Below are 115,343 nucleotides of genomic sequence, written 5' to 3'. Positions count from 1 at the left end.
AGTCCATCTGAAACGGTTTATAAATATACAGGCGCTTATGGCGTAAGTGAGCCAGCTGCATTATTATACAGTGGAGCCGAATCATTGGAGCTAGTTAAGAAAAAATCCGGAAATGTAACGATTTCGGTAGCAGTAATACCGTATTAACTAAATTGTGGAGGGAGGAAAAAAGATGTCAAGCCGCAGACTAGTTATTGCAGGTACGGGAAGCGGTGTCGGGAAAACGACACTCACAATCGGAATTATGTCGGCATTGCAAAAAAAGGGATATACTGTGCAAGGATTTAAATGTGGACCAGATTATATTGATCCCACTTATCATACTGCTGTTACAGGAAGAACGTCACGAAATTTGGATAGCTGGATGTTAAACCATGATATGGTCAAAGAAATTGCATGTTTAGGCAGTAAAGGAGCTGATATTTCTATTATTGAAGGGGTTATGGGGTTTTTTGACGGGAAAAATCCAACCAATAATGATGGGACAACAGCAGAAATTAGCATCATTACAAAGAGCCCTGTTGTGCTTGTCGTAAATTGTGCCAGCATGGCCCGCAGTGCCGCTGCAATTGTAAAGGGATTTCAAGCTTTTCTAGAGGAAGCGAATATAGTTGGTGTCATTGCGAATCGTATTGGCAGCGAAGGTCATTTTAAGATTGTAAAAACAGCGATAGAACAGGAGTGCAACATCCCTGTTATCGGTTATTTGAAACGAAATCAAGATGTTGCTATTCCAGAGCGTCATTTAGGATTAGTTCCATCAGTAGAACGTGGTGAACTCGATTCATTTTTTGATCAGCTTGGCGAATTGGTTCTTGAAACGATAGACGTAGAGCAATTATATGAGCTGGCACAAGCTCCAGAACTTGAAATAGTAGAATCACAGTTTAAGAATAAAGAAAACCAAACTGTTCGTATCGCTGTTGCTAGAGATGCAGCTTTTAACTTTTATTATCAAGAGAATCTTGACCTGCTAAAGGCACACGGAGCAGAGTTAGTGGAGTTTTCTCCATTGAAAGGTGAAATCCTTCCAAATGATGTTGCTGGATTATACATTGGCGGCGGCTTCCCTGAGGAATTCGCGAAGGAATTGTCTCAGCAAATTGCAGTCAAACAATCGATTCAAACAGCAATTGAAAATGGTCTGCCGACTTTAGCGGAATGCGGTGGATTTATGTTTTTAACAGATGCAATTGAAACGACAGACGGAGAAAAGTATGAAATGGTCGGTGTCATTCCTGGAGAAGTGAAAATGCAAACGAAGCTCGCTGCATTGGGGTATCGTGAGGTAACAGGGGAAGAAGGAAACTTTTTGTTTCATGGAAATGTAAAAGCGAAAGGACATGAATTCCACTATTCTACCTTCCATCCAAAAGGTGAGGTTCCCTATGCATATCAAACAAAAGGGATGCGTGGCATCAAGCAAGAGGGGTATATGAAAGGAAATCTTGTAGCTGGATATACTCATTTCCATTTTGGTTCCTGTCAAGAGATGGTGAAGAATTGGATGAATCAATGTAAGGAGATTAAAGCATATGGCTAAAGCTCTTCCTATTATGTTTCAAGGGACGCACTCTGACGCAGGTAAAAGTGTGATTGTTACGGCATTTTGCCGTATGTTTACTCAAGATGGATTCAAAACAGTTCCATTCAAATCACAAAACATGGCGTTAAATTCCTATATCACAGTCGACGGGAAGGAAATTGGAAGAGCACAGGGGGTTCAAGCGGAGGCAGCTGGCATTAGTGCAACAACAAATATGAATCCTATTTTAATCAAACCAACCCGTCACAATGAATCACAAATTGTCGTGCATGGAAAACCGTACAAAAATATGGAAGCAAGTGCATATAGAAAGGAATTTTTCGATACAGGCCTGCAATTAATTGAAGAGTCCTTAGCGTTTCTTTCTAATACAAGTGAACGTATTGTCATTGAAGGAGCTGGCAGTCCAGCAGAAATTAATTTAAATGACCGTGAACTAGTGAATATGCGTGTTGCTAGGATGGCAGACGCTCCCGTTGTTCTTATTGGTGATATTGAAAAGGGAGGCGTATTTGCCAGCTTAGTAGGAACCCTTCAGCTGCTGGATCCTGAGGACAGGGACCGCGTCATTGGTGTCATCATAAATAAGTTTCGCGGTGATGTAGGTTTGCTGGAACCAGGATTAAAGTGGTTTGAGGAGTATACAGGAAAACCTGTACTAGGAGTCATTCCATATATGCCACATTTAAATATTGATGCAGAAGACTCCGTCATATTAAATCAATATACAGCTGTGAAAAATAGTGAAAAAGAATTAGATATTGCAGTTATTCAATATCCTAAGATTTCTAATTTTACAGATGTGGATCCTTTTTTTGTAGAACCTGATTGTCATGTCCGTTTTATTACGAGAGCGGATCAATTACAAGAGCCAGATCTTGTTATTTTGCCTGGAAGTAAAAATACGATAGAGGATTTAATGTTTGTAAAGGAAAGTGGCATTGGGGAGAAGCTGCAGAAATTACATGATAATAATCAGTCGCTTATTTTTGGAATTTGCGGTGGATATCAAATGCTTGGGTGTGATATTAGCGATCCATTTTCTATCGAATCTCCTCTTGAACATATGAAAGGACTACGTTTTCTCCCGCTGCATACGACTATTACGAAAGAGAAAACAACAGAATTGTCAGAAGGCCAATTAACGTTTCACGGGCAAACATTTGATGTGAAAGGTTATGAGATTCATATGGGGGAAACCCATTTGGATGGAGAGTATGATGCGCTTATTGAAGCAGCCAATCGGAAAGATGGATGTAAAAGTAAGGATGAGCAAGTAATTGGGACGTATTTTCATGGGATTTTTCATAACGATGTTTTCCGGGAAACAATATTGAATGCTATTCGAGAAAAGAAAGGGTTAAATCCGATAAACAATCGTGTTTCCTTTAATCAATTGCGTGAAGGCGCATTCGACCGCTTAGCTGATCATGTGAGACAGCATGTCAAAATGGATTTCATCGAGCAAAAAATGGAAGAATTTCAGAAAAAGGGGATTAAACCGTGATTCGTATATTAGAGCAGATTCAGCCTGTTGATAAAGAGATGGGAAAGCAAGTACAACGATATATTGATACATTAACAAAGCCTCCTGGAAGTCTTGGAAGGCTGGAGGAAATGGCCGTTCAGCTTGCTGAAATAACGTCTGAGGCGTTTCCAGTTGTTACACCGCCTGGGGTTATCGTGTTTGCAGCCGACCATGGTGTTGTGAAGGAAGGTGTATCCGCTTTTCCACAGGAAGTAACGGCGCAAATGGTGCTGAACTTTTTACAAGGGGGTGCCGCAATTAATGTATTCAGCAAGCAAATAGGTGCTGCGTTTGAAATCGTTGATGTAGGGGTTGCAGCAAACATTGATGCTGATGGTGTGATCCAGCGTAAAGTACGTTATGGTACAGAAAACTTTTGTGAGCAGGATGCCATGACAAGAGAAGAAGCAGAGAAAGCGATAGCAGTCGGATGCGAACGCGCTGAAGCGATGATTAAACAAGGTGTAAAATGCTTAATTCTTGGTGAAATGGGCATTGGAAATACAACGGCAAGCAGCGCCATTTTAGCTGTTCTAAGCGGTAAAAATATAGATAAACTAGTTGGTCAAGGAACAGGAATAGCAGCTGAGAAAGTGCAGCATAAACAAACGGTTATTTCTCGTGCAATAGCAGCGCGAATGCCTGATCGCAATGATCCAATTGATGTATTGGCGAAGGTTGGCGGATTAGAGATTGCAGCGATGACTGGTGCGATGTTGGCAGGAGCTGCACACCGCATTCCCATTCTCGTTGACGGATTTATTTGTACAGTTGCAGCATTGCTTACAAAAGAGATTTGCAGCTTAGCAAGTGAATATATGATTGTCGGGCATCGTTCTGTTGAAATGGGGCATAATATCGCAATTGAGCTATTAGGAAAGAAGCCTATTCTCGATTTAGGGCTGCGTTTAGGAGAAGGAAGCGGAGCAGCCATTGCTTTTCCAATTGTACAGTCAGCAGCTTTAATGGTACGGGAAATGGCAACTTTTCATTCAGCAGGCATCTCAAATAATGAGTGAACTCGTTTCAGCAAGCTGAAATAACAGGAAATCAGGTGGATTGTGACCCAAAAGCTATCAATCTAATGAAAAAATGGATAATTCCGCGATAGTGAGAAAGAATCCTGCGATAATTTTGATAATTCCGTGGTAGGGAGAAGGAATCCCGTGATAATTTTGATAATTCCGCGGTACGAAGAAGAATCCCGCGATAAATTTGATAATTCCGCGGTAGGGAGAAGGAATCCCGCGATAATTTTAATAATTCCGCGGTAAGAAGAGGGAATCCCGCGATAAATTTGATAATTCCGTGATATGGAGAAGGAATCCCGCAAATATAATAAAATGCTTAACTTGATGGATTGAAGGTTTTACCTATTAAAAAATAATTGTATAAACATAAAGAAAGAAGTGGGTTGGTTGTGGCAAAAGGAAAAGTATATTTAGTTGGCGCGGGACCTGGAGATCCTAAACTTATTACAGTGCATGGGATGGAGTGTATCCAAAAGGCTGACGTTATTTTATATGATCGCTTAGCTAATGAAGCTCTCTTACAGTATGCAAAGGCTGAAGTCGAGCTTATTTTTTGTGGGAAACTTCCAGGGAAGCATCAATTAATTCAAGAACAGATTCATGAGCTTTTAGTTGAAAAAGCATCTGAAGGAAAGACAGTAGTCCGTCTAAAAGGCGGGGACCCTTGTGTGTTCGGTCGTGTCGGCGAAGAAGCGGAAGTATTAGCAGAGCATGGTATTCCGTATGAAATCGTACCAGGCATCACATCAGGAATTGCGGCACCTGCTTATGCTGGTATTCCGGTGACACATCGCGATTACGCTTCTTCCTTCGCGATTGTAACGGGTCATGGCCGTGCTGAAAAAGATGAAGATCATATTAACTGGTCTGCGCTTGCGCAAGGCATCGATACGATTGCTTTTTACATGGGTGTTGGCAATTTAAGCAATATATGCAGTCGATTGATTGAGCATGGAAAGAATCCTCATACTCCAGTTGCGCTTATTCAGTGGGGGACAACAGAAAAACAGAAGACGGTAACTGGTGATTTAACTACTATTGAAAAGGTGGCAGCAGATGCACAAATTACACATCCTGCGATCGTTCTTGTCGGTGAAGTCGTTCAATTACGTAATAAAATTAAATGGTTTGAAGAATTGGAAGCACAATCATTATAGGGAGTGATCAATATGTCAATTATAACAGAGCTAAAAAAAAGAAGAGCTATTCGTGATTATACTGCCTGCGAGGTAGAGGACGAAAAAATTAAAGTACTTCTGGAAGCTGCTACATGGGCGCCGAACGATCGAATGAGAGAACCGTGGAGCTTTTATGTCATAAAGGGTGAGGCAAAAAAGCGTTACGAAGAGATAGCAACTGTTTACTTACAGGAGCGATTTCCAACGAAGCCAAATTTAGTGGAGAGCTCTTTAAAAGTGATGAGAAATACGCCTGCTCACATTGTAGTAACAGCGGATATAGTCCCAGGAGATAAAGAAGCTTCTCAGGATAATGAATACGCAGTATGTTGTGCTATTCACTCTATGTGGCTTGCTGCTGAAGAATTAGGGTTAGGATTCGTATGGCGTACAAGAGGTGTTGGACTCGTTCACGATGAACGTATGTATGAGTTTATCGGTTCACCTGAAAATAAAAAAATTATCGGAACTGTATTTATCGGCTATCCGAATGACGAGTCATTAAAAAAGATGAAGACACCAGCAAGAACATCTTTTGAAGAAAAAACAGTCTGGATGTAAACGAGGGCTAATAGTATGGAAACAGCAGCAGAAAAAAGAAAAAAGCGCGGACTAATGCTATTGTATACAGGTGATGGAAAAGGGAAAACGACAGCAGCCCTCGGTCTTGCAGTGCGTGCAGCTGGACGTGGAAAACGAGTATTAATGATTCAATTCATTAAATCGCCGCAAAGAACATATGGAGAAAAAATTACGTTTGAGAAACTAGGCATAGAAATCCATCAAAAAGGAATTGGTTTTACTTGGACGAAGACTCCAGAAGAGCATCGGGAGGCGTTGAAGGCTGCATGGGCGTTTACAAAGGCAAAAGTATTGTCCAATCAATATGATGTTGTGATTCTAGATGAGCTTAACAATGCGCTGGCAATTACAAAATTCCCGATTGAGGATGTCCTTCCTTTAGAAGAGGTATTACATTTAATTCATAATCGTCCAGAACACATGCATTTGATTGTAACAGGGCGTTCAGCAAAAGAAGAATTAATTGATTGTGCTGATTTAGTAACGGAAATGAAGGCAGTAAAGCATTATTATGATGAAGGAATTCCAGCTGTGTTAGGGATTGAATTTTAATGAAGGAGATGGCTGACAGCGAAGCAGCAAGTCAGAGTAGCTTTTACTTTTTAGTGCAAATATTAATCCACTCGTTCCTCCGATATGATTCTAATTGAATGTATATTCGAAAAAAACCACTAAAGTGATTAATATTTTAGCAAAAAAAACCAACTGTAGAGAGAAGGAACTCTTATAGTTGGTTTTTTTTGCTAATTCATATATAGTAGAAATAGTAGAAAAGAAGGAAAATAAAAATTTTTTCTTCAAACTGTATTAACTTAAGAAAGTTTTTTCATATAATAATGATAAAGAAATAAAACGTTTTCAAATCGTGTGTTGTAATTTACTAACTTACAAGGGTGGTAGTTTCATGGATGCGTATTTATTGATTGTTACGTTTATTTCCATTGTTATTGTTATATTAGGTGTTTCATGGTTTAAGTGGCATGCATTTATTAGTTTAACAGTAGCAAGTATGTTTTTAGCTATCTTATCCGGTTTATCTTGGGATAAAATTGTAGGCGCTTATGAAACAGGAGTAGGTGGTGTTTTAGGCCATTTAGTTGGAATTCTTGCACTTGGTACCATTCTTGGAAAACTGCTTTCAGAATCGGGAGCCGGGTTGCAGATTGCTCATTATTTTGTAAGGGTTTTCGGAGAAAAAAAACTGCCTTGGGCTATGTTTTTTTCAGGATTTATTATCGGTATACCCGTTTTTTTTGAAGTAGGAATATTAATTTTATTGCCATTAGTTATCTCGATTCATAAAGCGACAAAGAAAAATATATTATTAATTGCGCTTCCTGCAATTGCCGGATTATCAATCGTTCATGGACTTGTACCTCCACACCCTGGTGCAATTGCTGCAATTGGTATTTATGGAGCTAATTTAGGAACTGTACTATTGTATTCCTTAATAATAGCGCTTCCGGCTGGAATCATCGGAGGTCCATTGTTTGCTAAATGGATGAATAAACGTATTGTTCCAAAAGGAGAACCAAGTTTAATTCGTATGGAAGAAAAGGATAAATCGGCTTTACCGAGTGTCGGAATTTCTTTCTTATCGATTTTGCTGCCGGTTATTTTAATGGTAATAGGAACTGCTGCACCTTATTTAGATTTTTTGCCGATATCATTTAAAGGCGCGTTAGCTTTTATAGGCAGTCCGCTTATTTCTTTATTGATTGCTTGTTTTTCAGCCTATTATTTCCTTGGTTTCCGTCAAGGGATGGATAAAGATAAACTGAAAAAATTTACCGAAGAATGTATTTTGCCTGTTGGTTCTATAGTATTAATTATTGGAGCTGGAGGAGCATTTAAGCAAGTGTTGATTGATAGTGGTGTGGGAACAACGATTGGCCATATGTCGGAAAGTTTATCATTATCTCCAATATTACTTGCGTTTTTAATTGCAGGGTTAATCCGGATAGCGACAGGTTCTGCAACGGTTGCTCTCACAACAGCTGCCGGAATTGTTTCACCAATTATTGCAAATATGGCTGGCGTTAATCTGGAATTGCTGGTAATCGCAACAGGTGCAGGATCCCTTATGTTCTCCCATGTCAACGATGCTGGTTTCTGGATGGTGAAAGAATATTTAGGATTGACGGTAGAAGAAACCTTCAAAACATGGACTGTTTTAGAAACAATCTTATCATTTATTGCTTTTGGTGGCGCGTTGTTAATTGATTTGTTTTTATAGAAAAAGAAGGTGTGCCATTTAATGGTACACCTACATTCTTGTATCCGAAATAGCCGTTCTTATTTTATCAAGAGATTTATTGGCAGTCTCTTTATTTAATATCATCATATTTACATATAAAGCATCAATTAAACTTAACTGAGCAATTCTGGAAGAAAGCGCCTCCGAACGATATTCCGTTTCCTCTGAGCTTGTAAAGAGGGCAACATCCGCATTTTGAGCAATTGGTGATTTCGGATACCCTGTGATGCTAATGGTGGTTGCGCCATTCTTTTTTGCGGTTTTTAATATATTTAATGTATCTTTGTTCGTTCCTGAGTGTGAAATAATCACAGCAATATCATTTTTTGATAATTGAGAAGCGGACATTAACTGAAAGTGTGAATCTATAAATGAAAACGCTTTAATACCTGTTCGTACAAATTTATGAAAAGCATCCATCGCAATTACTGCAGAACCGCCAGTTCCATAAAATTCTACTCGCTTCGCCTTGCTTAGAAGATCCACCGCTTGTTGAATAGAACGCTCGTTTAATATTTGCAGCGTATTTTCTAACGTACGAATATTTGATTGAAAAACTTTTTCGGTCACCGTTTTCACATTGTCTTGTTCAGTTATTTCTTCATGGATTTGTTGAATAGGTTCAATTACTTCTGATGCTAGCGCAATTTTCATTGCTTGAAATCCTTTAAATCCGATCCGCTTGCAAAAACGGAAAACAGTAGCATCTGCAACATTCAAATCTTCCGCTAATTCATTGATCGTACAATGAATAATTTGTTCAGGATTTTGCAAAATATAGTCGGCAATTTTTTTCTCTTTTTCACTTAATCTTGCATAATAAGATCGTATTTTTCCAATACAATTCTGTGCCATCATGTTCGTTCCTTTCCGATTGAATGTAAGAGTAGTATAGCATATATTAATATGAAAAAATATTTTTTATAAAAGTTTCATATATGAAAAAAAATTCGTATAATATTAGTAAGGAGTGAAATTATTTTTCAAAAGGAGTGAATGAATCGATGCATATTGGTTTAATTGGCCTTGGAAAAATGGGATATAACTTAGGAATGAATTTAGTAGCACATAAGTATATTTTAACAGCTTTTGATGTGAATAAAAGCGTTGTAGATGAAATAAAAAAAGAAGATGTCGGTGGTGCATACTCGATAGTGGAACTTGTAGATGCGCTGCCAAGTCCAAAAGTTGTTTGGGTAATGGTTCCAGCAGGAGAAATTACCGAATCGGTTATCAATGAATTGAAAGATTTGCTGTCAGCAGGAGACATTATTATTGATGGCGGAAATTCACACTATAAAGATTCGAAACGAAGAGCGCAGGAATTAGGAGAAGCAGGCATTCACTTTTTAGACGTTGGCACAAGTGGAGGAACAAGCGGAGCAAGAAATGGTGCTTGTATGATGGTTGGAGGTAACAGAGAAATCTTTTTATCGATGGAAATGCTTTTTAACGATTTATGTGTAGATAAAGGATATATGTATGCAGGGGAAAGCGGAAGCGGACACTTTTTAAAAATGGTTCATAACGGCGTAGAGTATGGAATGATGCAAGCGATCGCAGAGGGGTTTGAATTATTGGAAAAGAGCGAGTATGAATATGATAATGAGGGTGTGGCGAAAGTTTGGAATAATGGTTCTGTGATACGTTCTTGGCTAATGGAATTAACAGAAAATGCCTTTTCAAAGGATCCAAAATTAGAAGGGATAAAAGGGGTCATGCATTCATCTGGCGAGGGGAAATGGACAGTGGAGACAGCATTAGACTTGCAAGCATGCATGCCGGTAACTGCATTATCTTTAATGATGCGCTATCGTTCCTTAGAGCAGGATACATTTGCCGGCAAAGTCGTCGCCTCATTAAGAAATGAGTTTGGCGGTCATGGGGTGGAAAGTAAGTAATCAAAAATTTTGTACTTTCTTACCTTAAAAATCCAAGATAGAATCGTATTCTTCTTGGATTTTTCTTTTGGCTGTTTTCGTATAGATTGTTGCTTTTAAACGCACAGCCTGAATACACTTCGCTTTCCGTGGGCGAGCGTCGAGCCTCCTCGTCGCATACGCTCCTGTGGGGTCTCGTCTTTCTCGCATTCCCACAGGAGTCTACGTGTATTCAGTCTGCTGAGTACTGCTTCTCCCATTTTTTCACGTGAAAAACAACTAACTTTGAGAAAACAGCCTTTGTTTTTATAGTATAAATAAGTAACTTTGCAAATATTTTTGCGATTTCAAAAAGTTTATTTTACGAAAAAAATCCCCAAAAAAGATGCAGTTAAATCAAGCAGCAAGCTCCTGTGAAAGGCGCCTGCGCTTTTCTTTATTCTACCCATTTTCTTTGAAAATCAGCTATATGATCATATTCTTTTTCGAGAAGGCGCGATACTCGTATGTAAATCGAAGTTAAGTCTTGATAAATCTCGACATTTTCTTTTATTGGTTTATGAGAATGCGTACTGCCTACTAAATCTTTCATGATAGAGAAATCTTTAATGTCGCCTAAAGCATACATACCTAACACAATGGCTCCTAAGCATGAGCTTTCAAAGCTTTCAGGAACGGTAACTTCTTGATTAAAAATATCTGCCATCATTTGTCGCCATAATTCAGAGCGGGCGAAACCACCTGTTGCCTGAATTTGTTTTGGCTCCCCAATTACTTCTTGTAATGCAAGCATCACGGTATATAGGTTTAAAATAACCCCTTCTAGAACGGCGCGAATCATATGTTCTTTTTTATGATGCAGCCCAAGTCCAAAAAAAGATCCTCTAGCATTCGCATTCCATAATGGCGCTCTTTCACCAGCTAAATAGGGATGAAAGATAAGTCCATTTGCTCCAGGAGAAACACGTGAAGCAATTTTTGTCAACACTTGATAAGGATCTATGCCAAGACGTTTTGCTGTTTCTACTTCTGAAGAAGCGAGCTCATCACGCACCCATCTGAATGTCATGCCTCCATTGTTAACAGGTCCGCCAACTACCCAATGTTTTTCTGTTAAGGCGTAACAGAAAATTCTTCCTTTTGGATCGGTAACCGGTTTGTCTGTTACTGTTCGAATTGCTCCGCTAGTGCCAATGGTGACAGCAACTACACCTGGATCAATCGCATTAACTCCAAGATTGGAAAGTACACCATCACTGGCACCAACAATAAAGGGAGTTTTATTAGATATCCCTAATTCTTCTGCATAATTTGTTTGTAAGCCTTTAAGATAATATGTAGTTGATACTGGTTCAGAAAGCTGATTTTCAGAAATACCAGCGATTTCAAGAGCTTCCTTATCCCATGCAAGCTCTGATAGATTAAACATTCCCGTTGCAGATGCAATTGAATGGTCCACAATATATTTGCCAAATAATTTATAGAAAACGTACTCTTTAATGCCGATAAATTTTGCAGCTTTTGCGAAAATATCAGGAAAATCGGTTCGAAGCCATGCTATTTTTGAAAGTGGTGCCATCGGGTGAATCGGTGTACCCGATCTACGATAAATTTCCATGCCGCTTAATTCTTTTTTTATTTTATTTGCCCACTCAGCCGAACGGCTGTCTGCCCATGTAATGCAGCGAGTTAACGGGATTCCTTTTGAATCTAAAGCAATGACGCTATGCATGGCAGAGCTAAAGGAAACAAGCTTTAGTTCTTCTGTATTGAGGTTGCTTTTAATTAAGGCAGTCTTTATTGTTTCACGAACCGCCTGAAAGATTTCCTCTGGATCTTGTTCGGCAATGCTTGGGGCAGGACTATATAATGGATATTCCACATGATGCATACTAATTACTTTACCAGCATCGCCAAAAAGGACAGCTTTTGTACTAGTTGTTCCGATATCAACGCCTAAGTAGAAGGAATTATTTGACATAGATAAGTCTCCTTTGTATGGACTATAAAAAGAAAAGTTTTCCTGTTTCTTATCATTTTAAAGGAAAAAATATGGTATTGGAATTGTTTTCAAAAAAAACTTACATAGATAATGAATTGGTCTTATTTTTATATATAATGTAATGGTAAAAGAAAAATCAAATAATCAGTGAAAGGAAGGAGAAACGATGGCCGTTCACTTTGATGAGAAGAACAAGATATTTCACTTAAATGCGAAGAATACAAGTTATGTGATGCAAGTCATAAAAGACAATTATTTAGCTCATCTATATTGGGGTAGAAAAATACAGAATTTTTCAAATAGTAAACCACTTCCATTTATTGGTCGTGCATTTTCAGGCAACCCTGATAAGCAGGACAAAAATTTTTCATTAGATACATTCCCACAAGAATATCCACAATACGGAAATACAGATTTTCGAAAACCAGCATACCAAATTCAGCTGGAAAATGGCTCTACAGTTACGGACCTACGCTATAAATCACATATAATAAAAGCCGGAAAAGAAAAATTGGATGGATTACCTGCCACATATGTAGAGGAAAAACAAGAAGCAGAAACATTGGAAATTACCTTAGAAGACAAAGTTGCAGGATTAGAAGTACTGCTAAGTTATACGGTTTTTACTGATTATAATGTTATTACTCGATCAGTAAAAATAAGAAATGTTGGTACAAAAAACTTAAAACTGTTGCGAGCTTTAAGTATTTGTGTTGACTTTCAAGAAGATAAGTATGATTTCCTTCATTTACATGGTGCATGGGGCAAGGAACGTCATATAAAAAGACAGCCTTTGCGCCCGGGAATTCAAGGGATTGAAAGTGCAAGGGGGGCAAGCAGTCATCAGCACAATCCATTTATTGCATTAGTAGGGAAGGATGCAACAGAAGATGTTGGAGAAGTATTTGCATTTAATCTCGTGTATAGCGGAAACTTCCTTGCACAAGCAGAAGTAGATCAATTTCAGACAACAAGAGTTACGATGGGAATGAATCCATTTGATTTTAGTTGGAAACTTCGCCCAAAGGAAACGTTCCAAACTCCAGAAGTCGTTATGGTCTATTCATACCAGGGACTAGGGGATATGTCGAGAACGTTTCATGATTTATACAGAAATTGTTTATGCAGAGGTGCTTACCGTGACAAAGAACGTCCAATTTTAATCAATAACTGGGAAGCGACTTATTTTGATTTTGATGCAGAAAAAATCGAAGAAATCGCAAATGTAGGCCAAGAATTAGGAATGGAGCTATTTGTACTTGATGACGGCTGGTTTGGCAATCGCAATGATGATACGACTTCACTTGGGGACTGGTTTGTTAATACAAAAAAATTGCCGAATGGACTAAAAGATTTAGCTTCTCGAGTGGAAAGCCGTCAAATGAAGTTTGGGCTTTGGTTTGAACCGGAAATGGTGTCCGTTGATAGTGATTTATATAGAGCACATCCTGACTGGTGTTTACATGTGCCAAATCGGTCAAGATCGGAAAGCAGAAACCAATTAGTGCTTGATTTTTCTAGAGAAGATGTTTGCGAAGAGATTACGAAAAGAATATATGTGATTTTATCGAGTGTGCCAATTTCTTATGTAAAATGGGATATGAATCGTCATATGACCGAAATAGGCTCAGCAGCATTGCCGGAGGATCAGCAAAGAGAAACGGCACACCGCTATATGCTTGGCCTTTATAAAGTAATGGAGGAGCTTACATCTAGCTTCCCTCATATTTTATTTGAAAGCTGTTCAGGCGGAGGCGGAAGATTTGATCCAGGCATCCTTTATTATATGCCGCAAACATGGACCAGCGATAATACAGATGCCGTTTCTAGATTAAAAATACAGTACGGAACAAGTCTCGTTTACCCAATTATTTCGATGGGATCTCATGTGTCAGCAGTCCCAAATCATCAAGTGCATCGCTATACATCTCTTGAAATGAGAGGAGATGTAGCTATGTCTGGCAATCTAGGATATGAAATGGATTTAACGAAATTGATAGATAAAGAGAAAGCGGTTGTTAAACGGCAAATAGCTGCATATAAAAAACATCGCCATCTAATCCAATTTGGAGACTTTTACCGTTTATTAAGTCCATTTGAAGGAAATGAAACAGCATGGCTATTTGTTAATAAAGAAAAAACAGAAGCAATAGTCTTTTATTTCCGCGTATTAGCCGAACCCGCTGCGCCAGTTCGATCGATTAAACTAAAAGGTTTAAATGAGGAGAAACAATACTTAGTAGATACAACTGGCAATATACATGGCGGCGATGAATTATCCTTTAACGGTCTTGGCATTCCTTTTGATATAAAAGGTGATTTTCAAAGCTTTGTTTGGCATTTGAAGGAGGTTTAAATTATATATTAGGCTGAAGCTATAGGTTATTCCTATAGCTTCAGCCGCCTTTCAAATGTTCGTTTTCTTCGTTATTTGCCTGGCTAGTATGCTCATTACCAGGTAAAAGAGGATGAACTTTGTGGATTTAAAACAAAGTTTGATAATTTTTAAGAACTAAATCATAGAATGTCATAAAAAATAACGGGACTTTTCAGACAGCCCCTTTTTGTATTAATATAATCAAAATCCCCAGCATTTTAACATCAATTGGATTGCCCCTTTTAATTCATCTTCACGAATTCCGGCGAAGCCAAGAATAATTTTGGGAGGTTTTTCAGATTTTTTTTCAATCGAGTAAGTGGACAATGGATAAATCTTTATATTCGCCTCAGCTGCTTTTTGAACCAGCTCTCCCTCATCCATGCCATTATTAACAACAAGAACGATATGAAGTCCAGAGTGTTCTCCAATGATAAAGAGCTTATCTTGATATGGTTTTAACAATTCTACAACTTTTTCGAGCTTGCGACGATAAATCTTTCGCATTCTGTTTAAATGTCTTTCGAAATCCCCTTCCTTCAAGAATTGAGCCAGAATATGCTGGTCAATTCTTGAGACAGAAGAGGAATGATAGAACGACAATTTTTCTTTATATTGCTGCAAGAGAAGCTTTGGCAGCACCATATAGCTAATCCTAATTGATGGCATTAATGATTTTGAAAATGTACCTAAATAAATCACTTTTTCAACAAGGTCCATGCTTTGCAAGGAAGGAATTGTTTTTCCACTATAGCGAAATTCACTATCATAGTCATCTTCAATAATATAGCGGTTCTTCTCCGTTGACGCCCATTTTAACAGCTTAGTTCGACGGTTTACCGATAGTACGGTTCCATATGGAAATTGATGGGAAGGTGCTACATAAACGACATTGATATTTTTATGATTAATGGCTTCTACCTTTACCCCTTCTTCATCTACTTCAAGATGATGCACTTCATTTGGAAAATTCTTGAGAATCCGTAAAATCAAATGGTATCCTGGGTCTTCTACACCATAAACCGTTTTTTTATCAAATAATAGCAAGAGCTGTTGTAATAAAATTTCAATTCCGGCCCCAACAATAATTTGATCAGGTGAACATTGTACCCCCCTGGCATGATACAAATAATGGGCGATTTCTTGCCGCAATTCTATCTCCCCTTGTGAATCTCCGAGCAGTAACAAGGAATGATTCTCTTTATCGATCGTATTTTTGGCATATTTACGCCACCTGGAAAATGGAAAATTCGCAGTGTCAATTGCGCTTGGATGGAAATTGTATTTTATGTCTTCCTGAGTTATTTTTGTATTTTCCTGTAAGTGATGGTTTGTTTGCACATATTCTAAATCTTCATATGCCATGACAAAATATCCCCTACGCGGGTAAGCCTCGACATATCCTTCTGCGGTCAATTGCTCATAGGCTGTTTCAACCGTGTTTTGACTGATTTTTAGAAAATCAGCTAATTTCCGCTTAGATGGCAGCTTTGATCCGTATTGTATACGCCCTTCTGTTATTTCTTTTTTAATATATAAATATAATTGTTCATATAATGGTATATCACTTGTTCTATTTAAATGACATGATAACATTTCCATTTTTTATAATCTCCTTATAACTGACCCTATTATTTTTAAAAAAACTGACACTTTCAATGCAGTCAATTGCTTTTTATACTAATCAATAGATTCGTAAAAATACAATAGTTAAAGAAGCGGAGTGTATAAAGTGGAAAAATTATTAGGAACTGAAACTGTAAAAAGAGGAATGGCTCAAATGCAAAAAGGCGGCGTCATTATGGATGTTATCAATGCAGAGCAAGCAAGAGTAGCGGAAGCAGCAGGTGCTGTTGCCGTAATGGCATTAGAAAGAGTTCCTTCTGATATCCGTGCTGCCGGCGGGGTTGCAAGAATGGCAGACCCTCGTATTGTTGAAGAGGTAATGAATGCAGTATCCATCCCAGTAATGGCTAAAGCCCGTATTGGTCATATTGTGGAAGCAAGAGTATTGGAAGCAATGGGTGTTGACTACATTGACGAAAGTGAAGTGTTAACACCTGCTGATGAAGAGTTCCATTTATTGAAGAGCGATTTCACTGTACCGTTTGTATGTGGCTGTCGTGATCTTGGAGAAGCTGCACGCCGTATCGGCGAAGGTGCTGCAATGCTGCGTACCAAAGGTGAGCCTGGTACAGGTAACATTGTGGAAGCAGTCCGCCATATGCGTAAAGTAAATGCACAAGTTCGCAAAGTTTCTATGATGTCAGATGATGAATTAATGACTGAAGCAAAAGTTCTTGGTGCACCTTTTGAAGTTTTAAAGCAAATCAAAGAACTAGGCAAGCTTCCAGTTGTCAACTTTGCTGCCGGCGGTATTGCTACACCTGCTGATGCTGCATTAATGATGGAGCTTGGTGCTGATGGAGTGTTTGTTGGTTCAGGTATCTTTAAATCCGAAAATCCTGAAAAATTTGCAAGTGCGATTGTTCAAGCTACAACTTATTACACTGATTACGATTTAATTAGCAAGCTTTCTAAAGAGCTTGGCGCTGCTATGAAAGGAATCGACATTTCCAAATTGTCTCTTGAAGAAAGAATGCAGGAGCGTGGCTGGTAAGATGACAACAATTGGAGTTTTAGGACTGCAAGGTGCCGTTTTTGAGCACGTAAAACAAATTGAAGCCATGGGATTAGAGGCTATTGTCGTCAAGAAACCGGAGCAGCTCGAACAAATTGATGGTTTAATTCTCCCTGGCGGTGAGAGCACAGCGATGAGAAACCTCATCGACCGTTACGATTTCTTCGGCCCATTAAAAGAATTTTACACGGCTGAAAAACCCATTTTTGGAACTTGTGCTGGCATGGTGTTAGTCGCTAAGGGGCTTGTTGGTTCAGAGGATTCTCATCTACAAATTATAGATGTTACCGTAAAACGAAATGCGTTTGGCCGGCAAATTGCCAGCTTTGAAGCAGATCTTGATATAGCTGGACTTGATGATCCTTTTAAAGCTGTTTTTATCCGGGCACCTTATATTGAAAGTGCCGGTGAAAATGTAGAGGTGTTAGCAAAATATGATGGGAAAATTGTTGCAGCGAGAGAAGGAAATGTTCTTGCTTGTGCTTTTCATCCAGAGTTAACCGCTGATACCCGTTTTCTTCAGTTATTTGTTGAAATGGTTGAGGAACAAAAGCAAAAAGAAGGGCAAGTTGGTTAAATTATGGAGGCAATCACCTGTGGGTGGTTGCTTTTTTTGCATTTTGTACACTGCTTGGCTATTTAATTTGGTTCTATAATAAATGCTGGGGTTAAAACACAATTCTAAGAAATAAAAAATGCACGATATCATCCATTCTATTATACTTGAGTTGACTAGAAACAAGTATAGCGGTTTATGAAAAGTATTTTACTGAAAAATCGGCAAGAACTTGTTTGGCCGTGAAATCCTTTCCTCTTGGCATATTGTGTGAGGTAGAAGCTGATGCCTATTTAGGAGAATGATAGAAATAATATGTTGGGAAAATAAAAATCTCTAAACGAATAGAAAGGGTGGATAACAAATGAAACAATATGTAGTAGATGCGTTTACAGATAAAGTGTTTGGAGGCAATCCAGCCGCGGTATGTGTTATGGATGAATGGCTTCCAGACGAGTTGATGCTGAATATCACTGCTGAAAATAATCTTTCCGAAACAGCTTTTACAGTGAAAGAAGGAGATAGTTACCGACTCAGATGGTTTACACCGGGTGGGGAAATTGACCTTTGTGGCCATGCAACATTGGCAACAGCTTATGTTATTGCTAACTATTATGAAGAAAATGTAGAGAGAATCACGTTTCAGACAATGAGCGGGGAGCTTGTTGTGTTAAAAAAAGATGATCTATTTGAAATGAACTTTCCATCATATGATTTGAAAAAGGTAGAAGTTACCGATGAAATGGCAGAGGCCATTGGTATACGACCGCTAGAGGCATATATGGGCAGAGACCTAGTCTGTATTCTGGAAACAGAAGAACAAGTCCGCAACGTAAATCCTGACCAAGATAAGGTGAATAAACTGGATGGACTTTTATTGCATGTTACAGCTGAAGGAAAAGATTATAACTGTGTATCAAGGTCATTTGCACCAAAATGCAATGTACCTGAAGATCCTGTATGCGGCAGTGGACACTGTCATATCATTCCGTTCTGGGCAGACCGGTTAAATAAAAAATCACTTGTTGCTTATCAGGCATCACCTCGTGGAGGAGTCCTAAATTGTGATTATGAAGGACCACGTACAAAATTAAGCGGAAAGGCTGCTTTATATTCTATAGCAGAACTATATGTTTAAATTTTAAGAATGCTGTTTTCTGTTTTGAAAACGTTTGTCTATCGAGTCATGATCTTTTTGCGGGCAGCCTGGAGCTATAGATTATTCCTATAGCTTTTTTAAAGATATCTAATATAGAAATTTTAAAAATTAAATTACGATTGAATATTAATGACTCAAACTTCGCAGTTATAAATTCCTCTTCATGTATTGCCATAACTTGGTTTAGAGCAATTAGAAAAGAGTGATTGAATAGTCTTTTAGGGTGTTTTTTTTGCAAACATTATTCCTTACAAATAGGGGCTTGCTTTCCGTTTCAGGATGCTCGCTTTCCGTGGGGCGTGCGATGAGCCTCCTCGGCGCTTGCGCCTGCGGGGTCTCATCTAACCCGCTAATCCCACAGGAGTCTCGCACCTTCCACTTCAATCAAGCCGTTTTATCAATTAGTTGCTGTCGCTGAACTGGTAAAAACACCCACCTTATAGAAATAGACTCAAGCGACACTTTTTGGTAGAACACCGTTGAATAATAACATGAAAAAAATCAACGCTACTATTGTTTAGCAATAATACCCTGTAATGAAATTCGAAAACAAGAACTTATTTTAAAACAAGTTGCTTGTAACGGAGGGTGCGAAGACTCCTGCGGGAAATGTGGGAAGGCTGAGACCCGCAAGGCAAAGCCGAGGAGGCTCAGCTCCCACCCCGCGGAAAGCGAAGCAACCCGTAGTGGAAAGCAACCTCAACAATAAAAAACAAGCCTTCCTTTTTATTGTTCTAAACCAAGTCCTATCAAGATTTGCAAACGAATTTGAAGGTGCGAAGTTTGAGTTAATGATAATAAAAAATTATCAAATAGTTAAGATAGAGGTTATTGCGACTTTTGATAAATAAAATATAAAAATATCTAATAAGGGACTGATAAGATGAAAAAGGTTGGAATTATTGGAGGTACGGGACCAGAATCAACAGTAGAGTATTATCAATCAATCATTTCTAAATTTCAAGAAAAGGTTGGAAGCAAAGAAGACTTGCCAGAACTTTTTATAAACAGCATTAATATGTACAAGATGTTTCATTTGCTTATGAATGGACAGACACAAGAGTTAATTAATTACTTAACAGATGATGTTCAAAAATTAGAAAGTGTTGGGGCTGATTTTGTGGTGTTTACTGGAAACACACCACATATTGTTTTTGAACAAATTCAACAAAAAGTCCAAGTTCCTATGATAAGCATGGTAGAAGAAACATATTTAAAAGCACAAGAATTGAGCTTGGAAAAAATTGGTCTTGTAGGAACCAAGTTTACGATGGAAAATGCGGTGATCCAGTAAGAATAGATAATTTTAAAAATGGATTATTAGCTGAAAATATAAGTGGCTGGGTAGATGGAGACAATAACGAAGCTGAATTTTATGTGAGAGTTTACCAAGCATATACTGATGACTATATATATGCTGAAGGAATTGATTGATAAATACAATGAAGGGTGTCGTATTATGACACCCTTTTAATATGAAATTTTTTTATTTCTTATTTCTCTGATGGAGCAGTATGTTTATAATCTAACATTCTTATTTCAATATTCCCTTTTTCATTTTTGTTTGGTTCTACTCCAAAAGTGATAGTGTCTCTTCCTAATATTCCTTTTTTCTGTGGTGTAACATTAATTTTTACTAAATATGAATTTGGTAATTCATGCCCTTTCCCACTTTGCACCATTTCAACTACAGGAATATCCTTACTATCATGACCATATTTAATAAAAATTGAATCAGAACTGCCGAAACTTACGTTATCTGTTTTATAATGCTCTGCTACAGAGTGACGTATTTCATTACTAAATAAACTTAATAAAAAATAGTCGGTGGCTTCATTGGATTTCTTCGCTTCATGCGTATTAGAATATTGAGCTTTAGCTGAAAGATTATAAACACTTAATGCTAACAAACAAATAGCTAGTCCAATACTAAAAATTTTAATTTTCTTTATTTTTTTCTCTCCTAAAGTTAAGTATTTAATTTCATTTATTTTAGTATTTGTAAAAAAGCACAAAATATTTATTGTGGCATAAAAATTAAAAAACAACTTTGATTTAAAATATGTCCCAAAAAAACATTTATGATAAAAAATAGAAATACCTACCATAATAGAACAAAAAAAGACCTTACAAAGAAATTGTAAGGTAGTAAAAATTTGTCGAATTTATTACGTTTTCCGCGGACGAGCGAGGAGGCTTGCCCCGCGGAAAGCGAATGAATTTCCTGCCGTTATACATCAACATTGAAATGTAACAGAGCCTTTATTAAAAGATAAAAAATCATCAAATGTTTTATCTTAGATGAGTATCTAGCCTCTGTAAAAAAAACTTTGCCAAAAGCACTTGATCTTAGTCAAATGTATCTTCAGGGCTGAGCAAGGCGTTTGTACTTTTCTAGCTTTATTGAATTTTCAGCGCTAGGTGCTGATGCTTTGTTGTATAAAAATGAGATGCGTTTGAATCATTGATAGAAACACGTACTTTAGAATCTGGGATCGTAAAATAAATTTTATTATAATCTTGATAACGCAAGAAAATATTGTAAACAGTCTTTGGCAAGGAAGCAAACCATAAAACAGGCAGCTCCAACTTTCCGAAACCGTTTCTATCGACCACTGTCTTTACAGAAAACTCATTATTGATATTTGCTCTGTCTCGGAAAAGAATATCTGTTATATCGGCTAAATCCTTGCCGGAAACTTTAAATTCGAGAACATAGTGATCTTTATCAACATAGCTTTTTATTATTTCAGCGTACATAGGAATCTCTATATATTTGTATGGATCTTGCAAGGGAGAAACCATATACGGCTGATTGTCTTTTACTATATGTTGTTTGACTTTTTCTGTCGTATGCCATTTAAAAAGCTCTTCCAATTGTTTATATTGTTTATTTTTAAAAAGCTCGTAGCATACTTTGTTAATTGGCTGGAAAAAATGGTCCGTAATATCATAATCTAGCTTTTTGGTTGTTTTTAATACTTTTTTGAACGTCCAAATATAGGATTGTCTTTTCATAAAATCAGTCGTTTTAGTTTTTAAAGAAGAACGGTTTTCTCTGCGAAGTGTATGGTATTTGTTGATAAATCGGATAAAACAATCGAATTCATATAACCGATTTAACAGCATTTTTTGCAAAGTTTCATCCAATTCCTTCTGTTGAAAATAATCAATTACTTGCAGGTTGCACTTCATCTTTTTTAGCACATTCGTTTGTTTAGTCAATGATTTATTATTATCATCGAGACGATTCACATAATAAACCGTATCTTTTATGGTTGATATTTTTTTTGAGGCTAATAAATAATCCATAAAAAACTGCTTGTCTTCAGCAAATTTCATTGCCGGGAAACGAAGGTTATTTTCTTTTATAATCTTTGTTTTCATCATTCTTGCCCTCGGACCTAAATGTTGAAAAATATGGGGGATGCTAGCAGGAGAAACACTTCTTCGTTCCATACAAGATTCATGTTCACCAATAATTTTTGTAAGCTTGGAACCCTTTTGAATCGTTTTTCCTACGACATAATCATCGCCAGTTTCCTCTAATACGGTATATAATTTTTCTAATCCGGTTTTTTCGAGCCAGTCATCTGCATCTAGAAAAGTGATATAAGGTGCAGTGGCAAGCTGGATGCCTAAATTTCTTGGTGAAGCAGGTGTACCACTATTTCTTTTTAAAAAAGCGAGCATGATCATAGGATGCTTATTGGCATATTCTAATAAAATGCTGCGCGAGTTGTCGATAGAGCCATCATCTACAAGAATATACTCGATATTTTCATGGCCGAGAGTTTGCGTCAAAACGGAATCGATACAGTTGCGAATCGTTTTTTCATTATTATAGATGGGTGTTATCACGGTAACGGCCGGTTTTTTAGAAGGAACAGGATGTTTTATTAGGTTATAATCGTAATCATTTATGGGTTCTTTACTTCGAAATGTTGGAAAAGGAATCATTTTCATCGTGCATCCTTCCTTTCTTGAAAAAATTAATAGTATGAATGCTTGTTCAAAAAGGAGGACAATCACAGCGGATAAGGTCGAGGCATGGAAGGTATATAGAGATTCGCAAGCTTATATTCCCATACTTTTTGAACAACTTCTATTCATCCATTATTTATCATTATATGAAAAGGTATACATTCTTTATGTTATAAAATATAGTATAAGTGTAAGCTCAAAAAGTAACAAATTAGAAGCAAGCCAACGAAGAGGGTGCCTTTTTGAACATCCTCTATAAGTAGGAAAACAATATTCTGTATTACGGTTGAGGTGGTAAATATGAAAACAATTGCTGATATTGCAAAACTTGCAGGAGTATCCAAGAGTACAGTTTCCCGTTATCTTAATAACGGCTCTGTAAGCGATGAAACAAAAAGAAAAATTGAATATATTATGAAACAAACAGGCTACTCTCCTAATGCATTTGCTCAAAGCTTAAAAGCGAAAAATACAAATATCATCGGCACTATTGTTCCTAGGCTTGACTCTTATGCAACTTCAAGAACGCTGATCGGCATTGATGAACGATTAAAAGAGCATCACTATCAAATGCTAGTCTCTAATTCTAATCAAAATTTAGAAAGAGAAATAGAAAATATCTATACATTGGCACATCAAAAGGTTGCCGGCATTATTTTGCTTGCTGCAGAAATTACATCAATGCATTTAGACGCTTTTCAAAAAATAAATATCCCTGTGCTGCTAGTAGGGCAACAGCATCCTAAGGTTTATAGTCTTATACATAATGACTACGATGCTGCATTTCAAATAGGGAAGTTTGTGCTGGAAAAAGGGCATAAAAAAATTGCCTATTTAGGTGTAACGGAAAAGGATATTGCGGTTGGAATAAATAGAAAAAAAGGATTTAAAGATAGTATTTTTACTGCTTCTGATATAGAAGCAAGATACTATGAAACAAGCTTTTTGACAAATGATACGATTAAAATAGTACCGGAAATAATAGATTCTTTTCAACCATCTATTTTTGTGTGTGCAACGGATAACATTGCCATTGGTGTCATGAAGGCAGCATACATGAAAGGATTATCCATCCCGAAAGATATATCCATCACCGGGTTTGGCGGATATGACATCACAGGGATGATTCATCCTGGCTTAACAACGGCAAAGTTTTTTTATCAAGAGGCTGGCCAATTAGCAGCAAAGAATATGATCCAGCTAGTAAGAGGGGAATCAATTCCTAAATTAACAGTTTCGAATTTTCGAATTATTTTTCGAGAAAGCGTTGACAATAAGGGGTGATTATTTTATAATTCATTTTGAAAGCGGTTCCTTTAATTTGTTAAAATGATTTGGAACCGGTTTCAAATATTTTTAAACTTTAATGTAACCGGTTCCAAATATACATTTCATTGAGGAGGATTGTTATGAGTTATCAAGAAATTGCAAAGCAGATTTTACAAAGTATTGGGGAAAAAGAAAATGTTTCTGCTGCAGCACATTGTTCTACAAGATTGCGGTTAGTGTTAGAGGATGAAAGTAAAGTAGATCAACAAAAATTAGAGAGTATCGCTGCAGTAAAAGGAACTTTTTCTACTGGAGGACAATTTCAGATTATATTAGGAGCTGGAATTGTTAATGAGGTCTATAAAGAATTAACGAAGCTTACTGGGATTTCGGAAATGTCCACAAGTGATGTAAAAAGCGCCAGCAGCAAAAAGCTAAATCCAATTCAACGATTTGTAAAAATGCTGTCAGATATCTTTGTACCGATTATTCCTGCCATTGTTGCAGGCGGTTTATTAATGGGATTAAATAATGTTCTTACTGCACAGGATTTATTTATAGAAGGCAAATCATTAGTAGATGCAAATCCTGGCTTAGCAGATTTAGCAGCACTTATTAATACATTTGCAAATGCAGCATTCGTGTTTTTACCTATATTAATAGGATTTTCTGCTACTAAAAGATTTGGAGGCAATCCGTATTTAGGAGCTGCATTAGGAATGTTGTTGGTGCATCCGGATTTATTAAATGGCTACAACTACGGAGCAGCAGTTCTTAAAGGTGAAGTCCCTGTTTGGAATATATTGGGTTTTGAAATAGAAAAAGTTGGTTATCAAGGAACAGTCCTTCCTGTTTTAGTATCATCTTATATTTTAGCAAAATTAGAAACAAATATACGGAAAATAACGCCATCATCATTAGATAATTTATTAACGCCATTATTTGCTTTATTTATTACAGGTGTTTTAACCTTTACAGCGATTGGACCAATTACTCGATCTGCAGGTAATTTGTTAACAGATGGTTTAGTATGGCTCTATGATTCTACTGGATTTATTGGCGGTGCTATTTTTGGATTATTTTACGCACCAATCGTTATTACAGGAATGCATCATAGTTTTATTGCAGTGGAAACACAATTATTAGCGGATATTGCGAAAACGGGCGGTTCTTTTATTTTTCCAACTGCAGCAATGTCTAATGTTGCACAAGGAGCAGCGACACTTGCGGTATTGCTGCTAACAAAAGATGCAAAAGTAAAAGGGGTGGCATCTGCTGCCGGCATTTCTGCACTATTAGGGATTACAGAACCGGCAATGTTTGGAGTTAACTTAAAGCTTCGTTATCCATTTATTGGCGCAATTATTGGTTCAGCAGCAGGATGTTTATTTATCTCTATGTTTAAAGTGAAAGCGATTGCGTTAGGTGCTGCCGGAGTGCCTGGAATTATTTCTATTAAACCTGACTCTATCATTTTTTACATTATTGGTATGGTAATTTCATTTACCGTTGCATATGCAACAACAATTATTTTAGCAAAAAGAGATGCTAAAAAAGCAGCAAAAGGTGTTAATGGAAATGTAGCATAAAACAAACAGCAATAGGTTCACAGGATATGAGGAAATCGACGAAAACATAAGGAAGTGGGAATTTTAGTCGATTTTCATTAATGCAAAATTATTCGTTCATTCTCCTTTATCGGATCATGGGCATCCGAACAAGGAGGGTGACGAATAAAGTAAACGTTTTGGCAAGAAGGAGGGCAACAGATGGAGTGGACAAAAGAACAACGCTACCGCAGCTTGGAAGATGCAAGCGAAAAAGAGATGGCAGTATTAACAGAAACGGTTAATAACTGTTCATGGCGACAAAAATATCATATTCAGCCAAATACAGGACTTTTAAACGATCCGAACGGATTTGCTTTTTTTAATGGGGAATACCATTTGTTTTATCAATGGTTTCCTCTCGGCCCAGTTCATGGACTAAAATATTGGTACCATGTAAAATCGACGGATCTAGTTCATTGGGAAGATGCCGGTATTGGGATAAAACCAGATACACCTTATGAAAGCCACGGTGCCTTTTCGGGAAGCGGCATTGTCCATCATGATAAACTGTATTTATTTTATACGGGGAATACAAGAGATGAAGAGTGGGTGAGACATCCATATCAATGCATCGCTGTAATGGATAAAGACGGATCGATAAAAAAAGCAGAAAAACCGGTTATATCAGAAGTGCCAAATGGCTATACCGACCATTTTCGCGACCCTAAGGTTTGGAAAGAAAATGATATGTTTTATGCAGTAATCGGTATTCAAAGAAGCGACCAAACAGGAGCGATTGTCTTATATCGTTCTCCTGATTTATTAGATTGGAGTTTTTTAGGGGAATTAAAAACAAACTTGCCTGATTTTGGCTATATGTGGGAGTGTCCAGATTATTTTTCATTACAAGGACAGGGGGTGCTGATTTTCTCTCCACAAGGTCTTGCAGCTGAAGGAGATAACTATCAAAATATTTATCAATCAGGCTATTGTTTAGGAGATCCGTTAGATTTGCAAACAAAAGAATTAAAGCATAACGGTTTTATCGAACTAGATCGCGGCTTTGATTTTTATGCTCCGCAAACAACGCTGGATGAAAAAGAACGCCGCCTTTTAGTCGGCTGGATGGGATTGCCGGATATAGACTACCCAACAGATGCAAATGGTTGGGCCCACTGTTTAACATTGCCAAGAGTATTGTCTGTAAAAAATAATAAATTAATTCAGCAGCCAGCTGAAGAGCTGCATTTATTGCGTAAAAGTGAATGCTCAGCAAATGATATTGTTCAAAACGAAGAGAAATCCTATCCTGGATTTAAAGGCACAACATATGAATTGATGGCAGAATTTCAATCTGTTGATGCAGATAAATTCGGCATTAAATTTCGTGCAGGGGTAACAGAAGAAACGATTATTATGTATAATAGAAAAGAAAAAAAAGTGATCTTAGATCGAACAGCTTCTGGTAAAGAAGTGGCTAAGGATTATGGAACGACAAGAAAATGCAACCTTGAAGCAGAAGCGATTAAATTCCACCTTTTTGTCGATGTTTCTTCTGTTGAAATCTTTATCAATGATGGAGAAGAAGTGTTTACAAGCAGAATATTTCCGAAAGAAACAAGCGAAGATATTCTCTTTTTTGCAGAAGAAGGAAGTGTGGCTCTTAAAGCAACGATATGGCAAGTATAAGGGAGTAAGGAGTGTAAATAATGCCTCATTTATATTCAATCGGGGAAGTATTAGTTGATTTTATTCCTTTAGAAAAAGGAAAAGCTTTAAAAGATGTGGTTTCATTTGAGCGCGCTCCCGGTGGGGCACCAGCAAATGTTGCTGCTGCAGCAGCAAAATATGGAGCGGACGCATCAATGATTACAAAATTAGGAAATGATCCGTTCGGTGATTTTTTAATAGAAAAGCTGGCAGAAGCGGGTGTTCATACCGATAAAATCACAAGAACATCACAAGCAAATACAGGATTAGCATTTGTTTCACTTCGTCATGACGGCGAAAGGGATTTTTCCTTTTATCGAAATCCATCTGCCGATTTGTTGCTGTCCGCGGATGAAATTGATGAAAACTGGTTTGAAGAAGGAGACATTCTCCATTATTGTTCCGTTGATCTTGTGGAAAGCCCAATGAAAAAAGCGCATATTGCTGCAATTAAAGCAGCGAAAGCAAACGGTGCTTTAATCAGTTTTGATCCAAATGTTCGTCTGCCATTATGGAATAATCCAGAAGATTGTCGACAAACAATATTGCAATTTATACCAGAAAGTCATGTTGTAAAAATTTCTGATGAAGAATTGGCATTTATTACTGGAATTACTGATGAAGAGCAAGCGATACAGTCTCTTTTTGTTGGGGAAGTAAAAGCTGTTATTTACACAAAAGGTGCTGATGGAGCGGATCTTTATGTGAAAGGGAACAAGTTTCATTCAAACGGATATACTGTAACAGTACAAGATACAACAGGTGCAGGAGATGCTTTTATTGGTGGTTTTTTATTTCAACTTTTAGAAAAGAAGGCCGATCAGGTAAATGTAGAAAATATTCTGTTGACGCATCATGAAGAAATTTTAGCGTATGCGAATGCAAGCGGTGCATTAACAACAACAGGAAAAGGTGCGATTTCATCAATTCCTGATAAAAAAACGATACTTGAATTTATAAATAATACGAAAAGAATGAGCAGTTAAAAAGGGATGAAGCTTCTGGGGGTGTTTATTATGGATGGAATGATCCATGTAGACAGCTCCTTCTTACGATTAGTCAAGAGTTTCGAATATTTTTTTAAATGATTCTTTGTGCTTATTAATGAAAGCGCTTTCTTTTTTGTTGACATAAAAAAATGAATAAATAATTTGTACAAAATTCAAGCTTTAATATCTTTGTTTTATAATGATAATAATCAATAACAAGGAAATCATATTAATAGTTAAGGGAGGAGATGGATTTGAAACTAATCGAAGTAGCAAATTATGAAACAATGAGCAAAAAAGCAGCTGAAGCCGTAATTGAACAAGTGAACAAAAAGCCAGATGCCGTATTGGGGCTTGCAACGGGTGGGACTCCAACTGGAATGTATCGATTGTTAGTGGAAGATTATAAAAAAAATCAAACTTCCTATCAAAAAGTTCATACGGTAAATTTAGATGAATATATCGGCATACCGATAGATAGTCGCCAAAGTTATGCGTATTATATGGACATGCATTTATTTGATCCTATTAATATAGAAAAAGAACAAACATTTTTCCCTTCAGCTAGTTTACCAGGAGATAAATACGACCAATTAATCGCATCACTCGGCGGCATTGATCTGCAAGTGTTAGGGATTGGAGAAAATGGCCATATCGGATTTAACGAGCCGGGTACTTCTTTTTCTTCTAAAACAAGAGTGGTAGAACTAACAGCATCTACAAGAGCAGCGAATGCACGTTATTTTACTAGTCTAGAAGAAGTGCCTACTCACGCAATTTCCATGGGAATATCGACCATTATGAAAAGCAAACAAATTTTATTATTAGTATCAGGCACGAAAAAAGCAGACATTCTTTATAAGCTATTAACAGAAGAGGTAAATGAACAGCTTCCCGCCTCCATTCTGAAAACACATCCAAATGTAACGATAATTGCTGATCAAGATGCATTATCTGTTAAAAAAGAAAATGAAATAAGATGAATATACACAAATTTGTTCAATAAATGATATAATAAGACAAATTTTAGTTGTCAGACCTCTGAGGAAGGATGCTGTTGAAGTATTTCTGATAAAAGGTTTTATAATGCTGACAAAAGAATAAAATCGTTTAACTTAGACGAGCATATCGTCCATTAAAAAAATGATACAAATTGATTTTGGAGGGGATAGGTTTGAATACAGCTTATGTGAACGCTACTTTTTTTACGATGGATAAGGAAAATCAAATTTTTAAAAATGGCATGATGTTGGTGGAGAATCAATCAATTACCTATATTGGTTCTCCTTGTAAGGAAAAGATGGAAGAGGCAGATGAGGTTGTAGACTTAGGCGGAAAATGGTTGCTGCCAGGGTTGGTAAATGCCCATTCGCATATCGTAATGACGCTTTTGCGCGGCATTGGAGATGATATGTTATTAAAGCCCTGGCTGGAAACGAAAATATGGCCACTAGAATCGCAATTTACGACGGAAATTGCGACAGTTAGTACAGAGCTTGGTATTTTAGAGATGTTGAAATCTGGAACAACTACATTTTCAGATATGTTTAATCCCAACGGCATTGATGTTGATGCTGTTATGCAAAAAATTGGTGAAACCGGGATTCGGGGAGCCTTTTCGTATACTATTTTCAGCTTAGGGACAGAGAAAGAGCAGCAGGAAAACTTAAAAGGGGCCGAGTGTTTTGCCAAGAATTATAAGACTGCTGCAGATGGCCGTTTAACAACGATGGTAGCACCACATAGTCCATATGCTTGTACAACGGAAGCCCTTATTGAAAGTATAAGGATTGCAAAGGAAAATGATTTAATGATGCATATGCATGTTTCTGAGACGGATTATGAAATTGAAGACATCCAAAAGCGATACGGAAATCGTCCTGTTGAATATCTTCGTCGTTTAGGCATATTTGATCGGCCAACTGTGATGGCCCATGGTGTGGTGCTGAACGATGAAGAACGGGAAATATTAAAGCAATATGATGTACGAGTTGCTCATAATCCAATCAGTAATTTGAAACTGGGTTCAGGAGTAGCAGATGTTGTTCGTCTTTTAGATAAGGGGATAAAAGTAGGAATAGCAACAGATGGAGTAGCTTCTAATAATAATTTTGATATGTTTAAAGAAATGAGAACCGCAGCACTGCTGCAAAAAGGAATGTATAAGGATGCAACGAAGCTTCCTGCTGAAACTGCATTATCTTTAGCTACAAGAGTAGGAGCAGAAGCTATTGGCATGGGCTTTACAGGCTCTTTAGAAAAAGGGAAAAAAGCTGATTTCATTACCATCTATCCGTATGACAAAGAGCATCTGCAGCCGATAAGCGAGGCATATTCGCATTTGCTTTATGCAGCAAATGGACGTGACGTATGCGATGTATACATTGATGGCAAGCTGATTGTAAAAGATCGCCAATGCTTAACGATAGATGAAGAGAAAGTGATTGCCGAAGTGAATCGTCTCCAAGCTGGTTTAAAAAGGTAAACAGGCTTAGTATGTTAAATAGTGCTCATTTTCCAAAAAAATGGTTTGTTCACACTATTATTATACGGAAAAAGGTATAACACCTTCTTAAATGAAGGAAGTTATACCTTTTTTATTTAGGCTATGTTAAAGCTCATTGTTGATTTAGGCACTATGTTGATTGGAGTGGAAGGCGTGAGACTCCTGCGGGAAAAGCGAGTCAGAGGGAGACCCCACAGGCGCACAGCGCCGAGGAGGCTCCCGGACCGCCCGCGGAAAGCGAACGCCTGGAGCGGAAATCAACAGGCAAGTTTAACAGATTCTTTATTTAAATAAGCAGAAAAATTTGAAAAAAAACACAAAGAAAGTATATTTTTTCCTTTTATTTATGTTACAATAAGATTACAAAAATAATAAGAAAATATTACTTTTATGTAACTGTTTTTTACGAAAAAGCGTTTTATGATTGTAATGAATAACTTGATTGAGGGGGAATTGCAGATGGAATCCAATGTAAATCGCAGTGTTATCTCCACTATGTTAATGTTTTTGTTGTTTGCAAGTATGCTTTTTTATTTAATTATCTTTGTGTTACAAGAAATATCTATTATAAAAGAAAACGGTTCCTTATATGAGTTTCATACAGTAAAAAATGAAACGGCTTTAAATAATATGGATATTTCCGAAAATTAATTGTAGTATCCTTTTATTCTATAATAGGAAAATATGGTATATAATTCAAGTTAATGACATATCTTTTGTATTTAAGAAATAGAGAAGCGGCTAAAAGTTTGTTTCGAAAATGGCTAGATTTTTTATAGGGGTGGAGAGAGTGTCTTCTATAGAAGAGTTATTTGTAAAATATAACCACGATGTTTTTCATTTTTTAGTGTATATGGGTGTAAATCAAGAACAAGCAGAAGATTTAGTCCAGGAAGTATTTATGCGAGTTCTAAAAACGAAAAGTGGTTTTAAAGGGAACAGTAGTGAAAAAACATGGTTATATACAATTGCAAGGAATATTGCTTTTGACCATTTTCGAAAACAAAAAGGAATTAATTTACATAACTTTTATGCGAATATCTCTTTTTTTACGGAAATGAAAGATGATAGCGTATTGCCAGAAGACGTTACTCTCCAAAAAGAAGTATTCAACTGGATTAACGATTGTCTTCAAGTTTGTACAGTTGATCAACGAATGGTTATTATTAACCGTTATCTGTATGAAATGTCAATTGTAGAAACAGCAGCCTATTTAGGGTGGACGGAAAGCAAAGTGAAAATTACACAGCATCGTGCATTAAAAGTATTAAGAAAAACGATGGAGAAGGATGAAAAGACCAAAGGTTTATATCATGTTTCGCTTGTATAGAAAGGGAAACATTCTTTAAATAAGTTCGAGTAGAAAACTTCCTTTGGGAGTTTTTTTATTTTTTTTCAGAGAGGCTGATAACTAAGCAAAACATTTTAGTGCAACAGCAGAAAAACAAGCGACGGCAGCAATAAACATTTTTTAATCCCTGTTTTGCTAATTGACAATAATATTTCGGGTCCCTATACTTATGAATAATAGTGGGTTGGGTATATATATACCTTTAATAGTCAGTATATTCTGATTAGTTAGAAAGAATAATGGGGAAAGTAGAGTTATTGGCTCGGCTTAGCCGTCTGTGTTTCTTTTCATAATAATATAAAAAGGGGTTTTGAGGGGATGGAACACTATATTAAAAGCAAAGAAAAAGAAATGATAGATTTACTAGAGACTCTTGTCAATATTGATAGCGGAAGTTATATAAAAAAAGGGATCGATAAGATTGGAAAGATGCTAGTTTCTGAATACAAAGAATTAGGATTTCGAACAGAAATTATCGAAGAACAAGAAAGAGGCAATCACATAATTCTTCGTCATCAAGAAGCTGATAATCCAAAGATCATGATAGTTGCTCATATGGATACTGTTTTTCCAAAAGGGACAGTAAAAAGCAGACCGTTCCGCATTGAGGACCATTTTGCATATGGACCTGGAGTAGTTGATATGAAAGGGAGTCTTGTGTCGGTCCTTTATGCGATAAAAGCATTGCATCATGCTGGAAATGAAGGGTATAAAAACGTAGAAATCATTTTAAACAGTGATGAAGAAATTGGTTCTACTTCTTCTAGAAAATTAATTGAACAGACTGCAAACAATAAGGAATATTCCCTTATAGTTGAACCTGGAAGAAGAGATGGCTCGATTGTTTCGGCGCGTAAAGGAGGTGGAAGATATACGTTAAAAGTGAAAGGAGTAGCTGCCCATGCAGGGGTTGAACACGAAAAGGGAAGAAGCGCTATTGCGGAATTAGCATATAAAACAATAAAGTTGCATGAATTGACAAAATACCAAGAAGGAATCACTGTAAATGTTGGTATGATAGAAGGTGGAACATCCGTTAACACTGTAGCGTCAACAGCGATTGCTGGAGTAGATGTTAGAATAGCGAAGATGGAACAAGCTCCTCTTCTTGATAAAAAAATTCGGGAGATTTGTTCTGTTTCAGATATAGAAGGAACAGAAATTGAAGTAAAAGGTAAAATCAATCGTCCGCCAATGGAAAAAACGAAAGGTTCTATTAAACTATTAAAAATTGTTCAAGAAGCGGGTGCTGAAGCAGGGATTAATATAAAAGATACATATACCGGAGGGGGATCAGATGGTGCCTTCACAAGTGCATTAGGTGTTCCAACAATGGATGGATTAGGACCAGTAGGCGGTTTTGCCCACAGTGAGGAAGAATATCTTGATTTAGATACGTTTGTGGAAAGAACGTTTATGTTGGCAACGATTATCAGCAAGCTGACAGCAAGTCAACATGCTGCTCACCTCTCACATGCCGATATAGTATAGCAGCATTCATTTTTGGCATTAGAAGTATATATTATTTGGGAAAGCTTGTTACTACTAGCAAACGCTGTATAGGGTAAGATATGATATAATTCACAAGGTAAAAAGAAGGCTGTTTTCTAAAAGTTTGTTGTTTTTGAATAAAACAATAAACATGGTTGAAGCACGGAGCAGCCTGAATACACGTAGACTCCTGCGGGAAAAGCGAGAAAGACGAGACCCCACAGGAGCATAGCGACGAGGAGGCTCGGCGCTCGTCCACGGAAAGCGAAGTGTATTCAGGCTGCGGGTTAAACAACAACAATCTATACGAAAAGAGTTAAAAGAAAAATCAGTGCTATTAAAAGGAACAACACTATCAATAATAAAAACAAGAGGAAAACACTTGGTGATGTCATGAATAAAAGCCGAGTGTTTTTCCTTGAACGAGAAAGAAAGGTTCATTATGATGACTTTTATTTTATTTTTACTGGCAGGATTAGCTGAAATCGGGGGAGGCTATTTAATTTGGTTATGGCTGCGTGAAGGAAAATCAGGCTTTTTTGGTGTAATCGGCGGAATGATATTAGTATTGTATGGAATTATTGCTACCTTCCAATCATTCCCTTCGTTTGGTAGAGTCTACGCTGCATACGGAGGCGTGTTTATTGTATTATCCGTTTTGTGGGGCTGGGGAATTGACAAAAAAACACCAGATTTGTATGACTGGATTGGAGCAGTGATTTGTATCATTGGCGCTTCTGTTATATTGTTTGCACCTAGGCATTAAACTTAAATAAATGTCCGCATTGCTTCATAATAATTCGCAATCGGATGATAATCTGTTTTATTAACAGGGCTTTTTATATTGCTGTATTTTTGATTTTCCCGATTTAATAACTGAAACCAGCCGCCATGCTTTTTATCGACAAAATGCATCCAGGCATAAGAAAAAAGAGTGTCGTAATTATGCTGGTAATCTGGGGATTGTAATTTTTTTGCCAAGAGAGCAGACGCTCCAAAACTTTCTGCCATCACCCAGTAATGTTTATCAGCATCAAGAATTTTTCCATCTATTGATAGAGAGTAATAGATGCCGCCATACAATGGATCAGACCCTTTTTTGAATGCTAGATTATATAATTCAACTGATTTTGTTACCATCCATTGTTCGGAATGATGTCTTTCCAACATTAAAAGCAACTTGCTCCATTCAATCGAGTGGCCGAATATGAAACCTTCTGGGCGAAATTCTTTTAAAGAAGGATTTGTTTCGTTGTAGGACCAATCAATAGTCCATGTTGAATCATAATGCTCCCAGATCATGCCGCTAGACTGCGAAGTTAATCGAGTTACGTTTTTAGCGAGTATATAAGCCTTTTTTAAATACTTTTCTTCAGAAGTTGCTTCATATGCAGCAATCATTGCTTCACACATATGCATATTGGCATTTTGCCCTCTGTATGGGGAAGGATTGCTCCAGTCTCTGTCAAATTCATCTAAATACAACTGATATTTAGGTTCAAAAAAATATGTTTCTGCGACATCATAAATAAAATCCAAAAGAGGATAAGCAGATTTCACTCCTGCTTGATACGCCTTTGCAGCCGCTAAAAGGGCAAATGCATGACCATATGTACGCTTGGATGGATCACTTGCTTTTTTGCCGTTTAATAACCAAAAAAAGCCGCCATACTCTTTGTCTAAATGATATTTTTGCAAAAAAGCTAATCCATGTTCAATTACAGGTATACACCAAGAAGCATGACCTATCATCGCTCCAGTGCTGAATATATAAATAAAGCGAGCTGTTCCAATTAAACTTTTCGTCTGAAAATCACAAATCGTTCCATCATCAAGAAAACATTGATAATATCCGCCATTTTTTGTATCTATACATCGCGGATAATAAAAACGAAGAATTGCTTCTATTTGCTGTTTTAACCATGCAGGATCTGAAAAAGAGGGGGATTGTGCATGATGAGTTCTCATTTGTTCCACCACCATATATTTTTATTGCATATATGGTAATCATTATGAGAAAGAAATAGAATCTATTCCCAATATTAAAATAGGAAATGTTAAATTTCATTGTTGATTTAATATAAATAAATAGAGTTATAGCTCTACGAAACGTGTAATATCAACTCTATTTTTCTTGTGATATTCGAGAGTCGAATGTTAAAAAAACGCTTCGCTTTATGTATCAATTCGTGCAATTAACTCTTCATTTCTAAAGTGCAGGTTTTGATTATCTTCTAACTTATAAATACGAAAATAATTTTGCTTTGACGCCCATGAATCAAATGCTTTCTTTCGAATAGTGTCATTATAATGCGGACATAATGTGCCTTTTAAAATACCTAAACCATCAAATTCTTCATATGTATCATTATCTCGTTCACTATAACATTTTTCAAACCAACACATTGCTCCTGCACTTATTCCCGCAAGTATTATGCCGTTATTGTATGCTTTTTTTAAAACACCGTTAAAGTTCGTTTCGTTCCATTTATAAAGCATGTATTGTGTATTTCCACCTCCAACATACAAAATATGTTGAGAATTAATTATCTCTTGTATGTTTGGATTCAGCATATCCTTAATTGTGATATGAGTTGTATTATATTTAGAAAAAGAATGATGAAACTTATGTATATATTCTTCTGCATCATTACTTGCTGTTGAAATAAAACAAATATTTATCGAAGAAGAATCACTGATTTGTTTTATTATATATTCATCAATATAAGCATCTACTTCTTCAGAAAAACCCCCACCTGAAATGGCAATTATATTTCGTTCCATTTTCAATCCCCTTTCTATTTTGCCCTTTATGTTCAATAACGGACAGATTATATGTTTTCTCTTTTATTATTGATTCTACAAATATTACCATAAACCTTTATTCAGTATGATTTTGTTTTGAGGTTATACGAATAATATTGAACACCTTCATTCAAATCGACTAATAACATACATTCTTGTAATTATTATAGAATGCACGTTCATAATTTTTTGGATATTAATAGTCTTAATTAATAGCCTAAAAATAAAAAAAGCTTTTCTAAAGAGAAAAGCTTTAAGTGTGTGGATAATAAACAAATTGGTTTTTATATATTTAATCAATAGGCGGATAATTATCCTCTTATAGCATTAATAGCCTCTTCGCGGTTTGAATTTCCATAAATAAACGAACCTGCCACTAAAACATTGGCACCTGCTTCGACGCAAATTTTTGCTGTCTCTGCATTAATACCGCCATCCACTTCAATTTCCAATTCAGGATTAAAGTGATCAGCAAGTTGACGTACTGCTGAAATTTTTGGTACAACATTTGAAATAAATTTTTGACCGCCAAAGCCAGGGTTAACAGTCATCAATAAAACCATATCAATATCTTCTATTATATGCTGAATCGTATCAACAGGAGTACTTGGGTTTAAGACGACACCAGCTTTGATTCCTTGTTCTTTAATTAATTGAATAGTGCGATGCAGATGGCGGCATGCCTCTACATGTACCGTAATAATATCAGCACCTGCTTTTGCAAAAGCAGGAATATAGTGATCAGGATTTTCAATCATTAAGTGAACATCCAACGGCAATTTTGTAATAGGGCGAATTGCTTCGACAACTAGCGGTCCAATCGTAATATTAGGAACAAAATGACCATCCATGACATCAACATGGATATAATCCGCTCCGCCTCGTTCGACATCTTTTATATCTTCACCTAAAGCGGCAAAGTTTGCAGATAGAATAGAGGGTGCAATTTTAATCATAAAAAATACCTCCAATTATATGTATTAATTCTGTTTTTGTGGTTATTTCCTATTATGTTATTCAGGTGAAAATCTTGTACCTAAAATTATATCAAATGATAGAAGGGAAGAACAGGCAGCCTTCCCTTCTTCTAAGCTGAACGAAGACGGGGAGAAAATTTTTATATAAAGCGTTCCACTTTTTGTTTCGTTTCTGCGGAACAAGATTGAAAGTTAGAAGAAATACATTGTATTAAAAGCTCTTTGTTTTTATATTGCTCCGGTTTATTTTTATTGTAATAAAATCGTACGGACTCTTCTTCTTTAAAAAACTCTTTTCCGACTTTTAGTAAAGTGGTAACCGGAAGTGTTGAGAAGTTAATAGTGGAAGATGAAACTTCCGCCTGCGCATTTTCTTCGTTTTGGTGGAATTCTTCTACTACTTTGTTTAATAATGTTTCTTGTTCTAAAACTTGTTTGAAAAGTTTCTTTTGAACCCTTTTCTTTTTTGAGTGAAGTCCAAACATATTAAAAATAAAATGATGAAGTTCTCTGTTTTGGACAACGTCTTCTTTTGTTTTGTAAATTGTGTTCATTTTTTAACTCCTTTATCTTTAAGAGGATGTTCAAAAAGTCACCAAACTCAAGCGGCTAATCTTTTCGTTGGCTTGCTTCTAATTTGTTGCCTTTTTGAACACGTATTTTAAGCTGCATGATCTACATCGATCTGGATATTTGCACGAAAACTATTATATACTAAACTAGCAAAAGTACAAAACCTTGTATAAAAATGGAAGAAGAATAGGCGGAAAAGTGTGGAACTGCCGCTTTAAGACAGCTCCATTAGAGAAATATGTAGTGCTGTGAATAGATTAATGACTTTCGTGTTCTCTAGGAATTTATAAACGAAACTTGGTTGTTGATAACTAAAGGGGATTAGTCTGCGTCCAGCTGCAGCGCCTATCGTACTTCAGGTCTTCTCCCTAAGATAAGTCAAGCCCCTTCAGTCCGTACGGCGATGAGCAAGGCGCTTCCGCTTTTGTTCTTAAACTGCTTTTTGTTCAAATAACCGGACAATTTCTACGATTACCTCAACAGACTTCTGCATATTTTCAACCGAAATATATTCAAATTTACCGTGAAAATTTTCTCCTCCAGTAAATATATTTGGGGTTGGCAATCCCATATAAGAAAGCTGTGATCCGTCTGTACCTCCGCGAATTGGCTGAACAATTGGTTCAATTCCTAAATTTTTCATCGCTTCATACGCAACATCCACAATTTCTTTTACAGGTTCAATTTTTTCCCGCATATTAAAGTATTGATCTTCAAGGGCAAGTATAACGGTATTTTCGCCATACTTTTTATTTAGTTCATTGACGATTTGCTCCAAGAAGCTTTTCTTCTTTTCAAATTCAGAGCGGTCAAAATCTCGGATAATATAATAAAGCTTTGTTTGTTCCACATCTCCCTCAAACGATAATAGATGGTAAAAACCTTCATATCCTTCTGTAAACTCAGGAGCTTCTAGGCTTGGCAAGCTAGCTTGCAATTCCATGGCGATTTTAATGGAATTTACCATTTTTCCTTTGGCAGTACCTGGATGAACATTTGTACCATTTACGGTAATTTTTGCTCCAGCTGCATTAAAGCTTTCGTATTGCAGCTCGCCAAGTGGACCGCCATCTACTGTATAGGCAAAATCAGCAGAAAAGGCATCTACATCGAATTTATGAGGTCCCCTTCCTATTTCTTCATCTGGTGTGAAAGCGACGCGGATTTTTCCATGTTTTATTTCAGGATGATCCATTAAATAAATAAGAGCCGTCATAATCTCGGCAATTCCTGCTTTATTATCTGCACCAAGAAGTGTAGTTCCGTCAGTAGTAAGTAAAGTATGTCCGACATAGTTTTTTAGCTCTGGAAATTCCTTTGGTGATAAAATAATCGATAACGCTTTATTTAACATAATCTCGCCGCCAGTATAGTTTTCTACTATTTGCGGGCGGACATTTTTTCCTGTGAAGTCGGTAGCAGTATCTAAATGGGCAAGAAATCCAATGGTTGGTACATTTTTATCGGTATTTGCAGGGAGTGTAGCCATTACATAACCATTTTCATCGATGGTTACTTCCTTCATCCCAATTTCTTTTAATTCTTCCACTAACATGTTGGCCAATGTAAGCTGGCCAGATGTAGATGGACAAGTTTGTGAATCTGCATTTGATTGTGTATCCACAGCTGCGTAGGAAATAAATCGGTCCATTATACTGCTCTGCATCATTTTTGCCTCCTTTTTTAAACTAAGTAAATTTTACCATGAAATACAATTATATTTCTCGTTTGCAATTATGCAAAAAGTCACTTTCTTGATAAAAAATCCAAAAAATGCACAAAAAAATAATTGGTTTTTATCGGTACAATTACAGTATGAAAACGAGGAGGCGAAGCATGAAAAATATTCGGCGTGTTGTAATCATTTTACTAGTTTTTATCCTTATTGTTTGTTTTATTAGCATAAAGTTTTTGACGTTTAATAGAGAAAATACTTCGATTGGTGATATAAAAAAGATAAGTGCACAAAATACATTTGCACAAAAAGAGGACGAGTATATCGTGTACTATTGGCAAGCAACTTGTTCTTATTGTAAACAAATCGAAAAAGACGTGCTTCGCTTCAGCAATAATGCAAAGATCCCTATTTATATAGTGGATATGCAAGATTCATTGAATACAAGCAGCTGGTATGATTGGGAAGGGCATCATAAAAAGTACGATAAAGTGATTGGAAAAATAGAAGATGGAAAAGAAGTGTTAAATGCAGGGGTAAATATAGATGATTATAAAAATAGTAAGGACGTTTCCTGGAGTTTTGAAGCAACAAAAGATAAGAAAATGATCGCAAGGCATAACACACCGTACGGAAATAAAACCCCAGCCAATGCAGATGTAATAGAGATAACAGGAACACCAACGATGATTCACGTGAAAAACGGAAAATTTGCTGAATATGCAGTTGGGGTGGACGAAACAGTCAAGTTAATGCAGGGAAATAAGTAATACAAAAATTAGATGGAGAATTTTTTTTGTTTATTAGACGGACATAAAAACTTATGGCTTTTGCTTCTGACTTTGTTTGGTTAGTAGTCCAAAATAAAGAAGGGATCTAAACAGGTGAAACAAATGCTTTTACATAGAGGCATCTGTAAATCGATTAGAAAAAACATTTATTAAAAGAAGCTTTTAATGAATGCTTTTAATTTTTAAAATCAAAATTCATGTAAAGTAAATGTTAAAAATTTATGAAAGTTAAACAGTCCAATAGGATTGCAAGTAATTAAGAAGAATATAAGATGCTAGCAACGAATAGTGATGAAGTGTATGACGGTTTATGAAGGATTGATGACGGAAAATGATGGTGGTGAGTGCAACAGCGAAAAAATCTGAAGAAAACTTCGGTAGAAATTGTACATCAGTAAAACTGCAGTAGTATTGACTAAATTAACACACATAATGCACTGAAAAAATTGTCTCTCAGTGCTTTTTTTGTGGCTATAAACTTCTAGCCTCATTCTAACCCTTATAAATTCAGTCTAGAGACCTAGACCTAAATACAGCGTCAGACAGTCCATTGTTTTCCAAATAATAACTACAATAAATGAGGTAAAGCAAAAGCTATAAAAATTTAAAATGTAAAGGGGAAATGAACATTGTCTTGGTTTACAAGGTGGGCTTTTGGAAATAAAGCTGCTGTCGGATTAATTGCAATCATTCTTTTAATTACCGGTGCAGTAAGCTATTTTAGATTGCCGATGGAATTATTGCCTTCTGCTGATCAGCCATTTTTATCTGTTGTTGTGCTAGGAGAAGGGATGGATACAAAAAGTATGGAAGACCAGGTAACCAAACCTGTTGAAAATGCTTTGGATTCGATTGATGGAAAAGTCAATATTTTTTCAACTACGGGTGATGGTTATTCAAGTACGGAAATTCACTTAGATTCGAAAAAAGATAAAAAAGAAGCAAAAAGAGAAATAGAAGAGGCATTAGCAGCTTTAACACTGCCAAATACAGTTTCAAAACCACATGTTGTTCTTTTAAACACATCGATGATTCCAGTATCTTATGTGTCTGTCAGCTTCGATAACGAAGTAACACAAAAGAATATAGAATTTGCAAAAGAGAAAATTATTCCAGAATTTAAAGATATAGACGGTGTATCTAGTGTGCAAACATATGGGACAGTACCTTCTCATGTATCTGTTCAATTAGATCAGACAAAATTAATGAAAAACCACGTTTCATTTGAACAAGTCATCTCTATTCTTCAAGGGCAAAATGCTTCTTATTCGATTGGAGAAAAAGTAATTGATAATAAATCGATCAATATGAAAATAGTCGGTACAGTTGACAGTTTAGAAAAACTAAAAGATGTAAAAATAAATGAATCCACTTCATTTGCTGACATTGCAAACATTCAATTAAAAAAGCAAGAAAATATTTTAACAAGAGTAAATGGGAAAGACTCGCTTCTTTTAGTCATCTCAAAAGACGGAAATTCCAATGCAGTAGCGGTCAGCGATAATGCTGAAAAAACAGCAAAATCAATCAGTAAAAAATATAATGATGTGGATGCAAGGGTGATGATCACTTTTGCAGATACAGTAAAATCCTCTGTTAACAGCATGATGAGGGAAGTATTATTAGGTGCAGCATTTGCGACCATTGTTATTATGCTATTTTTAAGAAACATCCGCTCTACTTTAATAACGATTGTCTCCATTCCGTTGTCACTAGCAATCACCTTATTTTTATTAAAAATGTCTGGTGTTACTTTAAATATATTAACATTAGGCGGTGTAGCGGTAGCAGTCGGAAGGCTTGTTGACGATAGCATCGTTGTCATTGAAAATATTTTTAGAAAAATGCAGCAAGAAAAATTTTCTGTCTCGATGGTAATAGAGGCTACAAAAGAAGTAGGCGCAGCTATTACATCCTCTACCTTAACAACGGTTGCAGTATTTTTGCCAATGGGATTATTAGGAGGAAGCTTACAAGATTTTATTTTGCCATTTGCCTTGACGATTACTTATTCACTATTAGCATCCCTTATCGTTGCATTAACGGTCGTACCGTTAATGAGTGCAAGCTTATTAAAAAATGCGAAGCTGCATGAACATAAACCGTCTAAACGGTTAGAGAAAATTGTAAACTGGTCCTTAAATCACAAAGCAATCGTGTTAATTACAGCGTTTGTTGTATTTGGAGGAAGTGTTGCTTCTTATATGCTTCTGCCGAAAGGAACAGTGGATAATTCAAAACCAGAATTTGCATCTGTATTATTGACCTATTCAAATGAAACACCGATAGAAACAGTAAAATCTGAATCAATAAAATTAGAAAAATATATTCTAGAGCAAGAAGGTATAAAAGATGTTTATTTACAGCTTGGAAATGCAGAAGATGCAGCACAATTTGGCCAGGTTAATTCCTCTACACAGTCTCAGCTGTTAGTAACATTTAAAGATGAAAAGGATATTAGCAAATTTGTAAAAGATATGCAAAAGCAGAAGAAAAACTATCCTAATGCAAGCCTGGAAGCCAGCGAGTCGACTTTAATGGGAGGAAGCCAAACAAGCATCACGATTGACATCGTTGGTGAAGACAGCAAAAAACGAGAAGATACGGCAGAAATGGTAGAAAAAGAAATAGCGGATATTAGTGGAATTGAAAAGCTTACAAGCAACCAGGAAGATAAGAAACAAGTTTACTCATTTGAAGTAAAACCTGGACTAGGAAAAGTCGATCAAATTGCAAAGTCAACATCTATGTTAATCAACAGCACACCAATTGGAGCGGTTAACATTGATGGTGAATCAACAGCTGTTCAACTCGAGCCAATGTATAAAATTAATTCAGAAGAAGACTTAAAGAAGCTTCCGATTACAACAGAAGCTGGTCCGAAAACTTTATCTGATTTAGTTGATATTAGTAAACAAGAGGAACCTGTTAAGCTTTATCATAAAGACGGCGATCCTTATATACGCTTAACAGCGGTCATTGATCCAGAAAAAGTATCGGTTATCTCAGATGAAATTAACAAAAAAATAAATGGAGATGGTAAAAGCAAAGGGTTAAAAATACCATCTGATGTAAAAGTATTGATTGGAGGAGCAAGTGCAGACCAGTCAAGTGACTTTAATGATTTATTTATGACAATGCTTGTTTCGATTGGAATTGTGTTTATCATTATGGTCATTACCTTTAAATCGATAAAAGCACCAATTGCGATACTAGCATCCTTGCCGCTCGCTGCAATCGGAGCAATAGCTGGAATTATCATCAGCAGAATTTCTGTAGATGTAACAGCATTACTTGGAGCATTAATGCTTATCGGAATCGTTGTAACGAACGCGATTGTACTTTTAGACCGTGTGAAACATAATGAACAGACAATGACGATAAGAGATGCGGTTGTAGAAGCAGTGCTTGTTAGAATGAGACCGATTTTAATGACGGCTATCGCAACAATTTCTGCGATGCTTCCGTTGCTGTTTAAACAAGCGGAAAGCATGAATTTAGTTTCAAGCAGCTTAGCAATCGTCGTTATCGGCGGGTTGGCAGTCGCAACAATCTTAACATTAATCATTATTCCAGTAATTTATGAGCTGCTTTATTTTAGAAAATCGAAAAAACAGCGAATGAATAAGACGGATATAGTGGAAAAAGGCAATTTTAGAACAGAAGATGTTTAATCTTTAACTATATAAAGGAAAAAGATTGTCTCCATCATCCTCCCAAATTAGTTGGAAGGGAAAAGTTAGGAGACAATCTTTTTGTGTTTAAAAAATGAAATTTAAAGATCAATTTTTGTAAGTATTCAGCTAAAGTTATAAACTAAATGCAGCAACTAAACTTTTTCCAAATTGTTCCGCACCATCTGGACCATTGCTTGTAATGATATCTTTATGTACTACTACATGTTCGGCAACATAATCAACTGTATTTGCTTTTAATTCATTTATCATTACATCAACTGGATAGCAAGTTGCTTTTCGGCCAGAAAGTAAACCTGTTTTTACGACAGATACAGAGCCTGCACATATGCCTGCAATAAGAATTTTTTGTGCATAGGCATCTTTTAAATAGGTAAGTAAGGTGTTGTCTCCCCATAAGTGGTCAATCGTTCCGGAACCGCCAATAACTGCAATCACATCATAGTCGCTTGCAGAAACGTCAGAGAATACAGCAGCTGCTTCAACTTTTCCATTATAGTCACCGGTGATGATACCAGTTTTTGTGCTAGCAATTGTTACATCAATTCCGTTATTTTCTAACTCTGCTTTTGGTGCAAATAATTCCACTTCATTAAACCGTTCTGGTGGTATGATTAGTAATGCTTTTTTACTCATTTGTAGTTCCCCCTATAAAAAATTATCATTTCTTTACAATATCTATTTTATAATCAACAAAATAGCCTGTGAAGAATGCACTTTTTTGTAAGAAGGTTACTAACAGGTTACTAATGAATGGCTGTCGGGTTCTACTAATTTAATTCCTTCTGTATTTGTTGAATTCTCCTTTTTCCCCATTCAAACATCATTTCGACAATCGGCAATATGCTCATCCCTAATTCAGTCATCGAATATTCTACTTTTGGAGGAATCTCGGGTATTACTTCCCGATGAATAATGCCATCTTCCATTAATTCCCGCAGTTGATTTGTTAATACTTTATGAGATATTTTAGGGAAAAGTCTTTGTAAATCACTGAATCGATGAGTTCCTTCCACCCCTAAATGCCATAAAATAACCACTTTCCATTTCCCACTGATAATAGACAATGTTAGTTCTTTTTCACAATGAAAATCTCCATTTATCAGCTTTTGTTTAATTTCCTCTCGAAGTGTATCAGACATTCTTTTCTCCTTTTTAAACGTTTTTTCTTCCATATTATCATAGATAGTGAAAGAGGGAGAAAATGGATAGACAAAATAAAACTCAACCATTCAAATCAAAATGAACCGGAAATTGTTACTCTTTCACCCCAATAACCCTAATTCTTTTATAATCTGCAATCCAATTGCCGTCTTTATATAAAGTATCTTTTAAATCATGGACAGTCGTTGCTATAATACGTTGCTGCAAATCTTCCTCCACTCCACTAAAAAAATCATGTCCAAACATCCTGATCCAAGTCTTTAAACCATCTTCTCCATCTAATTTGGTTGGACGATCAAAATGGTGGGCATACGTCACTCTAAATCCTTCCTTTTCCATAAGAGTCGTATATTCTCCAATGCTTGGAAAGTACCAAGGGAATTGATCTGGTGTTAATTGTAATCCAGCTTTTTTCATAGATTGCATCGTTCCATCTGTTATTGATTGAACATTCCCTTTGCCGCCGAACTCTGCAACAAATCGTCCACCTTTTTTTAAGCTTTTATAGATGCAAGCAAGTACTTCTTGAGGTTTTTTCATCCAATGAAGGGCAGCATTTGAAAATACTGCATCAAATTCATGGTCATATTCCAGCTCAGTTGCATCTTGAACAAAGAAAGGAATAGTTGGATATTTGCTGATAGCCTGTGAAATCATACTCTCCGATTTATCTACTCCGACAATATCCACATCGAAATCAGCTAATTTTTTGGCTAAATCTCCTGTTCCACAGCCAAGGTCAAGTATTCTTTCCCCTTTTTTTGGAGCTAATAATTCTACGACATCATTTCCATATTTTGAAACAAAACGATGGTTTGAATCGTATAAATTTGCATTCCAATTATCTTGATTACTTTTGATTTCTCCCATGATAATTCTCCTTTTATTTAATTTTAAAATTTGTTTCAACTTAGACGAGTGTCTAGCGTAGGCGTACAGGACGTACAAGTGCCGGCGTTGCCACAGGCTCGCAGGATGCGAATCAATCGACGAAGAAATAAGGACGTGGCGTACTTAGTGTATTTTCCTCTTTTGCGTATTTAGCAGGCCAGCGCCTATCCCCTGTGAAAGATAATCCTTTAAGTCGATTTTGTCCTTCATAGCACGAATGAAAAACATTTTTTTCGATTTTGAACCGATTTTGTCTTTCATAGCACGAATGAAAAACATTTTTTTCGATTTTGAACCGATTTTGTCCTTCATAGCACGAATGAAAGACATTTTTTTCGATTTTGAACCGATTTTGTCTTTCATAGCACGAATGAAAGACATTTTTTTCGATTTTGAACCGATTTTGTCTTTCATAGCACGGATGAAAGACATTTTTTTCGATTTTGAACCGATTTTGTCTTTCATAGTACGAATGAAAGACATTTTTTTCGATTTTGAACCGATTTTGTCTTTCATAGCACGAATGAAAGACATTTTTTTCGATTTTGAATTGATTTTGTCCTTCATAGCACGAATGAAAGACATTTTTTTCGATTTTGAACCGATTTTGTCCTTCATAGCACGAATGAAAGACAATTGACGCCTTCGCTTTTCTTTTAAGCTGTATATTTTTTCTAATTCGATTATAATAGAAGAAATACATAATGAACATTAACAAAAAAAGTGGAAATTAATAACGAATGGTTATTACAAGGTGCTTAATGTGGATATTAAATTATTAAAAACGTTTATTGTTGCAGCTAAATATGAAAACTTCCGCAGAACTTCTGATGAGCTTTTTTTAACGCAGCCAGCAATTACAAAACATATACAAAAGCTGGAAGAAAATTTGAATGTTCCTCTGTTTGAAAGAACCGGAAAAACAATTCTTCTTACAGAAGCTGGCTATAGATTTCTTCCATATGCAAAGGAAATTGTCAAAAAATATGAGCAAGGACTAGACGATTTTGAATCGTGGAAACAAGGCTATAAACGTAAATTAATTATTGCAGCTGCCCCGCAAATTGCTTCTTCTATTTTACCGTCTATATTAAGAAGTTTTATAGATGAAAATTCAGATATAGAAGTTTTAGTCAATGTCTTGAGTTCATTTGAAATAGGAGAGGAAATAGATGCAGGCAGGGCAGATATCGGGTTAACAAGAGTCGAACCTTTACAAATAAATTTGGATTGCCAGATTATTCATCAAGATCCTGTTATATTAGTAGGACCTGCTAAAGAGAAAGAATGCAAGTATGATGAAAAGAGTGTTCTGCAAACATACAGATTAATTACCCATAATCATCCCGCTTATTGGGACAGTCTTCTAAACGAAATTAAAAGGTATTATCCAACTGCCCGATTCTTGAAAGTGAATCAAATGGAAGTGACAAAACGCTTTATCGAATCTGGACTAGGCATTTCCTTTTTGCCATGGACGATGGTGCAGGAAGAGTTGGCAAGGAATAAATTGGTCCAATTAAAAGCGGATAAAATTTCGCTTCCGACTTCCTTTACTTATTTGTTGACAAAAATAAAAACAAAGGAAGCAAGTGCATTTATCGAATTTTTACAAGAAGAATTAAATAAGTTTTAAAGGGATATAGGTGAAAATAACATGATTGAGGAGTCCATTATGAACAAAAATATTATTGTAAAAGAATATAGCAGTGAATATCAGAGTCAGGTTGTTGACTTGATCCTTTCGATCCAACAGCAGGAATATAATATTTCCATTACGGTTCAAAGACAGCCAGATTTATCCGCCATCGAATATTTCTATCAAACTGGAATAGGGAACTTTTGGGTGGCTCTTCATGATGATAAAGTAATCGGAACGATCAGTCTGTTTGATATTGGCAATAACCAAGCAGCATTAAGGAGAATGTTTGTTCAGAAAGAATACCGTGGATCTGCATATAAAACGGCAAAGTTATTGTTGAATAATGCCATCAAATGGGCAAAGGACAAGTCAATTAAAACGATTCATTTAGGAACAACATCTAACTTTAAAGCTGCTCAGCGCTTTTATGAAAAAAATGGCTTTAAACGAATAGCTGCTGAAGAGTTGCCTGAGTCTTTTCCGAAAGTTGCAATTGATGACATATTTTATGAGTACATTGTTCATATAAACAATGTCCACAGCTTAGAAGAAGTGAGAGAGAATATTGATCGTTTAGACAGCCAAATTGTCGGATTAATTAAGGAAAGAAGTGACTTTGTTGCTCAAGCTGCTCGCTTTAAAAAAGACACAGACGATGTAAAAGCACCAAAAAGAGTGGAAGCGGTTATTGAAAAAGTCCGAAATTTAGCAGAGAAAAAAAATGTAAGCCCAGATCTAATCGAGGAAGTATATCGCACGATGATTGCTTGTTTTATTAAAGAGGAGCTTGAGGTACATTCGAAAATAGTAAAGGAGAAATGATTATAGTCCACTTTTTTCAGTTGAATAACCTTTCTATTTTTATAGAGATTCGAAGATAAAGTTATCTTATAAATATTGGAGTGCAATTATGCTGAAATTTTTCGAATATAACTGGCAAGTAAGAGATGAGTGGTTTGAGTGGTGTAAACAATTAACTTTAGAGGATTTGTTAAAAAAACGAATTGGTGGAGTAGAAAGTATTCTATATACCCTTTTTCATATTATTGATGTGGAATATAGTTGGATTCGAGCAATTCAAGGAAAAGAGGATGAGATCATGCTATTTAATGAATATCATGATCTGGAAAAACTTAAGTTACTTTCCGATACATTTCGGCGTGAGATAGTGAACTTTTTACATACTCACTCTTGTGAATGCAAAGACGAACTTATTACTGTTTCATGGGATAAGCAACAATATCGAAGAAGTGAGATATTGCATCATGTCATTGCGCATGAAATTCATCATATTGGGCAACTATCTGTTTGGTCAAGAGAAGTGCAACTGAAACCAGTTTCTGTGAATTTTATTGGGAGAAGTTTAAATTATTTACATCTTCCTAAAAAAAGAAAAATTTAAAAATGGAAATGGTGGTTAGTTCTAATGAATCGTTCAAACAGCCAATTATCTTTAAAAGAACATTTGTGTAGGTTAGAAGAAAGCTTGTTAAAACCTGAAATTCGATTGCAACCATCTGAACTAGAGAAGCTGCTCGCAAACGATTTTTTTGAATTCGGCAGTTCGGGAAATGTATGGTATAGGGAAGATTGTTTAGGAGAGGGTGGCGTTGGTGCAAGGAAAATGTCCCTTTATGATTTTGAAATCCATCCTTTATCAGAGGAGGCTGTACTCGTGACATATAAGGTGAAAGACGACACGAGAAATCATCATACGTTAAGAAGCTCCATTTGGAAATGGATAGACGGAAGATGGCAAATGTTTTTTCACCAGGGGACAGTGATGAAGTCTAAATGAAGTATAAAAAACGCTTATTCAGCAAATGAATAAGCGTTTTTTCTTCTCCTTGCGTACAGATGAACATTAAGTCATTTCCACATCTGCCACGCTAACTTTTTCTTCTTTTTTCTTACGGGTAGGTTTTATTACGGATGCTAACATAACAATTAAACTAACAGATCCAATTCCCGTTAATACTGCTACTGCGTGATTCCAATTTAATCCTTTATCGAAGAAGAATAATTCACGGAGGCCATCTACCATAAATCTCATTGGAATCCATGGATAAATCCAATCTTTATAAAAGGCTGGCATAAATTCTGGAGCCATTGCTAACAGTGGAGCACCAAAGAAAAGAGTCAAGGCAGTGATTGGTACACCAGCAAAACCGATCCAAGCTAGAAGGGCAGAAATCATACAGAAAAAGCTAAAATACGTGATCGTTATAAATAAAGCTGTATCTGTTTTTAGTGGAATATCAAGTCCCAGCATTCCATCTGCAAACCATGTTAATCCAAATCCAACAATAATCGAAAGCAAGATTCCAATTATAACTTGCATTATTCTTGCATAAAACTTCTCTTTGCGGTTTGAAAATGAGGTTTTATTCCAAGCTGTAAAGATTAAAACCGCCCCAATTAAACTAGCCATCCATACAGGTTGAAACAAGGACACTGGAGCATTACCATTTGCACTGTGAGTACCTGTTTTATTAACGTTGATTACTTTTGTTTTTATTGGTGTAATCAAGCTGGATACTTGTTGTGGTGTAAGCGAAATACCTGCTTTTTCGTATCCTCTTAACACTTCATCACGAACATTTTGATTAATATTTTCTGCTACTCCATTAAGCATTTGTCCAGCAAGATTTGCTGCTGTATAATTCATCCCTTGATTCAACATTATTTCAATAGTAGGGGAGGAAGGATGATTCGTTTGCAATGTTGCTTGTTTTTGACTGAAATCACTTGGAATGATAAACGCTGCATAATATTCCTGATTATCAAGTCCTGATTCTACAAGCTTTTCATTTGCTACTTCAATCCAATGTATCGATGGTTCCTCATTTGACTTTGCGTTGCTGTTATTTTTTATATTGTTCATGATTGTTTCTCCCATTTTTAACTTCGTTTGATTTGGAAGAACAACTCCTTTATCAGCATTAACAATAGCTATCGGCAAATTTTTTGGAGTGGGATGAATGGATGGAACAAAAGTAAGACTAAATAAGAATGTAACTACAAGAACAAGAATTGGTGAAAAGGCAATTATTTTTTGTTTGAAAATTTTCAAAATGATTTCCTCCTTTCAAAAATGAACAAGTTGTTGATTAATCATCACAATGTTAATTATAATTAGTTTAGATAGAAACACAATGAACAATAATTAGTGCGTTGTTTAATATTCAACAATTCTTATTATTTTGTTGATTAATTATAAAAAGAAAGGCTGTTTTCGTATAGATTGTTGTTTTTAAACGTGCAGCCTGAATACACTTCGTTCGTTTAGCGAGCGTCGAGCCTCCTCGTCGCATACGCTCCTGTGGGGTCTCGTCTTTCTCGCATTCCCACAGGAGTCTACGTGTATTCAGTCTGCTGAGTACTTCTTCTCCCATTTTTTTACGTGAAAAACAACAAACCTTGAGAAAACAGCCAAAAGAATAAAGAAAAGGAGATAAATACATTGTCAGAACCATCAATTGATAGAAGAGTTCTCCGGACGAAACGAATGATTAGAGATGCTTTAACGGAGCTAATGGAGCAAAAAGGTTTCGATGGCATTACCGTACGTGATTTAACGGAAAAAGCCGATATTAACCGTGGTACCTTTTATTTACATTACCGCGATAAATACGATTTGCTGGAGCAAAGCGAAGAAGAAATATTACAAGTATTAAAACAGAAACAAAGTCAAATGAAAGAGCTGAGTATAGAGGATATATATGCGTTTCACGCTAAAAATAAACCACTTCCATTTGTAGTGAAAGTATTTGAATATTTACAAGAAAACGCAGCATTTATGAAAGTTGTACTAGGACCAAAAGGAGATCCTTCTTTTCAGGAAAAATTAAAAGAGTTAATGAAAAACAATCTGCTGCTTCATATTTTTGATAAAGCAAAGGAAGAAGATATGATGGTGCCAGTAGAAATTTTTTCTGCTTATATCATGTCAGCACATATCGGCGTGATACAACAATGGCTGCTCAGTGGGATGAAGCAAACTCCAGAAGAAATTGCCTTAATGTTATTTAAGATGACTTTTATGGGCCCAAGAACGGTACTGGGATTATAATAGCTTGTGGCAACTGTTGTGTGATGAGGGATCAAAGAGCGTACAAAGAGGAAATGATGTTCATTGTTTAATAGTATGGTAAAATTAGGTTATGGATGATAATGGTATATAGGTGGAGCATGATAAAATGAACTCAAAAAAGAAAAAAACTAAATTAATGCTTTTTATTATTACTCCTATTTTAATTGTACTATTCGTAACGTTCTTATTGTGGAATCAAGGAATCATTTTACTTAATAGTACGAATGCAAAACACTATTCCGTAAAAGGGGTAGATGTTGCAGCTTATCAAGGAGAAGTGAATTGGTCAAAATTAGAGGAACAAGATGTACGTTTTGCCTTTATAAAAGCTACGGAGGGGAGCGCTTTTGTTGATAATCATTTCTTAACTAATTGGAAAAATGTAAATAAGACTAATTTACGGATAGGAGCCTACCACTTTTTCAGCTATGACAGCAAAGGCAAGACACAAGCGGAGAATTATATAAAAACGGTTCCCGCAGAAAACGATGCATTGCCTCCAGTAATTGATGTCGAGTTTTACGGGGATAAAGATAAAAATCCTCCCGATCGTAGGAAAGTAGAAAAAGAGCTTACTATAATGGTAAAAATGTTGGAAGAGCATTATGACAAACATGTTATTCTTTACGCTACCAAGCTTATAATTTGTACATAAAAGATCATTTTAATACTTGCGACCTTTGGATACGAAACGTTTATACGAAGCCTTCTTTGCCAGATGATAGGGACTGGACGTTTTGGCAGTATGCCGACAGAGGGCGATTAAATGGATATAGCGGGAAAGAAAAGTTTATCGATTTAAATGTATTTTACGGAAGTGAAAAAGAATTTGCTGAGTATGGTAATAAGTAGAAAAAGGGGGCAGCAAAAATGATACATTATGATGGCCGGAAATTTGTTTCCATTGAAAATACTGCGAATGGAGAAGTTTCTTCCAAAACATTTTTTATATACAAACAAACGGGGAATATTCTATCTGCAACATACAGTGGAGGTGAAATTATCCAAGGAACACTGATTGGAATTGTAAAAGAAGATGGCTGTCTAGAGTTTCGCTATAATCACGTGAATAATAAAAATGAAATCAGGGGCGGCAAATGTATCTCAACTCCTGAAATCTTGCCAGATGGTCGCATTAGGCTGCATGAAAGCTGGAAATGGATGGATGATGAAGAGACAGAAGGAAATTCCATTATTGAAGAAGTTGTAAGTTAGAGTCTTCGCATCCAATCGAGCGCATTTTGGAAGAATCGATAAGGGGGATTTCTATATTGATTTCATCGTTAGAAGAGTTAAAGAAATTCGTTCAAGATACAAGTGAAGAAGAAGCAAAATCACTATTATATTTTTTCTTTTTTCGCATTAAAATGTTAGAGGACAATGAGTATCCTGAAGAAAAGTTTACGAATGATTTGAAAAAGATGTATACAGATTTTCTACAGTATAAAATCAAGCAAAAAAAGAATGAAATAAGTGAGTATGGTAAAAAGATTCATATTGTGTTCGGTGATTCTCCTGCCGGCAGTTTAAAAATAACATTAAAAGAGTTGAATTTAAACGAAGAGGAACAAGTTGTCTCTTTTTCAGATACATTTTCTATTGGTCCAATTTCTAGCTTGAATGAGGAAGCTGGCATAATAGACAGAAGCAACTGGATGGTGAATCATCTTAATTATGAGGAAGACATCGATATTTATGAAACGTTTTATAAAAATGAAATTTTGAAATTAAAGGATATTCCGAGTAATATTCCGATCGTGATTTGGACGGGAGATAATGCCCATGAACAAACTGGTTTACGATTTGTTTTATACTTATTAAAAGATAAACGAAATGATATTCAGATTATTAATGCTACTTCCTGTTTTAAAACACAAATTCCCCAATCAAAAAATACAGAATCTCCTATATGTACCGGAGCAATTGGTTACGATAACTTAAAAATCATTTATACAAAAAATAAAACGGCTGCACCTATAACACAAGAGGAACGTAAAAAGCTGGAGACTGAATGGGAAAAGCTATCTCAATCAAAAGAAGTACTAAGAATATGGAACAACGGTCATATTCAAAGCGTTGCGGAAGATTATTATGATCACTATATAATGGAAACAGTAAAAAAACTGCATAATAAACGGGGCAATAACGATTTTATAAAGTCTGCTAGAGTTATCGGCGATGTAATAGGGCATTTAAATCAAGATATTGGTGATATGTACTTGGAATATAGACTGAGACAGTTAATAATAGATGGAGCGTTAGCCATTCAAGGGGTGCCACGAGCAATGCGGTATTATAGTGTGAAACTGCGTTGATGGGATTATTTTTTAAAGGAGAATGATATGAATTTTCGTGAATTTACATTAAATGATTTTGATTCTGTCATTGAATTGTGGTTAAAAGCTGGCTTAACCTTATCTCGTTCAGATACATATGAAGGAATGAAGAAAAAATTAAAAAGAGATTCAGAATTATTTTTTGTAGTAGAGAATGATAATAAAGTCGTTGGTGCAGTAATGGGCAGCTATGATGGCAGGAGAGGCTGGATTAATCATTTAGCCGTTGATCCAGATTATCAAGGGAAAAATATAGGTCATCAAATAATGAAGGAGCTAGAATCTCGTTTTAAGCAAATTGGTTGTGAAAAGCTTAACCTTTTAATTGAATTGGAGAATGAGAAAGTACAAGAATTTTATAAAAAACAGGGATTTAAAAAGGATGAATTAATTTTTATGGAAAAATGGATTTAAGTCAGGCTTCAAAAGCCTGTATTAAGCATAAAGATGGAAGGGGCTATCACAAATAAAGCGATTTTATCCTATATAGGTAAAAGAAGAGTTTTTTCTTTTATAAGGAGGAAAAAAGCCATACGGATAGAACGAAATTACAATAGAAAATAAACGACTGGAGGTTCTGACCATGTTTAAAAACTTTTTTAAAAGAAAAGCTGAAAACAAGTTAGAAATTATACAGCCTTTGAAAGGAAAATTGCTAGCTATTGAAGAAGTTCCAGATTCGATATTTTCACAAAAAAAGATGGGGGAAGGATTTGCGGTTGATCCTATAAATGGGACGTTAGTTGCTCCGATTGATGGGGTAGTGATGAGTGTGTTGCCAACAAAGCATGCGATTTGTTTATCAGGACAAAATGGAAAAGAATTACTGATTTATGTTGGCATGGACACAGTTAATTTAAAAGGAGAAGGCTTTAAGGCATTCGTTAAAGAGGGCGAAAAAATAAAACGAGGACAAAAGCTAATGGAAATTGATTTTGATTTAATCAAAACGAAAGTACCTTCCATTATTACATCTGTTGTATTTACCAATTTACGAGCAAATGAAAAAGTGATCGTTGAAGAGGGAAGCATTAAAGTTATTTCCTAATCGGTATATACTAAAAAAGTGTTACAAGAGAAGTCTCTATAACACTTTTTTCCATTAAATAATTTAAAATTAAAAACTGCAAAAATTAAGTTGCTTCTATTTTGACTACCTTTTTCAAAAAGATAGAAACGAGGTTTGGATCTAATTTCTTTCCTGCCATGTCCATTAAAATTTGAGCTGCTTTATCTGCGGGCATTCCTTTTCGGTAAGGACGATCAGATGTCAGTGCATCCCATACATCAGCAACTGCAATGATTTTTGCCTGCAGCGGTATTTCATCTCCTTTTAAGCCATCAGGGTAGCCGGTCCCATCAAGTGATTCATGATGATGCTTTATCCCAGGAAGTAAAACAGACAAGTTTTCAAGCGGCTCGATAATCTTCGCTCCAATTTCAGGATGTTTTTGTATAATTTCAAATTCTTCTTTTTTAATTTTCCAGGTTTATTTAATATATCTTCGGGAATGGCTATTTTTCCAATATCATGTATCAAGCTTGCCCATTTAATATTAGTTTCTTCTGTACGAGACAGCTTTAGTTCTCTACTAAGGGCAACAGCCAGCGTCATTACATTGATACAATGTCCATTCGTATATTTATCTCTCGCTTCTACTGTATTTGCCAATGAAGAAATAATAGAAGTACCAACCTCATCTAAATATTCTTTTTGTTTCTGAAAGCGTTCGAATAATAATCCTGCTAGAAAACCAATAGAAGCAAAAAATAATAGGCGGATCTCCCAATTGGAAGCAGCTTGCTGAATGTTTTTTATCACATCAAAGGGCATGTATGGTCCCATTAATAGCCCAGCTAAAATCCCAACAAATAAACCACCAAATCTTCCGAAACCATAAGCAGTTAAAATAATCGAAAAATAAAATAAATGCACATAAACATTGCTAGCTCCATTTGTAGAATACACAAGGAACCAGATTAATAATAAGGAAATGGCAATAATGCAAGCAAATGCAATAGGGTATTCACGTAGTCGAGTAAGAATATTCTTTTTCATTTGATTTTTACCTCCCTAAAGCCAGGGGTCATGCTGCGTAGTTTAATTAGGACAAAGATGACAATAGAATAATAGATTAATAGTTTAAGACTAATATAATAAATTAACATACATTTATTGCAAATACAAGTAAAAATTAGTGGTTTTGTGGAGGAGGAGAATTTATCAAAATTTTATGCGGTTTTTTAAAAAGGGGGATGGTTGAAAACGCTTGCTATTATTATCTTGATGGAATTATTTTCTAGAAAGACAAGCGTTTTTTCACCATCTAAATAGAGTAATTGTTTATTCAAACGGATACTTAATGCCCCATTGATTTCTTACTTCTGTCATGATATCCATCACATCTAAAGATAATTCCAATGTTTCTTTGCTGCTTTTGTTTATGATATATTGTTCCATATCTTCGATTTCATACTGCAATGCTTTTGCAGTATCGCCAGCTTCTATGATTTCTTGTGAACCGTCAAGATAAGTAATGGTTGCTTTTGCTGCTCTAGGGAAATTCTCAACAGTTATATAGCCTTCATCACCTGCAACTACGCCTAGTTTTGGCATTTTTGCTCGCATCGTTAATGTTATGACAGCCATTTCATTATCTCCATTTTTTAATACAATACCCGATTGTTCATCTACGCCTGTTTCAAATTCTTTTACCGTTGTGATAATCTCATCAGGTTGGCTCGAAAGGAAAAATCTTGTGAAAGAAAGTGCGTATGTACCAATATCTAAAAGTGCCCCACCTGCTAAATTCTTATTAAAAAATCGGTTTGTTGCATCGTTTTCTTTACAGCTGCCGAATGAAACAGTAACCATCTTTAAGTGGCCAATTTTTCCTGATTGCACTACTTCTCGCAGCTTTTTAAATAATGGCATATGATAGATAGTCATCGCTTCTGCTACAATTAACTGTTTTTCATCCGCTAATCGTACAATTTCGTCCAGCTGCTGGCTGTTTACTGTAATCGCTTTTTCACAAAGTACGTGTTTATTATTTTTTAAGCTTTGTATAATATATTCATAGTGGTTCGAGTGAGGAGTAGAAATATAGACAACATCTATTTTTTCATCTTGGAGCATTTCTTTGTAGTCGCCGTAAGCTTTTTGTACTTGATATGTTTTCGCAAATTGTTCTGCTTTTTCCAACGTTCGTGATCCAACTGCATAAACGCTGCTGTTCAGTTCATTAATCGCCTGTGCAAATTCTGCTGCAATCGTTCCAGGTCCTAAAATAGCCCAATTCAATTTTGTCATGCTATCACCCCATCATTATTTTTGGAGATTACTTGAAAACCAGTTTCTTTTGCTATCAGTACTTTTGTGACTTCTTTTGTAAATAAAGAGGTTTCTACAACGCCGCATATAGATTTTAATTTCTCTTGCAGAGTAGTAAAATCATCTACTTTTTCAAAATGTACATCCATTAATAAATTGCCGTTGTCGCTTATTGTGTACCCATCTTTTTCAGCGGAATGACGAATGCTGCATTTTCCTCCGATTTCATGTATCTTTTTCTCTACATAGGTTAAGCTGTCTTCTAAAATTTCCAATACAATTGGATGTTTACATGTTAAAGAAGGAACGAATTTACTTTCATCAATGAGAAGGATATATTCTTCTGCCATATTTGCAATTAATTTTTCCTTTGTATGAATCCCACCGCCGCTTTTTAAAGCGAAAAGCTGTTCATCTACTTCATCACAGCCGTCAAAGGCAACGGACACTTTCTCTACACTGCTTGTAGGAAGAACTTCTAATCCATTGTTTATACAAAGCATCCTAGTTTTTGTGGAAGGGGTTACAATTTTAACAGCAAGATTAGTAGATTGGATATAGTTTATTAAATAAGCAATGGTGCTGCCGCCGCCCAACCCAATTATTGTGTTTGGATGAATAAATTGCAGCGCTTCCTTTGCACATCGTTTTTTAATATTATCAGTACTCATCATCCACCTCCAGCAAGTATTTTAATTGCATCTATAGTGTACGCCTCCTGTTTTTTTCTGTCAATTATTAGGGAGATAGTAGAAGAATTTTAAAGGTGTTTATTGTTTTTCACTAAATACAAATATTGCAGAATGATGTTTTAGAGTTACGGTTATTTTTAAAAAATATCTCTTTATAGGTAAGGCTGTTTTCTTAAAGTTTTTTGTTTATTACGTAAAAAAATGGGAGAAAAGAAGTACTCAGCAGACTAAATACACGTAGACTCCTGTGGGAATACGAGAAAGACGAGACCCCACAGGAGCGTATGCGACGAGGAGGCTTGACGCTCGCTAAACGGACGAAGTGTATTCAGACTGCGGGTTAAAAAGCAACAATCTATACAAAAAAAGCCATAGGTAAAAAGGACAATGTAGGATTGTAAACGGCTGGTTTTTATTATTTTAACCGAGAAGACCCCTACCTCAAGGAACGTTAAGGGCGAAGTCAAGTGAGTAGGTAGGGGATGAATCGGTATTTTTTTCGTTTTATTGACTTCTAGTTGCAAAAATTCCCTCTCTTGTTATAAACTATTTAGTAACAGATAGAACGTCAGTTCGGTAGGGGGGAGAAAAGATGAAGAAAGCGTACTTTTCAAAACGCATATTAAAAAAGGAATTAGATCCTATAACGCTAGCCGAAACGACCACTTTAAATGAGTTATTTAACCGTGCGAAGAGATTTACGTTTCAAACGCTGTCCGCCAAAAGCGTTTGAAGCGCGACTTGTACGAAGACAGCATTCATTTAGTGGTAAAGAAAAAGTTTGGTGTAAATGATTATGTTGCAAATAGTATTATTCGTGAATCGCAAGCTCTTCTTAAATCTCAAAACGAACTAAACGCATTGTATATAAAACAAACCGATGAAAAGATTAAAAAAATCAAGAAGAAGTTAAAAACAGAACGTTCTTTTTTAACAATCTTTCGAAAGATGAAAGAAAGTTGTATGAAAGGAAACCTACAGTTTCCTAAAAACAGAAAATACGCTCTACATCCTAGTGGAATCGTTTCGCTAGAGTGTAAGAATCAGTCCTTCATTTGGATGAATACATATCTGTTTGAACATCAGCATCTTGATGTAACGATTAAACGAATAAAAGCGAAAATTGGACGCTTACAACATCGCCTTTTCCGTTTAGAGGGTAAAAAAGAAAAGCTAAAGAAACACATTTCTAGCGTTGTATTTGGAACCAAAAAGCTGTTTAAACACCAATTTACGAAAGAAGCGTTTGTCCAAGATCACGAGTCTTGGAGAGCGCTCTTTTTAGCTGCACGAAACAAGCAAGTATTGATTTCAGGACGTAAAGATTCTGCGGCTGGTAACTTTGTGTTTAACTATAATCCGGGAACAAAGGACTTGTATATGACCTCCTTAGGAGGAAAAGTAGTAACGTTTCCAAAAGCAGCGTTCCCTTACGGTCAAGAACAAGTCAACAAAGCTGTTCTGCAACAAAGAAATTGCAAAGACAAAAAGGCCAACGGTAAACCTATTTCGTGGTCCATCGAAGATCACGGTAATTATTACATCATTAAGTGCCTAATCGATGTAGAAGAAGAGACATTTGTTAACTTCTCTACTTCTGATGGTGTCATTGGAGTTGATTGTAATGTTGATCACTTTGCGTGGACAAATGTATCAAAGGATGGAAACTTTTTAGAAAGTGGTAAATTGGCGTTTTCATTACATCGAAAAACAACTGGTCAAACTATTAAAACTATTGAAGCAGAAGCTATTGCTTTAGTAGATATTGCTGTTCGTAAAAATAAACCAATTGTAATGGAAGACATTGATACCACGCTATCTAAAACGGGTAATGTATACGGAAATAAGAGCACCAACCGTTTAAAAAGTGTATTCGCTTATCGTAAAATGGCGCAAGCGATTGAAAGTCGTGCGGAAAAGATGGGAGTGGCAGTTTTAAAAGTGAATCCAGCTTATACATCCATTATAGGAAAACTCAAGTATATGCGTAAATTTGGTATTTCTATTCATCAAGCCGCCAGTTATACCATTGGCCGAAAAGGTTTAGGTCATAAAGAAAAAGCACCACAGGTACTTCGTCATCATATCGTCCGTCATCAACAACCTTATTGGAAGCAGTGGTCTGCCTTAAATAAGAAATTAAATGTTCGAACAACCATGCTCTATCAATTATTTAATGTAAATAAACCTTTTAATGGTATTGACTTTACACACCAACGATTAACTGAAATAGAAACAAAACAATTAAAGAAAGTTTTCGCTTAAATAAATAACTTGAACCTCTTGTACCAAATACTTACTCACGATACCGGAGCAGATATAAAAGCATATATGCGTGCATATATGTCGTGTCTAGGTTTTGGGTGCATTCCAGGAGTGTCAAACGATTCCATACAAATAAAAGTCGATGTACCAGCTACAAGCATTTGCTTACATAGAAAGAACTGTATGCCAGGTTGTCCTGAAAGGGACTCTTCTAACATCTTGTATGGCTAACTTATCTCGTTGAGCGGATAAGGTTCCTTTGGCTTTTTGAATTTAGGAATCCTCCACTTCAAGCTTGCTAAGTGGGGATAGTTCAATGCACATCGTTCATAATATTGTAATAAATAGAAACTTTTTTTTCTGAATTTCCCGTTATAATAAAAACATAAAAGATGTATTTAAAATACTCTTTTGCATAGGCTGTTTTCTAAAAGTTTGTTGTTTTTAAATAAAATAATAAACATGGTTGAAGTACTGAGCAGCCTGAATACACGTAGACTCCTGCGGGAAAAGCGAGAAAGACGAGACCCCACAGGAGCATAGCGACGAGGAGGCTCGGCACTCGTCCGCGGAAAGCGAAGTGTATTCAGGCTGCGGATTAAATAACAACAATCTATACGAAAAGAGCCTTTATATAAATACAAAAGAAATTACTAAAAAACAAAGTTATCTGAATTATATGATTAATGAAAATTAGCAAAAGACCCAAACTATCTTTGGAGGTATCAAGATGAAAAAGAAATTGGTTATGATTGGAAATGGGATGGCTGGTGTACGAACTATCGAGGAGATTTTAAAAAGAGATTCACAAATTTTTGACATTACCATCATTGGACAAGAACCTTATCCTAATTACAATCGCATCATGCTTTCAAATATTTTACAAGGGAAAACCACCGTTAAGGATATTAATATTAATGATTGGGATTGGTACAAAGATAATAATATTACCTTATTAACGGGAGAAAGTGTAATAAAAATTGATCGAGAACATAAAAAAGTTGTAACAGATAAAGCAAATAATATTAATTATGATGAATTAATTATTGCAACAGGATCCAACGCCTTTATATTACCTATACCAGGCAGTGATTTAGAAGGCGTTATTGGATTCCGTACTATTGATGATACTGAGAAAATGATGGAAACAGCTAAAAAATTTAAAAAAGCAGTTGTAATTGGCGGCGGTCTTCTTGGTTTAGAAGCTGCAAGAGGATTAATTGACAGAGGAATGGATGTACATATAGTCCATATTATGCCGACATTAATGGAACAGCAATTAGATACAGCTGCAGCTGAATTGTTAAAAAAAGATTTAGAAGCACAAGGCATGAAGTTTTTAATGGAAAAACAAACAATGGAAATTTACGGAGAAGATCGAGTGCAGGGCATAAAATTTACAGATGGGACGTCAGTTGAATGTGATTTAGTAGTGATGGCGGTAGGAATACGTCCCAATGTTGCGATTGCAAGAGAAGCTGGGCTTGATGTAAATAGAGCAATCATAGTAAATGATTATATGGGTACTTCTGATCCTGCTATTTATGCTGTTGGTGAATGTGCTGAGCATAATAGCATCGTGTACGGATTAGTTGCACCACTTTATGAACAAGGAATAGCATTAGCCGATCGTATTACTGGCAGAGATAGTAATGGATATCAAGGAAGTATTTTATCAACACAGTTAAAAGTAGCCGGATGTGACTTGTTTTCAGGTGGTAAAATTCATGAAGATGCCGAAACAGAAGCTATTATCGTTCATGATCAATTTGCAAAAAAATACAAAAAAATTCTTGTAACAGATAATAAAATCGTCGGAATTGTTCTATATGGAGATGCATCAGATGGGAACCGCTTATTTAATTTGCTGAAAAAACAGGCAGATATTAGTGAATATACAAGTACATCTGTTTTAAGCAAACCAGGTCAGGACAGTGAGGAAGATTTGGTTGCTTCAATGAGTGCAGAAGACACAGTTTGCGGCTGTAATGGTGTCACAAAAGGAACAATCGTACAAACAATTTTAGAGCAAGGTTTATCAACATTTGAAGAAGTAAAAGGCTGTACAAAAGCTGGTGACTCTTGTGGAAAATGTAAACCAATGGTAGAAAGTCTTTTAGCGCATACATTGGGAGACAGCTTTGATGCATCTGCTCAAAAAACTGGCATGTGCGGCTGTACACCGTTAACACGAGATGAAGTTGTTTCTTACATTATTGCAAAAGGCTTGAAATCTCCGAAAGAAGTGCGAAATGTATTAGAGTTTGCTCATGAAGAAGGATGTTCTAAATGTCGTCCTGCGTTAAATTACTACATGCGTATGCTTTTCCCAGAAGAATATGAAGATGATAAAGCTTCCCGTTTTGTAAATGAAAAGATGGAAGGGAATATTCAAAAAGATGGAACATTTTCTGTTATTCCACGCATGTATGGAGGTACAACAACAGCAGAAGAGTTAATTCGCCTTGGAGAAGTTGCAAAAAAATACAATGTGCCATTAGTGAAAATAACAGGAGCAAGCCGCATCGGTTTGTATGGAGTGAAAAAAGAAAATGTACCACAGGTATGGGAAGAGTTGGGAATGCGTTCCGGTTATGCTTATTCTAAATCACTTCGCAATGTGAAATCATGTGTTGGTTCCCAGTTCTGCCGTTTTGGTACAAAAGATTCATTGGGCTTGGGGATTAAATTGGAGAAAGCAATTGAGATGGTTGATACACCACATAAAATGAAAATGGGTGTTACTGGTTGTCCAAGAAACTGTGCAGAAGTGCTGACAAAAGATTTTGGTGTAGTGTGTGTGGAAAACGGCTACAAACTATATTTTGGAGGAAACGGCGGTACAGAAGTACGAGAATGTGATGAGCTGATTACGGTGCAAACAGAAGAAGAAGTAATCACAATAGCAAAAGCGTACGTGCAATTGTACAGGGAACATGCAAATTACGGAGAACGTACAGCACCATGGGTGGAACGTATGGGAACAGCATTTGTGAAAGAAACTTTATTAAAAGAAGAAAATATTTCAATGCTTGTTGAGCGTTTTAATAAAGCAAAAAACACTTATACAGAAGCATGGTCATTGGTTCTGAATAATAAAGAGAAAAAAGAGATGTACGAAGTAGTAAAAGGATAATAATGAGGAATAGAATGAAATCATCTGTTTGGGGGAATGGAAATGACTACAACGAAAGAATCGATTAAACTTATGAAACTAGTAGATTTACCAAAACAAATTGGAAAAGACGTACAGGTAAAAGGACAGTCAATTGCATTATTTCATTTATCAGAAGGAAATGTCCGGGCTATCAGCAACCGTTGTCCACATAAAAATGGACCTTTGGCAGAAGGAATTGTATCAGGAGAGTTTGTGTTTTGCCCCCTCCATGATTGGAAAATTTCATTGATGACAGGAGAAGTGCAAAAGCCGGATAATGGCTGTGTAGAAACGTTCGAAACAAAAATAATCGATGGCTATATTTATTTAACGGTTTAACAAATGGAAATGGACAGTGGATTTGTTGCATTTGTTGGGGCAGGGCCTTTCAAGTGCAACATGTATTAGAAATTAAAGAATGGAAGTGTGATAACTAATGGATGCTGTTGTATATATTGGCCATGGCAGCCGTTTACAAGAAGGAATACAAAACTTTTACACATTTATTGAAAATATGATGGAAAGTGTTTCGATGCCTGTTCAGGAAGTTGCCTTTTTAGAACTAGCTTCTCCTTCAATTGAAGAAACGATGGAAAAAGTAATTCAAAATGGTGCTAAAGATATTCTTGTTGTGCCGGTTCTCTTATTTAGTGCTGCTCATTTTAAAAAAGATATTCCAGAAGTGCTGAATCGAATACAAGCAAAATATCCAACCGTTTGCTTCACTATTACAACTCCATTTGATATTCATGAAAAAATGGTGGATTTAGTAGTAAAAAGAATTAATGCTTGTAGAAAAAACAGTGATGGTATTATTCTTTTGGTTGGCAGAGGAAGCAGTGATCCAGAGCCGGGTTTGAAACTATTAGAAATAGCGAATTTAATTGTAAAAAAAATAAATATGCCGGTTGCGACTGCTTTTTTAGCAGTAGGAACTCCCAGTTTTGATGCGGAGCTGATCAAATTAGAGGAACAATTTGAAACAATATATGTGATGCCATATTTATTGTTTTCAGGATTGTTGCTGAAAAGAATGGAAAGCAAAATAGCAGCATGTACGAAAGATGTTACATTATGCGGGCATTTGCAATACGATTTGTTAATGAAAGAAATCCTGTTAGAGAGAATGCAAGAGCAATACGATAAATTAGTAGTAGTTTGAGTGATTAATAATATTTAAAAAAGGAGGAAGGAAGAAAAAATGAGAGAGGTCATAACTGCCATTAGTAATACAGCAGCTGCAAAAATTACATCTTTACAAACAAGTAAGAGTAAATATTTGATAGGTGCAATGTTAGCCGGTTTTTTTGTAGGGTTGGGAATTATTCTTATTTTTTCTATTGGAGGAATACTGGCTCCAAGCGCATTTGCCGGTACCAAAATCCTTATGGGTGTTTCATTTGGGGTTGCGTTAAGTCTTGTTATTATGGCTGGTGCTGACTTGTTTACAGGAAATAATATGGTAATGACAATCGGTGTATTAGAAAAGAAAACAACTTGGCAAGATACTGGGAAGGTTTGGTTATACAGTTATGTTGGCAATTTTCTTGGTTCTATTTTAGTTGCACTTTTATTTAGTTATTCTGGCTTAGCAATAGAAGGTGTTGCAGACTTTATTACAAATGCTGCAGCGGCAAAGATGAATGCGCCATTTGTGGAATTATTGATTCGTGGAATTTTATGTAATATTTTAGTATGTTTAGCAGTTTGGTGCTCTGTAAAGCTCAAAGAAGAAACGGCAAAATTAATGATGATTTTCTGGTGCTTATTTGCCTTTATTACATCTGGGTTCGAGCATAGTGTTGCCAACATGACACTTTTAACCATTGCACTTATTATTCCACATCCAGAAACGATTTCTATTGCCGGTATGTTTGCCAATCTAGTACCGGCAACCATTGGTAATATTATTGGAGGAGCAGTGTTCGTAGGCGCAGCATATTGGTACAACATTTCAGAAAGGAACAAAGGAAAGGTAAGGTCAATTAGGAAGCAAGCGTAAATGTAAATAGTGAACCTTAATTGTGGAGTGATGATAAGAAGGTTGATATTGTGACGAAAGATACTCCAGCTATACTTTTGTTAATTTAAAATAAAGTTCGATAATTTATAATAAAGTTTGATTAAAGTCCTGTATAATATGCAGGATTTTTTTGTTCCGCAATCGGTCTGATTGTTGAATAAAAAGGTAACTTGTATAGTGAAGATTGTGAGGAAATCCACTTAAACTAATTGGGTTAGTTTTGCAATAATTCTAGGATTACACTTTACATATATTCACTTTTATGTTAGATTACTCAATGATAAATTTGACTAAGGGAGGTGTAAGCGATGTTAACTGTTTATAGAATTTTATTTGGAAAAAATACAAAAATCGGTAATGATTTAGCGGACAAAGGGAGTAGTCTGTCCTTTTTTATGCTATACAACCATATAAAAACAGTTATCGGAGCTTTGCATCTATGACAAAATACAAATGAATGACTTTATTTATTTGTGCATATTTTGATATTAATGTCTAGCACCGATAATTTTATCGGTGCTTTTTATGTTCTTTTTTATCTTAAAGGATAGATAAACTCCCTTCTATTTACTCACAAAAAATTAGAGAGTCTTATGGAAGGTGAGAAACATGCAATTAAGAAAAATTAATAAATATAGAAAAATAAAAGAATTCTTAAGGGAACATAATTACCCTAATTTTAGAATGAAACAAATATTGAATGCTATTTTTAAAGAAAGAATAGATAAATTCAATGAAATTAATGTACTTCCAAAATCGTTAAGAGAAATTTTAGTTAAAGAATTTGGAGAGTCTATTTTAGATGTTTTTCCTTTAAAGGAAAAACATTCTGAGCAAGTCACTAAAGTCTTATTTGAAATTTCTGGAAATGAAAAAGTAGAAACGGTTAATATGAAATATAAAGCTGGGTGGGAATCATTTTGTATATCTTCTCAGTGCGGATGTAATTTTGGGTGTAAATTTTGTGCAACAGGTGACATTGGATTAAAAAGGAATTTGACTTCGGATGAAATTACTGACCAAATTCTCCATTTTCACTTACAAGGTCATTCAATTGATAGTATTTCTTTTATGGGGATGGGAGAAGCATTAGCCAATGTACAAATTTTTGATGCCTTAGATGTACTCACTGATCCTACACTGTTTGCTTTAAGCCCTCGTAGGTTATCTATTTCAACTATTGGTATTATACCAAGCATCAAAAAAATGACTCAGAATTATCCGCAAGTTAACTTGACGTTCTCGTTACATTCTCCTTTTAATGAGCAACGAAGTAAGTTGATGCCGATTAATATTCGATATCCATTTTTAGATGTGTTGGATACATTAGATGAGCATATACGAGTAACTTCCAGAAAAGTTTACATTGCTTATATTATGTTACCTGGTGTAAATGATTCAATTGACCATGCTAAAGAATTAGTAAGTCTTTTAAAAGGTCGATATAAAGCAGGGAGTCTATATCATGTAAATTTAATCAGATATAACCCAACCGTTAGTTCACCTTTAAGTTTTGATGAAGTGGACGAAAGTCGTGTTGTTAATTTTTATAAAGAATTAAAATCATCAGGGCTCAAAGTGACCATTAGAAGTCAATTTGGAATTGAAATAGATGCTGCTTGTGGTCAATTGTATGGAAATTATCAAAAGAGCAACAAGCAGTAATTTGAGGTGAAGATGATTGAATTGTATTCCATAAAAAAATTTGTTAATATAAAAATATAATTATGAGAGGACTGATGGATGGACAATGATTAACTAATCTATATTTTTATTTGAAATGAATAACTTCAAACTACAAAATATAGGGTTAGTCTATCCATTTTTATAAATCAGTTTACACTTTATTTGTCATGATTCCAATGGCAAAAAAGAACTTATTTTATATAAGTGAAAGACTAATCCTTCCAATTGCAAATTGGGAGGATTTTTTATTCTCTTATAGTTAAGAATAATATTTTTTAATCTGTAACTTTAATCTAATAAATAAAGGAGAGAGAGAAATGAGCAATTCAGACACTATTGTTACGCATGTAATACTCCGTATAAGTCGTTAATATCCATCAAACTTATACGGAGAAATTTAGAATAGATGGATGTGCCGACTTTGTATAAAAAGTAAAAAGTGTTTATATACAAAGGAGGAATTATCATGTCAATGATACAAGTTCAAGACTTAACTTTTTCTTATCCAGGTAGCTTTGACAATATTTTTGAAGGTGTAAACTTTCAAATAGATACGGATTGGAAACTTGGGTTTATCGGTAGAAATGGACGAGGTAAAACAACATTCTTTAATTTATTATTAGGGAATTATGAGTATAGTGGGAAAATCATTTCTTCGGTAGAATTTAATTATTTCCCTTATCCAGTTTCGGATAAAAACAAGTATACTCATGAAATTATTGAAGAAATTTGCCCCCAAGCAGAAGATTGGGAAATTCTTCGTGAAATATCCTATCTAAATGTTGATGCCGAGGTCATGTACCGACCATTTAAAACATTATCAAATGGAGAACAAACAAAGGTGTTGCTTGCTGCACTTTTTTTGACTGAGGGTCAATTTCTATTAATTGATGAGCCAACCAATCATCTAGATACTGATGCACGAAAGATGGTCTCTAATTATCTAAGGAAGAAAAAAGGGTTTATTTTAATTTCACATGACAGAATTTTTTTAGATGGATGCGTTGACCATATCTTATCTATAAATAGAGCAAATATTGAAGTGCAAAGTGGTAACTATTCTTCCTGGAAGTTAAATTTTGATAGACAGCAGGAACACGAAGAAGCAACAAATCAGCGTCTACAAAAAGACATCGGGAGATTAAAACAGTCTTCAAAGCGTTCAGCAGGTTGGTCTAGTCAAGTGGAAGCTTCCAAAAACGGGACAACAAATTCGGGTTCTAAATTGGATAAGGGTTTTGTAGGACATAAAGCGGCAAAGATGATGAAGAGAGCAAAGAACCTTGAATTAAGGCAACAAAAAGCTATTGAGGAAAAGTCTAAACTGCTAAAGAATGTGGAAAAAACCGAGTCATTAAAATTAGAACCATTGGAATTTCAGTCAAATGAATTGATTGTTTTGTCTGATGTGTCTATTAAGTACGATGACAAAATAGTGAATAAGCCAATTAGCTTTAAAGTTGAACAAGGTGACCGTATTGTACTTGATGGAAAGAATGGAAGCGGAAAAAGTAGTATCCTAAAACTAATTCTAGGAAATCCGATACAGTATACAGGCTCAATGAATTTAGGTTCAGGCCTCATTATTTCCTATGTCCAACAAGATACTTCTCATTTGAAGGGACTGTTATCGGACTTTATTGAAGAGCATGAGATTGATGAAACATTATTTAAATCCATCCTACGTAAGATGGATTTTGACCGAATTCAATTTGAGAAAGATATATCTCATTATTCTGGTGGACAAAAGAAAAAGCTGCTTATAGCCAAAAGTTTATGTGAAAAAGCTCATTTATATATTTGGGATGAACCGTTAAATTTTATTGATATTTATTCGCGTATGCAGATTGAAGAGCTTATTCAAAGATTTAATCCCACAATGGTTATTGTTGAGCATGATCAGGCATTTCAGCAAATAGTTGCAACAAAAACTATATCTATGTAGTAAATAGGAAGAATTGAAGATATAATCAGTAAATTAGTATTAAACTATAGGGCGCCATTCTTGAGGAATCGGCGTTCATTTGTATTTTAGGGCTTAAAGTTGAAGAAGAGAGCGAACGTTTTGCGGGCAGCCTGACCACCCATATTGGGTGGTTTTTGATTGAACGTGGATATAATCTTGCTATTTACATATAGTCATTTCCCAGATTTGTCAGAACAGGACCTATACTTGCATGCTGCAGTACAATCATTTCCAACAAATCAATTCCTACTAAAATATCATCAAGGTCAGTATGCTCATCTGGATGATGGCTTAATCCATCAACAGATGGGATAAAAATAAGGCCAACTGGTCCGAATATCGTCATGTTCATTGCATCATGCCCTGCACCGCTTTGCATTATTTTATAAGGTAAACTATGGTCTTCACAAATTGTTTTTAAATCATGTACAATCTCAGATGATAGCAATACAGGATTTTCCATACTGATTTCCTCGCAGTCTATCACTAATTGTCGATTTTTTTCAATCATAGAGATAGTCTGGAAGAGATAATCTATTACTCGTTGTCTTGATTCAGTAGAGGAAGACCGGATATCTACCTTTATTTCCACTTTTCCTGGAACTACATTCATCGCCCCTAAAGGTAGATCCAACACACCCACAGTTGCGACTGTCTCGTAATGATGTTCTTGATTTGCTGCTTTTTCCAATTCAAGGGCAATTTCAGATGCTCCAAGCAAGGCATCTTGTCGCATATTCATCGGTGTTGTGCCTGAGTGGGATGCTTTTCCCTTTATTTTAACAATAAATCTCGCTGGTGCTGCGATGCCTGTAACAATGCCGATTTTTTTGTTTTCATTTATAAGAACGGGACCTTGCTCAATATGAAGCTCTAAAAATAATTTGAACTTTTCACCTTTTCTGCTTGCAGTGTCAATTTGATTAAAGTGGAGGGCACAATGGGAAAAGGCTTTTTCCATTGTAATTCCATCTCGATCCTTTAAGAAACGGTATTTTTCCTTTTCGATTAATCCAGCCATTGCTTTGCTTCCAACAGTTGAAACGCCAAAGCGAGATGATTCTTCACAAGCAAATGAAATGATTTCAATTGGATGATCGGTAACAATATTTTTTTCATTTAATCTTTTAATTACTTCCAGAGCAGCAGTAACTCCAACAGCTCCATCATATTTTCCACCTTGATATACAGTGTCTAAATGGGATCCCATCACAACAGGAGGCAAATCGTTTTGTTTTCCTTCCCTTCTAGCAATAAGATTGCCACAGCTATCTAAACGAATATCAAGGCCTTCATCTTTGCACAATCGCATAAATGCATGGGTGCAAGCTTGCTCTTCATTCGAATAAGCAACTCTAGTTATGCCCACTTGTCCTGAATTATATTGATTAATGTTATTTAAAAGAGCTTCATATCGTTTCTTCAGTTCCATAAAATGTCTCCTATTTGTTTGGAAATTTTGTGCAAGAGCATTAGCATCCGGGATTATGTATTCCTGAATTTTCTGATATTAATTATTTCTTCTATTATTATAGCAAATAAAGTTCACACTTATTTGTTAAAATTCTTAAATGGTTGCTTTAAAAAAAATAACTTCCCTTCATATAAAAGTTGAAGGGAAGTTACTTAATTAACGAAGTTCTTTGCCCTTTGTTTCAGGAATTAAAAAAATAAAGGCTAAAGCTGATAATACATAGATTCCAGATAATAAGCTAAGCGCATAGCTTAAAGAATGGTTTAACGAAATATATCCGATTATAAACGGAGCAAAACCAGCGATGGCTCTACCAAGGTTAAAGATAACATTCTCCGCTGTTGACCTTGCTTCTGTTGAATAATGCTCCGCTAATAGTGCTCCATAGCCACCCATCATTCCATTTACAAAAAATCCAAGCACTGCTCCAAGAAGTAAAAGGGCAGTTGTAGATGTTTGTTGGAAATAAATCCAGACGATGATAGATGCAGCAAATAAATAAATTAAATAGGAAGGCTTTCTTCCAATTTTGTCAGCAAGATAGCCAAAAACAAGAATTCCAATAATCATCCCTGAAATGGTAGCAACTGTCCACATGGTCGTTTTATTAAAGCTGTAGCCAAGTTCATTTGCCAGCATAGTAGGCATCCATGTCATTATTCCAAAAAAACCAAAGTTTTGTACACTTGTTGCAATAATTAATCCTATAGTTGTTTTTGTTGTACTAGGTGAAGAAAACAATTGACCAATGGCAATTTTATTTTTATTTTCGTTTTTAAGCTTTGTCCAAATTTCGGGTTCTTCTAAATTTTTACGCGACCAAAAAGCGAAGAGAGCAGGCAGCACACCAGCTACAAACACCCCTTGCCATCCAAACACTGGTGAAATATACATTACTGTTAAAGTAGCCAGCACAATTCCAAGCTGGAATCCAACCGCAACAATAGATGTTGCACGAGAACGATATTTTTTAGGCCAGGTTTCTGTTACAAGCGTCATTCCAATTCCAAATTCGCCGCCAAGTCCAAGACCAGCAAGGAATCGGAAAACAGAGAATGTTTCTAAATTTGGTGCGATAGCACATAGACCTGTAAATACGGAAAAAATTAAGATCGTCCATGTAAAAACACGAACACGTCCAAATTTATCGGCTAAAATGCCAAAAACAATTCCACCGACTACTGCTCCTAAAAGTGTAACAGTAGAAATGCTTCCTGCCTGAGCTTGGTTGATTGCAAAGTATGCCATAATTAATGGCATGGTAAAAGCTAAAATCATCATGTCCAATCCATCCATTGCATAGCCAACGGTGGATGACCAAAGAGTTTTCCATTGATAAGGGGTAATTTTTTCTGATTTGTTCATACTTGAACTATTCGTTGTATTTCCGTTCATATTTTTCCTCCAATTAAGTTGAAAGTTATTTTTTTGTACTTATATAATTTCTTAATACCTCCCGTCGTACTATATTAGGATGACGAATAAGTCCTAAATAGTTTTAAAATTTTTTTAATGGGCTTTTTATTTGTTCCGCAAAGCGGGAAGACAGTTTTGAATAAAATTGCCTTAAGTTATGTTACTAGTCATCTTTATAGTTGTCTATACGTTTCGCAGAAAATCTCTTGATCTTTTAAAAGTGGAAAGAAAAAGTTTTGTAAGAAAATTATTTGTACAGTTTTCTGTAATGTAAATAAGCATTTTCTATAGAAAAATAGATTCCATATATTTATAGGAGTTTATTATTGGTTTTTTTTGGCTGTTTTCTAAAAGTTTGTTGTTTTTGAATAAGACAATAAACATAGTTGAAGCACTAAGCAGCCTGAATACATGTAGACTCCTGCGGGAAAAGCGAGAAAGACGAGACCCCACAGGAGCATAGCGACGAGGAGGCTCGACGCTCGTCCGCGGAAAGCGAAGTGTATTCAGGCTGCGGGTTAACTAACAACAATCTATACGAAAACAGCCTTTTTTTTCTATAAAAGTCCTTTGTTTCGTAGGGGATTTTCCGAAGAGTTTGAAAAAATATGCTATTTTAAAATGATTTTTTTCTTAAAGGAAGCTTGTTCTAAAACTAGTTTTGTAAGATTATCTTACACGTTTATGGACTTTCTAGTCTAATTGGTTCATAATTTAGAATATTCATACAATGTTTGATGAGGCTTTCTTATGAAAAGATGAGGTGAGTTAATGCCACGATCACAATACGCAGTTGAGATGAAGGACATAGTAAAGAAATTTGGTGAAGTAGTAGCCAGTGATCATGTCAACTTCTTTGTCAATAGAGGGGAAATTCATGCATTATTAGGTGAAAATGGAGCTGGGAAAAGTACCATTATGAGTATGCTTTCCGGAATTTATAAAGCAGACAGCGGTTCCATTGCTTTACATGGAAATACGGTTCGCATTCGATCTCCGAAGGAATCAATGGAATTGGGCATCGGCATGGTTCATCAAAATTTTCGGCTAGTTGAAACATTAACAGCCATTGAAAATATTATTTTAGGAGAAAAAAGCAATATTTGGCGAGGGGCTTCTTGGCGGAATAAAAAGAAAAAGGAAATAGAAGCAATTGCTGAAAAATATGGACTGCCGTTTCCAACGAATGTCCCAATATGGCAGCTGTCGGTTGGAGAACAACAGCGTGTAGAAATCATTAAAACCCTTTATCGTGGGGCGGACATCATTATTTTTGATGAACCAACATCTGTATTAACGCCTGGTGAAGCAGATCAGCTGTTTCAAACGATGCAAGAACTGAAAAATAACGGAAAAACAATGATTATTACGACACATAAATTAAAAGAAGTAATGGCAATTTCTGATCGCATTTCCGTAATGAGAAAAGGAAAAATGATTGCCGAAATGAATAAGAAGGATACCTCGGTAGAAGAGCTGGCACAATTAATGGTGGGACGTGAAATGACTAATGGTATTTCTGTCCAAACAAAACAAATAGGAAATCCAATTCTTGAAGTAGAAGGATTAATAGTAAAAGCTGAGCATGGTATAAATGCGATAAATGGTGCCAGTTTTACGATTCATGAACATGAAATTGTTGGTGTTGCCGGTGTTGCTGGAAATGGGCAAAAAGAGTTAGCTGAAGCGTTAACAGGTTTGATGCCTTGGGAGAATGGAAAGGTAGTATTTTGTGGAGAAAATTTACAGTCTCCTTCTGTACAAACATTAATTGATAAAGGAATTGCTCATATTCCTGAAGACCGCATGAAAAGTGGACTTGCTGGCAGCCTTGGATCAATCGACAATTTGCTTGCAAAAACATATCGGACAAACAAACGAACAAAATACGGCTTGCTCCAAAAGAAACAAAACGAAGAATGGGCATCTGAGCTTATTAAAAAATTTGATGTGCGTACACCAGACTTGCATAGTCCAGTGAGGCAGCTGTCAGGTGGAAACCAGCAAAAATTATTGTTTGCAAGAGAAATAGATCAAAATCCAAAATTGATGATTGCTGTTCATCCTACCCAAGGATTAGATGTGGGAGCGACAGAAGCTGTTCATCATATGCTCGTAGATTTACGTAATGCTGGAAGCGGAGTTCTATTAATTTCAGAAGATTTGGACGAAGTTATGCAATTGTCGGATAAAATTCTTGTATTATATAACGGCAAAATCAGTGGAGTGCTGGCAAGAGGAGAAGCAGATAAGGAGTACATCGGACAGTTAATGGCTGGATTAAGTGAGCAGGAAGGAGCCGTTGTATGAGTCAAAAAGCATCTCTTGAACAACAAAGTGTGAACATAAAAGAAAGGAATAAATTATCCTTCCTTCCGTTCACTCTAGAATATGATCCGTTAAAAAAGTCAGGGGGATTTTGGGTGCCAATCGTATCGATTGTCGTCGCTCTCCTAATTTGTGCATTGTTTATACTACTAAATGGAATGAATCCAATCACTATTTATGGAAAAATGGTAAATGGAGCATTTGGGTCCAGTTTTGGAATTAGTGAAACTTTAGTAAAAGCAATCCCGCTTCTATTATGTGGACTTGGTGTTGCTATAGCTTACAGAATATCAATTTGGAATATTGGCGCAGAAGGACAATTTATTGTAGGCGCAATTGGTGCTACTGCAGTAACAATTTATTTTCCAAATTTACCGGGACCAGTATATATCCCATTAATGGTGATAGCCGGAGTATTATTTGGAGCGGTATGGGGGTTGTTTACGGCAATACCACGTACATATTTTCAAGTCAATGAATTGATTACTTCCCTTATGTTAAACTATGTTGCGTTATTGCTATTGGATTATTTTGTATTTGACCCGTGGAAAGATCCAAAAGGGTTTAACTTTCCTGGAACAGCCATCTTTACTCCATTTCAAATGCTGGCGAACATAGGGGGGACAAGACTGCATATTGGGGTTATTATAGCGCTGATTATCGTACTGCTCTTTGCCTTTGTAACAGCAAAAACTCGTTGGGGATATGAACTGCGATTGCTTGGGGCAAATCCGTCAGCAGCAGCATCTTCAGGAATTCGGATTAATAAACATATACTTATTGTGATGATGATAAGTGGTGGGTTAGCAGGGTTGGCAGGAATGCTGGAAGTGTCGGGAGTAGCTCATCGTCTCATGTATGGGATTTCTCCTGGTTATGGATATACGGCAATTATTGTCGCATGGCTGGCAAAACTGAACCCTTGGGCAATGATTGTTAGTTCTATCTTTATTGGGGGATTAACGGTTGGCGGATTTAGTGTCCAAACCATTGGGCTGCCTTCCTCAATGTCATTAATGCTCCAAGGATCCATCCTTTTCTGCTTAATCGGTGGTGAGATGCTCAGTAAGTATCGTGTTAAATGGAGGAAAAATAATATATAAAGGCTGTTTTCTAAAAGTTTATTGTTTTTGAAAAAAATAATAAACATGGTTGAAGTACTGAGCAGCTTGAATACACGTAGACTCCTGCGGAAAAAGCGAGAAAGACGAGACTTGTGCAGGAGCATAGCGACGAGGAGGCTCGGCACTCGTCCGCGGAAAGCGAAGTGTATTCAGGCTGCGGGTTAAAAAACAACAATCTATATGAAAAGAGCTTATATAAAGCAGTAAAGCAAAGAACGGAGGGAATTTCCATGGAAATAACGATTTTAATCATTGCAGCAGCCATCTCTTCGGGATCCTCCTTATTATTTGCTATATTAGGCGGGATTTTAAGTGAAAAAGCTGGTGTAATCCATTTAGGAACAGAAGGAATTATGCTTATTGGAGCAGTTATTTCCTGCATTACTTTTATAAAAACAGACAGCTTGTTCCTGACACTTTTGGCTGCTTTATTGGCTTCTGGAGTACTTGGATTGATTCATGCCATTCTATGTATCACATTGCGTGCTAACCAAATAGTTTCTGGGCTCGCTATTACGTTGTTTGGTACAGGATTTAGTGCTTATTTAGGAAAATCGGTAGCTGGTGCTCCTTTATCTGTTTCTGTGCCAAAAGTGCATTTATCTTGGCTTGAACCAATTCCATTTATCGGCAAGATCTTTTCTCATTTGGATATATTTATTTGGATCAGCATCGCTTTAAGTGTTCTTTTATATTTATATATGTTCAAAACATCATGGGGCCTGCATTTAAAGGCAGTTGGCGATAGTCCATCGACTTCAGATGTAATGGGAATTTCCGTTATAAAAACTCGTTACCTCCATGTTATAGCTGGTTCAATGTTAATGGGGTTTGCCGGATTTTATTTAATTATGGTGTACTCGCCAAACTGGATTGAAGGAATGACAGCTGGGAGAGGCTGGATCGCGATTGCACTTATTATCTTTGCCCGTTGGAACCCGCTTCTTGCAATTGTCTGTGCGTATTTCTTCGGGGGGCTTGATGCTTTAGGATTCCGCGTTCAACTGTTTAATATTGGAATTCCATCTTATTTCCTTAAAATGATCCCATATATTGCAACCATTTTAGTGCTTATGTTTATTGGTTGGAAAAATAGAAAAAAACCGCGATTAGAGCCTAAATCATTAGGTGTTCCTTATTTCCGTGAACAAAGATTTTAATAGTTTGTAAGGGATGTGATGCAAAATATTAACACTAGCTAAATCATTTCTATTTAGTAAAGGCTGTTTTCTAAAAGTTTATTGTTTTTGAATAAAACAATAAACTTGGTTGAAGCACGGAGCAGCCTGAATACACGTAGACTCCTGCTTAGAAAATCGAGAAAGACGAGACTTAAGCAGAGCATAGCGACGAGGAGGCTCGGCGCTCGTCTGCGGAAAGCGAAGTGTATTCAGGCTGCGGGTTAAATAACACCAATCTATACGAAAAAGCGTTAGTAAAAAACAATTTTATTATTAAAAAAGGGGGACATAACTTGAAAAAGTTATTTCAATTATTCGTATTTTTACTTGTATCTGCTTTAATAACGGGCTGTTCTCAGGCATCTACGACAAATGATTCTAAAAAAGAAAATAATAGTGGACAGACAGAGAAAAAGGATAAGCCTAAAGTTGCATTTGTATACATAGGTGTTCCAGGAGATGGCGGTTGGACATTTCAGCATGATGAAGGAAGAAAAATGGTGGATGAAAAGTTTGGCATAAAATCAACTGTGGTTGAAAACGTTCCAGAAGGACCAGATGCTGAACGAGTGATTGAAGAATTGGCACAAAAAAATGACATTATTTTCACCACAAGTTTTGGATACATGGATCCTACTTATAATGTTGCACAAAAATATCCAGATGTAGTTTTTATGCATGCAACAGGATATAAACAAGCAAAAAATATGGGCACATACCAAGGACGAGGCTATGAATCTGGCTATCTAGCAGGAATTGCAGCAGGAAAATTATCGAAAAACAATAAAATCGGTTACGTAGGAGCATTTCCAATTCCAGAGGTAATCTACACTATTAATGCTTTCACTTTAGGAGCTCAAAGTGTAAATCCTGATATCGAAGTATCAGTAGTATGGAGCAACACATGGTTCGACCCTGCGACAGAAAGACAAGCAGCGGTTAGTTTATTAGATCAAGGGGTAGATGTGTTAGCAAACTATCAAGATTCCCCTGCAGGTATTCAAGCAGCAGCAGAACGTAAAGTTTGGGGAATGGGAAATGATTCCGATATGAATCGCTATGCTCCTGATACTTATATAACTAACCCTACTTTACATTGGGGAACGTACTATGTAAGTGTTGTACAAAGTGTGATGGATGGTACATGGAAATCAGGAGCAACTTTTGATGGTTTGAAAGAAGGAATGGTTGATATTGCACCATTCGGAAAAAATGTGCCAAAGGATGTTCAAGATTTAGTTAATACGAAAAAACAAGATATCATAGACGGAAAACTTACAGTATTCCAAGGTCCAATTAAAGATCAAAGCGGAAAAGAAAAAGTCGCAGATGGTAAAGATATATCGGACGAAGATATTCTGAGTATGAATTGGTTTGTAGAAGGGATCAAAGGGAAAATCCCTTCCACAAAGTAGGAGAGGATGTTCAATATGTTAGTACAAGATCGGGCTTTACTTCAGCAATGGCATCCAGTAATGCTTTCGACAGATTTGACGGGGCTACCAAAAGCAGTCGAAGTACTTGGTAAGAAAGTAGTTGTATTTCGGACAACCTACGGCGTTCATGCCTTTAAAGATTTATGTATTCACCGGGGAGTGCCATTATCTCTTGGAAAAGTAGTAAATGATGAAATTGTATGTCCATATCATGGATGGACATACAATCATTGTGGAACATGTACACGTATTCCATCATTACCTGAAAATAGGGCGATTCCAGCAAAAGCAAAAACAACTACTTATGCTTGTGCAGAAGAATATGGATTCATTTGGGTTTGCCTTGGCGAGCCAATTCAAGAAAGACCAACAATTGGTGATGAACCATTAAATGACCCAGCCTTAGTAAGAGTTCCAATGGGACCATATGAATTAGAAGCTGCAGGTCCAAGAGTAGTGGAAAACTTTTTAGATGTATCCCATTTGATGTATATTCATGAAGGATTATTAGGAGATAGTCAATTTTCAGAAATCAATGATTATCGTGTTCATCAAAAAGATGGAGTGCTTGTTACAGATGAAATTGAAGTGTACCAGCCTGATCCTGATGGAAGAGGCTACGGTGTTAATTCACGGTATACGTATAAAGTTTTTCATCCACTTTTAGTATCTTTTAAGAAAAGAATTGATGATTCAAATGATTACTTTCATTTATTTCTAATGGTCTTGCCAAATAATGAACAAAAAAGTACAGCATTTATGATAATGGAGCGAAATTACGCTTTAGACGAGGATGCAAAGCTCTTTATCGATTTTCAAGATATGGTCCTTGAACAAGATCGAATCATTGTGGAAAATCAAAAGCCAGAGCTGCTTCCATTAGACCTACAAGAGGAATTGCATCTTACATGCGACAGACTCAGCATCGCTTATCGAAAAATGCTGCAAGAAGTCGGCATAACATTTGGAACAGCATAACAAAAAAACGCAGGAAAGGATATTTTATTACCTTTCCTGCGTTTTTTTTGAGTTTCTTTAATCCCCAGTTTTGTAAAGTAAGTGTAAATAACTTACCTGTACTTTACAAAAAGAATCCTTATATAAACCTCTAAACCATTGAAAGAAAGGCATTTTCATTTTTTAAACTCTTTTTTAAGTAAATATAAACAGCAGTACGATTTACATACCTTTAAAATTTCTATAATTCTCCTAAATATGAACTTTATAAACGAGCTTTAACATTTAGGAAGGAGGTTTAGGATGAGATAGATTTACATATAGAGACTTCTTGTACAGACGGAGATTAATTACGAGGGAGAAAAAGTTCTTTTAAAAAAGTACATAACGTGTCGTAACGAAGAGAGAAGAGCATGGAGTAAAAAATTGTAGAATAGCTTCAACAGCTTGGATAAGGAATACAATGGAAAATTGTTTACAAGAGCAAATGGAACTTTTATTCAAGGCATTATTAGAAGTAATATCGAGGAGGAATTTTTTATCATGAAAAAATCACTAATCTTTTTATTGCTTTCTTTTATTCTAATTGTTAGCGCATGTGGGAAAACAGAGGAAACGGATGCAGAGGCAGATAAAGATAAAAATGCAAAAGATTCTACAGAAGCAGTTTCAGGTACCCTTCAATTTTATACTTCACAGCCAGATACAGATGTAACAGAACTTGTTAATGGATTTAATAAAAAATATCCAGATGTAAACGTCAAAGTTTTTCGTTCGGGGACAGAGGAAGTAATTGGAAAATTGTTAGCGGAAAAACAAGCAGGAAGTGTACAAGCGGATGTACTATTAGTTGCTGATAATGTAACTTTTGAAAATTTAAAGAGTCAGGACTTATTAATGCCTTATGAATCAAAGGAATTATCCGAAATTCCTGCTGATTTTGTTGATCAAGATCATATGTATACAGGGACAAAAGTTATGTCCACTGTACTCGCTGTAAATACTCAAAAAGTAAAAGAACTTCCAACTTCCTGGAATGTTTTAACCGAATCAGCTGCGCAAGAAAAAGCGATTATGCCAAGTCCTCTATATTCAGGAGCAGCTGCTTATAATGTTGGCGTTATGAGACGTGATACTGACTTTGGCTGGGATTACTTTAAAAAGTTACATGATAACAAGATAACAGTGGTTCAAGGTAATGGCGCAGTATTAAAATCAGTTGCTAGTGGGGAAAAACAATATGGCATGGTAGTTGATTTTATTGCAGCACGTTCTAAAAAAGAAGGTTCTCCTCTTGAGGTAGTGTATCCAAAAGAAGGTGTTCCAGTAATTACAGAACCAGTTGGCATCATGAAAGAAGCAAAAAATGAAGCTGCAGCAAAAGCCTTTGTAGATTATGTTTTATCAGAAGATGGCCAATCTTTAGCAAAAGAACTTGGATATACACCAATCCGAAAAGGAATGGAAGCTCCTGAAGGATTAAAAACACTTGATGAAATCGATGTACTATCTGCACCAACAGAAGATTTATTAAAAACACGTGATGAAGATAAACAGCAATTTAAACAATTGATGGGAGAAAAATAATACTATTTTTAGTAGGTTTTTAATATGTGTCGTGTTTTGAGAGCTCAAACTGAAAGTAATATGTATATCGGTTTGAGCCTCTTAGTAAGAAAAATGAGGTGTAATCAAAATGTCAGAGCCTTTTGTAGATGTTAAGTCGACATCTTTTGTTACGAAACGAAGCATAGGCTTACATGCCATAAAGGCGTTTGTCCTTGTATTATTGGCTATTTTTTTTATGGTTCCAATTATTCGTTTGCTATGGATGAGTTTTTTATGTGAAAATAGTATTTCATTTGTAAATTATGTGAATATTTTATCAGAAAAAGCGACTTGGAGTATGTTAGGAAACACATTTTTTATTGTAAGTGGAGCTACATTGATTGCACTATTGCTCGGTGTAGTAATGGCATGGATTGTAGCATACAGCGATATTCGTTTTAAAAAAGGCTTGCAGTTTTTAATTATCCTGCCCTTTGTTATCCCATCTTACATTGTCACATTATCATGGACACAATTTACAAAGGAAAATGGTTTTTTAATGAAACTGCTGTCCTTATTGCCGTGGAGTATGGAATCTATTAACTTATATAGTTATGAGGGGATCATTTTAGTTCTTGCCATTTCCCATTATCCGCTTGTTTTTTTATTTACTGCAAATGTGCTGCGCCGCATTCCTAGAGATTTAGAGTATGCTGTTCGATCATCAGGTGGATCAAGCAGCACCATTTTTCGTAAGGTGACCTTACCACTTGCTTTTCCAGGTATTGTTAGTGGTGGGTTGCTTGCATTTTTAACAAATTTAGATAATTTTGGGATTCCTGCTTTTCTTGGAATTCCAGCAAATATTAACGTGTTAAGTACAGCTATTTATCAGGAAATAGTAGGTTTTGGTCCGAATTCATTTGCTCGTGCAGCAACATTATCAGTCATTTTAGGTATTGTTGCTTTATTAGGAACGTTTCTGCAATGGATATTATTAAGGAGATCGAAACAAGGTGAAACTACTGTTTTAGATATGAATCCCCGATTTTCTTTTGGAAAGTATCGATTAACTGTGGAGATTATCATCTGGGTATTTTTAATTTTTATTAGTATAGTACCGATTTTATCGATGCTTGCCTCTTCTTTAATAAAAGCATATGGTTTGCCTTTTAATCTGGACAATATCACATTGGATCATTATCGATATGTTTTATTTAAATATGATAAAGCTCAGCAGGCTATTTTTAATAGTTTAAAGCTGTCTGTTTTTACTATGATCATCTGTTTAATTATTGGAACTGCAGTGGCGTATTATCGAGTGCGTAAGAATAATTTCACAACGAAATGGATGGAAATTATCATTGGAATTCCTTATGCTTTGCCCGGCATGGTGTTAGCTCTTTCAATGATCTTTGCATGGACTCAGCCGATTCCAGGATGGAACCCAGGTATATATGGATCTATATGGATACTGATCATTGCCTACGTGACACGATTTATGATTTTGCAAATCCGTGGCAGTATGACTGCAATGTCACAAGTATCTCTAGACATGGAAGAAGCAGCACATGTATCCGGTGCGAGTGGTATCAATAAATGGCGAAATATTATGCTGCCATTACTGATGCCTGGTGTAGTAAGCGGTGCATTTCTAGTATTGGTGACAACATTGACGGAGTTAACCGTTTCCTCATTATTATGGTCAAGTGGTTCAGAAACGATTGGATTGATTATTTTTAATTTTGAGCAAGCAGGTTATACAACATATTCCACTGCTTTTTCCGTTTGTATAATTGGAACGATGCTGTTGTTGAGCATTATAGTAATTATAATTCAGAAGTTAAGTCAGAAGAAGGTGAAGCCTGTATGAGCACTGTAGTTCACAATGTCAGTAAAAAATTTGACCAATCATATGCATTATCATCTATCGACCTAACGATAAATGATGGAGAGTTTGTTGCTATTTTAGGACCTTCTGGCTGTGGAAAATCCACTTTATTACGATTATTAGCAGGATTCGACTCACCCACTGATGGGGAAATTTTAATGAATGGAAAGCTTGTAGCTCAGAAGGGCAAAAGGGTGCCACCTGAACAACGTAATATCGGAATGGTCTTTCAATCATTTGCTCTTTGGCCTCATTTGAAAGTAAAAGAACAAATTCACTTTCCTTTAAAACACCATCATTTTGTAGAAAAATCCCTTAAGAAAAAGGCAAATGAGCGTGTTGATGAAATGTTGTCTCTTGTAGGATTAAAGCAATTTGGAGATAGGATGCCAAATGACTTATCAGGGGGGCAGAAGCAGCGTGTTGCGATTGCTCGTGCTCTTGCCCCAAAGCCATCATTATTATTGATGGATGAACCTTTAAGCAGCCTTGATGCCGAATTAAGAATGGATTTACGAAATGAAATTCAAATGATTCATCAAAAAACAAACACATCGATTGTATATGTAACACATGATCAGTCAGAAGCGTTAGCGATGGCGGATCGAATTGTCGTAATGAAAGAGGGGCAGGTAGAACAAGTTGGCACCCCAGAAGAAATCTATATGATGCCAAAAACCACTTTTGTGGCGTCGTTTGTAGGAAAGGCAAATATTTTGAAAGGGGAATGGAATGATAACATTTTTCATCCATTTGGGGATAGGAGTCTTCAATGGACAGTGCCTTATGTGTCAGAGAATTTATATAAACAGAATCTTTGTCCGATTCGGCCTGAACAATTATTTTTATCGAAGAATGGAACAGGAGTAGAAGGGGTTATTCGTAATGTTTTGTTTCAAGGTAGAGAGATGCATTATACAGTAGAGGTAAAAGGTATTCTTATACATGTGCATGGCAGTATTGCTAATCGTTTTACATTGGGGGACCAAGTTTTCATTCAAATAAAACAGCACACAATACAGAATGATCTACCGGTAAATGAGTTAGGAAGTGAAATGATAAATAGAAGAAAATCCGTTCATACAAATTAAAGTAGGAATGAACTTCTTTTTTCTGAAGTGAATTTTTTAAAGGCTGTTTTCATATAGATATTGCTTTTAAACCCGCAGCCCGAATACACTTCGCTTTCCGTGGGCGAGCGTCGAGCCTCCTCGTCGCATACGCTCCTGTGGGGTCTCGTCTTTCTCGCATTCCCACAGGAGTCTACGTGTATTCAGTCTGCTGAGTACTTCTTCTCCCATTTTTTTACGTATAAAACAACAAACTTTGAGAAAAGGAGCCTTTTTAAAAGATAGCTCTCTTATATTTTAGTGTTGTTTTTTAGATAAATTGATTAGACAGAGAATCCGCGGAAAGGGAGCGGATTTTCGCGAATATCAACATTGTAGTTTAAAAGAGCCTAAAAGATAAAAAAGGTGAGTTGGGTTGCAAATTTGTATATGTTTTTAGCTAGGGGTGGTTTATTAGGCATTCTAATAAACTGCCCTTTTTATTTGGAGTCTTGTTCATTCAAAAGTGCGAATTTTTCCTTATGGCAACTTTTTCGGTGCAAACTTAAACTGTTTTCTTCTAGCTTTAAGTATGCAAGGTGACAACTTTTTTTCTCTAGACCCAACCGATTTTATTTTGATAAGATACTTAAGTGAATTTTTTTTAAAAGATAAGAAAGCATAAAACTATTGAAGCTAGATGGAGATCTAACATGCAGTACTGGATGTACTAGTGCTGATGCTGCCATATAATCTCGCGTTTTTAATCGGATAGCGTCTGGCCCTTGTGAAAAATAACCCTTTCCCTCTAAAAGTAAAAAACACTTTTTGAGCCAAGAGAACATTTTTCTTCGGGGCTGAACAAGGCGTCTGTGCTTTTCTTATGAGGGGGAAGGTTTATTGTGTCGACAAGAGAGTCTATAGCAAAAAAAGTAGCTTGGATAAGTGTGATAAGCAATATTTTGTTAACAGTGGGTAAATTAGTAGTCGGTTGGTTTGGAAATAGTGATGCTGTGTTTGCTGACGGTATTCATTCAGCGGCAGATGTTTTTGCGTCCATTATTGTCCTTTTAGTTATAAAGTTAGCAAATAAACCGGCTGATAAAGAGCATCCGTATGGACACGGCAAAGCAGAAATTATTGTGTCAGGAATTGTTGGAATCGTATTGTTTATTGTTTCATTATATGTAGTTTATGAAGCTGTTACCGGTTTCTTTCATCCAATTGCAACACCAAATATTCTTGCCATGTGGATAGCTGTTATTTCTTATGGAGCTAAAGAATTTCTTTATAGATATTCGCTGAAAATTTCGAAAGAACAAAACAGCAAGGCGATTGAAGCCATTGCATATGACCATAAAGCAGATATTGTAGCATCAATCGCTGCAGCAATAGGGGTTATTTTATCGATTTTAGGAGATAAATGGAACATCGGATTTTTGCTTTACGGAGATAAAGTAGCCAGTATGGTCGTTGCCTACTTAATCTTTAAAATAGCGAAAGAAATGCTTCAAGAAGCATTTGATATTTTGCTGGAGCGTAATGTTGATTCAGACATATTGCTTGATTATCGTGCCATTATTTCATCTTTTCCTGAAGTGAAAAGAATTGACAGAATCAGAGCAAGAGAACACGGTCACTACGTATTAGTCGATCTTAGAATCTCCATTGACCATTACAAAACAATTAAAGAAGGACATGATCTTTCTAGAGAAATTAAGCAAATGCTAATGAAAAAATACGATAATATCGAAGAAGTGCTGATTCACTTGAATCCTTACTTTGATTAGGTGCACTGGCACCGCCCGAAGATGATTGTTTTTTTTGACGATAGTTAAGATCGGTGAGGCTAGGAACCACAATTCAAATCGTTCGAAATTTTGAGGGTAAATCGGTATAATAAACATTTGACAAAAATGTGACAGGAAGGGAGGGGAATTATGCCACTCATTATAATTGCATTAGGCATTATCTTATTGCTGCTCTTAATTATCCGTTTGAAGTGTAATGCATTTGTTTCTTTAATTATTGTATCGCTTGTTATCGGCTTGCTGATGGGCATGAATCCTGTTGAAACGATTAAATCTGTTGAGTCTGGCATCGGCGGCATGTTAGGTTCACTTGCTTTAATATTAGGATTTGGAGCGATGCTTGGAAAGCTCATGGAAGACTCTGGAGCAGCTCAACGCATCGCAACGACATTAATTGATCGATTTGGACGTAAAAACATTCAGTGGGCAGGTCTTTTAACAGGGTTTATTGTCGGTATTGCACTGTTTTTTGATACAGGATTTATCCTTTTAATACCGCTTGTTTTTACAATTGCTCTTCAAGCGAAATTGCCTGTTCTTTACATAGGAATGCCGGTTTCAGCAGCATTAATAACCGTTCACGGATTGTTTCCTCCTCATCCAGGACCAACTGCGATAGCGGATATTTTTAATGCCCAAGTTGGCATGATTTTATTAATTGGAATGATCGTTGTGATTCCATCCATTATCGTTTCTGGAATCATCTATCCGAATTTTTTTCTTAAACAAAAAGAAATGGAAGTTACAGTGCCAAAGCAGTTGTTTCATGCAAAAATATTGCCAGATGAGCAATTGCCGGGCTTCGGAGTCAGTTTGCTGATGGCGTTACTGCCTGTTGTCCTTATGGGGATTCGTTCTATTTTGGAGTTGACCATTACAAACTCGAAAGTATTGGTATTCTTTCATTTTGTAGGTGATCCTGCTGTAGCGTTATTAATTACCTTGATTATTGCTATTTATACATTAGGTTTGAAAAGAGGGCTTTCCATTGGTTCCATTATGAAAAGTCTAGAGACATCTGTTCTATCGATTGCGATGATCTTATTAATAAATGGTGGAGGCGGTGCGCTGAAGCAAGTAATCATCGACAGTGGTACGGGTGACTATATCGCTTCATTGATGAAAGACGTTTTCATTCCGCCTCTATTACTTGGCTTCTTTATAGCAGCAGCATTGCGCCTTACTTTAGGAGCTGCCACGATAGCTGGAATCACGGCTTCAGGCATTGTGCTTCCACTGACCGTTGCTTCTAATGTTAGTCCAGAGTTGATGGTATTGGCGATCGGCGCAGGCAGTATGACCTTTTCACACGTCAACGATCCAGGCTTTTGGATTTTTAAAGAATACTTTAATTTATCTATTGGCCGAACAATAAAAACATGGTCGATGATGACACTGATCAGTTCATTAGTTTCGCTTGGCATGATCCTATTGTTAAGTCTTTTTATTAATTGATCTTCCTATTTTATAAAAGGCTCTTTTCTTATAGATTGTTGTTAGTTAACCCGTAGCCTGAATACACTTCGCTTTCCGCGGACGAGTGCCGAGCCTCCTCGTCGCTATGCTCCTGTGGGGTCTCGTCTTTCTCGCTTTTCCCGCAGGAGTCTACGTGTATTCAGGCTGCTCAGTGCTTCAACTATGTTTATTGTTTTATTCAAAAACAACAAACTTTTAGAAAACAGTCTTATAAAAAAATAAACAGAATCAAAAAAATCCAAGGAGAAATCTCACCTTGGATTTTTTTGATTGAGAGACTTTACAAATTCCACGTCTAATTATCATATTCAAACTTTTCTTAGAGTAGAAAGTTTGCTAAATCTAGATATTTATTTACTTTAGGATAACATTATCTTAAAAATTCATCTGTACCATAAAAAGAATAAGGATAGAAAGCTATACCTTTAAAAGTATCAGAATATGGGAGTAATTAAAATAAATGAAATGGGGAATGGATAGATGAATAAATGTGTGGCACATCGTGGATGGTCAGGGAGAGCACCGGAAAATACGCTTGCAGCGTTTAAACTTGCTTTATTAGAACCAAACATTTATGCATTGGAGTTGGATGTTCATCTTTCCAAAGATGGAGTTCCTGTTGTGATTCATGACCATTCATTGGATCGTACAACTAATGGAAGAGGTCCAGTTATTGAACGAACAGTCGAACAGTTGAAAGTATTGGATGCAGGCAAATGGTAAGGTCCACTATTTGAAGAGGAAAGAATCCCTTTATTAGAAGAAGTCTTGCATTTAGCAAAGGGGAAAAAACATCTTGTGATTGAATTAAAGCAAACGGGCAACTTATATAGCGGATTGGAAGAAAAGGTTGCAGAATTGATCAACAAGTATGGCATGCTGAATCAAGTAACCATTATATCTTTTGATCATCAATCTATTAAAAGAATGAAAGAAATCGAGAAGAGCGTGGAAGTAGGTCTGCTATTTTATGGTCGTCCTATGATGCTAGCCGAGCAAATAGACCATATTGGTGCTAGTCATTTGTCTATTTACCACGGTTTTATTACAGAAGAACTGGTAGAATCCTTAAAAAATCATCGAGTTCAAATCGGCACTTGGACCGTTAATGATTTAAAATCAGCCGAAAGGATAAAAAGCATAAGTAAAGATATTTTGATTACAACAAATCATCCAGAATTGATCATGGAAAAGAAAAAAACATCAGTACACGTCTAATCAGTGACAAAAAGGAAAATGGGTGAAATAATGAATCAACTAACGATTTCTTTTATTATTCCTTCCTATAATGAAGAAGCTAATATTGCAGGAGTGTTAAACGCAATCACTAAGGAAATGAAGCAGCAGCATTATCAATTTGAAATCCTATTTATAGATGACGGAAGCACCGATGGGACAATGGAGACGATTCAACAGCTTGCTTTTGATTATCCGGTTGTAAAGTATCTATCCTTTACAAGGAATTTTGGAAAAGAAGCAGCTGTTTTAGCTGGACTGCAGCACGCGAAGGGAGAAGCAGTAATAATGATGGATGCTGATTTGCAGCATCCTGCTTCAATGGTTGGCCACTTTATTAGAGGGTTTGAAGAAGGGTATGATCAAGTCATTGCCAAGCGGAATCGCAAAGGGGATTCTCGTTTTCGTTCAGCGATTTCTTCTGCTTATTATCGCATCGTAAACAAAGCGGTGGATGTTCGTTTATCCGATGGAGAAGGAGATTTCCGATTATTGAGCAGGAAAGCCGTTCAAGCATTATTAACTTTAAGTGAAGGCAATCGTTTTTCAAAAGGGTTGTATTCATGGATTGGATTAGACCAGAAAATTATTAGTTATGAAAACGTTGCAAGAGAAAAGGGAGAAACGAAGTGGTCTATTTCTAAACTATTAAATTATGGAATTGACGGAATTATTTCTTTTAATAATAAACCATTAAGATTATGTTTTTATATGGGAACTATCATTTTAATGTTATCACTTATCTATATTGGCATTACTTTTTTTCAAATTTTGCAAAATGGCATTGATGTTCCAGGATATTTCACGACGATATCTGCCGTTCTTTTTTTAGGAGGAATTCAACTCGTTTGTATGGGGATTATCGGGGAATATATTGGTCGCATCTATTATGAAACAAAAAAACGTCCGCATTATTTAATTAAGCATACAAATATAGAGAAGAGTGAAGAAAATGAAGTCTATAAATCAAGATTTTAGTATGCTCTTCTACCTTTTATCAGCTAGTTTTGTAGTGGCTTTTTTTAGTCACTTATTTTTTTTATCAGAATGGTTTCATGGAAGGTATATGGCAGGGATAGGTGATGGAATTGGTCAAATACTTCCTATTAAGCAGTTGCTTTATGAGGAGTATACGAATGGAAATTTCTTTTATTCCACTGCATTTGGTTTAGGTGGAGGAATTTATTCTCAATTAGGCTATTATTTTTCGACTTCAACGGTGTTTATTTTTACCGTTCTTATTACCTTTTGTTTGGAAAGTGCGCAGCTCATCCATAAACCTGATCTATTTTATTGGGCTGATATTATTCTTGTTATCAGTATCATCCGGATGACGTTGATTATTATGTTTGCTTCATTATTTTTTCGATATATCCATTTTCGAGTACTTCCGGCTTTTATAGGTGCTTCGTTGTATGGAACTAGTGTAATTTATTTTCGCCATGTTGTGTTTTGGGAATTTTTTGTCGATGCGATGCTGTGGCTGCCGCTGTTATTGTTTGGGGTAGAAAAAATAATCAGAGAGAAAAAGGTCGGATGGTTCATCTTTGCCGTTTCGATTAGTTTAGTTAATAATTTTTATTTTTCTTATATAAATTTTTTATTTATCGGCCTTTATATTGTTTTTAGATGGTTGATTCCATTAATCGATCATGAAGCAGGGAAAATCGTACAAGTGAAAATGTATATTTTAAGCGGCTTAGCTGCATTTAGCATAAGTGCTGTTGCGATTATTCCTGTTGTGAGCGGGTATTTACATAATTTTCGTCCACCGTATGAAGACAAGATCCCGTTTTATGAGTTTACGGACAATCTATTATGGAATGGAAAAATTATCATCTTGCCTGCTTTTGTTGTTCTAAGTCTATTTGTGTTGTCTTTTTATAAAGAACGATTGTTTCGGTTATTTGCTTGTTTAACGATCTTATTATCTATTATGCATTTTAGCCCAATGGTTGCAAGTGCTTTTAATGGGTTTTCAGCTCCACAGTATCGCTGGGAATATATATTATCTTTCGTTGCGGGAGGAGCAGTCGCTGCTGCACTGCAGCAAATGGATAAAGTCAACATTCGAGAGGCGGGAGCTTCTATAATAGGAGCAGTTTCCTTATATATTCTTTTGATTTATTTAGATACTAGTGCTTTTTTTGCACTCCTAAAAAAATCAGTTGAACTTTTTGCGGCAGCTGCGATTGTGATTCTGTTTGGTTTTTATAGCTGGAAAAAAAATAAACAGCTGCTTGCTGGACTGGCAGCAGGGATATTAATCTCTAGCATTTATCTCGCAAATCAATACCAAGAAGAGAAGCTGTCAAACAAAGGGAATGTAAAAGAAGTTTCAAAAGCGCTTATGCTAAGTGATGCATACAATGGTAAAGATCAAAGAGCGTTAATTGAAAAGATAAAAGAACAAGAAAGTGATCCATTTGCCAGGATTGATTGGATGCTCGATACACGAAATAATACACCAATTGTACAAAATTTTAATGGTTTTAGTGTATATTCCAGTATTTTAAACAAGCACTTGCTTTTTTTTTACTTATTCGATTTGGAGATAGACATGGGAAGAGAGAGCGTAAGCCGTTACGCATCACTTGGAGACCGAGCAAATCTTTACAGTATATTAGAAGGTAAATATTATATAGAAAAAAAAGGAAAAACAAGCATACCATACGGATTTGAAGAAATATTTACGAGTGGAAACTATATTGCTTATAAAAATAAATATTGTTTGCCTTTTGTCCGGACAACTGACAAAGTCTTCTATGAGGATCAATTTGTACATGCGTCCCCTGTCGCAAAGGAAAGAGCCATGCTAGAAGGCATTATGTTAAAGGAAGGGAACGGTACGGACAAGGATGTTCCAGAGAGTGTCAATAAGATAAACGAAGTGACAGTAAAAGCTGCAGGTGCTTCCTATCAAGGAGATGTACTTTCTGTAACGGATGAAAAAGGCGGAGTAGATCTTATCATCAATAACAGCAGCTCGACTGCAAAAGATTACTATATTTCTTTTTACTTAAAAAGCTTGGAAGACAAAGATAGGGATGAATTCACATTAACCGTCAATGACTATGTGACAACAAGAAAAACGAATCATTCCATTTACAAAACAAATGTAAATGATCTCACTATCCGAGTACAAAAAGCGAACAAAATTTCCATCCGTATTCCTAAAGGAAAGTATAAATTGGCTAACTTCGAGTTATATGAAGAAGATTATCGCCTATTAGAATCAATCAAAAAAGAAACAGACAGGAAACCGAATGTACCGGTCAATTTTTCAGGAAATAATATAAACATCTCCTATAACAATATAACTGAACAAAAATATATGATATTACCAGTTCCTTTTGAAAAAGGTTGGCATGTCTATGTAAATGGAAAAAAGCAGCAAGTACATCAAGCGAATTATGCTTTTACTGGGATAGAGCTTAATAAAGGAAAAAATGAAATCAAGCTCGTGTATTATCCACCATACTTCAGAAGTTCTCTTTTTATCACGATTAGTTCGCTGCTTATTGTTTTCGTTTTTTTGAGAAGAGGAAGAAGCTTGTTGAAATAATGAAGAAGGAAAAGGAGGCGGATGACCTCCTTTTTTAATTACAATTATTCACAGTGCCGCTCTTTTTAAACAGGGATAAAAGAAATACGGCATTGGCGATCGGAATCATTGCCTCTGGCATCTGGGGTATGAGTAAAGTATTTGATATGGTTGTAAATGGTAGGAGCATTATCGACTACTTCGCTATCGAGAATATCAATAGTAGAAATGTGAATCTCGTCTTTGTTTATGTCAATTATCCGAAATGCGTGTTCATCTAAACAAGCTGAAGTTTGCACAAACGTCCAATTTTCCTTTTGCACGATGGAGTTAACATGGGTATGCCCATTTACATAAACCCCAATGCCTTCTTTTTGCTCTAATATATTCCACATATCAATGCTTGGATGAATCGAGCCTTTGTCAATCTCCGAATTTTTTGTCGTATTATATACAGGGTGGTGGGCGAAAACGATTAATGGTTTAGTTCCAGATGTCCATACAACTTCCTGAAACCAATCTAATTGTTCCTCATCCATCCAGCCTCCCCAATCTTCAAAATCCATTTCTCTAGCCGTATCTAAAAAAGCAAAAACAGCAGAGTCCGTAGTGATAGAATGATAACGAGGCTGATCTGTAATAGAAAGAACTTCTTTTTTTGTTTGTCCGTACACATCATGATTTCCTAAAACATGGAAAAAGTTTCTGTCTTTTTTTCGTAAAAGGTTGTAAATGCCTTCGAACTCAAGGGAAAGACCGAAATTCGTTAAATCTCCAAGCGAAACATGTAAATCAGCGTCAATCTCTAAAAAGCGTTCAATAAATACGCGATAAAAATTAGCTCGTGCATCCATTAATCCTGAAATATTTTCATCGATTGCCGGATAATGCAAATCACCCATTACTACAATCTTCACTATACATTCTCCTTTGCATCATTTTTTAGAATACAGAACGATTACATACACATACATTTTAAGGCAAGTTTATTAATCGCTATTAGGAATCGTATTAATAGTTTGTAAAGTCTTCCATATGTAGGGTGATTGTTCTTTATACGCTTAATCGAAAAAAATTTTCTATGAACTAGGATTTCAGATTATGTGTAAAGTTTATATATTATAACTCAAACTTCGCACCTTCAAATTCGTTTGCAAATCTTGATAGGACTTGGTTTAGAACAATAAAAAGTAAGGCTTGTTTTTATTGTTGAGGTTGCTTTCCACTACGGGTTGCTTCGCTTTCCGCGGGGTGGGAGCTGAGCCTCCTCGGCGTTGCCTTGCGGGGTCTCAGCCTTCCCACATTTCCCGCAGGAGTCTTCGCACCCTCCGTTACAAGCAAGTTGTTTTAAAATAAGTTCTTGTTTTCGAATTTTATTACAAGGTATTATTGCTAAACAATAGTAGCGTTGATTTTTTTCATGTTATTATTCAACGTTGTTCTACCAAAATGTGCCGCTTGAGTCTATTTCTAAAAGGTGGGTGTTTTCACCAGTTCAGCGACAGCAACTAATTCATCAAACGGCTTGATTGGAGTGGAAGGTGCGAGACTCCTGTGGGATTAGCGGGTTAGATGAGACCCCGCAGGCGCAAGCGCCGAGGAGGCTCATCGCACGCCCCACGGAAAGCGAGCATCCTGAAACGGAAAGCAAGCCCCTATTTGGAAGGAATAATGTTTGCAAAAAAACACCCTAAAAGACTAATCAATCACCCTTTTTTAATTGCCCTAAACCAAGTTATAGCAATACATGAAGAGGAATTTATAACTGCGAAGTTAGAGTTATAACTATTTACAATTTACCAAATTTTAGATATAATTTCGGTTAAATAATAATGAAAAGGCAATGAAGAGGAAAAGTAGAAGGGTGTTATCTTTTTCAGAGAGCTTCGGTAGCTGTAAAGAAGCAAAGATTTCCCTTTGAACAATGGCCTCTAAGCTTCGTACTGAACGTATTTAGGTTTACTAGTAGGCTGCGACAAGAGTTGGTACTTGTTATCAAAACCATAGTATAAGAGTAAGAGTTCTTTACTCTGTACTTAGTGAGGCTTTTGCATGCGAGTGCGAAAGTAAAAAAAGGTGGTACCACGGGAATCCAAACCTCGTCCTTATCTATAACTAGATAAGGGCGGGGTTTTTTCTATATATAAAGGAGATGATTCGATGGGGAAATTAAATAGCTTTATATTTTCATCATTAAGAAATGTTAAAAGAGATTACTCTACATCCGCAGTCGTAATCGGTTTAATTGCAACTTTAGTTTCATATGCGGGTCCTTTATTAATTGTTTTTCAAGCAGCTAAAGTAGCGCACTTAAGTGAAGATATAGTTTCTTCTTGGATATGGGCTATTTCATTTGGAAGTGGATTAACATGTATATTATTAAGCTTGTGGTTTAAAGCTCCGATTATTACCGCTTTTTCTACACCGGGAGCTGTTTTATTGGTATCTAGTTGGAGTACATACTCCTACTCTGAAGCAATTGGAGCGTTTATCGTTTCCGCTGTTATAATGACTATTTTAGGCATGACGGGTCTTTTCTCATCCATTATGAAAAAAATTCCGCCATCCATTACAACGGCTATGTTGGCAGGGATATTACTGCATTTTGGTATTAGTGTATTTACATCTTTAGGGAAACTGCCTGTTGTCATTATTCCCATGCTCGTTTTTTATCTCTTGTCTAAACGATTAATTCCTAGATATGCCGTCATTGTATCATTAATGGCAGGATTGTTTACTGCATATTTAGGACATGAATTGCATTTTCAGCACGTTCATTTTCAGTTGGTGAGTCCTATTTTTACAGCACCGTCCTTTTCTTTAAATGCTTTAATTGGAATTGGTATTCCATTATGTATAGTGACAATGGCGTCGCAAAATGCACCTGGAATTAGTGTGTTAAGGGCGGACGGTTATGAAACGCCTGCAAGTCCGCTCATTACAGCAACGGGTTTATCCTCACTTTTCTTTGCATCGTTTGGTTCTCATGGCATCAACTTAGCAGCCATCACAGCAGCGATCTGTACAGGAAAAGAAGCACATGCTAATCCAGATAAACGCTATATAGCTGGCATATCTTGTGGAATGTTTTATCTTATCTTTGGCTTGTTTGGAGCCACTATCGCTTCCCTATTTAATGCTTTTCCTCAAGAACTAATTGTAGGGATTGCCGGAATTGCTTTTTTTGGATCACTAAGCTCCAGTTTAAGTGTATCGATGCAAGGTGAAAAAAAGGAAATTGCTTTAATTACCTTTCTTGTTACAGCATCAGGAGTTTCCATGTTTGGAATAGGATCTGCCTTTTGGGGATTAATCGCAGGATTGTTTGTCGATTGGATTTTATTTGGAAGGTTTCGGATTATTGGTTTTACACAACAAAAGGAAGAAATAAAAGGATAAACAGAGGGCGGGACATTTTTTGCCTCTAGAGGCTATCAGCAATACTATTAAATGAAAAAAATCAACTTCATTCAATGAATTCAACGGTATTAAGCTTGCATGTCGAGTTCAGTTTGTGCAGGTTAAGTTATTCCAAAAAAAGTTCTCAAGTAAATCTTACTTGAGAGTTTTTTTTGAATAGGCTGTGTTAAAGCTAATTGTTGATTTTGATACTTTATTGATTGAAGCGGAAGGCATGAGACTGCTTCGGGAAAAACGAGTCAAAGGGAGACCCCACAGGCGGATAGCTGGCCACTGAAGAAGTGTTTTATTTATTATATAAATTATAGGTAAAACCTTTATATTAAGTAGGATAAAAATGATATAGAGAGTTTGAAAACGACCATCATGTTGGTTAGGAGAGGCGTCCGCACGACTCCTGTGGGATTAGCGAGACAGGCGAGACCCCACAGGAGCAAAGCGACGAGGAGGCTCGGCGCTCGCCCCGCGGAAAGCGTGTGGTAAGCCTCGGAAAACCGAACGAAAACCTCTAAGTGCTTGGATTTTCACTATCTATATATCATAGCATCCACTTTTTTTCAGTGACCTCCGCACAGTGCCGAGGATGCTCCCGGACCGCCCTCGGAAAGCGAATGCCTTTCGCTGGCAATCAACAGGTAGATTTAACAGAGCCTTTGAATAAATTACGATGATTTACATCAAAATAAGGAGCGATTCGATTAAATTTGTATAAAAGGAGAATAAGGATGCGTAAACAATTTTTTAAGATTTTGCTATTTATTAGCTTACTTGTAATCACTGCATCTCCAATGAGAATTGCAGCTCAAGGAAATTCGAACGAACCAAATCATTGTGTTTCTTCTCAAGCAGCAGCCTTAAAAGGAGATTTAAGAAGATTATGGATTGACCACACGATATGGACAAGAAATTATATTATCAGTGCTTTAGCAGGGTTGGAAGATCAAGAGAAGGTATTGGTAAGACTGCTTAAAAATCAAGAGGATATTGGCAATGCTATTAAACCTTTTTATGGGGATAAAGCAGGGGATAGACTAACAGAACTATTAAAGGAACATATTGTGCTTGCAGGAAAATTAGTAGACGCGGTAAAACAAAATAACGAAGCAGATATAAAAAAATACAATAAAGAGTGGCATCGAAACGCTGATGATATTGCAAAATTTTTAAGTGATGCTAATCCAAATTGGAAGTTATCCGTGATAAAGGATTTAATGTATGAACATTTAAAATTAGTCACAGATGAAGTGGTCGCAAGAAATCAAAAAGATTGGGATGCGGATATTATCGCTTTTGATAAAGGGGAAGATCATATTATTATGTTGGCTGATGAACTTGCTAATGGAATCATCAAACAATTTCCAGCTAAATTTCCAACTAAATAAAAAATGAATAAAAAAGTTAAAAAGCTCTATTTTTAGATGAATAGAGCTTTTTACTTTTATGCTTACAACGTTAGTAAAGCCTGCCCAAGAAGGAACAAGAAATGTCTTACATTCAATTAATAAAGCCAGCTCAGTAAAGCGGGTTGTATTAACTAGCAGCGTTGCAGCTGTTAACGGTGATAATCGTGATATGGAAGGTAAGCAATTTTTAACAGAAGCAGATTGGAATGTGACCAGTTCCTTAAAGCACCAGCCTTATAATTATTCGAAAACAGTCGCAGAAAAAGAAGCATGGAAAATAGCGAATGCACAAAATAGCTGGGACCTTGTTACGATTAACCCAGGGTTTGTATTAGGACCATCTTTAGCAAAACGAACAGATTCCACTAGTATTTCTACAATACTGGACATCTTAAAAGGTACGTATAAAACGGGAGTGCCAAATTTAACTTTCGGAATTGTTGATGTACGAGATGTGGCGAAAGCGCAATTGCTTGTAGCTTTTACTGAAACTGCTTCAGGACGATACATCATATCGAACAAAGAAGCGACCTTATTGGATATGGCAAAGATTTTTGAAAAAAATTTCCCAAATAAATATCCGCTTCCAAAGAGAGAGGTGCCTAAACCATTGATGTGGATCATGGCCCCGATGCCAGGGCTAACAAGAGAATTCGTATCTAAAAACGTTGGGCATAACTTTAAGCTTAACAACAATAAGAGCATAAAAGAATTAGGGATGGTCTATCGAAGTATTGAATCCACCTTAATAGAGCAAAAGAAACAGCTAGAAATAGATAAAATGATATAGAAGATGCTTCTTGGCACCTCTCGAAGATTGTTAGGTTTTGTTGAGGGTATTACGACAAAATCCACATAAAGCTAGTACTTTTTTGAAAGGCTTTGTTAAACGATCATGTTGTTTATAGGAAGGGAATCTTCGAGACTCCTGCGGAAAAACGGGCTGGCAAGACCCAGCTAGGGAGGAACGGAGGCCACTGAAGAAGTGTTTTATTATATAAATTATAAGTAAAACTCTTATATTTAGTAGGATAAAAATGGTATAGAGAGTTTGGAAACGACCATCATGTTGGTTAGGAGAGGCGTCCGCACGACTCCTGCGGGATTAGCGAGACAGGCGAGACCCCACAGGACCACAGGAAAAAAGCGACGAGGAGGCTCGGCGGAAAGCGTGTGGTAAGCCTCGGAAAACCGAACGAACACCTCTGAGTGCTTGGATTTTCATTATCTATATTTCATACGCATCCACTTTTTCAGTGACCTTGAGGAACGAGCGAGGAGGCTCGGCACTCGTCCGCAGAAAGCGAAGTGTATTCAGGCTGAGGGGTAAATAACAACAACTTATACGAAATGAGCGATAAAAAAAACAAACAATGGAAGTCATCATTCCATTGTTTGCACATCGTTTTTCTCTTTGTTAAGTTATTACATTAATATGGATAGTACGGATAAGGGTATGGATATGGAGGATAATAATAAGGAAATAAGGCAAGAGCAGTTAACGCAGCAAGTGGGAAAAATCTTCGTCTAAAGCGGCGAAATCTTCTTCTGTAAGGGGCTCCTCCACCATATTGCCGATCCGGCTGATCCGTTTCCTCATGTACATCTTCACCAACCAACATAGAAACTCCATTGTTATCAACATTTTCAATGATTCCATCGACCGTTTGCCCATCCTGCAACGTGACCATAACATGATATCCCGTATGTTGATTATATTGATCATATAAAGATCTGAACTGACCGTAGTCGCTATATTGCATATTTCTTCCATACGTCATAATGTTCCTCTCCTTTCCATACATATGATATTCACCTAGTTTTGAAATGTCACAAAAATAAATCTTTAAAGTAACTTAAGATTTTCATAGTTATAAAAATTTGAAATTAGGGTTAATATTGATATATATAAACGGAGATTTGTATATGGAAAGAAAACTAATTTATATTCTTTCAGTACTATACCTAATTTTATAATAAACGGGGGAGAAAAATGGGGAAAAAGGTCAATAGAGTTCGATATGAGCTGGATTCTGCTGGAGTAAAGTCTTTGCCAATGGATGAAATTAAAACCATTTTGCGCGGAGCAGACGAATTAATCCTGTCTGGTGGCCGTGCTATGCTCGCCAAAATTCTTGCTGGGTCAAAAGATAAAAAATTATTGGAGCTTGAATTGAATCATTGCCCCGTTTATGGAGCTTTTAAGGGGACAACCCAAAAAGAGATTCTTGCAAAAATCGACTGGATGATTCTGAATCATTATTTAGAAATTGAATATGATTTTCGACTTCCTTTGCTTGTCTTTACGGATAAAGGATGGGAAATTGAGCGGGATACGTATGCTGAAGAATTGCTGGAAAAACTGATTGAAGCTGCGAAAAACAAACGATACGAATTTGTAGAAACATTAAAAGATCGAAATCGCGGCATGATTCTTTTATTATTAGATAAGATAGCTGAATCAAACAACAAAGAGTTAATCATCATCCTCAAAGCATGGAAAATGATCGATTACAACAAAGTAAGAACAAGAATCCAGGAAGTCATCGAAGTATTGGAGAAAGCGGAAGAAGAGATTCAAATGAATATGGATAAAGATGCGATCTCTTTTGCAGCTAATAAAAAATGGCTTTCCATTCCTAAGGATATTCGCAGTGAATTGGAACGAAATGTATGGTGCACCACTTGCGGTGATGTCGTGCAAATTGAAAAATATATGGTCAAAGAAGCACAATTTGGCATCGTTTTACAAGGTAAATGTAAAATTTGCGGTCATGAGGTTGCAAGGGTGATAGACTAGTTTTGGATGTAAAGAGGTCATCAGGCTGTTGAAAAACGTTCGCTCTCTTCGTCACTCCCCGTTTTTTGCGGTGCTCATTACCCAAAAACGGTAACTCCGCTCCTCAAAAAGGGTCGTTCCTCGATAGACAAACGTTTTCATTCAGCCTGAAATTTTGCAGTCTTACTTTTTCGACACTCTGAGGGCATATTTGGACCTCTTTTCTGTTGTGGACGTTTATACAACTATTATTTCTGGCAGCTGTTCTGCTAGCTGAGGGCTGCCTGCTTGAAGCAGTTGCCAGTCACTCCATCCCAGGGACTATTTAATCTTTCCGAGTAAGAAAACCCCATAGTTGATTGGAGAATAAAAAGTTTGCTTCCACATTTGTTGTTCGTTCGCTTTTTTAAATGCTATTCGAAGATCACGTCCATTTACTTCAATAAATTTAACTTTTCCTTCTGTAGTAACTGCTAAATCCATCCCTAAATCTGCTGTGAATGGAGCAAGTTGTTCTATTTTCGCCGCAATTTGCAGTGCGGTGTTTTTTAAATCCTCGTATATGGATAATGCATTATCTTGTTCAAATATAGTATTTAAAATAGTCATCGCGGAAATAGCTTTCCCCCCAACTGCTAAATTTGCTGCATGTGACTTTTTATTCCCCATTTTCGCTACCACTCCTGAAATCGTCCAAGTTCCCATTTCTCCTTTTTGAACGGAAATTCTGAAGTCAATAGGCCTTTCATCAAGGGAGATAATAGAGATGCCTTCCTGAATCATATAGTAGTTTGCTGAGACAGTTTGAAAAACATCTGTTAAAGAATTCACGGTTATTTTTTCGGTTACATGTTTTCTGTTTTTTGTAGAAGTCAATTCCATGTAATCCTTCTCTTTTTTTAACCTAATAACCCCTTTTCCTAAACTTCCAGAACGGGGTTTTAAATATATGGTTCCGTAGGTGTTTAACCATTCGGAAAGTTGTTTTTTTGTTTTTAATTTTTCTGTTGCAGGAAGATATGCCTTTGTAGTGCTATGTTGAAGAAGATTTCGGTGTACTTTCCATTTATTAAATTTAGTGGCGCTGTTAAATAATATCACCTTAGTAGAATCAATTTTAGAGAGTACCTCTTTCATTTTCTTTTTTGACCGGAGACGATTATGAATAACAGCAGGTAGTTTAAAAATACCTTTTGAAAAAGTAAAGTTTTTACGATTCCAATAAAAACCATAAACAGAACTCTCAGAAATGATTAACTGATCGGAGAAAAAAATAACAGTCTTTCCCTTATTGCGTGCTGCTTCTGTATAAAATGGCAGAAATTCAAATCCAAACCTACCTCTTAGTGCTTTTTTAAGTTGAGTTTCACTAATTAACACACCAATATCTGCATCCATTATTTTATCCTTTCTTATAGTATCAGAATTTATATGTCTCAAGTTAGATAACTGTCTAGCTCAGACGTATAGGATGTACTAGTGCCGGCGTTGCCACAGGCTCGCAGGATGCGAGTCAATCGACGTTGCCACAGGACGTGGCGTAGTTAGTCGATTTTCCTCTTTTGCGTATTTAGCCGGCCAGCGCCTAGCCCCTGTGAAAAATAACCCTTTGCCTCTAAAAGTAAAAAGCACTTTTCGAGTCAAATGAACATTTTTCTTCGGGGCTGAGCAAGGCGCTTCCGCTTTTCTATATTGGATTGCTCTTCCATAAATATTATGAGGTTTTTGGAAAGAAGTTCCTCTGTATTTTACCCTGATGAATTTAGTTAGTGTCAGCCCTTTGCAAATTTCATATGTTATATAGGGTTAAAAGTCTATATAATTATTTGTTTTCCTAAAATCTAGAATTTTACAGGGGATGACGTGAAGGTATGCAAACAATTGTTTTTCTAGGAAGCAATAAATCTGGCAGCAGCAGGGATGCTGTATTTTCCGCAGCGAATTTAGGCTATTTTATTGTACTCCTAACAGATAGAGAGAAGTTTATCGAGCAAAGGGATGAATTTTCTGATGTAGACTTAATGATCTTAATGCAAGACTTATTGGATGAAAATAAAGTGAAGGAAAAGATCTCTTATTTAGAAAGTCAAGGTAAAGAAATAAAAGCTTGTATCAGTTTAATAGACCCATTTGTTTATCTTGCAGCAAAGATAACAGCCGATCTTGATTTAGCGCCATTATCTGTTGAAGCATTGAAACTAATGGGAAATAAAATAGATGTTAGAAAAGAGTTAAGCAGCATCGATGTAAATCCTTTTTTTATTTCTTATCAAAATGAATCAATTGATGAATTTGTTGAGAACTATAAGGAACATCTACCCCTCGTAATAAAGCCTCCTGTTTCTAATGGTTCTAAAGATGTTTTGCTTGTAGAGACCATTGATCAATTTCGAAATGGTTTAACGTTTCTGAAAGACAAACTTTCTAATTCCCCCATATTAATGGAAGGATATATAAATGGACCTCAGTATATTATTGAAGTAGTTTGCTATGAAAGTACGGTTCATATTGTGGGAGTTGTAGAACAGGAAATATCGCATCATGATAGATTTATTATTACAGGATATAACTTCCCAGCATTGCTGAATGAAGAGGATTATGAAAACCTGCAAATAAGTGTTTCTAAGATTGTAAGTCATTTAAACTTGCAAAATGGATCATGTCATTTAGAAATGAGAAGCATAAATGGAAAATGGAAGTTGATTGAGATTAATCCAAGGATTTCAGGAGGAGCGATGAATCGAATAATAAAAGAAGCTACGGGAATTAATTTAACCAATGAAATTATAAAGTTATATTTAGGAAAAGAGCCTTCATTTGAAAAAAAGAAAAAACTATACGTTTCTGCACAATTTTCAACTATAGAAACGAGGGGAACATTATTGAGAGTTACAGGGAGAAATAGAGCTTCGAAGTATCCAGGAGTAAAGGAAGTATATGTTAAACCTCGAAAGGGAGCAGTTATTAATAAGCCGCAATCCCTTGGTGATCGGTATGCTTATGTGATTGCCGTATCAGAAGATCCTGAGGAAGTCAAACGAATAGCTAAATCAGCTGTAAATGAAATTAAGTTTTTAATAAATCCAATGTAATGCGTGTTCAAAAAGGGAACAAAATAGAAGCAGGCAACCGAAGAGATTCACAGCTTTAGTTTGGTGACTTTTTGAACATCCTAATATAGGGGTGTGAGATTTTAAATGAGTTTAATAGGAATGCTCCATTATCAGAAGCATCCTGAACAAGTAACAAAAGCATATGCTTTTGCTGCAGTGGCGAAAATGGAAGGAATTGATTTTTTTTACTTTTCTTATAGTGGGGTTGATTTTGAACACGGCAAAATAAACGGATGGATTTATGAGAGTGGGAAGTGGATACAGAAGGAATTGCCATTTCCAGCAGTAATTATTAATACGAGTTCACCAAAAACAAAGACGCAAAAAACGATTCAAAGACGTCTGAAAAAAATGTCTATTTTTACAAGTTATCCGGTTGGAAACAAAATGAAGGTTTACAGGAAACTTCTTGAAGACGGGAAATACACACAAAACTTGATCCCCTCCTATGAAATGAGTAATGAGGAAGAAGTGTTCGACCTATTATGCAAATATATAAAAATAGTAATGAAACCTTTATCAGGCAATCAAGGGAAAGGCATTTATTTTATACAAAAGGAAGCAGAAGATTCACATAGAATAATAGAAGGGGAAAAAAATTATCTTTATACAAAGGAGGAATTAACATATCTCCTTCAAAAGCTTATAAAGGAACAAAAATATTTAATGCAGCCATTCATTGAAAGTAAAACAAAAGCTGGATTAGCATATGATTTTCGGATTCATGTCCAGAAAAATGGGGAAGGAGACTGGGAAATCAATTTAATTTATCCAAGAATAAGCGGCAATGCAAAACTTGTAAGCAATGTAAGCAGCGGCGGCTATCGAGGAGATTTCATTTCTTTTTTAATGGAAGAATATGAGGAAGGATTTTTAGAAATAAAACAGACAATCGAGCATTTTGCCTTGTCATTTGCTTCACACTTTGATCTATTATACCCCTATTCATTTGACGAACTTGGAATAGATGTTGGTTTGGATAAAAATAAGGCATTATGGATATATGAAGTAAATTGGAGACCAGGTTCTAAGCATCGTGAATTCGCTGTAGCAAAGCTGCTTATACCTTATTGTATGTATCTTGCAAATAACTAAATTCTAAATTAGAGCATGTTCAAAAAGTCACCAAATGATAAGCGTCGAATCTCTTCGTTGGCTTGCTTTTCCGCTACTCACGTATCTGGCAGAGAGGATCTTCAACTAAAAGCACTCACGCCCTGTGAGCAACGTTGAAGTCACCACATCCTGTGGAATGCCGTTGCTCAAAGCTACGCCGCCTCGACCTTCTTGCTTCTAATTTGATCCCTTTTTGAACGCATATTATTAAGGTTCGCCCGAACAATTATCCTATTTTCCAATAAGATAAAGAAAAAAGGCGGATTGGGGAGAGCGTATATGGATGGATATGATAAGGAATCTTGCCATAGAGATTGTATTTGTAAGGCAATGGCTGAATTAAAAGAAATTCAAGATATGATTACGGGATCCTCAACAAAATATTTTGGAAAGCTGCTTTCCAATCTAATAAAAGTGGATACATTACCGTTTATACTTCTAACTGAAAATGGAGCATTAAGTTTGAGTGGCTTTCATTTTAATAAAAGTTTACAAAAAGAAGAATGCTTTCAAACAAGCTTTTTTCGGATAGAGGAGACAGATGTCCACTCTTGCTGTGCCACCGTTTCATTATTATTGCCTATAAATATATTAGGAGAATCAAAATATTCCTTATCAGATGTAATTATCTTGAAAAGAACAAACCAATGTGCCGTTATTGATTTATCCTGTATATGTGCCATTCAAGTGCTAGATTTTGAATTAATGAAAAGAGATATAATCATTGAGCCGAAGTGATTATACTTTGGTTATTGTGATGCTTTATTCCCCTTCCTATCCCTCCTTTTTTATCTTTAAAAAAAGCTGTCAATGAGGTCGCGTTAAAGCCTTAAAAGATAGTTCACTCTTCGTTTTTTGAGCTTTGATGAAGTACAACTACATAGTAATAATACGCCAATTATGTAAAGTATAAGTTGTTTGCCCAATCCCTCTGTTTAACTGCAACATAGAATAATTAATGGTAAAAAAGCATTGATTTTCATCATTAGTAGGATTCCATGAAACAATGAATCTGTTATCAGCTAGAAATAAGAGAAACTATAAGCTGGTGTAGAGCTAATGGAAGATAATGTTGTTCGGGTTTTTATCGAATGATAATATATGGAAAATTTATAAAATAACCGCAAGGAGGACGGGGATGAAAGAGCATGTCACAATGTCGAGGTTTAGGGGCGGCTTTGGCAATCAAATATTTCAATATGCTTTTTTAAAAGTTTATGCTAAAAAATATCATTTACATGTTGAAACACCGTATTGGATTGGCAGGTATTTATATGGTTTTCAAGATTCATATGTTTCCAGCAAATTTCCGTTATTGTTAGAGGAAAACGAATCTAATTTATCAAAAATATTTACAGAACAAAAACCAAAGTATGTGAATGTAGACTTTCGAGGATACTTTCAATTTCATTCATCCCATTATGCTCCTTATAAAGAGTATATTCAATCCTTATTTCAACCGGTTGGAAAGAATAAATACATGCTTGAAAATGGATTAGCGAAAATACGTTCAAAAGGCAAGACGATTGTCGCAATGCATTTACGAAGAGGGGATTATTTACAATATAATAATCCAGTATTTTATGGTCCTCCCACAAAATGGTATAAGGAATGGCTGGAAAGATTTTGGAGTCAGCTTGACAATCCAGTTTTATTTATCGCGAGTGATGAAATAGATCGTGTAATAGATGATTTTCAAGAATATCATCCGATTACTAGCAAGGATATTTTTACAGACATCCAAATGGCCCCTTTTTATCCAGATCATTATATGTTAAGCAATAGTGATATATTGGCTATTTCGAATAGTACTTTTTCATTTACAGCAAGCATGTTAAATAAAAGGGCAAAGATGTTTTTGCGTCCAGATATAAAACAAGAAAAACTAATAGCCTTTGATCCTTGGTCAAGTGATCCGCTCCTGCACTTCAAAAGATCCTATTATTAAGGATTTCTATTAGTAAAAAATTCAAACTTTTTCGAATGAATAAAGAGAAGAGCTAGAAAAGGGTGATAAAATTATGAATGTTGACTTCTGGAAAGACAAAAAAGTGTTGATTACTGGCAACACAGGTTTTAAAGGTTCCTGGTTAAGTTTATGGCTTCATTCATTAGGTGCTAAAGTTACAGGATATAGCTTACATCCGCCGACATCACCAAGCTTATTTGAACTTTGCGAAATAAACAAACTGGTTCCTACTACTTTTGCTGATATTAGAGATAAAAAAAAGGTAGAGGAAACAGTATTTGCAGATAAACCAGATATTATTATCCATATGGCAGCACAGCCGCTTGTAAGAGCATCCTATCTTAATCCAGTTGAAACGTATGAAACGAATGTAATGGGAACAGTTAACCTGCTGGAAGCGGTACGAAGTGCGGTAAACCGCGGGATAAAAATAAAAGCCGTTGTGAATGTAACGACAGATAAATGTTATGAAAATAAGGAGTGGCATTGGGCATATCGAGAAAATGAAACACTTGGAGGCTATGATCCTTACTCGAACAGTAAAGCATGCTCAGAGTTGGTAACAGATGCTTACCGGAATTCCTTTTTTAACAGCGGCAACTATGAAAGCCATGGTGTTGCCATTGGAACAGCCAGGGCTGGGAATGTTATTGGCGGTGGTGATTGGGCCGAGGATCGTTTAATTCCAGATTGTGTGAGAACGCTTTTAAATGGAGAAAAGATATTAATTAGAAATCCTCATGCCATCCGTCCTTGGCAGCATGTGTTAGATCCTTTAAGCGGCTACTTAACTTTAGCGGAAAAACTATATAAGGATGGTCCAATGTATGCAGAAGGCTGGAATTTTGGACCAGATGACAATGATGGGAAACAAGTAGAATGGATCGTTAAAACCATTTGCAAAAAATGGGGGACAGATGCGAATTATGAGGTAGAAAAAGGCGAACATCCTCATGAAGCACATTTTCTAAGATTAGATTGCTCTAAAGCAAAAAAACAATTAGGCTGGCTGCCGAAGTGGGATGCTGGGCATGCACTTGAAAAAGTGGTGGAATGGACAGAAGCTTACAAAAAGAATCAGGATTTATCAGCCGTATGTTTAAAACAGATAAAAGAATACATCAATGAGTGAGGCGATAAAATGAGTTCATTTCGATTTATTGTAATGGGGGATCGTTCTAGCAATAATGTCAATGAATTTAATGCCCTATTAGCGAATATAAAAAAACTTCCGGTTCAGCCGAATTATATCTTATTTGCAGGGGATCTAATATACGGACAAAACGTTGAAGCTGAACTTCAAACTTGGAAAGGAATTGTGGGGAATTATTTTCCACTTGAAAAGGTGCTTCCTGCTTTCGGTAACCATGATAAGGATGAAACTGCATTTAGCAAAGCATTCCCGCATCTTCCGAATGAGCAGCTCGCTGGATACCAAAGAACAGCATATTATGTTGATATTTATAATACACGTTTCATTATTTTAAACTCTAATCGGAAAAATTCAGACGGTCATTACGTTGTAGATACAAAGCAAAGAGAATGGCTGGAAACATTATTAAAAAATAGCAATAAAACACATCATTTTGTTATGGTGCATGTACCACCATATCCAATTGGACACCATTACCAGGAGTCGCTTGATGCAGAACCAGAGGAAAGAGATGCTCTTTGGTCCATTTTAGATAAATACAATGTAACGGCAACGATTGTCGGACATGAACATAATTATAATCGCAGACTCATTGATCCTTCCTATAGTAATAATAATGGACTCTATCAAAACTCTATTTATCAACTATTAGTTGGCATAAGTGGTTCCAGCAATAATATGAAAGTGATAGATAAAAGAAATGTTGTGGCAGGTCCAATTGGGGAGCAAAGTTATTTAATTGTTGATGTCTTTGATAATGCAGCAATATGTACTGTAAATGATGTTCATAATAAGGTAATTGATTATTTTATTATTAATCGATCCTATCCGACACCTTCAACTCTCCTTGATTATATAATTGAAAAGGATTCGGATTGGAAATTTTTAGATGATGGTTCTGATCAGGGCGTTGATTGGAGAAACTTGTTATATGATGATTCCAGTTGGCTTAGTGGTCCTTCTACATTAGGATATGGGGCTGGAAGTGTACAAACGATTCTTAGCTACGGTCAGGACCCATATGCCAAAAACATTACTTCCTATTTCAGAAAGACCTTTACTGTCGAAGATCCAGCAGCTTATCAAGAATTAACACTAAGATTGATGAAAGATGATGGAGCAATTGTATATATTAATGGAAAAGAAGTTTTAAGGAGTAATATGCCTAATGGTTCCATTGATTTCAAAACACTCGCATCAACAGGTCTCTATGATTATAATGAGTTAATTCTTTCTGAAACCCCAATTAGTCCTAGTCTGCTTCAAAAAGGCATGAATATAATTGCAGTAGAAGTTCACCAAGTACATCCCACTAGTTCTGACCTTTCTTTTAATCTTGAATTAATTGGCGAAAAGCATCCTCCAAAAACACAGCCGCTTATTCCACTAAAATCTGTTTGGAAGTACAAAGATGAGTTTACAGATCAAGGAACAGGATGGAAGTCCCTTTCTTTTAATGATTCCTCGTGGAAATCAGGGCCAGCAAAATTAGGGTATGGAAATGGGGATGAAGCAACTGTTTTAAACGCTGGATCTGCCTCTTTGCAAAAACCAATCACTTATTACTTTAGAAAATCTTTTACAGTAGTCGATCCTTCCATATTTAATCGTTTAATACTTCAGTTATTATATGATGATGGCGCCGTTGTGTATTTAAATGGCAAAGAAGTTTTCCGCACAAATCTACCCGATAGCAATATAAATTATACTACTTTTGCCAGTTCACCAATTGCTCAAAATAGTGGCGAAAATATGAAAAAAACGGTTAGTCCTACTTTTTTAATAAAAGGCCAAAACGTCATCGCAGTAGAAGTCCATCAAGCATCGTTGTATAGCTCTGATGTCAGTTTTGAATTAGAGCTAATAGCATGGGGAAAATAAAATAAGGCGGTGTGGGCGGAGCAAAATTGATAAAAAAAGAAAAGAAGAAGCAGCTAATTTTTATAATGACATTTTAGAAAGAGCAGCGCCGTTAAAGCATGGCATGTAGCATAACAAAGAAAGTGACTCAAAAGTAAACGGAACCTTCAATGTTTAGAGGTTCCGTTTTTCTTATGAATGCTGCTTCATTTTGAAATAGACAGTTTCTTTTCCTTATCCGGCCGATTTCGTCTCTTGTTCGGCGAGAATGCCCGATTGTCCGGCCGATTTCGTCTTTCATCCGGTAGGCCTAAGAAAAAAGCTGACCCAAAAGTTTTGTACAAACTTTTGAGTTATTCTTTATTAATTTTTCAGTAGTTGGCTGTGAAATTAAATCGGAACATCCCATTGTGTTTTAGAAGAATAGTAATAATAGAAATGGCCTAAAGGATGTTCATGCTTCCATGGTTTTTTTCCAGTTGTGTAGTGGATGATAGAAGGTTCAATGAGAAGTTTTCCTATATGTGCTGTTTGATAATTCCATTTAGGATCCAATGGCAGCCAGTTATTATACAAAATGGCATTAAGGCCGTCTTGGTCGAGGAGACGGATTTTTTCAGGGTTATCTTTAATATACGCTATCACTTTTTCTGAAATATTTAATTCCCGCCATTTCTTTACGTTTAACACCATCACACCTGAGTTAAAATATCCAGCTTGAACGGGAATAGAAAGTGCTTTATAACGTCCATATTTTTTGGCACCAGGATCTTGAACAGCAGCTAATAAATAATGATTTATCGGGGTATTCCAGAGATTGGCGATGTCCTCTTGAACAATGAGGTCACTATCTAAATAGATAACTTTTTCAATGGTTTGATTTAATAAATCCGGTATGGAAAGTCTAAAATAGGCTTCATCCGTTATTCTCCGGCCTTTTTTGCATTCAGCATATTTTTTTTTGTCTACTTTCAAGAAATGTAATGTCCCATTAAAGGAATCGGCAACTCTATGGAGCTTTTGTCTTTTTTTATGAGACATATTACTTGTTAAGATATATATGTTTATTTTATTTTCTAATCGTATATTTTTTAAAAGAGAATAGATCATTACAGCTGCATGCTTTGCAAATTTATTACTTGTTGAAGTAACAATATGAATCTCTTCCATTCTTATCACACCTCCAAAATATATATACTAAAAAACTGATTTGTTGATTGTACCGATTGTCTAATCCTAGTCATGAAAATGTGTTAATTATCTAGTACGGCAAAATAAATCATACATATAATGATTGATATATAGGCATTAATATGACAGAAATTTATTCTTGGTTACGGGCGATATAGACATAAAGGCGGCGCGAGCGAAGCCACTCTAATCTTAATAAGGTAAAAAATAAACTACAAAGTACTATTATACTTTTTTTCTATTAAAGTACGTGCAGCTCCGTCCCCTTTTCCGACAGAGAGGAGTGTTCTGCTTTGAAAATAGCCATTGTTAGTCCTGGACGATTTTCTGTTCCGCCAGTTGTAGGAACATCAGTGGAACATGTCATTAATCAAGTAGCGAATCAGTTAAAAGAGAGGAATAAAGTAATTGTTTATACAAGGAAGTGTAAAGAATATCCAAATTCTTCAATGGAAGGAAATCTCATCTATAAACGTATTAAATTTAATCATGCTAGAAATTATCAAAAGAAAGTCATTCGGAGCCTATATAAACATCAGCCCGATGTCATTGTGATTGAAAACCGCCCAAGTTATGTTTTTGAAATAAAAAAAGCATTCCCTACAATACCCGTTCTACTCAATATGCACTCTGATGTTTTTGCTTCCCGACGTTATATGAAGCCTGGGAAAATGACAGAAGCATCTAAAATAGTCGATGGATTAATAACAAATAGTAAAGCGCTTGAAACATTCTTTATTGCTAAATATCCAGCATTTAAGGGAAAATCTTTTCCTATTCATTTAGGGATTGATACGCTTCCCTATGAAAATGCTCTTCAGAATCAAGCATTAATTTCTGAATTAAGAAAAAAGTTTGGGTTAAAGAATGAAGATCCTGTCATTCTTTTCGCAGGAAGAATATTGAAAAAAAAAGGCGTTCATTTGCTTCTTGAAATATTGCCTCAATTGATAGAAAAGTATCCTACTATAAAGTTGATTATTACAGGAAGTCCAAAGTATGGAAAAAATGTAAGCACAAAATACATGGATAAAATAAGGTGGATAACGGAAGAGTTAAAGGAACATGTCGTATTTACAGATTTTATTAAACCAGAACTCATGCCTTCTATTTATCAGCTAGCTGATATTATTGTGACACCATCCATATGGAACGAACCATTTCTGCTCGTTAATTTAGAGGCAATGGCAGCAAAGAAGCCTGTTATTAGCACGAATAAAGGGGGAATTCCAGAGGTAGTTAAACATGGGGAAACAGGAATTATCTTTTCTGTTGAAAATTATAAAAAAGAATTGCCGCTATATTTACGTTTTCTATTAGATTCTCCAGCGGTAAGAGAAACACTTTCCGCAAATGCATTTCGCCGTGCAAAAGAGTTCTCGTGGTCGAAAACAGCCGAAAGATATTTACACGTATTTAATCAATTGAAAAAGAAGGCTGTTTTCTAAAAGTTTTTTGTTTTTTACGTAAAAAAATGGGAGAAGAAGTCCTCAGCAGACTGAATACACGTAGACTCCTGTGGGAATGCGAGAAAGACGAGACCCCACAAGAGCGTATGCGACGAGGAGGCTCGACGCTCGTTAAACGGACGAAGTGTATTCAGGTTGCGGGTTAAATAACAACAATCTATACGAAAAGAGCGAAAAAGAAAAACCATGTAAGAAGAGAATGGCAGTAAAGAAAATAGGATAAAGAGAATATGAATATGGAGGGGTATCGTGAAAGTCGTTATATTATGTGGAGGAAAAGGATCAAGAATGAGTGAAGTTACAAATGATATTCCCAAACCTCTTGCGAGAATTGGGGATAAACCAATCGTATGGCATATCATGAAAATATATCAACAGTACGGTTTTAATGATTTTATCTTATTGCTTGGCTATAAAGGAGAAAAAATCAAAGAATATTTTATGGATTATGAATGGAAGAATAATAGCTTTACAATGAATGCTGCTACAGGAGAAGTTGACATTATCGGCCAGCAGGAAAAGTGGAAAATTACGTTTGTTGATACAGGATTAGATACAATGACTGGCAGCAGAATAAAAAGAGCACAAAAATATATTGGCAATGAAAGTTTTATGCTCACATATGGTGATGGATTATCGGATGTAAACATCCATGAACTGCTAAAATTTCATCAAGAAAAAGGGAAAATTGCCACTTTAACTGGTATTAGAAATAAAAGTCAATTTGGCACATTAACGGTTAATCAAGGAATAGCTGAATCATTTGCAGAAAAAACAGAGACAGGAAACATAGTAAACGGTGGCTTTTTTGTACTGAATCCTGAAATATTTCAATATTTAGAAGAAGATTCAGGTTGTATTTTGGAGGAAAAACCTTTAAGAGACTTAGCTCAGAATCGCCAATTATCTGTCTTTATTCATGAAGGATTTTGGAAAGCGATTGATACGTATAAGAATGTCTTAGAAATAAATGAGCTTTGGGATCAAGGTAAGAATTTATGGATTCCAAAATGAACATGAGCTTAGAAGCAGAAAATATTTTTTGTACGATATTAACAAAAGGCAGAGTCTATCAAGGTTTAGCATTGCTAGAATCATTAACAAAGGTTATTCCGAATACATTTTATTTATATGTTCTTTGTGCGGATGAAGAATCGTTTAGTCTTCTTAAAAAAATAAATAATAAACATCTTTATTTAATCCAAGAAAAGGAACTCGAGCAGGAAATCGTCGCTTTAAAGAAACATAGAAAGATTCATGAATACTGCTGGACATTAAAACCAGTTCTGATTGAGCATTTGATGATGCGGTATCCTTTAACGAAACGAGTTACTTATCTCGATTCAGATTTATATTTTTGGCAAAATCCAACGATCATTTTTGCAAAACAGCCGGATTGTTCGGTTTTACTTTCTATTGAAGAAAAGTATAAGCCATCATGGAAAAAATCAAAAAAATGGAAGCTTATTCAAATAACGGGGCTCTATAATTCAGGCTTCATTAGTTTTAAACAGAATGCAAATGCACTGCTAGCTGTTAAATGGTGGAAAGAACAATGTGTGAGCAGTTGTAAAATTAGTCCTGAAGAAGGAACATTTGGTGATCAAAAATATTTAGATGACCTTCCTCGTTTGTTTTCAAATGTTTGTATGATAACAACGCCCGGAGTAAATATCGGGCCATGGAATTACTTAAAATATCATTTTTCACTAGTAGATAGCTCTATTTTCATCGATGAGGATAAATTGATTTTTTATCATTTTAGCAGTTTAAGAGTAGAGGGGAAAAATAAATTTACCATTCTTTATCCTGTTAAAACAAAAAAACTCCCTTTTATCTATATGATGTATAAACACGCTTTAAATAATGCCATAAAATTAGCTCAAAAAGCAGATCCAAATTTCAACATCTTTGCTACAACAGAAGATTTACAGAGGTACTGGAAATGAAGTGTTTGAAGGAATGAAAAAAGATTGCGAGGTGCTATCATTGGATAAAGCATCTAATAAAGGAAAATCATCGAGAGGATACCACAATACAACAAAGGATTGGATAAAAAAATTCAAATCTGCACCAAAACTATATAAAAGTTTTCCTTCAACGACAGCGGAGTTTACACAGTTGCCAAAGGGGATAGAAAAAATCTCCTGGTCTTTTATGCCACAGCCTTGTAAGCAATTTAGAGCTACGATTCCTTGGGGGAAAGTTTTAGGGGATAACGGCAGTGTCATTACCCCAGATAATAAGCTTTTATGGGATGTTTCTTTTGAGTACAATAAAAGTCCAAAAAAACATCGAATCTTTAAAGAAAAAGAGCTGCCTCCTATTTCCTTTACATCTGAAACATTGGCAGTTCTTACATCACAGGTCAGTTTTAACTACTATCACTGGATGTTTGACGTATTGCCTCGATTGCGAATGTTAAATGATGCTTCCTTAGAAATAGATAAGTATGTAATAAACAGAGGGATATACTTTACGCCGGAATTCTGTAAATATCAGGATGAAAGTTTTGATATTTTGGGAATCCCGAAAGAAAAAATAATAGAATGCGATCATAACACATATATCCAAGCAAAAAAATTAATTGTTACCTCGTTGGCAGGTTATACGGCTCATGTACCGAAAGAAGTTTGTCAATATATAAGATATGAATTTTTGAATAAGCTGAATTTAAGTAAATCTAAAGGAAATAAACGAATTTTTATTAGTCGTGAAGACGCAATGCATCGAAAATTATTGAACGAAGATAAAGTATTCCGCGTATTGGAGAAATACGGTTTTGAATTGGTTAAACTAACAGAATTATCTTTAGCAGATAAAATCAAGCTTTTTACGTCAGCAGAAGTAGTTGTCTCTTCGCACGGTGCAGCGCTAACTAATATTGTTTTTTGCAACTCGGGCACTAAAATCATTGAATTATTTACACCAACTTATTTATTGCCTTGTTTTTATATCATTAGCAACTATATGAATCTTGATTATTACTACTTGATTGGAGAACAAGTAGAGGCTGATGATAATCGTAGTTTTCATAGTGATCCCATTTATATTAATTTAGATAAATTAGAAAGAACCCTGCAATTAGCCGATATAACCTGAAAATTTGTAATGAGTGAGGTGTTTATTTAATGGATAGTGCTTACTGTACTATTTTGTCTAAAACAAGGTTGTTTCAATTTCTTGCCTTAATCATTTCCTTAAATAATGTTACAAAGGGCAATTTTCGTTTTTATGTTCTTTGTGTGGATGAAGAGAGTTACAATCTATTAAAAAAAATAAATTGGGAAAATGTCCATTTATATCCTGAAGAAGAGTTAGAGGAACATATACTATTGTTAAAAAAAGAACGGAAAATTCATGAATATTGTTGGACATTAAAATCTATTTTTCTAGAAACATTGCTTTTAAAACACGGGGATATAAATCGTGTCACATATATGGATTCTGATCTTTACTTTTGGGGAAATCCAGAGGTTATTTTTGAAAAACAACCAGCGTGCTCTGTGCTGCTGACGAAAGAAGAAAAGTATAATCCAGCATGGAAAAAAAGTTTTATTAAAACACTTACAAAAATCACAGGGAAATACAATTCAGGATTTATAAGTTTTAAGCGTGATCAAAATAGTCTTGCTTGTTTAAAATGGTGGAAAGAGAAATCAATTGAAAGTTGTACGATTCTTTTTAAGAAACAGGTATTTGGAGACCAAAAATATTTGGATGACATGCCGATACTTTTTTCTGGCATTTGTAATATTACAACCCCAGGAATTAATATAGGCCCATGGAATTATTTGAAATATTCCTTTTCTCAACAAAAGGATATCGTGCTGCTGGATAAAACGCCGCTTATTTTCTATCATTTCAGTGGTGTCAGAATACTTGAAAACAACGAAGTAAAGCTGGTTCATAACAGTGAAAGCAACTTACCATTTATTTATAAAATGTATAAAAAAGTACTGAAAGATGTTGTGAAAATGGTTAGCATGATTGATTCTGAATTTGACGGCTATGCAACAGAAGAGGACTTAAAAAGCTATTGGTAGT

At 36.0% G+C, this 115,343-nt stretch carries 95 protein-coding genes, 4 pseudogenes and 1 other annotated feature (1 of these 100 running past the window's edge); of the genes and pseudogenes, 75 read left to right on the top strand and 24 right to left on the bottom strand.

Going from position 1 to position 115,343, the window contains the following annotated elements:
• From ACTYA4_RS11310 to ACTYA4_RS11275, 8 genes are all read left to right on the top strand, one after another.
• A protein-coding gene (locus ACTYA4_RS11310; protein WP_443481082.1) for a cobalt-precorrin 5A hydrolase crosses the window boundary here: on the top strand, positions 1-147 show its 3' portion. It extends 978 nt beyond the left edge of the window; 147 of the gene's 1,125 nt are visible here — the last part of the coding sequence; its start codon lies beyond the left edge, outside the window; the stop codon is at positions 145-147.
• Between the two features lie 25 nt (positions 148-172).
• The gene (locus tag ACTYA4_RS11305) at positions 173-1,543 is read left to right on the top strand and encodes a cobyrinic acid a,c-diamide synthase CobB (protein ID WP_445505645.1); all 1,371 of its coding nucleotides are present in this window, start codon (positions 173-175) and stop codon (positions 1,541-1,543) included.
• The gene (locus tag ACTYA4_RS11300; RefSeq protein WP_445505644.1) at positions 1,536-3,053 is read left to right on the top strand and encodes a cobyric acid synthase; all 1,518 of its coding nucleotides are present in this window, start codon (positions 1,536-1,538) and stop codon (positions 3,051-3,053) included. The genes ACTYA4_RS11305 and ACTYA4_RS11300 overlap by 8 nt, the downstream gene beginning before the upstream one ends.
• A 5-nt stretch (positions 3,054-3,058) precedes the next feature.
• Entirely contained in the window at positions 3,059-4,093 is a 1,035-nt protein-coding gene (cobT, locus tag ACTYA4_RS11295) for a nicotinate-nucleotide--dimethylbenzimidazole phosphoribosyltransferase (protein WP_443481164.1), read from the top strand.
• 401 nt (positions 4,094-4,494) lie between these two features.
• Positions 4,495-5,262: a uroporphyrinogen-III C-methyltransferase gene (gene cobA, locus ACTYA4_RS11290; protein WP_445505643.1), complete on the top strand. Its 768-nt coding sequence runs from the start codon at positions 4,495-4,497 to the stop codon at positions 5,260-5,262.
• 12 nt (positions 5,263-5,274) lie between these two features.
• The gene (locus ACTYA4_RS11285; RefSeq protein ID WP_443481078.1) at positions 5,275-5,844 is read left to right on the top strand and encodes a nitroreductase family protein; all 570 of its coding nucleotides are present in this window, start codon (positions 5,275-5,277) and stop codon (positions 5,842-5,844) included.
• Positions 5,845-5,859: 15 nt separating this feature from the next.
• Positions 5,860-6,417, top strand: coding sequence for a cob(I)yrinic acid a,c-diamide adenosyltransferase (gene cobO, locus ACTYA4_RS11280; RefSeq protein ID WP_443481077.1), 558 nt, complete (start codon positions 5,860-5,862; stop codon positions 6,415-6,417).
• A gap of 352 nt (positions 6,418-6,769) precedes the next feature.
• Entirely contained in the window at positions 6,770-8,101 is a 1,332-nt protein-coding gene (locus ACTYA4_RS11275; RefSeq protein ID WP_443481076.1) for a GntT/GntP/DsdX family permease, read from the top strand.
• Between the two features lie 30 nt (positions 8,102-8,131).
• Here ACTYA4_RS11275 and ACTYA4_RS11270 read toward each other — a convergent pair whose 3' ends face one another.
• Positions 8,132-8,977: a MurR/RpiR family transcriptional regulator gene (locus ACTYA4_RS11270; protein ID WP_443481163.1), complete on the bottom strand. Its 846-nt coding sequence runs from the start codon at positions 8,975-8,977 to the stop codon at positions 8,132-8,134.
• A gap of 149 nt (positions 8,978-9,126) precedes the next feature.
• On the opposite strand from ACTYA4_RS11270, the gene gnd reads away from it, so the two are divergent.
• Positions 9,127-10,023, top strand: coding sequence for a phosphogluconate dehydrogenase (NAD(+)-dependent, decarboxylating) (gene gnd, locus ACTYA4_RS11265; protein ID WP_443481075.1), 897 nt, complete (start codon positions 9,127-9,129; stop codon positions 10,021-10,023).
• Positions 10,024-10,438: 415 nt separating this feature from the next.
• Here the strand turns inward: gnd and gntK are convergent, their stop codons facing one another.
• Positions 10,439-11,983, bottom strand: a complete 1,545-nt coding sequence (gene gntK, locus ACTYA4_RS11260) for a gluconokinase (protein WP_443481074.1) — start codon at positions 11,981-11,983, stop codon at positions 10,439-10,441.
• Between the two features lie 187 nt (positions 11,984-12,170).
• Here gntK and ACTYA4_RS11255 point away from each other — a divergent pair, with 187 nt between their 5' ends.
• Positions 12,171-14,360: an alpha-galactosidase gene (locus ACTYA4_RS11255; RefSeq protein ID WP_445505642.1), complete on the top strand. Its 2,190-nt coding sequence runs from the start codon at positions 12,171-12,173 to the stop codon at positions 14,358-14,360.
• A gap of 222 nt (positions 14,361-14,582) precedes the next feature.
• Here the strand turns inward: ACTYA4_RS11255 and pdxR are convergent, their stop codons facing one another.
• Positions 14,583-15,983, bottom strand: coding sequence for a MocR-like pyridoxine biosynthesis transcription factor PdxR (pdxR, locus tag ACTYA4_RS11250; RefSeq protein WP_445505641.1), 1,401 nt, complete (start codon positions 15,981-15,983; stop codon positions 14,583-14,585).
• Between the two features lie 130 nt (positions 15,984-16,113).
• Here pdxR and pdxS point away from each other — a divergent pair, with 130 nt between their 5' ends.
• The 5 genes from pdxS to ACTYA4_RS22325 all read left to right on the top strand — a co-directional run bounded on the left by pdxS (position 16,114) and on the right by ACTYA4_RS22325 (position 20,171).
• Entirely contained in the window at positions 16,114-17,001 is an 888-nt protein-coding gene (gene pdxS, locus ACTYA4_RS11245) for a pyridoxal 5'-phosphate synthase lyase subunit PdxS (protein WP_443481071.1), read from the top strand.
• A gap of 1 nt (position 17,002) precedes the next feature.
• Positions 17,003-17,599, top strand: a complete 597-nt coding sequence (gene pdxT / locus ACTYA4_RS11240) for a pyridoxal 5'-phosphate synthase glutaminase subunit PdxT (RefSeq protein WP_445505640.1) — start codon at positions 17,003-17,005, stop codon at positions 17,597-17,599.
• 343 nt (positions 17,600-17,942) lie between these two features.
• Complete coding sequence (locus tag ACTYA4_RS11235) at positions 17,943-18,716, top strand: PhzF family protein (protein WP_443481069.1); 774 nt, start codon at positions 17,943-17,945, stop codon at positions 18,714-18,716.
• Between the two features lie 904 nt (positions 18,717-19,620).
• Positions 19,621-20,031, top strand: a complete 411-nt coding sequence (locus tag ACTYA4_RS11230) for an aspartate/glutamate racemase family protein (RefSeq protein WP_445505639.1) — start codon at positions 19,621-19,623, stop codon at positions 20,029-20,031.
• Complete coding sequence (locus tag ACTYA4_RS22325; RefSeq protein WP_510186542.1) at positions 19,947-20,171, top strand: YndA family protein; 225 nt, start codon at positions 19,947-19,949, stop codon at positions 20,169-20,171. Before ACTYA4_RS11230 ends, ACTYA4_RS22325 begins: the two co-directional genes overlap by 85 nt.
• Positions 20,172-20,230: 59 nt before the next feature.
• Here ACTYA4_RS22325 and ACTYA4_RS11225 read toward each other — a convergent pair whose 3' ends face one another.
• Together ACTYA4_RS11225 and ACTYA4_RS11220 are read right to left on the bottom strand one after the other, a co-directional pair.
• Positions 20,231-20,845 (bottom strand): hypothetical protein, encoded by a 615-nt coding sequence (locus ACTYA4_RS11225; protein WP_443481067.1) that lies wholly within the window; start codon positions 20,843-20,845, stop codon positions 20,231-20,233.
• Positions 20,846-21,137: 292 nt separating this feature from the next.
• On the bottom strand, positions 21,138-22,703 hold the full coding sequence (locus ACTYA4_RS11220) for a glycosyltransferase family 2 protein (RefSeq protein WP_443481066.1): 1,566 nt from the start codon (positions 22,701-22,703) through the stop codon (positions 21,138-21,140).
• A gap of 318 nt (positions 22,704-23,021) precedes the next feature.
• Between ACTYA4_RS11220 and ACTYA4_RS11215 the strand changes: the two genes are divergently transcribed.
• The 10 genes from ACTYA4_RS11215 to ACTYA4_RS11170 all read left to right on the top strand — a co-directional run bounded on the left by ACTYA4_RS11215 (position 23,022) and on the right by ACTYA4_RS11170 (position 34,353).
• On the top strand, positions 23,022-24,005 hold the full coding sequence (locus tag ACTYA4_RS11215) for a LacI family DNA-binding transcriptional regulator (RefSeq protein WP_443481065.1): 984 nt from the start codon (positions 23,022-23,024) through the stop codon (positions 24,003-24,005).
• Positions 24,006-24,130: 125 nt separating this feature from the next.
• Positions 24,131-25,579, top strand: a complete 1,449-nt coding sequence (locus tag ACTYA4_RS11210) for a sucrose-specific PTS transporter subunit IIBC (RefSeq protein ID WP_443481064.1) — start codon at positions 24,131-24,133, stop codon at positions 25,577-25,579.
• A gap of 180 nt (positions 25,580-25,759) precedes the next feature.
• Complete coding sequence (locus ACTYA4_RS11205; RefSeq protein WP_443481063.1) at positions 25,760-27,229, top strand: glycoside hydrolase family 32 protein; 1,470 nt, start codon at positions 25,760-25,762, stop codon at positions 27,227-27,229.
• A gap of 20 nt (positions 27,230-27,249) precedes the next feature.
• On the top strand, positions 27,250-28,236 hold the full coding sequence (locus ACTYA4_RS11200; RefSeq protein WP_443481062.1) for a carbohydrate kinase family protein: 987 nt from the start codon (positions 27,250-27,252) through the stop codon (positions 28,234-28,236).
• A gap of 257 nt (positions 28,237-28,493) precedes the next feature.
• Positions 28,494-29,222 carry a glucosamine-6-phosphate deaminase gene (nagB, locus tag ACTYA4_RS11195; RefSeq protein WP_445505638.1) on the top strand — a complete coding sequence of 243 codons (729 nt, stop codon included), beginning with the start codon at positions 28,494-28,496 and terminating at the stop codon, positions 29,220-29,222.
• Between the two features lie 227 nt (positions 29,223-29,449).
• Positions 29,450-30,724 (top strand): amidohydrolase family protein, encoded by a 1,275-nt coding sequence (locus tag ACTYA4_RS11190; protein ID WP_445505658.1) that lies wholly within the window; start codon positions 29,450-29,452, stop codon positions 30,722-30,724.
• A 480-nt stretch (positions 30,725-31,204) separates the two neighbouring features.
• On the top strand, positions 31,205-31,396 hold the full coding sequence (locus ACTYA4_RS11185; protein WP_443481060.1) for a hypothetical protein: 192 nt from the start codon (positions 31,205-31,207) through the stop codon (positions 31,394-31,396).
• 139 nt (positions 31,397-31,535) lie between these two features.
• A complete protein-coding gene (locus tag ACTYA4_RS11180; RefSeq protein ID WP_443481059.1) occupies positions 31,536-32,075 on the top strand; it encodes a sigma-70 family RNA polymerase sigma factor in 540 nt (179 codons plus the stop codon).
• Between the two features lie 339 nt (positions 32,076-32,414).
• On the top strand, positions 32,415-33,587 hold the full coding sequence (locus ACTYA4_RS11175; protein ID WP_445505637.1) for a M20 family metallopeptidase: 1,173 nt from the start codon (positions 32,415-32,417) through the stop codon (positions 33,585-33,587).
• A 442-nt stretch (positions 33,588-34,029) separates the two neighbouring features.
• A complete protein-coding gene (locus ACTYA4_RS11170; RefSeq protein WP_443481057.1) occupies positions 34,030-34,353 on the top strand; it encodes a YnfA family protein in 324 nt (107 codons plus the stop codon).
• A gap of 2 nt (positions 34,354-34,355) precedes the next feature.
• On the opposite strand, the gene ACTYA4_RS11165 is transcribed toward ACTYA4_RS11170, so the two are convergent.
• From ACTYA4_RS11165 to pepT, 5 genes are all read right to left on the bottom strand, one after another.
• Positions 34,356-35,555: an AGE family epimerase/isomerase gene (locus tag ACTYA4_RS11165; protein WP_445505636.1), complete on the bottom strand. Its 1,200-nt coding sequence runs from the start codon at positions 35,553-35,555 to the stop codon at positions 34,356-34,358.
• Positions 35,556-35,762: 207 nt separating this feature from the next.
• Complete coding sequence (locus tag ACTYA4_RS11160; RefSeq protein WP_443481056.1) at positions 35,763-36,371, bottom strand: Type 1 glutamine amidotransferase-like domain-containing protein; 609 nt, start codon at positions 36,369-36,371, stop codon at positions 35,763-35,765.
• 332 nt (positions 36,372-36,703) lie between these two features.
• Complete coding sequence (gene rpe, locus ACTYA4_RS11155; protein WP_443481055.1) at positions 36,704-37,348, bottom strand: ribulose-phosphate 3-epimerase; 645 nt, start codon at positions 37,346-37,348, stop codon at positions 36,704-36,706.
• A 161-nt stretch (positions 37,349-37,509) separates the two neighbouring features.
• Positions 37,510-37,923: a hypothetical protein gene (locus tag ACTYA4_RS11150; RefSeq protein WP_443481054.1), complete on the bottom strand. Its 414-nt coding sequence runs from the start codon at positions 37,921-37,923 to the stop codon at positions 37,510-37,512.
• A gap of 449 nt (positions 37,924-38,372) precedes the next feature.
• On the bottom strand, positions 38,373-39,608 hold the full coding sequence (gene pepT, locus ACTYA4_RS11145) for a peptidase T (protein WP_445505657.1): 1,236 nt from the start codon (positions 39,606-39,608) through the stop codon (positions 38,373-38,375).
• A gap of 170 nt (positions 39,609-39,778) precedes the next feature.
• Between pepT and ACTYA4_RS11140 the strand changes: the two genes are divergently transcribed.
• Positions 39,779-40,387, top strand: coding sequence for a thioredoxin fold domain-containing protein (locus ACTYA4_RS11140; protein WP_445505635.1), 609 nt, complete (start codon positions 39,779-39,781; stop codon positions 40,385-40,387).
• 650 nt (positions 40,388-41,037) lie between these two features.
• A complete protein-coding gene (locus tag ACTYA4_RS11135; RefSeq protein ID WP_443481052.1) occupies positions 41,038-44,082 on the top strand; it encodes an efflux RND transporter permease subunit in 3,045 nt (1,014 codons plus the stop codon).
• A gap of 135 nt (positions 44,083-44,217) precedes the next feature.
• On the opposite strand, the gene ACTYA4_RS11130 is transcribed toward ACTYA4_RS11135, so the two are convergent.
• The 4 genes from ACTYA4_RS11130 to ACTYA4_RS11115 all read right to left on the bottom strand — a co-directional run bounded on the left by ACTYA4_RS11130 (position 44,218) and on the right by ACTYA4_RS11115 (position 46,794).
• The gene (locus ACTYA4_RS11130) at positions 44,218-44,739 is read right to left on the bottom strand and encodes a DJ-1/PfpI family protein (RefSeq protein WP_443481051.1); all 522 of its coding nucleotides are present in this window, start codon (positions 44,737-44,739) and stop codon (positions 44,218-44,220) included.
• 134 nt (positions 44,740-44,873) lie between these two features.
• Positions 44,874-45,245 carry a winged helix-turn-helix transcriptional regulator gene (locus ACTYA4_RS11125; protein ID WP_443481050.1) on the bottom strand — a complete coding sequence of 124 codons (372 nt, stop codon included), beginning with the start codon at positions 45,243-45,245 and terminating at the stop codon, positions 44,874-44,876.
• A gap of 115 nt (positions 45,246-45,360) precedes the next feature.
• A complete protein-coding gene (locus ACTYA4_RS11120; RefSeq protein ID WP_443481049.1) occupies positions 45,361-46,137 on the bottom strand; it encodes a class I SAM-dependent methyltransferase in 777 nt (258 codons plus the stop codon).
• A 144-nt stretch (positions 46,138-46,281) separates the two neighbouring features.
• Positions 46,282-46,794, bottom strand: a complete 513-nt coding sequence (locus tag ACTYA4_RS11115; RefSeq protein WP_445505634.1) for a hypothetical protein — start codon at positions 46,792-46,794, stop codon at positions 46,282-46,284.
• Between the two features lie 127 nt (positions 46,795-46,921).
• Here ACTYA4_RS11115 and ACTYA4_RS11110 point away from each other — a divergent pair, with 127 nt between their 5' ends.
• The 5 genes and pseudogenes from ACTYA4_RS11110 to ACTYA4_RS11090 all read left to right on the top strand — a co-directional run bounded on the left by ACTYA4_RS11110 (position 46,922) and on the right by ACTYA4_RS11090 (position 49,598).
• Positions 46,922-47,794 carry a LysR family transcriptional regulator gene (locus ACTYA4_RS11110; RefSeq protein ID WP_443481047.1) on the top strand — a complete coding sequence of 291 codons (873 nt, stop codon included), beginning with the start codon at positions 46,922-46,924 and terminating at the stop codon, positions 47,792-47,794.
• Between the two features lie 39 nt (positions 47,795-47,833).
• Positions 47,834-48,322, top strand: a pseudogene (locus tag ACTYA4_RS11105) (GNAT family N-acetyltransferase); the annotation flags it as partial.
• Positions 48,323-48,352: 30 nt separating this feature from the next.
• Complete coding sequence (locus ACTYA4_RS11100) at positions 48,353-48,622, top strand: chorismate mutase (RefSeq protein WP_445505656.1); 270 nt, start codon at positions 48,353-48,355, stop codon at positions 48,620-48,622.
• An 88-nt stretch (positions 48,623-48,710) separates the two neighbouring features.
• The gene (locus ACTYA4_RS11095; RefSeq protein WP_445505633.1) at positions 48,711-49,202 is read left to right on the top strand and encodes a DinB family protein; all 492 of its coding nucleotides are present in this window, start codon (positions 48,711-48,713) and stop codon (positions 49,200-49,202) included.
• Between the two features lie 24 nt (positions 49,203-49,226).
• Positions 49,227-49,598 (top strand): nuclear transport factor 2 family protein, encoded by a 372-nt coding sequence (locus ACTYA4_RS11090; protein ID WP_443481046.1) that lies wholly within the window; start codon positions 49,227-49,229, stop codon positions 49,596-49,598.
• Between the two features lie 66 nt (positions 49,599-49,664).
• Here ACTYA4_RS11090 and ACTYA4_RS11085 read toward each other — a convergent pair whose 3' ends face one another.
• Positions 49,665-50,867 carry a YhgE/Pip domain-containing protein gene (locus tag ACTYA4_RS11085; RefSeq protein ID WP_445505655.1) on the bottom strand — a complete coding sequence of 401 codons (1,203 nt, stop codon included), beginning with the start codon at positions 50,865-50,867 and terminating at the stop codon, positions 49,665-49,667.
• A 441-nt stretch (positions 50,868-51,308) separates the two neighbouring features.
• Here ACTYA4_RS11085 and ACTYA4_RS11080 point away from each other — a divergent pair, with 441 nt between their 5' ends.
• From ACTYA4_RS11080 to ACTYA4_RS11055, 6 genes and pseudogenes are all read left to right on the top strand, one after another.
• Positions 51,309-51,872: a TetR/AcrR family transcriptional regulator gene (locus ACTYA4_RS11080; RefSeq protein WP_443481158.1), complete on the top strand. Its 564-nt coding sequence runs from the start codon at positions 51,309-51,311 to the stop codon at positions 51,870-51,872.
• Between the two features lie 127 nt (positions 51,873-51,999).
• A pseudogene (locus tag ACTYA4_RS11075) lies at positions 52,000-52,745 on the top strand (GH25 family lysozyme).
• A gap of 18 nt (positions 52,746-52,763) precedes the next feature.
• Positions 52,764-53,108 (top strand): avidin-fold protein, encoded by a 345-nt coding sequence (locus tag ACTYA4_RS11070; protein WP_443481044.1) that lies wholly within the window; start codon positions 52,764-52,766, stop codon positions 53,106-53,108.
• Between the two features lie 56 nt (positions 53,109-53,164).
• Positions 53,165-54,208, top strand: coding sequence for a DUF1835 domain-containing protein (locus tag ACTYA4_RS11065; protein ID WP_445505632.1), 1,044 nt, complete (start codon positions 53,165-53,167; stop codon positions 54,206-54,208).
• Positions 54,209-54,235: 27 nt separating this feature from the next.
• Positions 54,236-54,643, top strand: coding sequence for a GNAT family acetyltransferase (locus ACTYA4_RS11060; RefSeq protein ID WP_443481042.1), 408 nt, complete (start codon positions 54,236-54,238; stop codon positions 54,641-54,643).
• Positions 54,644-54,812: 169 nt separating this feature from the next.
• Entirely contained in the window at positions 54,813-55,277 is a 465-nt protein-coding gene (locus ACTYA4_RS11055; protein ID WP_443481041.1) for a PTS sugar transporter subunit IIA, read from the top strand.
• An 85-nt stretch (positions 55,278-55,362) separates the two neighbouring features.
• On the opposite strand, the pseudogene ACTYA4_RS11050 reads toward ACTYA4_RS11055, so the two are convergent.
• From ACTYA4_RS11050 to rpiA, 3 genes and pseudogenes are all read right to left on the bottom strand, one after another.
• Positions 55,363-56,063, bottom strand: a pseudogene (locus tag ACTYA4_RS11050) (HD-GYP domain-containing protein).
• 510 nt (positions 56,064-56,573) lie between these two features.
• Positions 56,574-57,542 carry a Gfo/Idh/MocA family protein gene (locus ACTYA4_RS11045; protein WP_443481039.1) on the bottom strand — a complete coding sequence of 323 codons (969 nt, stop codon included), beginning with the start codon at positions 57,540-57,542 and terminating at the stop codon, positions 56,574-56,576.
• Positions 57,539-58,234 carry a ribose 5-phosphate isomerase A gene (rpiA, locus tag ACTYA4_RS11040; RefSeq protein ID WP_443481038.1) on the bottom strand — a complete coding sequence of 232 codons (696 nt, stop codon included), beginning with the start codon at positions 58,232-58,234 and terminating at the stop codon, positions 57,539-57,541. The genes ACTYA4_RS11045 and rpiA overlap by 4 nt, the downstream gene beginning before the upstream one ends.
• Positions 58,235-58,847: 613 nt before the next feature.
• Between rpiA and ACTYA4_RS11035 the strand changes: the two genes are divergently transcribed.
• From ACTYA4_RS11035 to ACTYA4_RS10995, 9 genes are all read left to right on the top strand, one after another.
• Positions 58,848-58,988, top strand: coding sequence for a hypothetical protein (locus tag ACTYA4_RS11035; protein ID WP_445505631.1), 141 nt, complete (start codon positions 58,848-58,850; stop codon positions 58,986-58,988).
• Between the two features lie 8 nt (positions 58,989-58,996).
• Positions 58,997-60,520, top strand: a complete 1,524-nt coding sequence (locus tag ACTYA4_RS11030) for an IS200/IS605 family accessory protein TnpB-related protein (RefSeq protein WP_445505630.1) — start codon at positions 58,997-58,999, stop codon at positions 60,518-60,520.
• A 730-nt stretch (positions 60,521-61,250) separates the two neighbouring features.
• Positions 61,251-63,656 carry a nitrite reductase large subunit NirB gene (gene nirB, locus ACTYA4_RS11025; protein WP_443481036.1) on the top strand — a complete coding sequence of 802 codons (2,406 nt, stop codon included), beginning with the start codon at positions 61,251-61,253 and terminating at the stop codon, positions 63,654-63,656.
• A 42-nt stretch (positions 63,657-63,698) separates the two neighbouring features.
• Positions 63,699-64,016: a nitrite reductase small subunit NirD gene (nirD, locus tag ACTYA4_RS11020; protein WP_443481035.1), complete on the top strand. Its 318-nt coding sequence runs from the start codon at positions 63,699-63,701 to the stop codon at positions 64,014-64,016.
• A gap of 97 nt (positions 64,017-64,113) precedes the next feature.
• Positions 64,114-64,839 carry a sirohydrochlorin chelatase gene (locus ACTYA4_RS11015; protein WP_443481034.1) on the top strand — a complete coding sequence of 242 codons (726 nt, stop codon included), beginning with the start codon at positions 64,114-64,116 and terminating at the stop codon, positions 64,837-64,839.
• Between the two features lie 39 nt (positions 64,840-64,878).
• On the top strand, positions 64,879-65,679 hold the full coding sequence (locus ACTYA4_RS11010) for a formate/nitrite transporter family protein (RefSeq protein ID WP_443481033.1): 801 nt from the start codon (positions 64,879-64,881) through the stop codon (positions 65,677-65,679).
• 329 nt (positions 65,680-66,008) lie between these two features.
• Entirely contained in the window at positions 66,009-66,143 is a 135-nt protein-coding gene (locus tag ACTYA4_RS11005) for a hypothetical protein (RefSeq protein ID WP_443481032.1), read from the top strand.
• A 166-nt stretch (positions 66,144-66,309) separates the two neighbouring features.
• Positions 66,310-67,365 carry a Cfr family 23S rRNA (adenine(2503)-C(8))-methyltransferase gene (locus ACTYA4_RS11000; protein WP_443481031.1) on the top strand — a complete coding sequence of 352 codons (1,056 nt, stop codon included), beginning with the start codon at positions 66,310-66,312 and terminating at the stop codon, positions 67,363-67,365.
• Positions 67,366-67,852: 487 nt separating this feature from the next.
• Positions 67,853-69,331, top strand: coding sequence for an Lsa family ABC-F type ribosomal protection protein (locus tag ACTYA4_RS10995; protein ID WP_443481030.1), 1,479 nt, complete (start codon positions 67,853-67,855; stop codon positions 69,329-69,331).
• A gap of 184 nt (positions 69,332-69,515) precedes the next feature.
• Here ACTYA4_RS10995 and ACTYA4_RS10990 read toward each other — a convergent pair whose 3' ends face one another.
• Together ACTYA4_RS10990 and ACTYA4_RS10985 are read right to left on the bottom strand one after the other, a co-directional pair.
• Positions 69,516-70,784, bottom strand: a complete 1,269-nt coding sequence (locus ACTYA4_RS10990) for a M20 family metallo-hydrolase (RefSeq protein WP_443481029.1) — start codon at positions 70,782-70,784, stop codon at positions 69,516-69,518.
• A 198-nt stretch (positions 70,785-70,982) separates the two neighbouring features.
• Entirely contained in the window at positions 70,983-72,221 is a 1,239-nt protein-coding gene (locus tag ACTYA4_RS10985; protein WP_443481028.1) for an MFS transporter, read from the bottom strand.
• Positions 72,222-73,013: 792 nt separating this feature from the next.
• Here ACTYA4_RS10985 and ACTYA4_RS10980 point away from each other — a divergent pair.
• The 13 genes and pseudogenes from ACTYA4_RS10980 (at position 73,014) to ACTYA4_RS10920 (ending at position 91,844) form a co-directional block, all read left to right on the top strand.
• Positions 73,014-74,552, top strand: a complete 1,539-nt coding sequence (locus ACTYA4_RS10980) for an ABC transporter ATP-binding protein (protein WP_443481027.1) — start codon at positions 73,014-73,016, stop codon at positions 74,550-74,552.
• The gene (locus tag ACTYA4_RS10975; protein WP_443481026.1) at positions 74,549-75,673 is read left to right on the top strand and encodes an ABC transporter permease; all 1,125 of its coding nucleotides are present in this window, start codon (positions 74,549-74,551) and stop codon (positions 75,671-75,673) included. The genes ACTYA4_RS10980 and ACTYA4_RS10975 overlap by 4 nt, the downstream gene beginning before the upstream one ends.
• 251 nt (positions 75,674-75,924) lie before the next feature.
• Entirely contained in the window at positions 75,925-76,854 is a 930-nt protein-coding gene (locus ACTYA4_RS10970) for an ABC transporter permease (RefSeq protein ID WP_443481025.1), read from the top strand.
• A gap of 314 nt (positions 76,855-77,168) precedes the next feature.
• The gene (locus ACTYA4_RS10965; RefSeq protein ID WP_445505629.1) at positions 77,169-78,290 is read left to right on the top strand and encodes a BMP family ABC transporter substrate-binding protein; all 1,122 of its coding nucleotides are present in this window, start codon (positions 77,169-77,171) and stop codon (positions 78,288-78,290) included.
• 15 nt (positions 78,291-78,305) lie between these two features.
• Positions 78,306-79,289, top strand: coding sequence for an aromatic ring-hydroxylating dioxygenase subunit alpha (locus tag ACTYA4_RS10960; protein WP_443481023.1), 984 nt, complete (start codon positions 78,306-78,308; stop codon positions 79,287-79,289).
• A 522-nt stretch (positions 79,290-79,811) separates the two neighbouring features.
• Complete coding sequence (locus tag ACTYA4_RS10955; RefSeq protein ID WP_443481022.1) at positions 79,812-80,855, top strand: ABC transporter substrate-binding protein; 1,044 nt, start codon at positions 79,812-79,814, stop codon at positions 80,853-80,855.
• A 109-nt stretch (positions 80,856-80,964) separates the two neighbouring features.
• Positions 80,965-82,689 carry an ABC transporter permease gene (locus ACTYA4_RS10950; protein ID WP_443481021.1) on the top strand — a complete coding sequence of 575 codons (1,725 nt, stop codon included), beginning with the start codon at positions 80,965-80,967 and terminating at the stop codon, positions 82,687-82,689.
• Positions 82,686-83,798, top strand: a complete 1,113-nt coding sequence (locus ACTYA4_RS10945; RefSeq protein WP_443481020.1) for an ABC transporter ATP-binding protein — start codon at positions 82,686-82,688, stop codon at positions 83,796-83,798. Before ACTYA4_RS10950 ends, ACTYA4_RS10945 begins: the two co-directional genes overlap by 4 nt.
• An 857-nt stretch (positions 83,799-84,655) precedes the next feature.
• A complete protein-coding gene (locus tag ACTYA4_RS10940) occupies positions 84,656-85,546 on the top strand; it encodes a cation diffusion facilitator family transporter (protein ID WP_443481157.1) in 891 nt (296 codons plus the stop codon).
• A 150-nt stretch (positions 85,547-85,696) separates the two neighbouring features.
• Positions 85,697-87,022 carry a gluconate:H+ symporter gene (locus ACTYA4_RS10935; protein WP_443481019.1) on the top strand — a complete coding sequence of 442 codons (1,326 nt, stop codon included), beginning with the start codon at positions 85,697-85,699 and terminating at the stop codon, positions 87,020-87,022.
• Between the two features lie 501 nt (positions 87,023-87,523).
• Positions 87,524-88,261 (top strand): annotated as a pseudogene (locus ACTYA4_RS10930) (glycerophosphodiester phosphodiesterase).
• A gap of 30 nt (positions 88,262-88,291) precedes the next feature.
• Positions 88,292-89,257 (top strand): glycosyltransferase family 2 protein, encoded by a 966-nt coding sequence (locus ACTYA4_RS10925; RefSeq protein WP_445505628.1) that lies wholly within the window; start codon positions 88,292-88,294, stop codon positions 89,255-89,257.
• Positions 89,232-91,844, top strand: a complete 2,613-nt coding sequence (locus ACTYA4_RS10920) for a YfhO family protein (protein ID WP_443481017.1) — start codon at positions 89,232-89,234, stop codon at positions 91,842-91,844. The genes ACTYA4_RS10925 and ACTYA4_RS10920 overlap by 26 nt, the downstream gene beginning before the upstream one ends.
• A gap of 65 nt (positions 91,845-91,909) precedes the next feature.
• Here the strand turns inward: ACTYA4_RS10920 and ACTYA4_RS10915 are convergent, their stop codons facing one another.
• A complete protein-coding gene (locus tag ACTYA4_RS10915; RefSeq protein WP_443481016.1) occupies positions 91,910-92,740 on the bottom strand; it encodes a metallophosphoesterase family protein in 831 nt (276 codons plus the stop codon).
• A gap of 917 nt (positions 92,741-93,657) precedes the next feature.
• Positions 93,658-93,933, top strand: a binding site (T-box leader).
• Between the two features lie 50 nt (positions 93,934-93,983).
• Here ACTYA4_RS10915 and ACTYA4_RS10910 point away from each other — a divergent pair.
• The 3 genes from ACTYA4_RS10910 to ACTYA4_RS10900 all read left to right on the top strand — a co-directional run bounded on the left by ACTYA4_RS10910 (position 93,984) and on the right by ACTYA4_RS10900 (position 97,436).
• Positions 93,984-95,222: a benzoate/H(+) symporter BenE family transporter gene (locus ACTYA4_RS10910; RefSeq protein ID WP_443481015.1), complete on the top strand. Its 1,239-nt coding sequence runs from the start codon at positions 93,984-93,986 to the stop codon at positions 95,220-95,222.
• A gap of 746 nt (positions 95,223-95,968) precedes the next feature.
• Positions 95,969-96,625, top strand: coding sequence for a glycosyltransferase (locus tag ACTYA4_RS10905; protein WP_443481014.1), 657 nt, complete (start codon positions 95,969-95,971; stop codon positions 96,623-96,625).
• 58 nt (positions 96,626-96,683) lie between these two features.
• Positions 96,684-97,436: an NAD-dependent epimerase/dehydratase family protein gene (locus tag ACTYA4_RS10900; RefSeq protein ID WP_443481013.1), complete on the top strand. Its 753-nt coding sequence runs from the start codon at positions 96,684-96,686 to the stop codon at positions 97,434-97,436.
• 640 nt (positions 97,437-98,076) lie between these two features.
• Here ACTYA4_RS10900 and ACTYA4_RS10895 read toward each other — a convergent pair.
• Complete coding sequence (locus ACTYA4_RS10895; protein WP_443481012.1) at positions 98,077-98,427, bottom strand: hypothetical protein; 351 nt, start codon at positions 98,425-98,427, stop codon at positions 98,077-98,079.
• 212 nt (positions 98,428-98,639) lie between these two features.
• Here ACTYA4_RS10895 and ACTYA4_RS10890 point away from each other — a divergent pair, with 212 nt between their 5' ends.
• Positions 98,640-99,446, top strand: a complete 807-nt coding sequence (locus tag ACTYA4_RS10890; RefSeq protein WP_443481011.1) for an RQC-minor-1 family DNA-binding protein — start codon at positions 98,640-98,642, stop codon at positions 99,444-99,446.
• Between the two features lie 300 nt (positions 99,447-99,746).
• On the opposite strand, the gene ACTYA4_RS10885 is transcribed toward ACTYA4_RS10890, so the two are convergent.
• Complete coding sequence (locus ACTYA4_RS10885; RefSeq protein ID WP_443481010.1) at positions 99,747-100,823, bottom strand: YheC/YheD family endospore coat-associated protein; 1,077 nt, start codon at positions 100,821-100,823, stop codon at positions 99,747-99,749.
• A gap of 473 nt (positions 100,824-101,296) precedes the next feature.
• Between ACTYA4_RS10885 and ACTYA4_RS10880 the strand changes: the two genes are divergently transcribed.
• The 6 genes from ACTYA4_RS10880 to ACTYA4_RS10855 all read left to right on the top strand — a co-directional run bounded on the left by ACTYA4_RS10880 (position 101,297) and on the right by ACTYA4_RS10855 (position 108,657).
• Entirely contained in the window at positions 101,297-102,517 is a 1,221-nt protein-coding gene (locus ACTYA4_RS10880; protein WP_443481009.1) for an ATP-grasp domain-containing protein, read from the top strand.
• Between the two features lie 105 nt (positions 102,518-102,622).
• Complete coding sequence (locus ACTYA4_RS10875) at positions 102,623-103,633, top strand: YheC/YheD family endospore coat-associated protein (RefSeq protein ID WP_443481008.1); 1,011 nt, start codon at positions 102,623-102,625, stop codon at positions 103,631-103,633.
• Positions 103,634-103,933: 300 nt separating this feature from the next.
• Entirely contained in the window at positions 103,934-104,392 is a 459-nt protein-coding gene (locus ACTYA4_RS10870; RefSeq protein ID WP_443481007.1) for a CotY/CotZ family spore coat protein, read from the top strand.
• A 400-nt stretch (positions 104,393-104,792) separates the two neighbouring features.
• Positions 104,793-105,602 carry an alpha-1,2-fucosyltransferase gene (locus tag ACTYA4_RS10865; protein WP_443481006.1) on the top strand — a complete coding sequence of 270 codons (810 nt, stop codon included), beginning with the start codon at positions 104,793-104,795 and terminating at the stop codon, positions 105,600-105,602.
• 73 nt (positions 105,603-105,675) lie between these two features.
• Entirely contained in the window at positions 105,676-106,755 is a 1,080-nt protein-coding gene (gene rfbG / locus ACTYA4_RS10860) for a CDP-glucose 4,6-dehydratase (protein ID WP_443481005.1), read from the top strand.
• Between the two features lie 9 nt (positions 106,756-106,764).
• Entirely contained in the window at positions 106,765-108,657 is a 1,893-nt protein-coding gene (locus tag ACTYA4_RS10855; RefSeq protein WP_443481004.1) for a metallophosphoesterase family protein, read from the top strand.
• A 369-nt stretch (positions 108,658-109,026) separates the two neighbouring features.
• On the opposite strand, the gene ACTYA4_RS10850 is transcribed toward ACTYA4_RS10855, so the two are convergent.
• On the bottom strand, positions 109,027-109,806 hold the full coding sequence (locus ACTYA4_RS10850; protein ID WP_443481003.1) for a glycosyltransferase family 8 protein: 780 nt from the start codon (positions 109,804-109,806) through the stop codon (positions 109,027-109,029).
• A gap of 314 nt (positions 109,807-110,120) precedes the next feature.
• Between ACTYA4_RS10850 and ACTYA4_RS10845 the strand changes: the two genes are divergently transcribed.
• From ACTYA4_RS10845 to ACTYA4_RS10825, 5 genes are all read left to right on the top strand, one after another.
• Positions 110,121-111,275: a glycosyltransferase family 4 protein gene (locus tag ACTYA4_RS10845; RefSeq protein ID WP_443481002.1), complete on the top strand. Its 1,155-nt coding sequence runs from the start codon at positions 110,121-110,123 to the stop codon at positions 111,273-111,275.
• A gap of 270 nt (positions 111,276-111,545) precedes the next feature.
• Positions 111,546-112,310 (top strand): glucose-1-phosphate cytidylyltransferase, encoded by a 765-nt coding sequence (locus ACTYA4_RS10840; protein WP_445505627.1) that lies wholly within the window; start codon positions 111,546-111,548, stop codon positions 112,308-112,310.
• Complete coding sequence (locus ACTYA4_RS10835) at positions 112,295-113,245, top strand: putative nucleotide-diphospho-sugar transferase (RefSeq protein WP_443481000.1); 951 nt, start codon at positions 112,295-112,297, stop codon at positions 113,243-113,245. Before ACTYA4_RS10840 ends, ACTYA4_RS10835 begins: the two co-directional genes overlap by 16 nt.
• 13 nt (positions 113,246-113,258) lie before the next feature.
• Positions 113,259-114,398, top strand: coding sequence for a glycosyltransferase family 61 protein (locus ACTYA4_RS10830; RefSeq protein ID WP_443480999.1), 1,140 nt, complete (start codon positions 113,259-113,261; stop codon positions 114,396-114,398).
• Positions 114,399-114,427: 29 nt separating this feature from the next.
• A complete protein-coding gene (locus ACTYA4_RS10825) occupies positions 114,428-115,342 on the top strand; it encodes a glycosyltransferase (RefSeq protein WP_443480998.1) in 915 nt (304 codons plus the stop codon).
• The last annotated feature ends 1 nt before the right edge of the window (position 115,343 follow it).

The organism is Niallia yueguangensis, assembly GCF_052663115.1.
Note: the sequence above shows the minus strand (reverse complement) of the source record. Positions and strands in the feature narration are given on the sequence as shown.

Bases quoted from the DNA above. Each gene is read 5' to 3' on its own strand.
- ACTYA4_RS11225 (WP_443481067.1), bottom strand. From the start codon at position 20,845: ATGGTAGGTATTTCTATTTTTTATCATAAATGTTTTTTTGGGACATAT.
- ACTYA4_RS10855 (WP_443481004.1), top strand. From the start codon at position 106,765: ATGAGTTCATTTCGATTTATTGTAATGGGGGATCGTTCTAGCAATAAT.
- ACTYA4_RS10945 (WP_443481020.1), top strand. From the start codon at position 82,686: ATGAGCACTGTAGTTCACAATGTCAGTAAAAAATTTGACCAATCATAT.
- ACTYA4_RS10895 (WP_443481012.1), bottom strand. From the start codon at position 98,427: ATGACGTATGGAAGAAATATGCAATATAGCGACTACGGTCAGTTCAGA.
- ACTYA4_RS10900 (WP_443481013.1), top strand. From the start codon at position 96,684: ATGCTTACAACGTTAGTAAAGCCTGCCCAAGAAGGAACAAGAAATGTC.
- ACTYA4_RS11070 (WP_443481044.1), top strand. From the start codon at position 52,764: ATGATACATTATGATGGCCGGAAATTTGTTTCCATTGAAAATACTGCG.
- ACTYA4_RS11305 (WP_445505645.1), top strand. From the start codon at position 173: ATGTCAAGCCGCAGACTAGTTATTGCAGGTACGGGAAGCGGTGTCGGG.
- pdxT (WP_445505640.1), top strand. From the start codon at position 17,003: ATGACAACAATTGGAGTTTTAGGACTGCAAGGTGCCGTTTTTGAGCAC.
- ACTYA4_RS11140 (WP_445505635.1), top strand. From the start codon at position 39,779: ATGAAAAATATTCGGCGTGTTGTAATCATTTTACTAGTTTTTATCCTT.
- ACTYA4_RS11120 (WP_443481049.1), bottom strand. From the start codon at position 46,137: ATGGGAGAAATCAAAAGTAATCAAGATAATTGGAATGCAAATTTATAC.
- ACTYA4_RS10885 (WP_443481010.1), bottom strand. From the start codon at position 100,823: ATGGATGCAGATATTGGTGTGTTAATTAGTGAAACTCAACTTAAAAAA.
- ACTYA4_RS10830 (WP_443480999.1), top strand. From the start codon at position 113,259: ATGAAAAAAGATTGCGAGGTGCTATCATTGGATAAAGCATCTAATAAA.
- ACTYA4_RS11000 (WP_443481031.1), top strand. From the start codon at position 66,310: ATGCAATTAAGAAAAATTAATAAATATAGAAAAATAAAAGAATTCTTA.
- ACTYA4_RS10905 (WP_443481014.1), top strand. From the start codon at position 95,969: ATGCGTAAACAATTTTTTAAGATTTTGCTATTTATTAGCTTACTTGTA.
- ACTYA4_RS11300 (WP_445505644.1), top strand. From the start codon at position 1,536: ATGGCTAAAGCTCTTCCTATTATGTTTCAAGGGACGCACTCTGACGCA.
- ACTYA4_RS11060 (WP_443481042.1), top strand. From the start codon at position 54,236: ATGAATTTTCGTGAATTTACATTAAATGATTTTGATTCTGTCATTGAA.
- ACTYA4_RS10955 (WP_443481022.1), top strand. From the start codon at position 79,812: ATGAAAAAATCACTAATCTTTTTATTGCTTTCTTTTATTCTAATTGTT.
- ACTYA4_RS11045 (WP_443481039.1), bottom strand. From the start codon at position 57,542: ATGACAAAATTGAATTGGGCTATTTTAGGACCTGGAACGATTGCAGCA.
- ACTYA4_RS10975 (WP_443481026.1), top strand. From the start codon at position 74,549: ATGAGTCAAAAAGCATCTCTTGAACAACAAAGTGTGAACATAAAAGAA.
- ACTYA4_RS10990 (WP_443481029.1), bottom strand. From the start codon at position 70,784: ATGGAACTGAAGAAACGATATGAAGCTCTTTTAAATAACATTAATCAA.
- ACTYA4_RS10875 (WP_443481008.1), top strand. From the start codon at position 102,623: ATGAGTTTAATAGGAATGCTCCATTATCAGAAGCATCCTGAACAAGTA.
- cobO (WP_443481077.1), top strand. From the start codon at position 5,860: ATGGAAACAGCAGCAGAAAAAAGAAAAAAGCGCGGACTAATGCTATTG.
- ACTYA4_RS11095 (WP_445505633.1), top strand. From the start codon at position 48,711: ATGCTGAAATTTTTCGAATATAACTGGCAAGTAAGAGATGAGTGGTTT.
- ACTYA4_RS11275 (WP_443481076.1), top strand. From the start codon at position 6,770: ATGGATGCGTATTTATTGATTGTTACGTTTATTTCCATTGTTATTGTT.
- ACTYA4_RS11215 (WP_443481065.1), top strand. From the start codon at position 23,022: ATGAAAACAATTGCTGATATTGCAAAACTTGCAGGAGTATCCAAGAGT.
- ACTYA4_RS10910 (WP_443481015.1), top strand. From the start codon at position 93,984: ATGGGGAAATTAAATAGCTTTATATTTTCATCATTAAGAAATGTTAAA.
- ACTYA4_RS11175 (WP_445505637.1), top strand. From the start codon at position 32,415: ATGGAACACTATATTAAAAGCAAAGAAAAAGAAATGATAGATTTACTA.
- gntK (WP_443481074.1), bottom strand. From the start codon at position 11,983: ATGTCAAATAATTCCTTCTACTTAGGCGTTGATATCGGAACAACTAGT.
- ACTYA4_RS11185 (WP_443481060.1), top strand. From the start codon at position 31,205: ATGGAATCCAATGTAAATCGCAGTGTTATCTCCACTATGTTAATGTTT.
- ACTYA4_RS11235 (WP_443481069.1), top strand. From the start codon at position 17,943: ATGAAACAATATGTAGTAGATGCGTTTACAGATAAAGTGTTTGGAGGC.
- ACTYA4_RS11160 (WP_443481056.1), bottom strand. From the start codon at position 36,371: ATGGAACGAAATATAATTGCCATTTCAGGTGGGGGTTTTTCTGAAGAA.
- nirB (WP_443481036.1), top strand. From the start codon at position 61,251: ATGAAAAAGAAATTGGTTATGATTGGAAATGGGATGGCTGGTGTACGA.
- ACTYA4_RS11010 (WP_443481033.1), top strand. From the start codon at position 64,879: ATGAGAGAGGTCATAACTGCCATTAGTAATACAGCAGCTGCAAAAATT.
- ACTYA4_RS11150 (WP_443481054.1), bottom strand. From the start codon at position 37,923: ATGAACACAATTTACAAAACAAAAGAAGACGTTGTCCAAAACAGAGAA.
- ACTYA4_RS10880 (WP_443481009.1), top strand. From the start codon at position 101,297: ATGCAAACAATTGTTTTTCTAGGAAGCAATAAATCTGGCAGCAGCAGG.
- ACTYA4_RS11015 (WP_443481034.1), top strand. From the start codon at position 64,114: ATGGATGCTGTTGTATATATTGGCCATGGCAGCCGTTTACAAGAAGGA.
- ACTYA4_RS10920 (WP_443481017.1), top strand. From the start codon at position 89,232: ATGAAGTCTATAAATCAAGATTTTAGTATGCTCTTCTACCTTTTATCA.
- ACTYA4_RS11080 (WP_443481158.1), top strand. From the start codon at position 51,309: ATGATTAGAGATGCTTTAACGGAGCTAATGGAGCAAAAAGGTTTCGAT.
- ACTYA4_RS10865 (WP_443481006.1), top strand. From the start codon at position 104,793: ATGAAAGAGCATGTCACAATGTCGAGGTTTAGGGGCGGCTTTGGCAAT.
- ACTYA4_RS10850 (WP_443481003.1), bottom strand. From the start codon at position 109,806: ATGGAAGAGATTCATATTGTTACTTCAACAAGTAATAAATTTGCAAAG.
- ACTYA4_RS11090 (WP_443481046.1), top strand. From the start codon at position 49,227: ATGAATCGTTCAAACAGCCAATTATCTTTAAAAGAACATTTGTGTAGG.
- ACTYA4_RS11270 (WP_443481163.1), bottom strand. From the start codon at position 8,977: ATGGCACAGAATTGTATTGGAAAAATACGATCTTATTATGCAAGATTA.
- ACTYA4_RS10960 (WP_443481023.1), top strand. From the start codon at position 78,306: ATGTTAGTACAAGATCGGGCTTTACTTCAGCAATGGCATCCAGTAATG.
- ACTYA4_RS11190 (WP_445505658.1), top strand. From the start codon at position 29,450: ATGGATAAGGAAAATCAAATTTTTAAAAATGGCATGATGTTGGTGGAG.
- rpe (WP_443481055.1), bottom strand. From the start codon at position 37,348: ATGATTAAAATTGCACCCTCTATTCTATCTGCAAACTTTGCCGCTTTA.
- ACTYA4_RS10985 (WP_443481028.1), bottom strand. From the start codon at position 72,221: ATGAACGGAAATACAACGAATAGTTCAAGTATGAACAAATCAGAAAAA.
- ACTYA4_RS10950 (WP_443481021.1), top strand. From the start codon at position 80,965: ATGTCAGAGCCTTTTGTAGATGTTAAGTCGACATCTTTTGTTACGAAA.
- pepT (WP_445505657.1), bottom strand. From the start codon at position 39,608: ATGCAGAGCAGTATAATGGACCGATTTATTTCCTACGCAGCTGTGGAT.
- ACTYA4_RS11285 (WP_443481078.1), top strand. From the start codon at position 5,275: ATGTCAATTATAACAGAGCTAAAAAAAAGAAGAGCTATTCGTGATTAT.
- ACTYA4_RS11165 (WP_445505636.1), bottom strand. From the start codon at position 35,555: ATGAGAACTCATCATGCACAATCCCCCTCTTTTTCAGATCCTGCATGG.
- ACTYA4_RS11055 (WP_443481041.1), top strand. From the start codon at position 54,813: ATGTTTAAAAACTTTTTTAAAAGAAAAGCTGAAAACAAGTTAGAAATT.
- ACTYA4_RS11255 (WP_445505642.1), top strand. From the start codon at position 12,171: ATGGCCGTTCACTTTGATGAGAAGAACAAGATATTTCACTTAAATGCG.
- ACTYA4_RS10890 (WP_443481011.1), top strand. From the start codon at position 98,640: ATGGGGAAAAAGGTCAATAGAGTTCGATATGAGCTGGATTCTGCTGGA.
- ACTYA4_RS10970 (WP_443481025.1), top strand. From the start codon at position 75,925: ATGGAAATAACGATTTTAATCATTGCAGCAGCCATCTCTTCGGGATCC.
- ACTYA4_RS11205 (WP_443481063.1), top strand. From the start codon at position 25,760: ATGGAGTGGACAAAAGAACAACGCTACCGCAGCTTGGAAGATGCAAGC.
- ACTYA4_RS11130 (WP_443481051.1), bottom strand. From the start codon at position 44,739: ATGAGTAAAAAAGCATTACTAATCATACCACCAGAACGGTTTAATGAA.
- ACTYA4_RS10925 (WP_445505628.1), top strand. From the start codon at position 88,292: ATGAATCAACTAACGATTTCTTTTATTATTCCTTCCTATAATGAAGAA.
- ACTYA4_RS11170 (WP_443481057.1), top strand. From the start codon at position 34,030: ATGATGACTTTTATTTTATTTTTACTGGCAGGATTAGCTGAAATCGGG.
- rfbG (WP_443481005.1), top strand. From the start codon at position 105,676: ATGAATGTTGACTTCTGGAAAGACAAAAAAGTGTTGATTACTGGCAAC.
- ACTYA4_RS10935 (WP_443481019.1), top strand. From the start codon at position 85,697: ATGCCACTCATTATAATTGCATTAGGCATTATCTTATTGCTGCTCTTA.
- rpiA (WP_443481038.1), bottom strand. From the start codon at position 58,234: ATGAGTACTGATAATATTAAAAAACGATGTGCAAAGGAAGCGCTGCAA.
- ACTYA4_RS10995 (WP_443481030.1), top strand. From the start codon at position 67,853: ATGTCAATGATACAAGTTCAAGACTTAACTTTTTCTTATCCAGGTAGC.
- ACTYA4_RS11125 (WP_443481050.1), bottom strand. From the start codon at position 45,245: ATGTCTGATACACTTCGAGAGGAAATTAAACAAAAGCTGATAAATGGA.
- nirD (WP_443481035.1), top strand. From the start codon at position 63,699: ATGACTACAACGAAAGAATCGATTAAACTTATGAAACTAGTAGATTTA.
- ACTYA4_RS11220 (WP_443481066.1), bottom strand. From the start codon at position 22,703: ATGAAAATGATTCCTTTTCCAACATTTCGAAGTAAAGAACCCATAAAT.
- ACTYA4_RS11200 (WP_443481062.1), top strand. From the start codon at position 27,250: ATGCCTCATTTATATTCAATCGGGGAAGTATTAGTTGATTTTATTCCT.
- ACTYA4_RS10870 (WP_443481007.1), top strand. From the start codon at position 103,934: ATGGATGGATATGATAAGGAATCTTGCCATAGAGATTGTATTTGTAAG.
- ACTYA4_RS11035 (WP_445505631.1), top strand. From the start codon at position 58,848: ATGAAGAAAGCGTACTTTTCAAAACGCATATTAAAAAAGGAATTAGAT.
- pdxR (WP_445505641.1), bottom strand. From the start codon at position 15,983: ATGGAAATGTTATCATGTCATTTAAATAGAACAAGTGATATACCATTA.
- ACTYA4_RS11210 (WP_443481064.1), top strand. From the start codon at position 24,131: ATGAGTTATCAAGAAATTGCAAAGCAGATTTTACAAAGTATTGGGGAA.
- gnd (WP_443481075.1), top strand. From the start codon at position 9,127: ATGCATATTGGTTTAATTGGCCTTGGAAAAATGGGATATAACTTAGGA.
- ACTYA4_RS10835 (WP_443481000.1), top strand. From the start codon at position 112,295: ATGGATTCCAAAATGAACATGAGCTTAGAAGCAGAAAATATTTTTTGT.
- ACTYA4_RS11005 (WP_443481032.1), top strand. From the start codon at position 66,009: ATGTTAACTGTTTATAGAATTTTATTTGGAAAAAATACAAAAATCGGT.
- ACTYA4_RS10980 (WP_443481027.1), top strand. From the start codon at position 73,014: ATGCCACGATCACAATACGCAGTTGAGATGAAGGACATAGTAAAGAAA.
- ACTYA4_RS10825 (WP_443480998.1), top strand. From the start codon at position 114,428: ATGGATAGTGCTTACTGTACTATTTTGTCTAAAACAAGGTTGTTTCAA.
- ACTYA4_RS11230 (WP_445505639.1), top strand. From the start codon at position 19,621: ATGAAAAAGGTTGGAATTATTGGAGGTACGGGACCAGAATCAACAGTA.